This is a genomic window from Streptomyces paradoxus (assembly GCF_014202475.1).
Lineage (GTDB): Bacteria > Actinomycetota > Actinomycetes > Streptomycetales > Streptomycetaceae > Streptomyces > Streptomyces paradoxus.
Genome location: NZ_JACHGV010000001.1, coordinates 600140 through 712865 on the forward strand (window position 1 = coordinate 600140; position 112726 = coordinate 712865).

The window sequence follows — 112726 nt, forward strand, 5'->3', positions numbered from 1 at the left end:
GCACGCGATCGGCCGCGAGATCATCCACGCGGGGCTCGCCAACGAGGCGTTCATCGAGCGGGCGACCAGCGGCTTCGAGGAGTACAGGGCCCTGGTCGAGCCGTGGACACCGTCGCTCGCCGAGAAGGTGACGGGCGTACCGGCGGCGGCGATCCGCGAACTGGCGCACGCCTACGCCCGGGCCGAACGGGCCCAGTTGTGCTGGACCCTCGGCATCACCGAGCACCACAACGGCACCGACAACGTCCGCGCCCTGATCAACCTGTCCCTGCTCACCGGGCACGTCGGCCGCTACGGCTCGGGCCTGCAGCCCCTGCGCGGGCAGAACAACGTGCAGGGCGGCGGCGACATGGGCGCGATCCCCAACCGGCTGCCCGGGTTCCAGGACATCCTGGACGCGAGCGTCCGGCTGAAGTTCGAGTCCGCCTGGGACACGGTGCTCCAGCCGCACTACGGCCTGAACCTCACGGAGATGTTCGAGGCGATGGAGGACGGCTCGCTGAGGGCCGTGTACTGCATCGGCGAGAACCCGGCCCAGTCCGAGGCCGACAGCGAGCAGGCCGTACGGCGGCTCCGGTCGCTGGACTTCCTGGTCGTGCAGGACATCTTCCTGACGAAGACCGCCGGACTCGCGGACGTCGTCCTGCCGGCCACCGCCGGCTGGGCGGAGACCGACGGCACGACCACCAACAGCGAGCGGCGGGTCCAGCGCGTCCGCAAGGCCGTCACCCCGCCCGGCGAGGCCCGCGAGGACATCGACATCATCTGCGACCTCGCCTCCCGCCTCGGCCACGACTGGAAGTACGCCGACGCGGAGACCGTGTGGAACGAGCTGCGCTCCGTCTCGCCCGACCACTACGGCATGACGTACGAGCGCCTGGAGGAGCACCAGGGCATCCAGTGGCCCTGCCCGAGCACGGACGCGATCGAACCGACCTATCTGCACGGCCGGTTGTGGGAGACCGACCCCTCCCGGCGCGGCCCGCTCGCGCCCTTCGGCCTCGTGCAGCACGACCCGCCCGTGGACCTCACCGACGACCGGTACCCGATCCGGCTCACCACGGGGCGGCGGCTCGACTCGTACAACACCGGTGTGCAGAGCGGCGGTTACGCCTCGCCGCTCAGGCGCGGCGAGTTCATCGAGCTGAGCCCGGAGGACGCAGAGCGCTACGGGGTCGTGGTCGGCGAGCACGTCCAGGTGACCTCACGGCGCGGATCGGTGACCGCGCCCGTGTGGGTGGACACCGCGCTGCGCCCCGGACTCGCCTTCATGACCATGCACTTCCCGGACGAGGTGGACACCAACGCCCTGACCATCGAGGCGAACTGCCCGATCGCGGGGACGTCGGAGTTCAAGGCGTCGGCGATCCGGATCGAGAAGCTGCCCATCGCGACCATCGTGGGGTGACGCACTGTGGACCTGCACTTCGGTGACAGCAAACCGACGGACGAGGAGCGGGCGGCCGTCGACGGCCTGCTCGGGCCTCCGGAGTCCTCCTGGGAGGGCGCCGACCGCTCCGACGCGGATCTCAGGTGGGCCCGTGGCGGACGCGAGGCCCGGGACCGCCGCGACCTGCTGCTGCCGGGGCTGCATGCGATCAACGACCGGATCGGCTGGATCAGCGAGGGCGCCCTGGACTACCTGTGCCGGCGGCTGACGGTGCCGCCGGCGGAGGCGTACGGGGTCGCCACCTTCTATGCCATGTTCTCTCTCAAGCCCCGCCCGGCGACCGTGCTGCACGTGTGCACGGACCTGGCGTGCGCGGCCGCCGGGGCGCCGGAACTGTGCGCCGGGGTCGAGGAGCGGCTGGGCCTCGGCAGCGGGGTGAGCGTCGAGCGCAGCCCGTGCCTGGGTCTGTGCGAAAGGGCCCCGGCCGCGCTCGCGATCAAGGCCGGGGATCCCGTCCGTACGGCGGTCTCGGCGCCGGCGACCGTCCAGGACGCCGTGCTCGCCGCGAGCTCGCCGGACTCCGCGCCCGAGGAGCCACCGGCCGCGCTGGCGGTGCCCCAGGCCGGGCAGGACGGTCTGATGCTGCTGCACCGCGTCGGCGCGGTCGACCCGTCGTCCCTCGACGACTACCGCGCCCACGGGGGTTACACCGCCCTGCGCCGGGCCTTCGAACTGGGACCCGCCGGGGTGATCCGCGAGGTCACCGACTCGGGTCTGGTCGGGCGCGGCGGCGCCGCCTTCCCCACCGGCCGCAAGTGGCAGGCCACGGCGTCCCAGCCCGACCGTCCGCACTACCTCGTCTGCAACGCCGACGAATCGGAGCCGGGCACCTTCAAGGACCGGGTGCTCATGGAGGGCGACCCGTACGCACTCGTCGAGGCGATGACGATCGCCGGGTACGCGACCGGCGCGCACCGGGGCTACCTGTATCTGCGCGGCGAGTACCCGCGTGCCCTGCGCCTGCTGGAGCACGCGGTCGGGCAGGCCCGTGCGCGCGGACTGCTCGGCGACGACGTGCTCGGGCAGGGCTACGCCTTCGACATCGAGATCCGGCGCGGCGCGGGCGCCTACATCTGCGGTGAGGAGACGGCCCTGTTCAACTCCATCGAGGGCTACCGCGGCGAGCCGCGCTCGAAGCCGCCGTTCCCGGTGGAGAAGGGCCTGTTCGGCAAGCCGACGGTCGAGAACAACGTGGAGACGCTGGTCAACGTCCTGCCGGTGCTGACCATGGGCGCCCCGGCGTACGCGAAGATCGGCACCGGGCGCTCCACCGGCCCGAAGCTGTTCTGCGTGTCCGGCAGCGTGCAGCGGCCCGGTGTCTACGAGGTGCCGTTCGGCGCGACGCTGGGCGACGTGCTCACGCTGGCCGGGGTGCGGGACGGGCTGCGGGCGGTACTGCTCGGCGGGGCGGCGGGCGGTTTCGTCCGGGCCGACGAGCTGGACATCCCGCTCACCTTCGAGGGCACGCGCGAAGCCGGCACGACCTTGGGCTCCGGACTCGTCATGGCCTTCGACGACAGCGTGCCCCTGCCCCGGCTGCTGCTGCGCATCGCGGAGTTCTTCCGGGACGAGTCGTGCGGGCAGTGCGTACCGTGCCGGGTCGGGACGGTACGGCAGGAGGAGGCACTGCACCGCATCGTGGAGCGCACGGGCGCCGACGCCGCCGGTGACATCGCGCTGCTGCGGGAGGTCGGCCGCGCCATGCGGGACGCCTCGATCTGCGGTCTCGGGCAGACCGCGTGGAACGCCGTGGAATCCGCCATCGACCGTCTGGGGGCGTACGAATGACCGTCACACCGCTGGGGATCCCACGCCGCATGCTGGAGTTCACCCTCGACGGCGAGGAGGCCCGGGTACCCGAGGGCTCCACCATCCTGGACGCCTGCCGGGCGGCCGGGAAGGACGTCCCGACCCTGTGCGAGGGCGACACGCTGCGCCCGAAGAACGCCTGCCGGGTCTGTGTCGTCGAGGTCGAGGGGGCCAGGACGCTCGTCCCGGCCTGCTCGCGCAAGGCGGAGCCGGGCATGGAGGTCCGCACGGACACCGAGCGTGCCCGGCACAGCCGCAAGGTCGTCCTGGAACTGCTCGCATCCTCGGTCGACCTGTCGACGACACCGAAGGTCGCCGGGTGGCTCCAGGAGTACGAGGCGAAACCGGACCGCTTCGGCCCGGACGCGGCCCGGCTGAACGAGGAGCCGAAGATCGACAACGACCTGTATGTGCGCGACTACGACAAGTGCATCCTCTGCTACAAGTGCGTCGACGCCTGCGGCGACCAGTGGCAGAACTCCTTCGCGATCTCCGTCGCGGGGCGCGGCTTCGACGCCCGGATCGCCGTGGAGCACGACGCGCCGCTCACCGACTCGGCGTGCGTGTACTGCGGCAACTGCATCGAGGTGTGCCCGACGGGCGCGCTGTCGTTCAAGTCCGAGTTCGACATGCGGGCGGCGGGTACGTGGGACGAGTCCGCCCAGACGGAGACGACCACGGTGTGCGCGTACTGCGGAGTGGGCTGCAACCTGACGCTGCACGTGCAGGACAATGAGATCGTGAAGGTCACCTCGCCGCACGACAACCCGGTGACCCACGGCAACCTCTGCATCAAGGGCCGCTTCGGCTACCAGCACGTACAGAACCGGGACTGATCAGGACATGGGACGAGTCACGGAACGACGCAAGGTGATCCGCATCCGCGACGGGGTGGTCTCCAGCCGCCCGGACACGCTCGTCGCCGAGGAACCCCTGGAGATCCGGCTCAACGGCAAGCCGCTGGCGATCACCATGCGCACCCCGGGCGACGACTTCGCCCTCGCGGCGGGTTTCCTGGTGAGCGAGGGTGTGCTGGGCGCGCAGTCGGACCTGCGGAACATCGTCTACTGCGCGGGCGCCACGGCCGACGGGTCGAACACGTACAACGTGGTCGACGTGCAGACGGCCCCGGAGGTGGTGGTCCCGGACATCACGCTGGAGCGCAACGTCTACACGACGTCGTCCTGCGGGCTGTGCGGCAAGGCGTCGCTGGACGCGGTGCGCACCACGGCCCGCTTCCCCATCGCCGACGCTCCCCCGGTCCGGGTCTCCCCCGACCTGCTCGCGAGCCTGCCCGACCGGCTGCGCGCGGCCCAGCGGGTCTTCGACCGGACGGGCGGCCTGCACGCCGCGGCCCTCTTCTCGGAGGAGGGCGAGCTGCTGGACGCCCGGGAGGACGTGGGCCGGCACAACGCGGTCGACAAGCTGGTCGGCCGTGCCCTGCAGAACGGGGAGCTGCCGCTGTCCCGGGCGATCCTGCTCGTCTCGGGCCGGGCCTCCTTCGAGCTGGCGCAGAAGGCCGTGATGGCCGGCATGCCGGTCCTGGCGGCCGTGTCGGCGCCGTCCTCGCTGGCGGTGGACCTGGCGGCCGAGACGGGCCTGACGCTGGTGGGCTTCCTGCGGGGCAGTTCCATGAACGTGTACGCGGGTGAGGACCGGATCGCCCTGCGGGCCGCGGCCGCCCAGGGCTGAACAGGTTGCCCCGCGACACGGCGGCGGGGCCCCGACCGGCGGGGAGCGCCCCCTGCGCCGCAGGGGCCCCGTCTCGGCCTGCCCAGGGCGTCCCGCCTAGTCGGCCGTGCCGGATATCCGGAGCAGCATCGCCGTGAACTGCTCCCGCTCGGCCGCCGACAGCGGTGCGAGCAGTTCGTCGTTGGCCGCGCGGGCCGCCACCTCGCAGCGCTTCAGCAGCCGGTCTCCCCGCGCGGTGAGGGACACCGCGTTCTTGCGGCGGTCCCGCGGGTCCGGCTCGCGTACCACGAGGCCCGCCGCCTGGAGGTCGTTGAGGACGCCGACCAGGTCTTTCGGGTCCAGCCGGACCCCGCGGCCTAGGTCGGCCTGGGCGACGGGCCCGAGGTCGCGGACGGCGGACAGCACCACGTGGTGCCACATCCGCATGTCCTCCTCGGCCAGGGCCGCGGCCACCAGGGCCCGGCCGCGGGCGGCGGCGCGGCCGAGCAGCCAGCTGGGCAGGGAGCGGATGGCGGGGAGGGGTGCTTCCGACATGGCCGCAGCCTAACCAAGAAATCGTTGGTTCTTCCTATGATCATCCTCTACCGTTGGTGGCCCCAACGGATCCATGGGGACCACCAACGACCCCGGAGGTGCGATGCGCCGCGTCCGCTACGAATCCAGAGGCGGCCCCCTGTTCATGGAGGAGGCGCCCCTCCCCGAGCCGGGCCCCGGGGAGCTGCTCGTGCGCGCGGAGGCGATCGGCGTCACGCTCCCGGTCGTCCGCAAGGTCACCGAGGCGGCCGAGCCCGGCCCGCTCGGCGGTGAGATCGCCGGGGAGGTCGCGGCCGTCGGCGAGGGCGTCACCCGCTTCGGCACCGGCGACCGGGTGACGGGCCTGTGCTTCGGCCACGGCTACGCCGACTTCGCGGTGCTGCACGAAGCCATGACCTCCCCGGTCCCGGGGGACGCGAGCGCCGTCGACGCGGTCGCCCTGGTCCGCAGCGGCCTGGTCGCCCTCGGCGCCCTGGAGGCGGCCCGCCCCCAGCCGGGCGAGGCGGCCCTGGTCACCGCGGCCGCGAGCGGCGTCGGCCACCTGGCCGTGCAGCTGGCCAGGACGCGCGGCGCCGGACGGGTCGTGGGAGCCGTCTCCGACCCGGCCAAGGCCGGCTTCGTCCGGGGCCTCGGCGCCGACCACGTCATCACGTACGGCGACAACGGCTGGGGCACACCGGTCGACTACGTCCTGGACGCGGTCGGCGGTGAGCTGCTCACCCCGGCCCTGCACGCGCTCGTCCCCGAGGGGCGGCTGGTGGCGTACAGCTCGGGCGGCGGCACCATCCAGGCGTACGACCTGCTCGTGGACGCCAAGTCGGTGATCGGGTTCCAGATGGCCCGTATCGCCCGCGGGAAGCCGGAGTTGTACGAGCAGTGGCGCGAGGAGCTGTGGCGGCTGTTCGCTGCGGGAGAGCTCAGGCCCGTCGTGCACGGGGAGTTCGCCCTGGAGGACGCGGCGAAGGCGCACGGGGAGATCGAGGGGCGGTCCAACCTGGGCAAGGTCGTCCTGATCCCCTGACGCACGCTTCTTGTGGGGGGTCTGTGAACCCAAGTACCGTCTGTGACCCACACATTGGACATGGGATGTCCGGATGACCGGATGTCTGTTCCCATGCCCGGGTGGTCCGGCCGACAGACGCATGAAGGGCAGGTCGCACCATGCCGTCAAGTCTTCGCGCACGTCTGAGATCCACCCTGACAGCCGCTCTCGCCACCGGCGCGCTGCTCGCACCCACCGCCCCGGCTCACGGCCAATCCACCGCGGCCGCACCGGAGTTCGAACAGCAGGTGCTCTTCAAGGCGTCCCAGGACCCGGGCTACGCCTGCTTCCGGATCCCGGCGATCGTCCGCACCACCAGCGGCACGCTGCTCGCCTTCGCCGAAGGCCGCGTCCTCAACTGCGGGGACGCCGCCGACATCGACATCGTCGTCAAGCGCTCCACCGACGGCGGCCGCACCTGGGGGCCGCTCCAGGTCGTCACCGAGGGCGCGGGTGACACGCACGGCAACCCGGCCCCGGTCGTGGACCGCGGAACCGGCCGGATCCTGCTGGCCGAGACGTTCAACACCGGCCGTACAGACGCGGGCAACTGCACCGTCCCCTGCGACCGCACCCCGCACCTGCAGTACAGCGACGACGACGGCCGCACCTGGTCCGAGCCACGCGATCTGAGCGACCAGATCCTGCCCGGGCACTGGAACTCCTGGTACGCGACCGGGCCGGTGCACGGCATCCAGCTGACCCGCGGCAAGCACGCCGGGCGGCTCGTGTTCGGCGTCAACACCGAGACGTGGAACGGCAGCCGGGTCTCCGCCAACCACGCCGCGCTCATCGTCAGCGACGACGGCGGCGACTCCTGGCGGATCGGCGCCACGGACACCTGGCCCATAGGGCAGGACGGCATGTTCCGGCAGAAGCCGTCCGAGGTGACGCTCACCGAACGCACCGACGGCGCACTCCTCGTCAGCGGCCGGGAGCAGGACGGCACCGACCTGGGCCACCGCTCCCAGACCCTCAGCCGGGACGGCGGCGACAGCTTCGCCACACCCTTCCGCGACCTCCCGGACCTGTACACCCCGCAGGTGCAGGGCGCGACCCTGCGCCTCGGCGGCCGGATGCTGCTGTCCGCTCCGGCCGACCCCGACCGCCGCCGGACGATGATGGTCCGCTCCTCCTACGACGGCGGACGGACCTGGGAGAGCGTGGACCGGGGCACGGTCGTCACCACGGACTGGTCCGGCTACTCCGACATGGTGGCCGTGGGCGGCGGGGCGGTGGGCCTGCTGTACGAGGGCGGCGCGGTCGACGCCCGCGACGAGATCCGCTTCGCCCGCTTCACCGAGGACTGGCTGAAACCCCGCAGGGGCGCCGACCCGACCACGCGCGACGCGGCGGCGGGCGCCAGACCCGCGGCCGTGCTCGGCGGTGCCGCGCGGACGACCGGTGTCCGCGGCGGTGCGCTGTCGTTCGACGGCACCGACGACGCCGTCCGGCTGCCCTTCCGGTCCCGGCTCCCGCTCGGGGAAGGGGACTTCACGGCTTCGCTGCACTTCCGCTACACGGCCACGACCGGCGAGCAGCCATTCCTGTGGATGGGCGGCATCGGCACCAACCAGCCGCAGATCTGGCTGCGGGGCGAACCGGCGAGCGACCGGGTCCGAGGGCTGATCACCACCCGGTCCGGCGCGACGACCGTCAGGTCCGCCTCGGTGTCGACCGACGGCGCCCACAACGACGGCCGCTGGCACCATCTGGCCCTGCGCCGCGGCGGAGGGCAGTTGACGCTCTTCCTCGACGGCGAGGCGCTCGGCACGGCGGACGTGCCGGGCTCGGTCAGCCGCAACTCCCCGTTCGGCGTGCACATCGGCCAGCGCATGGACAGCCGGGCGTACCTGACCGGGGCGGTCGACGACGTCCGGGTGTGGGACCGGGCGCTGAGCGAGGAGGAGCTGGCCGCCGGCGCCTCGGGCGCGGCCTCGCGGGGCACGGTGCTGTGGCTGCCCATGGACCAGGGGAGCGGCAGCAACTAACGTCACACAGCGTGCCCGACGACTCAGGAGCATTACGAGCACGACAGCGCACCGGAACCGGGATCGGCCTGCTGCTGGTCCTGGTTCTCGGTGCCGCACTGCTCATCGCCCTGCCCGGCGACGACGGTCCGGACGACGACGCCTGCCGGGCGCTGACGGTCGGCCCCTGGAAGGCGGACGACGGCCTCACCGCCGAGTTCGCCCGCTACGGCGACGACCCGGGCCGCACGGACGACTGGACCGGCGGCGACGGCACCCACTCGGTGCGGCTGCCGGACGGCCGCGTGCTGTGGCTGTTCTCGGACACCTACCTGGGGCCGGTGCACGGACCGCCCAACCCGCACGGCGAGTCCTACGCCTGGCGGGACGCCACCACGCCGCTGGTGCGCAACTCCGCGGTGCTCATGCGCGACGGCCGCCTCGCATCCACCCTGCCCGCCCCGCTGTTCGCCGACCCGGCGCCGGACCAGTGGCGCTGGCCGGTCGCCGCCCGCGTCGAACCCCGCTCCCCCGGTTCCTCGGAGCAGGTCGTCCGGGTGCTGCTGTGGGTGCGCACGGCCGGACAGTCCCCCTGGATCTACGGCGTGCCCACCGCGACCGAGGTCGCCACCCTGTCACTGCCCGGGCTGCGCCTGGAGTCGATCACCGAGGTGCTCGACCAGCGGCCGGTCGCCGACCCTTCCCGGCGGGTGCTGTTCGGCACCACGCTGGTCGAGGAGGGCGGCTGGACCTATGTGTTCGGCGGCGACGACGGCCGGCCCGCCGCCCGCCCCGTCTCGCACGCATACGCGGCCCGGGTCCCCGAGGGCGCGCTCGCGGACCCCGCGGCGTGGCAGTACTGGAGCGGCTCGGCGTGGGTGCCCCGCGCCCGGCCCCGGCCGGTGCTCGGGGACGGGCGGCGCAAGGGCGTGGGCAGCGCCTTCTCGGTCGTCCGGGACGGCGGCACGTACGTGCTGTTCACCATGGCCGCCGGACCGAAGGGTCTGACCACCGTGGCGTCCTACTGGGCCTGCTCCCCCGCCGGGCCGTGGCACGGTCCGGCGAAGGAGTTCAGTCCGCCACTGCCGCCGGGGCAGGTGGCCGCCTACAACCCGCAGGCGCATCCGGTGCTGAGCGGTGAGGGACGGCTCGTCCTGAGCTACGACGTCAACTGGCTGGAGATGACGGGCGCCGCCGCCCAGCTCAGCCGGAACGTGTCCCTGTACCGACCGCGGTTCGTGTCGCTGCGGCTGGCTGCGGCGCGCTGACCTCCGCCGCCCCTTCCCGCGCGCGCCGCTTGGCGATCACCGCGCACACGATGAGCTGCATCTGGTGGAAGAGCATCAGCGGCAGCACGGCGAGCGCGGCCTGCGCGCCGAACAGGACGCTCGCCATGGGCAGTCCGGCGGCCAGTGACTTCTTCGACCCGGCGAACTGGATCGCGATCCGGTCCGCCCGGCCGAAGCGCAGCGCCTTGCCGCCGTACCAGGTGAGGAGCAGCATCACGGCGAGGATGACCGCCTCGACGACGACCAGGCCGCCCAGCCGCGCGGGGCTGACCTGGTGCCAGATGCCCTGGACCACGCCCACGCTGAACGCGGTGTAGACGACGAGCAGGATCGAGCCGCGGTCCACGAGCCCGAGGACCCGCTTGCGGCGGGTGACGAAGCCGCCGATCCAGCGCCGCAGCAGCTGGCCGGCGAGGAAGGGGACCAGCAGTTGCAGCACGATCTTCAGCAGCGAGTCGGCGGAGAACCCGCCCCCGCTGCCGCCGAGCAGCGAGGCGGCCAGCAGGGGGGTGGCGACGATGCCGACGAGGGAGGAGAAGGAGCCCGCGCAGATCGCGGCGGGCACGTTGCCGCGGGCCATCGAGGTGAAGGCGATCGACGACTGGACGGTCGACGGGACCAGCGTGAGGAAGAGCAGGCCCTGGTAGAGCGGGTGCGTAAGGATCACCGGCACCAGCCCGCGGGCCGCCAGCCCGAGCAGCGGGAAGACGAGGAAGGTGCAGGCCAGGACGGTGACGTGGAGACGCCAGTGGCGCAGCCCGTCGAGCGCCTCACGGGTGGACAGCCGGGCGCCGTACAGGAAGAAGAGCAGGGCGACCGCGGCCGTGGAGGCACCGGAGGCGACGTCCGCGGCCGACCCGCGTGCCGGGAACAGTGCGGCGAGGCCCACCGTCCCGAGGAGAAGCAGGATGTAGGGGTCGATCGGCATCCAGCTCGGCCAGCGCAGGCGTTTCACGGTGCTCCACTTGCTTGGTGCTTCGGTCGGTCCGGGGCCGCACCGGCCCCCTTCCATCCTGCTCCCCAGCCCGGCGATCGGGAATCCCGCATACGGCACTGACTGTCATCGCGTTCCGCGATAACGTGGGGCTCATGTACGACCCGTCCCATCTGCGCACGTTCCTGTCGGTGGCGCAGACGCTGAGCTTCACGCAGGCCGCGCGGCGGCTCGGACTGCGCCAGTCGACGGTCAGCCAGCACGTGCGGCGGCTGGAGGACGCCGCCGGGCGGACGCTGTTCACGCGGGACACGCACTCGGTGGAGCTGACGGAGGACGGCGAGGCCATGCTCGGCTTCGCGCGCCGGATCCTGGAGGTGCACGACCAGGCGGCGGCCTTCTTCGCGGGCACCCGGCTGCGCGGCCGGCTGCGCTTCGGCGCCTCGGAGGACTTCGTGCTGACCCGGCTGCCGGAGATCCTTGAGGGCTTCCGGCACGAGCATCCGGAGGTCGACCTGGAGCTGACGGTCGAGCTGTCGGGCACGCTGCACGAGCAGCTGGCCGCCGGGAAGCTGGACCTCGTCCTGGCCAAGAGGCGGCCCGAGGATCCGCGGGGCGAGCTGGTCCGGCACGACCGGCTGGTGTGGATCGGCGCGGAAGGCCTCCGGCTCGACCCGGACCGCCCGGTGCCGCTCATCGTGTACCCGCCGCCGGGCATCACCCGCGCGCTCGCCCTGGAGGCCCTGGAACGGCAGGGCCGCCAGTGGCGGGTGGTGTGCACCAGCGGCAGCCTCAACGGCCTCGTCGCGGCGGCCCGGGCCGGTCTCGGCGTGATGGCCCACTCCCGCGGCCTCATCCCGCCGGGGCTGGTCCGGGTCCCGGACCGGGCGGGGCTGCCGGAGCTGGGGCAGGTCGACTTCGTGCTCGTCCACGGCCGCCGGCGGCCCTCAGCCCGGGGCGCGGCGGACGCCCTCGCGGCGGCGGTCCTGGCGGGCGGGGACCGGTTGCACCGCAGCGAGCGCAAGGGGCTGTGACGAACCGGAGTGACACAATCCGCCGCTGTCCCGCTGACGGAGGAGGGACGGAAGAGAGCCCGTTCCGCGGACCGTCGCAGCGCAGTCGTACTCGTACAGATTCGGTGGAGATTACGGCACCGAAACTTACTCAACCGTCAGTTTTGTGTCCGACCCTTCCCCATGTGAGCGCTTTTTCCCTCGCTGACCAGCGTGGACCAGAGTGATGCCCGCCTTCGCACCCCCTCCCGCCCCCTGTCCGGGTGGGGTAGCTTTCACGGCGCTGTGCGGGGCGTCACTCGACAGGAGCGCTGAGGAGCGGGGAGCGGGGTTTGCGCGAGTTCACCAACCCTCCGTTGGCGTTGGCACCTCCGGTGGGCGGTCTGGCCGACGTGGTCTTCGAGCATGCCCAGGAGGACCCGCTGCACATCGCGCTGGGCCGCAAGGACGACTCCGGCCAGTGGCGTGACGTCACCAGCGCCGAGTTCCGCGACGAGGTGCTCGCGCTGGCCAAAGGCCTGCTGGCGAGCGGCATCCGGTTCGGTGACCGGGTCGCGATCATGTCCCGCACGCGCTACGAGTGGACCCTGTTCGACTACGCGCTGTGGACGATCGGCGCCCAGGTCGTTCCGGTCTACCCGACGTCCTCGGCCGAGCAGTGCTTCTGGATGCTGTACGACGCCGAGGTGACGGCCGCGGTCGTGGAGCACGAGGACCACGCGATGACGATCGCCACCGTCATCGACCGGCTGCCCCAGCTGCGCCGGCTGTGGCAGCTCGACTCCGGCGCGGTGCACGAGCTGTACGACGCGGGCGCGCACCTCGACGACGAGATGGTGCACCGCCACCGGCAGGCCGTCACACCCGACTCGGTCGCCACGATCATCTACACCTCGGGCACCACCGGCCGCCCCAAGGGCTGTGTCATCACGCACGGCAACTTCATGTACGAGGCGGACACCGTCATCGAGCGCTGGGAGCCGGTGTTCCACTCCAAGCGCGGCGACGAGGCCGCGACCCTGCTGTTCCTGCCGCTCGCGCACGTCTTCGGGCGGATGGTCCAGGTCGCGGGGATCCGCGGCAAGGTGAAGTTCGGCCATCAGCCGCAGCTGAACGCGACGGCCCTGCTGCCCGACCTGGCCGCGTTCAAGCCGACGTTCTTCCTGGCCGTGCCGTACATCTTCGAGAAGGTCTTCAACGCGGCCCGCCGCAAGGCCGAGAAGGAGGGCCGCTCCGGCCCCTTCGAGAAGGCCGTCGACATCGCCATCAAGTACGCCGACGCGATGGAGGCCAAGGCCTGGGGCACCGGCCCCGGCCCCTCGGCGGGCCTGCGCATGCAGCACCAGCTGTTCGACAAGCTGGTCTACGGCAAGATCCGCGCCGCGATGGGCGGCCGGATCAAGCACGCCATGTCCGGCGGCTCGGCGATGGACCGACGGCTCGGGCTGTTCTTCGCCGGCGCGGGCGTGCACATCTACGAGGGCTACGGCCTGACGGAGTCCACGGCCGCCGCGACCGCCAATCCGCCCGGGCGCACCCGCTTCGGCACGGTAGGGCAGCCCATTCCCGGTATGACCGTGCACATCGCGGACGACGGCGAGATCTGGCTGCACGGCGAGAACGTGTTCCAGGGGTACCTCAACAACCAGAAGGCCACGGACGCCACCCTGCACGACGGCTGGCTCGCCACCGGCGACCTCGGCGCGCTGGACGAGGACGGCTTCCTCACCATCACCGGCCGCAAGAAGGAGATCCTGGTCACATCGGGTGGCAAGAGCGTTTCGCCCGGGGTGCTGGAGGAACGCGTCCGGGACCATCCGCTGGTCAACCAGTGCATCGTCGTGGGCAACGACCGCCCGTACATCGCCGCCCTGGTCACCCTCGACCAGGAGGCCGTGGAGCACTGGCTGGCCATGCGGGCCAAGCCGCAGATGTCCCCGGCGGAGCTGGTGCGCGACGCGGATCTGGAGACGGAGGTGCGCCGCGCGGTGGTCGCCGCCAACACCCTCGTCTCGCAGGCCGAGTCGATCCGCACCTTCCGCATACTCGCCCAGCCGTTCACGGAGGAGCACGGGCTGCTGACCCCGTCGCTGAAGCTGAAGCGGAAGGCGATCGAGAAGGCCTACGAGAACGAGGTCGAGGCGCTCTACCGGGCGTGACGAGCACCTCGCGGGGCAGGTGTGGCTTCGGAATTCTCCCGTCAGGAATGCATCACCGCCCGTGATCGTTGACGATGGGAGTACACCTGACCACTTACCGAAGGATCGAGAGCTCGTGAGCAAGGTCCCCCCGATCATCCTGAACAACGGCGTCGAGATGCCCCAACTGGGCTTCGGCGTCTGGCAGGTGCCGGACGACGAGGCCGAGACGGCCGTCGCGGCGGCGCTGGAGGCCGGGTACCGCAGCATCGACACAGCGGCGATCTACGGCAACGAGGAGGGCACCGGCAAGGCCATCGCCGCCGCCGGTCTGCCCCGCGAGGAGCTCTTCGTCACCACGAAGCTCTGGAACGCCGACCAGGGGTACGACTCCACGCTGCGCGCCTTCGACACGTCGCTGGAAAAGCTCGGCCTGGACTACGTCGACCTGTACCTGATCCACTGGCCGACGCCGGAGCGGGGTCTGTACGTCGACACCTACAAGGCGTTCGAGAAGCTGCACGCCGACGGCCGGATCCGTGCCATCGGCGTCTCCAACTTCCTTCCCGAGCACCTTCAGAAGCTGATCGGTGAGACGTCGGTCGTCCCGGCGGTGAACCAGATCGAGCTGCACCCGCACCTGCAGCAGGGCGCCTCCCGCGCGTACCACGCGGAGCAGGGCATCGCCACGGAGGCCTGGTCGCCGCTCGGCCAGGGCAAGGGCCTGCTGGAGGTCCCGGCGATCGTGGCCATCGCCCGCAAGCACGAGCGCACCCCGGCCCAGGTCGTGCTGCGCTGGCACCTCCAGCTGGGCAACGTGGTGATCCCGAAGTCCGTGACCCCGTCGCGGATCAAGGAGAACATCGACGTGTTCGACTTCAGCCTCGACGACGAGGACCTCGCGGCGATCAGCGCCCTGAACGAGGACCGCCGCATCGGCCCGGACCCGGCGGAGTTCAACGGCGCCTGAGCCGCACCGGCAGCGCCCCGGCCCGGAGCCCTCGCGGGCCCGGGACGGGGCGTCGTCGTTTCCGCCTTCTCAGACCGGCTGCCCCACCGGCCGTACGACCACCGTGTTGACGTCGACCCCGTCCGGCTGCCTCATCGCCCAGACGATCGAGTCGGCGATCTGGCCTGCGGTGAGGAGGTGGCCGGGCGGAAGGCTGCCGTAGGAGTCCCAGAAGGGCGTTTCCGTCCGGCCCGGCGCGACCAGGGTGACGCCCACGCCCCACTCGGTGACCTGCCGCCGGGTGTTCTCGGCGAGTCCGGTCACGGCCCACTTCGTCGCCCCGTAGATATTGCCCGGCCCGTGGACGAACCCGGCGACGCTGCCGACCAGCACGATCCGGCCGCGTGTCTCCTTCAGCGCGTCGATGGAAGCCCGGATCAGCAGGGCCGGGCCGAGGACGTTGGTGAGCACCATGTCGGTCCAGCCGGCCGGGTCGCCCTCCGCGACCGTGTCGTGGGTGGCGAAACCGGCGTTGGCGACGACGGTGTCGAGCCGGCCGAAGGTCTTCACGGTGGTGTCGACCGCCGCCCGGACGTCCTCGTACACAGCGGTGTCACCGACGAGCGTCAGCAGCCCGTCGGGCCGCCCCAGTTCCTCGGCGAACGAGCGCAGCCGCTCCTCCCCCCGCCCGGTGACGGCCACCCGGTGCCCGGCGTCCAGCAGTTGCCGTGCGACGGCGGCGCCGATGCCGCTGCCCCCGCCGGTGATGAGCGCGACCTGAGAGTCGGACATGCATTCCCCCTGTGGTGTGGGCCGGTGTGCGATGCCGGGGAGTCCATCAGTTGGAGCACTCTCGAAGTCAAGGGCTGCCGCCGTCGCTATGCGGGCCGGACCGCCGTGTGGACCGTGTGGGCCTCCAGGACGAACACGTCCGGGCGGTGGTGCAGGCTCGCCTCGTCGTCCGGGTCGAGCAGGCGGTCGACGGTCGCCAGGTCCTCGGCGTCGAGCCCCTCGGCGAGCTTGTCGCGCATGTGCGACAGGGACGCCACGACATAGGCACGGGCCCGGTCCGAGGCGGGCGCCGGGAGGTCGAGCAGGAAGCTGTGCGTCCGCGTGTGCTTCAGACCCGCGGCGGCCAGCAGGGCCGGCCAGTTCTCGGTCTCGGCCACGTGCCCGGGGAGCTCGGTGCGCATCCGGGTGAACCACTCCGCCTCCACCGCGTCGATCCGCGCCTGGAGACCGGGCCGGCCGATCCCGAAGTCGCGCGGCAGGAACCGCAGGGGCAGACCGCCCTCCATGAGGGCCAGGGTGCCGCCGGGTGCCAGCCGCTGCGCGAACGCGGCGAGCGCGCCTCGCTGGTCGCCGAGGTGGTGCAGGCTGCGGCTCGCCCACAGCAGGTCGGCGGGGTAGTCCAACTCGCTCAGTACATCGGGCAGTTCACCCGTGATCGTGCCGAAGCGATCGGCGACCCCCAGCCGCTCGGCCCGCGCCCGGGCCCGCTCCAGCAGCCCGTCGGAACCGTCCACCGCCACGATCCGCGCGCCCGGGAACGTCTCCGCGAACAGGCAGGACACCACGCCCGGCCCGCTGCCCGCGTCGACGATCAGACCCGGTTCGGTCACCTCCTGCGCCAGCCAGCCCAGGGCCCGCTCGTACAGGGACGCGAACAGTTCCGCGGAGGCCTCCAGCGTCGGGCCCATCTCGGCCCAGTCGATGTCCGTGTGGCCGTGGTGCGGGCCGTGGCCCCGCTCGTGGTCGTGGTGGTGCGCCATGGTGGTCAGCCTCTCGCTCGGATGCGGTCAGCGTGCGACGGCACACCGTGCGGAGGCCACTGCTGTTGCCGGTCCCGCAAAATCCGCCGGGGCACGGGGCCCCGGCGGATCAGCGGTTCAGCACGGACGGGTCAGGACAGCGGCGGGTACGCGTTCTGCATCAGCTGCCGGAACTGGGCGGAGAACCAGTGCCCGGACACCGGCGCGTCCGGCAGGGCACCGGACATGTTGTTGTTGTTCCGCGGGTTGCCCGTGTAGGTGGGGTCGCACATGCGGTCGAAGCCCTTGCCCTCGTCGTTCGGGATGGCCTTGCTCGACCCGTCGGACTCGCCCGGCGGCTTCATCCACACGTAGGCGTCGATCCCGGCTGCCGGGGCGGCCTTCGGGCGCTCGCCGAGGCCGGCTCCGGACTGGTTGCACCAGTTGCCGGCGTTGAAGCGGCGGTCGTATCGCCCGCCGTCGACGTACGTGTCGACGCTCGTCGTCGCACCCGGTCCGGTGGGCCGTGCGGCGCCGCCCCAGCCGTTGCGGGAGGTGTCGATCAGCATGCCGATGTTCGAGTTGAAGCCCGCCGAGACCAGCTGGTTGCGGAAAGCCTGGGCGTAGGACAGCTCGTCGAGGTAGCGGTTCCAGTCGACCCATTTCGACTCGCGGACGGACTTGCCGGCCACGGTGTCGTTGATGGTGAAGTTGTCCTCCTTCAGGGCGCTGTAGTTCGCCGTGTTGGTGATGAAGCCGTGGACGTCGTTCACCGTGGCGCCCTCGGCGGTCGCCGCCTCCTTCATGATGGTGGCGGTGGGGCCGAAGTTGTCGTCCCAGCCGATCCAGCCGTGGTGGCCCGCGTCGACGTAGTTGTAGACGTTCGGCACGTCGCCGAGCTTGTTGAGCGCGTAGCCGACGCCCTTGACGTAGTTGCCGTTGGCCTTCATCACGTCGCACTGCGGGACGGCCGTCGGGCGGCTGCCGGTGTTGGTGACGAGGTTCGGCAGGGAGTCGATCTCGACCGTGGTGACGATCCGCAGCGAGGCGTACTTCGGGTCGGCGAGGATCGCCTTGATCGGGTCGATGTACTCGGTCTTGTACCGGCCGATCTCGTCGGGCTTCAGTTCGCCGTTGGAGGCGAGGGCGGAGCAGTCCCGGCCGGGCAGGTTGTAGATGACGAACTGGACGACGAGTTCGCCGGAGCCCTTCTGGCGCAGCGCCTCGTCGAGGTGGGCGCGCAGGCCCATCTTGCCGCCGGCGCCGTTGATCGCGGCGGTCCGGTCGAGCCAGACACCCGTCGGCTGGTTGGCGATCCGGCTGCCGCCCGGCTCGGCGGCGGCGTTCGCGGACCACTCCGGGTTCACGTACACCTTGGCGCCCTCGTAGGGGTTGTTCACCCGGTTCGCGGGGCCCCCCGGGTCCGGCGGATCGGTGGGGCCGCCGGGGCCACCGTCGTCGACGTTGCAGGTCACGCCGTCGAGAGTGAAGGTGGCCGGGATCGCGTTGCTGCCGCTGTAGCTGCCCTGGAAGCCGAAGCTGACCGAAGCGCCGGTCGCGAGCTGGGCGTTGTAGGTCTCGTTGGCCGCGGTGACGGCGGCACCGCTCTGGCTCAGCTTGGCGTTCCAGCCGCTGGTGACCTTCTGGTTGCCGGCGTACGACCACTTCAGCGACCACGACGACTTGGCGGCGCTGTTGTTGGTGATGGTCACGGCGGCGGTGAAGCCGGTGCTCCACTGGTTCTGGATCTTGTAGTCGACGGTGCAGGGGACGGCGGCGACGCCGGCACCGTCCGGGTCGACGGCGAAGGCGGTTCCGGTCGCTCCGGCGACCAGGGCCATGGCGGCCAGCAACGCTGTTCTCGTACGGCTCATGAGTGCGGGATTCCCTTTCGGTGGTGGGGGTGTCAGCCGTTCAGGGCGCGCTCCGACAAGGACATGAGGAACCCGGCACCGGCACTCGCGCAGCCGGGGACGACCGCGTGTGCGGCGGCTAAAAGTACTGAACGCGAGGGGTGTCGCATGAGCGACTCCGTGCAGGTCGGGTGCGTCGTGACGGACGCGTCGACTGATGGAACCGCTCCCACTGGTGTCAAGGAAGGTAGCGCCAAGTGTCGGCAAAGAACAGGGGAGTCACTGACTTTCGCTCAACTCGCGGCGTCGAATGTTTTCGACTCTTCGAGGACCTTGACCGGTACCTGACGGGTCCGCACTATGGGAGCGCTCCCACTGGTTCAAGCCTTGACTTCTCCGAGCCGCAAGGAGGAACCAGCACCATGCATCCCCCACCCCGGAGGCGGAGAGCCGTGCGGCGTCTGTGGACCGCCGCGCTCGCAGCTCTCGCGCTCCCGTTGACGATGCTCTCCTCAGGGTCGACTCCCGCGCAGGCGGCGGCACTTCAGTGCAGTGTCGACTACAAGACGAACGACTGGGGCTCCGGTTTCACGGTGGACCTGACCCTCACCAACCGCGGCACGGACGTCATCGACGGCTGGACGCTGACCTACGCCTACTCCGGCAACCAGAAGCTGGGCAACGGCTGGAACGGCACCTGGTCGCAGTCCGGCCAGAACATCACCGTCAAGAACGCCTCCCACAACGCGCGGGTCGCCGCGGGCGCCGCCGTCTCCACCGGCGCCCAGTTCTCCTACAGCGGCGGCAACACCGCGCCGACGTCCTTCTCCGTCAACGGCACTCCCTGCACCGGCGCGCACCAGCCGCCGATCGCCGTGCTGACCAGCCCGAGCGCGGGCGCCGTGTACACCCAGGGCCAGGCGGTGCCGCTGGCGGCCACCGCCGCCGCCGCGGACAACGCCACGATCAGCAAGGTGGAGTTCTACGACGACACCAAGCTGCTGGGCACGGACACGAGCGCGCCCTATGCGCTGTCCGTCTCCGACCTGGCCGTGGGCAGCCATTCCCTGGTGGCGAAGGCGTACGACAGCATGGGCGCCTCCGCCGATTCGACGCCGGTCGGCATCACCGTCGCCGCCGGCCCGACCGTCGTGGCCTCGCCGCTCCAACTGGGCGTCCAGTCCGGCAAGTCGGGCACCTACGAGGTGAAGCTGTCCAAGCAGCCGTCGGCCAACGTGACGGTGACCTCGGCCCGCGCGAGCGGCAACTCGGGGCTCTCGGTCTCGGCCGGCGCCTCGCTGACCTTCACGCCGCAGAACTGGAACACCGCGCAGAAGGTGACCGTCGCGGCCGCGAACTCCGGTACCGGGTCGGCCGTGTTCGAGTCGACGGCCGCGGGCCACGCCAAGGCGTCGGTCACCGTGACCCAGCTGGCGGCGGCGAAGGTCTACGACGCCCGCTTCCTGGAGCTCTACGGGAAGATCACCAACCCGGCGAACGGCTACTTCTCCCCCGAGGGCATCCCGTACCACTCGGTCGAGACGCTGATCGTCGAGGCGCCGGACCACGGCCACGAGACCACGTCGGAGGCGTACAGCTACCTCCTGTGGCTCCAGGCCATGTACGGCAAGGTGACGGGCGACTGGTCCAAGTTCAACGGCGCGTGGGAGCTGATGGAGAAGTACATGATCCCCACCCGCCCCGACCAGCCGACCAACTCCTTCTACAATCCCGCCAAGCCGGCCACCTACGCCCCCGAGCTGGACACGCCGAACGAGTACCCGGCCAAGCTCGACACCGGCGTCTCGGTCGGCACGGACCCGATCGCGGGCGAACTGAAGAGCGCCTACGGCACGGACGACGTCTACGGCATGCACTGGCTGCAGGACGTCGACAACGTCTACGGCTACGGCAACTCGCCCGGCAAGTGCGAGGCGGGCCCGTCGGACACCGGCCCGTCGTACATCAACACCTTCCAGCGCGGCGCGCAGGAGTCGGTGTGGGAGACGGTGCCGCAGCCGACCTGCGACGCCTTCAAGTACGGCGGCAAGAACGGCTACCTGGACCTGTTCACCGGTGACGCCTCCTACGCCAAGCAGTGGAAGTTCACCAACGCGCCGGACGCCGACGCGCGGGCCGTGCAGGCCGCCTACTGGGCGGACCTGTGGGCCAAGGAGCAGGGCAAGGGCGCGCAGGTCTCCGGGACGGTCGCCAAGGCGGCCAAGATGGGTGACTACCTGCGCTACTCGATGTTCGACAAGTACTTCAAGAAGGTCGGCAACTGCGTCGGGCCCTCGGCCTGCCCGGCGGGCACCGGCAAGGACGCCTCGTTCTACCTGATGTCCTGGTACTACGCCTGGGGCGGTGCCACCGACACCAGTGCCGGCTGGGCCTGGCGCATCGGCTCCAGCCACGCCCACGGCGGCTACCAGAACCCCCTCGCGGCCTACGCCCTCGGCAACTACGCCCCGCTGAAGCCGAAGTCGGCGACGGGCGCGGCGGACTGGGCCAAGTCCATGGACCGGCAGCTGGAGTTCTACCGCTGGCTCCAGTCGAGCGAGGGTGCCATCGCGGGCGGCGCGACCAACAGCTGGGCGGGCCGGTACGCGACCCCGCCTTCGGGCAAGTCGACGTTCTACGGCATGTATTACGACGAGAAGCCGGTGTACCACGACCCGCCGTCCAACCAGTGGTTCGGCTTCCAGGCGTGGTCCATGGAGCGGGTCGCCGAGCTGTACCAGCAGACGGGGAACGCGAAGGCCAAGACGGTCCTCGACAAGTGGGTCGACTGGGCGCTGTCCAAGACCACGTTCAACCCGGACGGCACCTTCCGCCTCCCGTCGACGCTGCAGTGGTCGGGCCAGCCCGACACCTGGAACGCCGCCAGCCCCGGCGCCAACAGCGGGCTGCGCGTCACCGTCGCCGACTACACCAACGACGTCGGTGTGGCGGCCGCGTACGCCAAGACCCTGACGTACTACGCGGACCGCTCCGGTGACACGGAGGCCGCGGCGGCGGCGAAGAAGCTGCTGGACGGTATGTGGGCGAACCACCAGACCGATCTCGGCATCGCCGTTCCGGAGAACCGGGCCGACTACAACCGGTTCGACGACCCGGTGCACATCCCGAGCGGCTGGACGGGCACGATGCCGAACGGGGACGCGATCAACTCGTCGTCGACGTTCGACTCGATCCGGTCCTTCTACGAGGACGATCCCGCCTGGTCGAAGATCGAGAGTTATCTCGCGGGCGGTGCGGTGCCGTCGTTCACGTATCACCGGTTCTGGGCTCAGGCGGACATCGCCTTGGCCATGGGCTCGTACGCGGAGCTTCTCGAATAGCCCCCGCCGGGCGCTCCGCGGGGTGGGCGGTACTTCGTCTGCCGGTCCGTCGTGGCCGGCCGCGCAGTTCCCCGCGCCCCGGGGCAGCGTCCGAAGCCCCGCGTACATGGCTCCGCACCTGACGCGGGGCCACGGCCGGGCGGCTCCACCCGCACGGGAGCCGCCCGGCCCTCGCACGTCCCCCCTCACGGAAGGACCCCCACCGTGCGAAGAACCCGCATCCTCACGGCAGTGCTGGCGCTGGCGGCCGGGCTGTTGTCGGGCGCGCCCAGTGCCCTGGCCGCCGATCCTCCGGCGCCGAAGCTCGCCGCCGACACGTACACCTGGAAGAACGCCCGGATCGACGGGGGCGGTTTCGTCCCCGGCATCGTCTTCAACCGCTCCGAGAGGAACCTGGCCTACGCCCGCACGGACATCGGCGGTGCCTACCGCTGGCAGGAGTCCTCGAAGACCTGGACACCGCTGCTGGACTCGGTGGGGTGGGACGACTGGGGGCACACGGGCGTCGTCAGCATCGCGACCGACTCCGTCGATCCGAACCGGGTGTACGCGGCGGTCGGGACGTACACCAACAGCTGGGACCCGAAGAACGGCGCCGTCATGCGCTCGTCCGACCGGGGCGCGAGCTGGCGGAAGGCTAACCTGCCGTTCAAGCTGGGCGGCAACATGCCGGGGCGGGGCATGGGCGAGCGGCTGGCCGTCGACCCCAACCGGAACAGCGTGCTGTACCTGGGCGCGCCCAGCGGCAAGGGGCTGTGGCGGTCGACGGATTCGGGCGTGACCTGGTCGCAGGTGGCGAACTTCCCGAACGTCGGCAACTACGTGGCGGATCCGGGCGACACGTCCGGCTACTCCAGTGACAACCAGGGCATCGTCTGGGTCACCTTCGACGAGTCCACGGGCACCGCCGGGAACGCCACGAAGACGATCTACGTCGGGGTCGCCGACAAGGACAACGCGGTGTACCGGTCGACGGACGCGGGCGCCACCTGGCAGCGGCTGGCCGGACAGCCCACCGGACATCTGCCGCACAAGGGCGTCCTGGACACGAAGAACGGCCATCTCTACCTCGCCTACAGCGACAAGGGCGGCCCGTACGACGGCGGCAAGGGCCAGGTGTGGCGGTACGCGACAGGCACCGGGGCGTGGACGAACATCAGCCCGGTGGCGGAGGCCGACACCTTCTACGGCTTCAGCGGGCTGACGGTGGACCGGCAGAAGCCGGGCACGGTCATGACGACGGCGTACAGCGCCTGGTGGCCCGACACGCAGATCTTCCGCTCCACGGACAGCGGCGCCACCTGGACCAAGGCGTGGGACTACACGTCGTATCCGAACCGCGAGAACCGCTACACGATGGACGTCTCGTCCTCGCCGTGGCTCACCTGGGGCGCGAACCCGCAACCGCCCGAGCAGACGCCGAAACTGGGGTGGATGACCGAGGCGCTGGAGATCGACCCGTTCGACTCGAACCGCATGATGTACGGCACGGGTGCGACGATCTACGGCACGGAGAACCTGGGCAACTGGGACGGCGGCGGCAAGTTCACCGTCAAACCGATGGTCCAGGGCCTGGAGGAGACGGCGGTCAACGACCTGGCCTCTCCCCCGTCCGGCGCCCCGCTGCTGAGCGCGCTCGGCGACATCGGCGGCTTCCGCCACACGGACCTGACGAAGGTGCCGTCGCTGATGTTCACCCAGCCGAACTTCACGACGACCACGAGCCTGGACTTCGCCGAGTCGAAGCCCGGCACGGTGGTGCGGGTGGGCAATCTGGACTCGGGGCCGCACATCGCGTTCTCCACGGACAACGGCGCCAACTGGTTCGCCGGGACCGACCCTTCGGGCGTGAGCGGCGGCGGCACGGTCGCGGCGGCCGCCGACGGCAGCGGGTTCGTGTGGAGCCCCGAGGGCGCCGGCGTGCACCACACCACGGGCTTCGGCACGTCGTGGCAGGCCTCCGGAGGGATCCCCGCCGGGGCGATCGTCGAGGCGGACCGTGTCGACCCGAAGACCTTCTACGGCTTCAAGTCCGGGAAGTTCTACGTCAGTACGGACGGCGGAGCGACCTTCAAGGCATCACCGGCCACGGGGCTGCCGAGCGGTGACAGCGTCCGTTTCAAGGCTCTGCCGGGCGGGAAGGGCGACGTCTGGCTGGCCGGTGGCGCGGCGGACGGGGCCTACGGCCTGTGGCACTCCACGGACGGCGGGGCGACCTTCACCAAGCTGCCGAACGTCGAGCAGGCCGACACCGTCGGCTTCGGCAAGGCGGCCCCCGGCGCCTCCTACCAGACCCTCTACACCAGCGCGAAGATCGGCGGCGTGCGCGGCATCTTCCGCTCCACCGACCAGGGCGCGAGCTGGACGCGCATCAACGACGACGCCCACCAGTGGGGCTGGACGGGCGCGGCGATCACCGGCGACCCGCGCGTGTACGGCCGTGTCTACGTCTCCACGAACGGCCGGGGCGTCCTCTACGGCGACAGCTCCGGCGGCGGCACGACCGACCCGGGCCCGGACCCGGACCCGGCGCCGACCGGCGCCTGCAAGGTGACGTACAAGGTCACCAGCCAGTGGGCGGGCGGTTTCCAGGCGGACGTCCAGCTCGCCAACACCGGCACGAGCGCCTGGAACGGCTGGTCCCTCGCCTGGACCTTCACCGACGGCCAGAAGCTGATCCAGGCCTGGAACGCCGAGGCGGCACAGTCGGGTTCGACGGTGACCGCGAAGAACGTCGCCTGGAACGCGAACGTGGCGGCGGGGTCGTCGGTCAGCTTCGGGTTCACCGCGAGCCGCTCGGACACGAACGCGAAACCGACCGCGTTCAAGCTGGGTGAGCAGACCTGCGCGGTTGCCTGAGCGGGCGGTCACCGGCGGCAGTGCGCGGGCTGCCGTACCGCTCCACCAGTTCCGCCGCCGTCCGAGCGAGGCGGTCGCGCAGTTCCTGGGGTTCGAGCACCTCGATGCCCGTGCCGAGACGCAGGAACTCGGCGTGGGCGTGGTCGAGGGACTCGATGGGGACGGTGGTCCGGGTCCAGCCGTCCTCTTCCAGGTGCGCGTCGGTCTGCCCCGGCCCGGGGAGGGAGACTCCCGGCGCCAGCCGGACCACCGCCCGGGCCGGCCGGAGCCGGTGGTGGAAGTCGCGCTGGTACGCCGCCCAGTACCCGGCCAGGTCGAAGTCGTCCGGCCGGGTGAACCGCTGCTCGAGGGAGGTGAGTCGAAGGATCTGGTCGACCCGGTAGGTGCGGGGGCCCGGGCCCGCGACGACGTACCAGCGGCCCGCCTTGAGGACGAGTCCGTACGGCTCCAGGTGGCGCTCCACGTCGGTGGGTTCACGCCAGCGGCGGTAGCGGACGTGCAGGGCACGGCAGTTCCACACGGCGTCGGCCACGTCCGGGAGGTACGGCGTCTCGTCGGCGTCGGCGTACCAGCCGGGCGCGTCGAGGTGGAAGCGCCCGCTGATCCGGTCGGCGTGCGGGCGCAGTTCAGCCGGCAGGGCGGCCCGGACCTTGAGCTGGGCGGCCGCCAGAACGGAGCCGAGGCCGAGCTGGGCCGCGGGGCCGGGGGCTCCGGCGAGGAAGAGTGCTTCGGCCTCGTCGGCGGTGAGGCCGGTGAGACGGGTGCGGTAACCGTCGAGGAGGCGGTAGCCGCCGGCGTGGCCCGCGTCGCCGTACAGCGGGACGCCGGCCGCGCTCAGCGCCTCGATGTCCCGGTAGACCGTGCGCACCGAGACCTCCAGCTCCTCGGCGAGCCGGGCGGCGGTCATCCGGCCGCGGGTCTGGAGCAGCAGGAGGATGGAGACGAGCCGGCTGGACTTCACTGACACAGGATGTCAGTGAAGCGGCTCTAGCGTCCCGGCATGGGTTTCACCGAGAAGCTGCTGACCGTACCTCCGCCGATCGAGGTGGCCGGCCGGCACGTCAAGCGCTACCACGTCACCACCGGCCCGGCCGGTATCGAACCCGACGTCGAGAAGGCCGCGTACGCGATCCTGCCGGAGCTGCTGCCGGAGCCGGACGGCACTCCCCCGGCGACCTTCGTCGTCCTGCACCGGGGCGGCGACGACGGCGCCTACCTCAACGCGTACAGCTGGGTGTGGGACAACGTCCTGCACTTCAAGGGCACTGCGGCGGGCCAGCCGGTGCTGGGCTGCCCGGACCGCGACCCGGCCCACTTCATCACGCCCGAGCTTCCGTGGATCGGCTGCGTCTGGGAGCTGCCGCCGATCCTGCACGAGCGGGACGCCTGGGTGCGGCACCTCCTCGCGCCCGAAGTCCCGTCTCTGAAGGCCTACTTGACCGACTCGCTGCCCGAGGGAACCACAGGAGACCGCGCATGAGCAGCCCGCACGACTTCGACTTCTTCCACGGTGACTGGGACGTCCTGCACCGGCGCCGCACCGACTTCCTCGACCCGGAGAGCGACTGGGAGGAGTTCCCGGGGGCGAGTCGCTGCCGGCCGCTGTTCGGCGGCGCCGCGAACCTCGACGAGGTCGACATGCCCCAGCTGTCGGCCCAGGGCGCGACCCTGCGGCTCTTCGACCCGAAGACCGGACGGTGGTCCCTGAACTGGGCCTCCAGCATCAGCGGAACCCTGTTCCCGCCGGTCTTCGGCAGGTTCGAGAACGGGCGCGGCGAGTTCTACGGCGACGACTCCTACGACGGCAAGGAGGTGCGGGTCCGGTTCGTCTGGTCGGGCATCTCCGCCACGTCGGCCCGCTGGGAGCAGGCGTTCCGCGTCGACGGCGCGGACGGCTGGGTGACCAACTGGATCATGGAGTTCACCCGGCCTTCCGGAACGACCGCAGGCTGAACACCGGGTCGGGGCGCGGCCGTTCCTGGTCGGGGAGGTGGGCGAGCCGGGTAGCGAAGCCGTCGGCGAGGGGGTCGCCGGGCGGCAGGGTGACGAACCAGCCCCGGCGCAGGTCGGCGATGGTGCGACGGGGGCTGCGGCCCTGGCCGTGACCGGTGAAGCGGGCCTGCCCGGCCGGCAGCAGGCCGTGGGCGGCGGCCGCGGACTCGACGTCCGCCGCCGCGTCCCGGGCCGGGCTGGGCGGCCGGGAGGACAGGACGACATCGATGTCACTGCCGACGTTGTGGGAGGCGGCCTTGTCGACCGTCGTGACGTAGATCCCGCCGGGCCGCAGCACCCGGGCGCATTCGCCTACGATGGCCCGCACCTCGGCGGGCCCGGCGACCAGGTGCAGCAGCCACACGCTGCACACGGCGTCGAACTGCCCGTCCCGGAAGGGCAGCCGGCGGCTGTCGGCGCGCACGACGGCACCGGGGAGCCGGGTGGAGGCCTGCCGGGCCATCGCGGGGGCGAGGTCGACGCCGGTCACCCGCAGGTCCTCGCGGGCGGCCGCGAGCCGGCGGGTCACGATGCCGGTGCCGCAGGCGACGTCGAGCAGACTGCGCGTGTCCGGTGGCACGAGGCTCAGCACCGCCTCCGCGGCGGCCGCCGCCCGGGGCTCGCCGCCGCGCGAGGCGTCGTACCGCTCCGCTTCCTTGTCGTAGTCGAGCACCTCGTCAGTGTGCCCCGTGCCCGGGGGCCAGGTCCTCCACCCTGCGGGCGAGCTCGAAGTCCTTCTCGGTCACGGCGCCGCCCGCGCTGTGCGTGCGCACGGCCAGGGAGACGGTGTTGTAGCCGAGCGTGAGGTCGGAGTGGTGGTTCAGCTCCTCCTGGACCTGGGCGATGTGCACGACCATCGCCGTCGCCGCGAAGTGCGAGCCGAGCCGGTAGGAGCGGATGAGGTGGTCCTTGTCGAGCGACCAGCCCGGCAGCTCGGCCAGCCGGTCCTCGACCTCCTTCTGCGACAGCGGTTCGACGGGCATGGGCTGCGCTCCTTTCCGTGGCCGCGGTGTCCTCGGTGTTCTCTCAGCCTGCCACAGACGAGCGGCCGAAGCCCTGGTCAGAGGGGTGCGTCTGTCCGGGACGACCGGTTCTCGACTACGGTCCCGGCATGACCACTCACCCGTCCACCGCCGAGCAGGGCGTGGGCCCGCTGCTGCGGGCCTGGCGGGAGCAGCGGCGGGTCAGCCAGCTGGAGCTGGCACTGCGCGCTGACTCCTCGGCCCGGCACATCAGCTTCGTCGAGACCGGCCGCTCAAGGCCCAGCGAGGAGATGGTGCTGCGGCTGGCCGAGCACCTGGACGTCCCCGTGCGGGAGCGCAACGCGCTGCTGCTGGCGGCCGGTTACGCGCCCCGCTACCCCGAGACCCCGCTGGACGACCCGGCACTGGGCGCGCTGCGGGAGGGCATCGAGCGGCTGATCGGCGGCTACGAGCCGTATCCGGCGCTGGTGGTGGACGCGCTGTACAACGTGGTGGCCGCCAACCGGGGGGTCATGACGCTGGTCGACGGGGTCGGCGAGGCGCTGCTCGAACCGCCGCTGAACGCGATGCGGCTGGCCCTGCACCCGCAGGGCCTCGCGCCCCGCATCCGCAATCTGCGCGCCTGGCGGGGTCATCTGCTGGAGCAGATGGAGCGGCAGATCGCGCTGCACCGCTCGGAGCCGCTGCGGGCGCTGTACGAGGAGGTGGCGGCGTATCCGGTGCCCGACGCGGATCCGGCGGACGAGCCGTCGGAGCCGGCGCCGTACTTCGCGCTGCCGCTGCGCATCGAGCACGAGGGGCGGACGCTGTCGTTCGTCTCCTCGATCTCCACGTTCAACACACCGATGGACGTGACGGTCGCCGAGCTGGCCATCGAGACGCTGCTCCCGGCCGACCCGGCGACGGCCAAGTACCTTCAGTCGTCGCTGCTCTGACCGGCCCTCAGCGCCAGGTGCTGAAGGATGGCGAATCCGGCCACGACCAGGGCCTGGAGCACCGTCCACACGGCGCCCGGTGTGCTCGGCGTGAGCCACAGCGCCAGGGCCGCCAGGCTCACCACCGCCCAGGCGAGGTTGGCCTCGACGACGGCCCGCACTCCGAGCGCCGGCGGCCGCCTGCGGGCGGCCAGCAGCCCCACGCCCGCCGAGTAGAGGGCGAGGAACCCGCCCAGGGCGAGCAGCAACGTGCCGTCGGCCCCGAGGAACTTCCCGAGCGGTCCGGAGAAGGCCAGGTAGGCGAGCGCGTTGGTGCCGGTGACGAGGGCGTCCAGGGCGAGGAAGCGGCGCAGCATCGACTGCGGTTCCACGGTCCGGGCGAGCGCGGCGAGCTGGATGGCGGACATGGGGAATCACCCTCCGTCGGGTTGTGGTGCGGCGGCTGGGGCCGGGTCCCGGGCCGGAGTGCGCCGGCCCGGAACCCGGTGACTTCACGATCCCGTTCCGGCGTCGTCCGGTCGATTACCCGCGGGGTAATGCCGCCGCCGCTCCTCCGCTTCCGGCGATCTCCTCGGTGCGAGCCCTGTGATCCGGACGCCCGGACGTGACAGACTGATCACAGGCTTGGCACGTTGGGGAGGCGTGGCGTGAGTGAACGGCGGGCCGCACCCACGGTGGGCCAGGTGGTCCTGGGCAAGCGGTTGCAGGAGCTGCGCGAGGCCGCGGGCCTCAGTCGTGACGAGGCCGCCAAGGTGCTGCGGGTCGCCCCGGCGACCGTCCGGCGGATGGAGACCGCCGACGTCGCGCTGAAGATCCCGTACGTGCAGATCCTGCTGACGGCGTACGGCGTGGCCGAGGACGAGGTGACCGCCTTCGTCGACCTCGCCGAGGAGGCGAACCGGCCGGGCTGGTGGCAGCGGTTCCACGACGTGCTGCCGGAGTGGTTCAGCCTGTACGTGAGCCTGGAGGGCGCCGCGCGGATCATCCGGTCGTACGAGCCGCACTTCGTGCCGGGGCTGCTGCAGACCGAGGGGTACGCGCGGGCCGTGCTGCAGGCCGGGACCATCGCGAACGCAGGGCCGGATGCCGTGGAGCGGCACGTGTCGCTGCGGATGGAGCGGCAGCGGCTCCTGGACCGCCCGGATCCCCCGCACCTGTGGGTGATCATGGACGAGACGGTGCTGCGCCGTCCGGTGAGCGTCGACGGCCGGGTGATGCGCGACCAGCTGGACAAGCTGCTGGAGTACGCCGCGCGCGACCGGGTCACGCTCCAGATCGCCGAATTCGCGGACGGCCCTCATCCGGGGACCTACGCGCCGTTCTCGCTGTTCCGCTTCGCCGAGCCGGAGCTGCCCGACATGGTCTTCACCGAGTATCTGACCGGCGCGCTGTACCTGGACTCCCGCAAGGAGGTCTCCGCGCACCTGGAGGTGCTGGACCACATGACCGCCGGGGCGGGCTCGGCGCAGCGTACGGACGAGCTGCTGCGGGAGTACCGCGAGCGGTACTGACCCGTACGGGCGCCGTCGGCAGGTGCGCTTCCCGGCCCGGCCCTAGCGTCGGGATGGCGGGCAGGCAGTCGAGCGCACGCGAAGGAGGTCCGATGCCCGGATTCGAGGTGCTGTACCAGGCGGCCGCGCTGTGCCTGATGTACCCCGACGACGACTTCCGCGCCCGGTTGCCGCTGCTGCGCGAAGCCGCCCCGCAGTTGAGGGAGTTCGCCGACCACGCGGCCGTTACCCCGCCGAGGGAGCTGGCCGCGCACTACGTCGAGGTGTTCGAGGCCGGGCAGGAGCACAGCCTGTACCTGAGCGCCTGGCGCGAGGCCGCCCCGGCGCCCTCCGAGGAGCTCTACCGCGCGCACGGTCTGGAGACCACCGGTGAGGAGCCGCCGGACTTCCTGCCCGCGGTGCTGGAGTTCGCGGCCCGCACCGGCACCACGGAGCTGCTGGTGGACCACCGCGACGGCCTGGACCAGCTCCGGTGCGGCCTCACCGACTTCGGGACGCCGTACGCGACGGTCCTGGAAGCGGTGTGCGCGACGCTGCCGCCCGCGCACACCACGCCCTAGGAGCCCTCCGACCAGGTCGGCACAGGCACGGCTACGTGCCCGTGCCCAGTCGCGAGATGTCGTCGTCGGCGAAGGCACCCGCGAACGCCTGCACCTCGTCCACGTCACCGTGCAGGTATTCACCCCACGCGTCACCGGTCCGGCCGCGGCCGATCTGAAGCGGGCCGGAGCCTCGCCAGCCGTCCGGGAGATCCGCGGTCGCGTCCGTGCCTGCCCTGCCGTCGAGGTAGAGCTTGATCTTGTCGGTGGCGTCGTCGTAGACGACGGCGAGGCGGTGGCCGACGCCCTCGCCGCCGTCCGCCATCTCCGACTGGGCCACCACCGTTTCGGGGGCACCCCGCTCGTCCTTGTGCGGCATCACCAGCTGCCAGGCGTGCTGTGCGGGCTGGTAGCGCAGCTTGAAGGCGTCGGTGTGCTCACCGGGCAGCGACAGCACCGTCATGGGGCCCTCGGGCTCCGCGTCCGCCAGGCGTGCGACCACGCCGATGGTGAAACTGTCCGAGGTGTCGACGACCGGCCCCTCCGCCACCGCGTGGCCGGACCTGCCGTCGAGGGACAGATGCCCGTCGCCGACGAGCGCGTAGGGCACCGCGGGGCAGTCCGGGTCGAGCTCCGGGAGGCACGAGCCGTCCGGGCCGCGGAAAATCGTCGCACCGGGCCCCAGCTTCAGGGGCCTGCCACCGTTCAGCTCGGGGCTGGCGCCGTCCCGGGCCGTCTCCAGTGGCCAGTGGCCGCGCAACGACGGCTCGCGGTGCGCCAGTTCGGCGGCCTCGTCCGGCACGACCACTCGGTCGTGGACCCTGACGCCGCCCAGCTCGCCGTGCCAGCGGTCGTGGTAGCCGTTCCCGTCGCGGACCCGGCCGATCTGGAAGGCACCGGCCGTGGCGGCCGGCGTGGCCTCGGCCCTGGTGCCGACCTCATGGCCGTTGACGTACAGCTGCGCCTTGCCCGTCTCGGCGTCGTACACGCCCAGCAGGTGGGCCCATTCGCCGGTCTCCGGAGCACCGCCCGACACGGTTGCGCCGCCGACGGTGAACGACCAGTCCGGAGTCCCGCCCCGGGCGTTCAGACCGAGGGCGAACGCGGCCGACTCCCCCGCGTCCTGGCCGGCGACGGTCATGGTCCGGCCGGTCTGGGCCGGCCGGGCCCAGGCGCTGACCGCGAAGCTCTTGCGGGGGTCGGCGACGGCCGGGGCGTCCGTGGTGAGGTAGCCGTGGCTGCTGCCGTCCAGGGTCGCCGTCGCGGTGAGCTTCGTGCGGGCGGGGGCCGGGGCGCCGAAGGTGACGCCGGAGCCGGCGGCCGCGTCGGTGCCCGCCTCGGCGTCGGCGGACGTGGCTCCCTTCACGTCGGCCAGGGGCCAGTGGGCCACGGGCGCGCGGCCGGACTTCACGTAGAAGTCGTACGTCGACTGGCCGCTGCTTCGTCCGGCCCGGTCGATGGCCCGGACGGTCAGGCTCTCGGGGCCCGAGTCGAGGGGCAGGAAGGGGATGGTCACCGGCCCGCCCGGCCGCTCGGGGCGGACGGTGCCGTAGGGGCCGCCGATGAAGCCGTAGGTGTAGGCCACGACGTCGTCGGAGGGCGAGTCCATGGTGAAGTGGCCGTAGACCCCCACTCCGTCCACCCAGAACACGTTCTCCGGGTACTCGGGCGAGGAGATCGTCGCCTTCTCCGGGTTCTCGTCGTCGTAGACGAACTCGCAGACGGAGCCGTCACCCTCGGAGCTCCAGGGGGAGGACGCCTTGCCGTCGTTCGCGCGGACCCGCCAGGAGATGACGGTGTTCGGGGGGACGGACCCCTCCCGCATGTGCCACCGCTGCGAACCGCCCGAGAGCGTCGCGAACGTCGTGTGCGTTAGGCGCTGTTCCACCCCTTCGGCGTCCGTCCACCACGCCTCGAACTCGCCCTTGACCATGTTGGCCTCGGAGGGGTGGTTGTCCTCCTCCGGGTCGTGCAGTACCGCGCTCAGGACGGGCGGCCCGGAGACGTACGCCCTCTGGTCCCCCGTCGCGCACGCCTTGTGCCCTGTCTCCAGGTCCTGGACGAGCGGCTGCTTCGGCGGCAGGTTGTCCGCGGCCTGTGCCACGCCGGTGCCGGTCGTCATCACGGCCGCCACCGCACACCCCACCGCCAGCAGTCTGTGTCCGCCGGATCTCTTCGATGCGTCCAACTGTCCCTCCCCTGTGAACTTCCCTCGGCCCGCCGGTCACACGAGCCGCTGGAGGTTAACAGGGGGGACCGGCTTCACAGAAAGTGTTTTCCCTTCTCCGGGCCGGTAGTTGGGTCAGGCGGCACCGCCCTTCTCGTCCCGCCCGTTCCTCTCCTCGTCCACGATCTCCGCGTCCACCACTCCCTCCTCGTCCTGCGACGCGGCGGAGGGCTCCTCCGTGGGGGTCTGCTGGGCCTGGGCGTACATCGCCTGGCCCATCTTCTGGCTGACGGAGGCGAGCTTCTCCACGCCCGCGCGCAGGGCGGCGGTGTCCGCCTGCTGTGCCAGTGCTTCCTTCACCTCGGCCAGGGCCGACTCGACCTCGGACTTCGTGTCGGCCGGGACGCGGTCGCCGTTCTCGCGGAGGAAGTTCTCCGTCTGGTAGACGAGTTGCTCGGCCTGGTTGCGGGTCTCGGCGGCCTCACGGCGTTTGCTGTCCTCCTCGGCGTACTGTTCGGCCTCGCGCATCATCCGGTCGATGTCGTCCTTGGGCAGGGCCGAGCCGCCGGTGACGGTCATCTTCTGCTCGCGGCCGGTCGCCAGGTCCTTGGCGGAGACGTGCATGATGCCGTTGGCGTCGATGTCGAAGGCGACCTCGATCTGCGGAACGCCGCGCGGGGCGGGCGGCAGGCCGGTGAGGTCGAAGACGCCGAGCTTCTTGTTGTACGCGGCGATCTCCCGTTCGCCCTGGTAGACCTGGATGCCGACGGAGGGCTGGTTGTCGGCCGCGGTCGTGAAGATCTCCGAACGCCGCGTCGGGATGGTCGTGTTGCGCTCGATGAGCTTGGTCATGATGCCGCCCTTGGTCTCGATGCCCAGGGACAGCGGGGTGACGTCGAGCAGCAGGACGTCCTTGACGTCGCCGCGGATGACGCCCGCCTGGAGCGCGGCACCGACGGCCACGACCTCGTCGGGGTTGACGCCCTTGTGCGGATCCTTGCCGGTGAGTTCCCTGACCAGATCGGTCACCGCCGGCATCCGCGTCGAGCCGCCGACGAGGATCACGTGGTCGATCGCCGAGAGCTGCACACCGGCGTCCCGGACGGCCTGGTGGAAGGGCGCCTTGCAGCGGTCCAGCAGGTCCGCGGTGAGCTCCTGGAACTGGGCCCGGGTCAGCTTCTCGTCGAGGTGCAGGGGGCCTTCGGCGGAGGCCGTGATGTACGGCAGGTTGATGGTCGTCTCCGTCGAGCTGGACAACTCGATCTTGGCCCGCTCGGCGCCCTCGCGCAGCCGCTGCACCGCCATCTTGTCGCCCGCGAGGTCGACGCCGTTCTGGCCCTTGAAGCGCTTGATCAGATACTCGACGATCCGCTGGTCCCAGTCGTCGCCGCCGAGGTGGGTGTCGCCGTTGGTGGCCTTCACCTCGATGACGCCCTCGCCCATCTCCAGCAGCGACACGTCGAAGGTGCCGCCGCCGAGGTCGAAGACGAGCACCGTCTGGTCGTTCTCCTTGTCCAGGCCGTAGGCGAGCGCCGCGGCCGTCGGCTCGTTGATGATCCGCAGCACCTTCAGGCCCGCGATCTCACCGGCCTCCTTGGTGGCCTGCCGCTGGGTGTCGTCGAAGTAGGCGGGGACGGTGACGACCGCGTCGGTGACGTCCTCGCCGAGGTAGGACTCCGCGTCCCGCTTCAGCTTCTGCAGCACCCGCGCGGACAGCTCCTGCGCCCGGTAGCGGGTGCCGTCCACATCGCCCTCGGCGGGGAAGCGCCAGTGCGCGTCGCCCATGTACCGCTTGACCGAGCGGGCGGTGCGCTCCACGTTCGTCACGGCCTGCCGCTTGGCCACCTCTCCGACCAGCACCTCGCCGTTCTTGGCGAACGCCACGACCGAGGGTGTGGTTCTGGCCCCCTCCGCGTTGGCGATGACGGTGGGCTCGCCGCCTTCCAGTACGGCGACCACCGAGTTCGTGGTTCCGAGGTCGATCCCGACCGCTCGTCCCATCGCTGTCCCCTTCCGCCAGGGCGACGACTCTTCCCACACTCCAGCACAAAACTTGAGTGCGCTCTTGTCAATGCCGCGATGGGGTGATCGGCCCGCGCAGCGCCACCGCGCGCCGGGGGCGGTCGGTGACGAGCACGTCGACGCGCGGGTGGGCGAGGAAGGCCCGCATGAGCGTGTCGTCGTTGACGGTCCAGACCATGGTGAACAGGCCGTGCCGGGTCGCCTCGCGCAGCACGTTGGTCCTGGCCAGCCGCTGATGGACGGCGACGCCGTGCGCCCCGCAGGCCCGGATGCGACGGGCGGGGAACAGCTCGCTGAGCCGTGTCCCCGGCAGCCGGGCCAGGGCGAGTTCCCTGCGGTCGCGCCCCAGGGACAGGGCGGTGCGTACACCGGGGTAGCCCCGGGTGACGGCGGCGACGGAACGGTCCTCCAGCGTCGTCACGACGAGCCCGTCCGTGCCGAGCAGGGCGACCGCCCGGTCGATCACCTCCCGCTCGTAACCGACCTCCTTGAGGTCGAGGTGGGCCACGAGCTTCCCGGCGATCAGCGCCATGACCTCGTCCACCACCGGTACGGCGTACCCGGCCCGCTCGCACAGCTCGGCGTGCGTGAGCGCGGACAGCGGCGGTCCGGCGGTGCCGACCCGAGGGTCGTGGTAGACGACGAGGACGCCGTCCGCGGTGCGGCGGATGTCGAACTCGACGTACTCCGCGCCGGACGCGATCGCGTCCTCGTACGCCTCCCAGGTGGCGGCGCCGGCGCGCTCGGAGCCGCCGCGATGGGCGGAGACGGCGGGGTGTGGCGTCATGGTCGTCGGTTCCCGGAGGGCGAGCGGGGAGGCGGGACGGGGGCGAAGGCGTCGTCGGGCGCGGGCAGCAGCGAGCCGGAGCGCGTGCTGACCCGTCTGAGCAGCAACCAGCCGATCACGACCAGGACGACGAACGGCAGCCAGGCCAGTGCGTAGGCGGTGCCGTAGGCGCTCATGTCGAGGATGGAGCGGTGCTCGTCGACGTTCGTGCCGTTCACACCGAAGAAGGCCAGCAGCAGCGTCGGCGGGAGGGCGATGAGGGTGGCCGCGGCGACCAGGCCGGAGACGGTGCGGTCGCGGCGGTCGTCGCGTTCGGCGAGTTCGGCGTCCAGGGCGGCGGAGCGGGCACTGATCACCGAGGTCAGGCGCTCGACCATGCGCGCCGAGTTCTCCAGGCTGTCGCGGATGCCGAGGGCGTCGCGCAGCGAGGACTGGAACGCCTCCGTGACCATCTCGGGGATCAGCAGGCTGTCCACGTAGGCCTCGACACCGAAGGCCAGGTCGAGCTGGAGTTCGTTGACACCCGCGGAGAGGCGGGAGATCAGGGAGCGGATCTCGGTGGGCGAGTCGGTCAGGGCCTGCTCGTTGGCCTTCATCATGGCGAAGGCCGCCAGCCGGGTGCGCTGGAGCACGGACAGGGCGGAGATCATGCCGACGGCGACGAGGACCAGGCCGTTCTCGACGTGCGGGGCCCAGCCGGCCTGGACGGAGACGCCCCGGCCGAGGGCCGACAGGGTGAGACCGTGGTTCCTGACGTGGGGCGCGAGGCTCGCGTCGTAGGGCGTGGCGGGGTTCCACGGCATCCGGCCCCGGTAGACGATCTCGTTCAGCAGGATCGCCTTGCGGGCCTCGTCGGCGCTGAGCAGTTCGCGCTGTAACCGGCCGCCGGGGAAGACGAGTTGGTGCACGTTCTGGCCGAGGGCGAGCGGCCGGCCGCCGAGCCGCGCGGCCAGCGTCTGCGGGAGCTGGCGGTCGTCGAGCTCGATCCGCTCCCGGTCGAAGCAGGTGGTGGCCAGCCAGACGGCGAGGTCGCCGGCGGTCGTCTCGCCGGCGAAGGAGCAGTCCACGACGAGGGTGGCGTCGCCGCGCGGGGTGGTGACCACGAGGATCCGCAAGGACGCCAGGCCGAGGCCGTGGTCGCCGTGCGGCAGCCGCAGCCGCCGGGGCGCGATCTGCTCGTCGAGGACCGGGACGGGCAGCACGTCCTGGCTGGTCATCAGGTGGGAGGCGAACCGGCCGTAGTCGTAGCGGTCGACCAGGGCGCCGAGGGCGGTGTCACGGGGGCGGAGCCGTCCGGAGAGGCTGAACAGCAGCAGGACCCGGGTCCGGTCGCGGGTGGCGGAGTCGAGCACCGTGGCGTTCGCGGACGTTCCCGGCAGCATCGCGTTCCTTCCGGCCCGGCGGTTCGAGGCGTCTGGTTTCTACCCCTGCGGGGGGTGGTGAACCGACGCCGCCGCGCGGGCCGCCCTTCCCGGGCGGGCCCGCGCGACGGGGGTGAGGCGGGTCAGGCGAGCTTGGCGGTCAGTGTGATGGGCGTGGCCTTGAGGGCCTGGCTCACCGGGCAGCCGACCTTGGCCTCCTCGGCGGCGGCCTGGAAGGCCGCCTCGTCGATGCCGGGGACCGTGCCCTCGACGGTGAGGTGGATGCCGGTGATGCCCTCGCCGGGCTGGAAGGAGACGTCGGCCGAGGTGATGAGCTTGGTGGGCGGCGTCCCGGCCTTGTTGAGGATGTTGGAGAAGGCCATCGAGAAGCAGCTGGAGTGGGCGGCCGCGATCAGCTCCTCGGGGCTGGTCTTGCCGTTCGCCTCCTGGGCGCGCGAGGCCCACGTGACCGGCTGCTCGCCGATGGCCCCGGAGGAGTCGAAGGTGACGACACCGTTGCCCTCGAGCAGGTTGCCTTCCCAGACGGTGTGTGCGGAGCGCGTGGTAGCCACGAGTTCTTCCTTTCGCGTGCGGACTCGCGTGCGGGCCCGTCGCCGGGCCCCGTGTCCCCCATCCGATCACACTACGGCTCAACTCACGCGGAAGACCTGCCCTCTGGCGGTGAACGGCAGCCGCGCACCCCGCGGGATCAGGTACGCGTGCTCGCGCCGCACCCGCAGCACGTCGCACCAGCCGTCGGTGATGATCAGGACGGGCGCGCCGGGCGGGAAGTCGTCGGCGCGGTGCAGCAGGTCGATGCCGGGCTGCAGGACGGTGCCGCCGCGGCCGTGGACGCGGACCCGGCCCGCGATCTCGGTGACGGGCAGGTAGCCGGCGTCGTGCGGGGCGGCGTCGCAGAACACGACCCGGGCGGCCGGGACGTCCCTCGCCCCGGCGTAGGAGGCGATGGCGCCGAGGGCCTTGCCGAGCAGGACGCGGTCCATGGAGCCGGAGGTGTCCAGGACCACGCCGAAGGTGCAGCGGGCGATCTCCTCGGGCGGGAAGTACCGTCCGGCGCGCGGGATGGCGGGGGTGGCCGCCTGGCGCCGTGAGGGGCGGGCGTAGGAGCGGACGGGCTCGGGGCGGGGGACGAACTCGTCGAACCAGCGGGCCAGCCGGGCGTCCCACGGCAGCGGCGGATGACTCAGCGCGCGGATCTCCTCGACCAGGCCGCCGGGCAGGAAGCCGCGCTCCTGCCGCTGGTGCAGGTCGAGGCCCTGGGCTAGGCCGCGGCGGTAGAAGGCGTCGAGGTCGACGTAGTCGCGGGGCGGGCCGAGCGGGCCGCCGAGGATGTCACCGACGCCCTTGCCGCGCAGGGTGGCCAGCCGGCGTTTGCGGCGCAGGTCGCCGCTGATGCGGTCGTAGACCTCCTCGGCGGACAGGCCGGCGAGCTCGGGGTCGTACAGCAGCCCGTCGGGCATGCTGCCGACCTGCATCTCGGTCAGCCAGCCGTTGATGACGTAGTCGCAGGCGACGTTGAAGAGGAACGGGTCGCGGGTGCCGCAGCGGTCGCCGTGGCGCAGGGCGGCGTGCAGCATCTCGTGGGCGAGGACGAACCGCCACTCCTCGTCGTCGAACCCGCGCAGCGGGTTGATGTAGATCTCGGCCGCCTCGGCGTCGACCGCCGCGATGGCGATGCCGTGGGCGCGGGCGATCTCGGCGTCGGCGACCAGCGTGATGCCGGACGCGATGCCGCCGAGCAGCGGGTAGGAGGAGATGAACCAGCTCAGCGCCCGCTGCCAGGGGCGCGGCCTGGGCACCTCGCCGTCCAGGCTGTCGCGGCGGCCGCCCGCCATGTCCATCGCGGCGGACACGGTCCGGGTCAGGGCGGTGGCGAAGGCCAGCTGCCAATCGGGCGGCCGGGACCAGCCCGTCCACCGCGTCAGCAGCTGGTCGGGCTCGTCGCCGGCCGTGCCGCAGCGCTCGTAGACGGCGGGCAGTCCGTCGCGGCGCCAGCGGGCGGCGAGCTGCTCCTCGTCGCCGTCCGGGTAGGAGGCGGGCAGGTGCTCGGGGGTCTCGCCGATGCTGAAGCCGAGCAGGAAGCGGTTGACGACGGCGCAGCGGGCGGCGAGGTCGAAGCGGTCGGGCTGGACACGTTCGCCCTTGACGGCCGGCACGTGCCCGAATCCGAGGTGGAGGACGGCGTGGGCGAGCGCCCAGGCCCAGGCTGCGGGCTCGGCGTGGCGCAGCGGGTGGACGTGCAGATCGCCGTCGGAGTCGACGACCACGAGCCCGTCGCGGGGCGCGAGACGGCACTCCTCGTGGCGGCAGACGTCGAACTCCACGGCCGCGAGGGCGGGGTTGGCCCTCAGCAGCCGCATTCCCTCGGCGAAGGCCTCCCCCGCGAGGTCGCGCTTCTTCTGGGCGGGGCTCCGGCTCACCGGCGGGCCTCGACCAGCCGGGGCATGTCCCGGGCCGCCTCGACGAGGAACCAGGAGGGCAGCACGGGGTTGCCGTCGCTGTCGGAGGCGATGACCGTCTGGGCGACCTCGACGGAGATCTCGGCGAGCTGCACCAGCAGGGACTTGGCGCGGTAGGCGGTCTGACGGCCGTTCGCGGACATGTGCTCCTTGCTCGCGGGCAGTTCCTTGACCAGGCGGCCGCGGAAGGAATCAGCGAGGTAGTAGAGCAGGTCGCGGTCCTCCGGCCGGTTCGGCCAGCGGGCGTCGCCCTTGACGATGGCGTCGATGCCGTACCGGCTGCGGACGACCTTGACGTAGCCGCAGAAAGCGGTCGCGTGCGCCGGGGTCAGCGTGCCGTGCGCGAGGACCTTCAGGGTCTCCTCGTCGAGGTCCCGGCCGAAGGAGTACAGGGCGTCGGAGAGCAGGTGCCAGGAGCGGGGCGTGGAGAACGGCTCCTCCGTCTTCGGCGGCTTGGACCACAGGTGGTCGGGCCGGTCGGTGAGGTGGTCCACGATCCAGGGGTGGATGCCGTTGCTCCCGGCCCAGGTCAGCCAGTCCGCGGCGGAGGCCTCCAGGTGCACGTGCGCGAGGCGGTTGACGAGCGCGGAGGCGATGGGCCGGGCGAGGGCGTTGTCGGTGGCGCGGTTTCCGGCGCCGATGACGATCGAGCCCTCGGGCAGCTCGTAGCTGCCGATCCGGCGGTCCAGGATCAGCGAGTAGAACGCCTTCTGCACGTCCGGCGTGGCCGCGTTGAGCTCGTCCAGGAACAGGCAGTACGGCTCGTCCCGGGCGATCGTCTCCGGCGGGCAGAACACCGAGCGGCCGTCGCGGATCTGCGGGACGCCGATGAGGTCCTCGGGGGCGAGCTGGGTACCCAGCAGGCTCACGCACTCCAGGCCCAGCGACTCGGCGAAGTTCCGTACCAGGGAGGACTTCCCGATACCGGGGGCGCCCCAGATGAAGACCGGCCGGACGGTGGCCAGGCCGAGCAGCAGGTCCGGGATGCGGGCGGGCGTGACAGTGACGGCTGCCTGCAAAGCAGCGACTCCTCAGGGGTGTTCGAGACGGACGCGCGGGTGTGCGGCGTCCGGGACGAACAGTGTGTGCGTACGGCCCCGGCGGGCGCAGCCGAATTTCAGGCGGCGCGCTCCTCCTCGGCGGCCTCCAGCGGGACCTGCGGCCCGTTCGACTCGCGCAGCCAGCGCCGCAGCACCCGGTGCACCTGCTCGGCGCCCACGAGTTCCTCGCCCCCGCCGACCGGTGCGGAGACGCCGAGCGGGGACAGCAGGAAGGGTCTGCCCTGGGCGCCGCCGAGGCCGCCGTGGGAGCCGATCTGCTCCTCGAAGGCGAGGACTTCGCCGTCGGCCGGGTCGTGGAGGGAGTTGACCATGATGTCGGCGGTGTGCGGGAAGGAGTGCGTACGGCGGACCGCGTCGGCGGCGCCCGGGCCGAACGGGGCGAGCGGGCCCGGGTTGTCGTCGAGGTCGGCCAGCGGGATCTCGGCGCCGTACGCGCCGAGGACGACACCGCCGTGCTTCTCGCTGCGGACCAGCAGGAAGCCGATGCCGGGGTGGTTGGCGAGGGTCGGCAGCAGCGCGGGGTGGCGGGCGTCGATCTCCTCCTTGCTCATCCGGTGCGTGACGCCCGGGAAGGAGATCAGGCCGAGGTTGCCGGAGGCCAGCACGATCGGCTCCTCGCGGCGCACGGGGCGGTGCTGCTCGCCGGCCTCCTCCACGGGTATGCGCAGCGCGGCGCGGACGGCGGCGCGGGCCTCCGCCCCGCTGCGGGTGCGCTCCGCCTTGCGCGGCACGGGCATGCCGCACCCGGCCCGCACCAGGTCGCCGAGGGTGAGGCCGTAGCGGGAGCGGAAGGTCTCGCCGGGGCTCTGGCCGTGATCGGAGAGCACGACGATCCGGTAGGGGCGCGGGGCGTGCTCGGCGACGTTCTCGATCAGGGCGAGCGAGCGGTCGAGGCGTTCCAGGACCTTCTGTGCGTCGCGGCTCGCGGGGCCGGAGTGGTGGGCGACCTCGTCGTAGGCCACCAGGTCGGCGTAGACGGCGGTGCGGCCGGCGAGCATGTCGCCCGTCACGGCGGCGACGACGACGTCCCGCTCGACGACGGTCGCGAAGGCGCGGACCAGTGGGTAGAGGCCGCCGCGGGAGACGCGGGGGCGTTGTCTGCGCAGTCTCGCCCGGGTGGACTGGCCGATCTCCCGGCCCACTTCGGCGACGAAGGAGAGCGCGGTGCGCACGGCGTTGGCCGGGTCGGAGAAGTAGGCGAAGTAGCCGTCCCGGGAGCGGTTCTCCCGGCTGCGGCGGCGGGTGGCGATGGACAGCACGAGGGCCTGCTGCTCGGCGCCGCCGCTGAACAGGTTGCCGCGGCTGGCGCCGTCGACGGTGAGCAGCCCGCCGTGCCCCGCGTACTCGACGGCACGGTGCTGGAGTTCGGCGGCACTGGTCGGGCGGTTGCAGACGACCACTTCGCGGGTGTCCTTCTCGTACCAGCGGAAGGCGGGGACGTCGTGGTTGCTGCCGTGCAGGATGCCGAGCTGGCTGGCGCCGGTCTGGCTGGACCAGTCGGTGCGCCAGGGGGTGAGCCGGTGGGTGGGGCGGCCGCCGTCGCCTATGTCGAGCCAGCGGGCGACGGTGGGCATCAGGCCCTTGCCGACCGCGTCCAGCAGGGTGTCGTGACCGACGCCGTCCAGTTGCAGGAAGACGGTGCCGGGGCTCTGCGGGCAGGGCGGTCCGGACCGGCGGCGGCGGTCGGAGAGCCGGTACAGCCTGCGGCGGTAGGCGTCGTCGTCGCGCACGGCCAGGGCGGCTCCGGTCGCCGACGCCACGGCCGACATCACGGCGGCGACCACGACGGCGGTCTCCGGGGCCGCGGCGCCGCGCTCGGCGGGGTTGAGGCTCAGGGCGACCAGCAGCAGCGCCCCGTTCAGGAAGAACACCAGCAGCCCGAGCACGAGCGCCGGGACGAGGAGCAGGAGCCGGACGAGCAGCGGCCACACCAGGGCGGACAGCAGACCGAAGGCGCCGGCGCCGAAGGCCGCCGTGACGGCGATGTCGGTCGCGCTGTCGCCGTTCTCCGAACGGAGCCGGAAGTCCGGGAGGATCCCGGCGAGCACGAGCATGGTGACGGTGGAGACCGCCCACACGGCGGCACTCCGACCCATCTGACTGGCGGCCCGCCGCCACCGCACGCCCCGCACGCCCAGCCACCTCACCTTTCGGGCCCGCAGCCGTCGCGGTCCCTCCCCCACAGTGTCCCAACGCCCGGTCGCGCCGTTTCGTCCCCAGGTCACGCCCCCGGCGGGGGACGACGTCAGCGCCCGTCGTAGCCGGCCGTCGGCATCGACAGCCGCCGGTGCACGCAGGCCTTCATCGCCGCGTCGTACGCAGGCTCCGCATGCCCCACCGTCTCGACGCGTACACCACGACGGGCACATTCGGCGGTGAACTCCTCGACGGAGGCGAGCGCGCTCTCCAGTACCCGCCGGCTGGGCGCGACGAACACGTCGAGGCCGGGCCGGACGCCGTCCCACAGCGCGCCGTGGTCGGGCCGCAGCCCCCGCACGAGTAACTCCCGGCTGACCACGTAGCCCCGCTCGGCGGCCCACCGGGCGCACATCGCGTGCTGACTGCGGGAGTCGACCAGGAACGGATCGTCGTCCAGCTCCTCCAGCGGCGTCAGACTCGCGATCGCCGTGACCCGCACCGGCACCATGGCGCCCCCTCACCTCCGGTTTCGCCGCCGACCCTACTCCTGGACGTAGGCTTCGGGGGAGTCGCGCGAAGGAGGCAAAGAAGTGCCGGTGGAGATCACCTGGTGGGGTCACGCCACTTGCACCGTCGAGGACTCGAACGTGCGCGTGCTCACGGATCCCCTGTTCGCACGCCGGCTCGCACACCTGCGGCGCCGGCGCGGAGCGCTGCCGCCGCCGGGCGCCCCGCAGGCGGACGTGGCGCTGGTGTCGCATCTGCACGCCGACCATCTGCACGTGCCGTCGCTGATGCGGCTCGCCGCGGGCACGCGCCTGCTCGTGCCCCGGGGCGCGCGCCGGGCGGTGCCCGGTCTGCGCCGGCTCACGCACCTGCGGGTGAGCGAGGTGGCTCCGGGGGACGAAACCCCGGTCGGCGACGTCGTCGTACGGGCCGTGCCCGCGCGGCACGACGGGCGGCGGCTGCCGTTCGGGCCGCACCGCTCCCCCGCCCTCGGCTACGTCATAGCCGGCGAGGCCCGGACGTACTTCGCCGGGGACACCGGCTTGTTCGACGACATGGCCAAGGAGGTCGGGCCGGTCGAGGTGGCACTGCTGCCGGTGGGCGGCTGGGGGCCGTACCTGGGCGAGGGGCACCTGGACGCGGGCCGGGCGGCGCAGGCGCTGGAGCGGCTGGCGCCGAGCAGTGCGGTGCCGGTGCACTACGGCACGTACTGGCCGATCGGCATGGACGCCGTGCGCCCCCACGAGTTCCATGCGCCGGGGGACGAGTTCGTCCGGCTGGCGGCCCGGCACGCGCCGGCCGTGGCGGTGCACCGGCTCGGGCACGGGGAGAGCGTGCGCCTGGAGGGGGCGCGGTGAGCTGGTCCGCGCCCGTGGCGCTGACCGGTGTGCCGCTGCTCGCGGTGTCGGCCGTCACACCGGCGTCCGTGGTTCCGGAGTCCACGCAGCAGGCGATCGGGTATCCGACGCTCTTTGTGCTGGTGCTGGCCGGGGCGCTGGTGCCGGTGATTCCGACGGGGGCGCTGGTGAGTTCGGCGGCGGTGGTCGCCGTGCACCGGACGGCGCCGTTCTCGCTGGTGATGGTGTTCGTGACGGCGTCGCTGGCGGCGTTCCTGGGTGATGCGGCGCTGTACTGGCTGGGGCGGCGCGGGCTGAAGTCGAAGAACGGGTCGCGGTGGCTGGCGGCGATCCGGGCGCGGGCGCCGGAGGACCGGCTGGAGCAGGCGCAGGAGAAACTCGCCGCGCACGGGGTGGCGGTGCTGGTGCTGTCACGGCTGGTGCCGGCGGGGCGTATCCCGGTGATGCTGGCCTGTCTGCTGGCGGAGTGGCCGATGCGCAGGTTCTCCCGGGGGAATCTGCCGGCGTGTCTGGCGTGGGCCGCGACGTACCAGTTGATCGGGATTCTCGGGGGGTCGCTGTTCGCCGAGCCGTGGCAGGGCGTGGTGGCGGCGATCGCGCTGACCGTGCTGATCAGTGCGGTGCCGGCGGTGGTGCGGCGGGTGCGGTAGCGCCGTTGCGGGGGCGGGTGTTCCCGGGGTGCGGGTTCTCCGTGGTGGATCGCGCAGTTCCCCGCGCCCCTACGACACCTACAGCACCTTTGACGCGCCGACCGGCATGTCCCAGAGGTTTTCCCGGGGCAGGCCCGCCTTCTCCCAGGCCGCGCGCACGCGCGTCAGGGGCTCCAGGACCGGCTCCGCCGACAGCACGAACGTCGCCCAGTGCATGGGGGCCATCCTGGTCGCGCCCAGGTCCTGGGCCGCGCGGACGGCCTCCTCCGGGTCGCAGTGGACGTCGCGGAGCCACCAGCGGGGGTCGTAGGCGCCGATGGGCAGCAGGGCCAGGTCGATGCCGGGGTAGCGGCGGCCGATGCGGGAGAACCAGTGGCCGTAGCCCGTGTCGCCCGCGAAGTAGACGCGTTGGCCGCTTTCGTCGGTGAGGACCCAGCCGCCCCACAGGCTGTGGCAGGTGTCGGTGAGGCTGCGCTTGGACCAGTGGTGGGAGGGGACGAAGTCGAAGCGGACGCCGTCCAGTTCGGCCGCCTCCCACCAGTCGAGCTCCGTCACGCGTGTGAAGCGGCGGCGGTGGAACCAGCGCGCGAGCCCGGCCGGGACGAACACCGGGGTGTCGCGCGGGAGGCGGCGCAGCGTGGGGGCGTCCAGGTGGTCGTAGTGGTTGTGGCTGATGACGACGGCGTCCACGCGCGGCAGTTCCTCCCAGGGGACGCCCACGGGGGTGATCCGGGCCGGAGTGCCGAGGATCCGGCGCGACCACACCGGGTCGGTGAGGACGGTCAGTCCGCCGATGCGCAGTACCCAACTGGCGTGTCCCGCCCAGGTGACGGCGACGGTGCGGGCGTCGACGCGAGGCAGCGGGGCCGGGGCGTAGGGCAGCCGGGGGATGTCGGCGAGACCTTCCGGGCCCGGTCTCACCGCGCCCTCGCGGGCGAAGCGGGCCATGGCCTTGAGGCCCGGGAGCGGCGCGGTCAGCCGGTCGTGGAAGGTGCGCGGCCACACCCGCCGCTCGGCGAGTGGGCGGGGTTCGGCCAGGGGCGGGTACGGGGGCGCGAGGGGGGACGGGAGCGCGGGCTCGTCGGATTCCCGGGTGGTCGTGCTGGTGGTCGACTCGGACTGCTGCGTCATCGAGGAGGCTCCCATCGCTGAGCTTCGTCGCGAAGATCGTCGAAGACGGACTTCAGCCGGATCAACGCGCGGTGCACCTGCGGCAGTTCCAACGGCGTGGGTGAGGTGAGGCATTCCGCGCGTTCCGGGTCGGAACCGGCCACCAGGGCGCCGGTGGACAGCCGCACGCGCGGGGCTTCCAGGTCGTCGCCGAAGCGGTGCCCGCCCGGGGCGGGCATGCCGAGGCGTGCGGTGAGGTAGTCCTCCAGTTCCTGGGCGTCGCCGACGCCGTGCGCGGTCAGCGCGGGGCGCAGCGGGGCCAGGTCCACGTACAGGTGGCGGCCGGAGCGCGGGGGCCGCGCGAGGGCGCCGGCGGCGACGACGGCGGTGTGCGCCTCGGCCGCCAGGAGCGCGTGCAGGCGCACGGTGTGCGCCACGCGCGCGGTGACCGGTTCCGGCTCCCCCAGGGCGTACCCGGCCGCGGCGGCGACGGGCGCGGCGACCCGGGCGTCGAGGGCGGTGAGGACGTCGAGCACGCGCGCGTGCAGGCCCGCTCCGTCGTCTCCGGCCGGGAAGCGGGCCACGGCGGCCGGCCAGCCGGGCGGGAGCAGCGCCCCGGCCAGGTCGGTGACGACGGTGACCCGGTCGGGCACCATCTCGGCGGGGCTGAGCAGCACCGTGTCGTGCGGCTCGTGCAGGGTGTCGCGCCAGGTCTCGTCGCTGACCAGGTGCAGGCCCTCGCCCTGGGCGGCCTCGACGGTCTCGTGGAGCAGTTCGGGAGGGGCGACGGTCGCGGTAGGGTCGTCGGCGACGGACAGCACGAGCAGCCGCGGGTCGCCGCCCTCGGCACGGACCCGGCGCACGGTCTCCAGCAGCGCGTACGGGTCGGGAACACCGCCGCTCTCCGGCGGGGTCGGCACGTGGAAGGCGGGCCGCCCCAGCAGGCGTGCGTACGGCGCCCACCAGGCGGCGCAGGGCCGCGGTACGAGGACGTCGCCGCCGAGGGCGGCGGTCAGCGCGAGCAGCAGGGCGGGCGAGCCCGGGGCGGCGGCCACCCGGTCCGGGTCGCAGTGCAGTCCGCGGCGGTCCCAGTAGCCGCAGGCGGCCTCGCGCAGGGCCCGGTCGCCGCCGACCGGCTCGTGGTCGCCCCGGGACGCCGCGGCGGCGAGCACGGCGGACAGCTCCGGCAGTACGGGCAGCCCGTCCTCGGGGAGCGGCGGCCCGAACCGGACGGGGCCGTGACCTTCGGGGGCCGTGCGCCGCATCCGTACCTCCGCAGTGCCAGTGCCTCTGGTGCCGCCGTGTCGTGTCGCCGTCGCCCTCGGCACCTGAGTACCCAGAGTGGCGCCGCCCCATGGGCGCCCGGCCGGGTCGTGACCGTCACAGCATGAGCGGGGCCGGGCCGGGGAAGCCGGGTCCCTTCGTCGCGGTGGAACGGGCCGGGCGGGTCAGCGGCAGGGGTCGCTCTCCCGGTTGCGCAGCCGGTGCACGGCGGCTCCGAACGCGCCCGCGATCAGCACCCCGCCCGCGACCAGGGCGGGCACGGAGTCGGTGAAGGCGCCGCCGTCACCGGCCCGTACCCCGCGCTGGACCGGTGCCGCGCCGCACTCGGTGTGGTGGCGTTCGCGGTGGTGCGAGGGTTCGGGGCAGGGCTTGTGGGTGGGGTGGTGCGTGGGCTGGTGTGTGGGGTGGTGCGACGGCTTGTGGGGTCCGGCGCCGTGCGCCACGGTGAACGTCGCGCTCCACTCCGTGCCCACCCCGCCGGGAGCGGCCGGGCAGGTGCCGTCGACGGTCCACGCCGAGTCCTCGCCCAGGGCGTCCGGATCGCCCTCGAAGTTGTCCGCGGAGGCGATGCGGGCCGTGCCGCGGTAGGCGGGTCCGGACACCTCGTCGTCATTGCCGGTGACCCGCTGGAGCGGCACCGTGCCCTCGTCGAAGGCCTGTGAGGTGGCCTCGATGGTGTCGGGCGCCGGCCCCCCGGTCGGGTCACAGCTCACCGAGACGGTGAGTGTGCCTCCGGGCTGGACGGTGGCGGGACTGACCTCGGCGGCCGGCTCGGCGAAGGCGGCCGGCGCGGCGCCCAGCATGGCTGAGCCGGCCAGGACGGCGACGGACAGGGCGTGCAGGCTGCGGCGCATCGAGGGGACTCCTTCGGTAGTCATACCCCTCTGCCATGACAGCCCGCCCGCAGCGGGCCCGCGCGGGACCGGGCCCCATTAGCGGGACAGCACCGGCCAATCGGGTGACAGCGTGAGAGCCCCGGCTCAGGCCACGTCGCGCATGACCTGTTCGCGCACCCGTCCGCAGCACCGGCTGATCAGCCGGGACACGTGCATCTGCGAGATGCCCAGCTCTTCGGCGATCCGGCTCTGCGTCATGTCCCCGAAGAACCGCATGTACAGGATCGACCGCTCCCGCTCGGGCAGCGCCGCAAGCCGGGCCTTCACGGACTCGCGGTCGACGACCGTGTCCAGGGCCGGGTCGTCGGACCCCAGCGCGTCGCTCAGGGAGTAGCCGTCCTCGCTGCCGGGCAGTTCCGCGTCCAGGGACAGCGCCGTGAAGCTCTCCAGCGCCTCCAGACCCGCCCGGACGTCCTCCTCGCTCATGTTCGCGTGCTCGGCGAGCTCGGTCACGGTGGGGCGGCGCCCGGAGATGGTCTGGGACAGGTCCTGGCCGGCGATCCGCACACGGTTGCGCAGGTCCTGGACGCGGCGGGGTACGTGCAGGGTCCACATGTGGTCCCGGAAGTGCCGCTTGATCTCGCCGGTGATGGTCGGCACCGCGTAGCTCTCGAAGGCGTTGCCGCGTTCGGGGTCGTACCGGTCGACGGCCTTGACCAGGCCGAGGGCAGCGACCTGGCGCAGGTCCTCGAGGTTCTCGCCGCGGCTGCGGAAGCGTCCGGCGAGGCGGTCCGCCATGGGCAGCCAGGCCTCGACGATCTCGTCGCGCAGCGCGTCGCGCTCCGGGCCGGCGGGCATCGAGGTGAGCCTGCGGAAGGCCTCGGCGGTGTCGGGGGCGTCGTTGTGGGGGTGCCGTTTCGCGCTGGTTCGGGTCTGCATGATACGTCGCAATTCCCTTGAAAGTGCTGCGGGTTGGACGGTCACCGTGGAAGCGCATCCGCTGTGGGACAGGGCCTCGGTGGCGGCGCGCGACGTCGCTCCCACGGGCGTGCCTCCTGTCCGAAGCACTGAGGGGCGCCTGCCCCCGGCCCCCGCCCGCAAACCCGGAGAGGTTTTCCGCCGTCGCGCAGGGTGACTCGTACTGCCGGCTCTGTCCCCCTACGTCCGGGAGGTCTACATGAGCACCAAGGTCGCCGACCATGTTCTGCGCAGGCTGCGCGAATGGGGAGTGGAGCATGTCTTCGGCTATCCGGGGGACGGCATCAACGGACTGCTCGCCGCGTGGGGCAGGGCCGAGAACGAGCCGCGGTTCGTGCAGTCGCGGCACGAGGAGATGTCGGCGTTCCAGGCGGTCGGCTACGCCAAGTTCAGCGGCCGTCTCGGGGTGTGCGCGGCGACGTCGGGGCCGGGCGCGATCCATCTGCTGAACGGCCTGTACGACGCGAAGCTGGACCATGTGCCGGTGCTGGCGATCGTGGGCCAGACGCACCGCACCGCGATGGGCGGCTCCTACCAGCAGGAAGTCGATCTGCACACGCTGTACAAGGACGTCGCCTCCGATTTCGTGGAGACGGTGACGGTGCCCGAGCAGCTGCCGAACGTGCTGGACCGGGCGATCCGCACCGCCTACGCGCGCCGCTGCCCGACCGCGGTCATCATCCCGGGGGACGTGCAGGAGCTCGACTACGCGCCGCCGACGCACGAGTTCAAGATGGTGCCCTCCAGCCTGGACCGCGGCTCGTGGACGGCGGTGCCCTCCGACGACTCGGTGCGGCGGGCCGCCGAGATCCTCAACTCCGGTGACAAGGTGGCGATCCTGGTGGGCCAGGGCGCGGCCGGCGCCCGGGCCGAGGTGGAGCGGATCGCCGAGCTGCTCGGCGCGGGCGTCGCCAAGGCGCTGCTCGGCAAGGACGTCCTCAGCGACGAACTGCCGTACGTCACCGGCTCGATCGGCCTGCTGGGCACGCGCCCGTCCTACGAGCTGATGCGGGACTGCGACACGCTGCTGACCATCGGCTCGTCGTTCCCGTACTCCCAGTTCCTGCCGGAGTTCGGTCAGGCGCGGGGGATCCAGATCGACATCGATCCGCACATGATCGGGATGCGCTACCCGTACGAGGTGAACCTGGTCGGTGACGCGAAGGCCACCCTGGAGCGGCTGATCCCGCTGATCGAGGAGGGGCGCGGCCGTGAGTGGTACGACACGGTGTGCGACAACGTCACGCGCTGGCGTGAGGTCATGGAGCGCCGGGCGGGGCTCGACGCCGACCCGATCAACCCGGAGTACGTGGCCCGCGCGCTGGACCCGCTGCTTCCGGACAACGCGATCGTCGCCTCCGACTCGGGTTCCGCGGCCAACTGGTACGCGCGGCACCTGACCATGAGGCCGGGCATGCGCGGCTCGCTCTCCGGCACGCTGGCGACGATGGGCTGCGGGGTGCCGTACGTGATCGGCGCGAAGTTCGCGCACCCGGACCGGCCGGCGATCGCGCTGGTGGGTGACGGAGCGATGCAGATGAACGGGATGGCGGAGCTGATCACGGCGGCCAAGTACCGGCATCTGTGGGAGGACCCGCGGCTGGTGATCGCGGTGTTCAACAACCACGATCTGAATCAGGTCACGTGGGAGCTGCGAGCGATGGGGGGCGCGCCGTCGTTCCTGCCCTCGCAGGAGCTTCCGGACGTGCAGTACGCCGCGTTCGCCCGGTCCCTGGGGCTGACCGGCATCCGGGTGGAGAAGCCGGAGGACGTCGAGGCGGCCTGGCGGGCCGCGCTGGAGGCGGACGGCCCCGCGGTGGTGGAGTTCCTGACCGATCCTGCTGTCCCACCGATCCCGCCGCACGCCACCTGGGACCAGATGGAGGCGACCGCCGCGTCGGTCCTGAAGGGCGACGCGGACCGGGGATCGGTGGTCAAGCGGGGCTTCAAGGCGAAGGTGCAGGAGTTCCTGCCGGGGCGGGAGAAGAAGTAGCGGCTGCGGCGGCAGGGGGAACGCCGGCCGGTTCGCGCCGGCCGGCGTCCTCCTGCGGCAGCAGCAGTTCCTCGTAACGGCCCAGCACCAGCACCACTCCGAGCATGAGCAGCGGGATGAGCACAGCGAGCATCGCCATGACGGGTCCTTCCCCAGAGAGGTGTGGGGGGTGTGATCCGGGTCTCCCGCAGGACGTGGCGCAAACCAGTGCGGGCGGCGGCGATCGGGCTCACGGAACCTGTGTCGCCGTCCGGTGTACGGGTACGCGGTGCGGGCCCCCGAACGTCTGGAGGGAGACATGCAGCGAGGCAGCGACCGGCTGAGCGTCCACCGGGACGACGAGATGAAACATGAACTGCAGGGTCTGCTCAGGTCCGGGCACCCCACGCGCAGTGAGGAGTGGCACGACCCGGAGCCGGCCGCCGAGGACGACCCCGAGGTCGCCCACGGGCCGGTGACGCCGAGCCGTGCGCCGACGTCCCTGGAGTCGGTCCGGCTGGAACTGGCCCGGATCCTGGGCCGCAGGGCGTTCCCCGCGAGCGCGCGCGACCTGGCCCGCGAGCTGCGCCGCCACCAGGCGCCCGACGCCTTGGTCGAGTCCCTGGAGGGGCTGCCGCGCCAGGAGCGCTACGGCAATGTCCAGGAGCTGGCCCAGGCCCTGATCCGGGCCCGTGAGACCGGGCCGGAGGAGTACGCGTAGGGACCGCGTCGGGGCGCCGCGGCCTGTCGCGGCGCCCCACCGGCCTGGGAACGGAGGGAAGGCTCCCCTGATGGCCGAGTACGTCAAGGACGTGATGACAGCGGGTGTGGTCGCCGTGCGCCCGGACGCCTCGCTCGTGGAGGCGGCGCAGCTGATGCGCACCCAGAAGATCGGCGACGTGGTGGTGGCCGAGGGGCAGGACGTGATCGGTGTGCTCACCGACCGTGACATCACGGTACGGGCCGTCGCCGAGGGCATCGACCCGATGACGGTCAGCGCGCGGACCGCGTGCACCCCGAATCCGGTGACGGTGACGCCGGACGACCGCGTGGCTACGGCGGTGACGCTGATGCGCGAGCACGCGGTGCGCCGGCTGCCCGTGGTGGAGAACGGGCTGCCGGTGGGGATGGTGAGCCTCGGCGACGTGGCCGAGGCCGAGGACCCCGCGTCGGCGCTCGCCGACATCAGCCGCGCCGAGCCCGATGCCCGGGGTGGCGGGTGAGCGGACCGGGCGGAGCGGCCGGCAGCCGGAACGAAGCAGAACTCAGTAGGAGCAAGAGCGGGAAAGGACGTAGAGCATCATGCGTATCGCGTTTCTGGTCGCGCCCGAGGGCGTCGAGCAGGTCGAGCTGACCGACCCGTGGCAGGCCGCTGAGGACGCGGGGCACGAGCCCGTGCTGGTGTCGACGCAGCAGGGCGAGATCCAGGCCTTCAACCACCTCGACAAGGCGGACACGTTCCCCGTGGACGAGGTCGTGGGCGACTCCTCGCCGGACTCCTTCGGCGCTCTCGTGCTGCCGGGCGGCGTCGCCAACCCGGACTTCCTGCGCATGGACGACAAGGCCGTGGCGTTCGTCCGGGACTTCTTCGAGCACGGCCGCCCGGTGGCTGCGATCTGCCACGCGCCGTGGACGCTGGTCGAGGCGGACGTCGTGCGCGGCCGGGAGCTCACGTCCTGGCCGAGCCTGCAGACAGACATCCGCAACGCGGGCGGCACCTGGGTCGACAAGCAGGTCAAGGTCTGTGACCACGGGGCGAACAAGCTGGTCACCAGCCGCAAGCCGGACGATCTGAAGGCGTTCTGCGAGACCTTCCTGGACGTCTTCGCGCAAGAGGCCGCGTGAGGGCCCGGCCGCGGCGCTGAGCGTCCGCGCGGGCCGCTGCGTTCCGGTCGTGTCCTTTCGAGGGGCTCAGGTGCCGGGGTTCGCGGGAGTCGCCGACTCCCCGCTTCCCCGCTCCCGGGCCCCTTCGCGTGTGCGGCCCGCGGCCACGGGGCGGCGCGGGTTGCGGCGCAGAAACTCGCCCTCCAGCTGCGCCATGCGCTCGTTGTGGGCGCGCAGCGCGTCGTTCGAGCCGTAGAGCAGCGTGTCGTGGCGCGTGCGGTGGATGGTTTCCAGCTCTTTCATGAGCTGCTGGTCGTCCAGCCGGTCAGGGTCCACTCCGGTCATCGTGTCGCCCCGCTCGTCGTGTTCGTCTCTGTGGTCCGGGTACCCGCCCCCGGAGCAACTGAGCACTGCCCCCGAGCGGCATCCGGGAGGAACCATGGATCTCGCCTTTCTGCACCCACTGTACGAACACCCCGGGCCTTGGGCCTCCGTGTACGTCGACACCTCACGGCACACGGAGGGCACTCCCCACGAGCGGGAGCTGACGGCCCAGGCGATGGCCGGGCAGCTGGCCGAACAGGGAGCGGACGAGGCGACGTGCCAGGCCGTGCGCAGCGCGATCGAGGATCTGAAGCACTCCTCCGAGCCGCACGGCCGGGCCCTTTTCGCCCGCGCCGGCGAGGTCGTCCTCGACCCGCCGCTGGTCCGTCCGCCGAAGGGCGGTGACTGGGCCGAATGGGCGCCGCTGCCGCGGGTCACGCCGCTGCTGGAGCTGGCCGGGGAGGACCCGGTGTGCGTGGTGGCGTACGTCGACCGCAAGGGGGCGGACTTCGAGTTGCGCGACGCGCTGGGCCGGGAGGACGCCGGGAGCGTCACCGGACGGCAGTGGCCGGTGCACCGGACGAGTTCCGCTGACTGGTCCGAGCGGCACTTCCAGCTGCGGGTGGAGAACACCTGGGAGCACAACGCGGCGGAGATCGCCGACGCGCTCGCGGTGTGCCAGGAGGAGACCAAGGCCGACCTGCTGATTCTCGTCGGCGACGACCGGGAGCGGCGGTCCGTGCACGAGCGGCTGCCGAAGCGGCTGCACGCTCTGGTGGTCGAGGCGCCGCACGGAACCGGCAGCCGCCTGCTCGACGAGGACGTGGAACGGGCCCGGGCCGAGCACGTGGGGCGGCAGGCCGAGGCGGAGCTGGAGCGGTTCCGCGCCGCCCGGAACCCCGACGACGAGGGCCGGGCCGGGGCCGTCGAGGGCGTACCCGCGCTGGTCGAGGCGGCGCGGGAGCACCGCATCGACGAGCTGCTGATCAGGGTGGACGGGCCCGACGCGCACCGCGAGGTGTGGATCGGGGAGGACCCCGACCAGCTCGCCGTGCGCCGCACGGACCTGAAGGTCCTGGGCGAGCAGCACTCGTGGCCGGCCCGGGCGGACGACGCCCTGATCCGTTCCGCGGTGGCCACGGACGCGCCCGCGCTGTCGGTCTCCGAGCGGGAGGTCCCCGTGGGGGGCCTCGGGGCGCTGCTGCGCTGGAAGTGACCGGGAGCGGGCCCCTGGGGTGTCTCCCTAGCGGGCCCGTTCCACCCTTCGTTCGTCCCAGACCGGGTCCGGGGTCTCCCGGACCCGGCCGTCGCTGCCGAAGACCAGGAAGCGGTCGAAGGAGCGGGCGAACCAGCGATCGTGGGTGACCGCGAGAACCGTTCCGTCGAAGGCCTCCAGGCCCTCCTGCAGAGCTTCGGCGGACTCCAGGTCCAGGTTGTCGGTCGGCTCGTCCAGCAGCAGCGCCGTGACGCCCTGCAGCTCCAGCAGCAGGATCTGGAAGCGGGCCTGCTGGCCTCCGGAGAGCCGCTCGAACGTCTGCTCCGCCTGCTGGGTGAGCTCGTAGCGGCGCAGCCGCGAGGACGCGGCGCCGCGGTCCTGTGCGTGTTCCTTCCACAGGATGTCGAGGAGCGTGCGGCCCTCCAGCTCCGGGTGCGCGTGCGTCTGCGCGAAGTGGCCGGGCACGACCCGGGCGCCCAGCTTCCAGTCCCCCGTGTGCGCCACGTCGTCGCCGGCGAGCAGGCGCAGGAAGTGGGACTTGCCCGATCCGTTGGAGCCGAGGACGGCCACGCGCTCGCCGTAGTAGACCTCCAGGTCGAAGGGCTTCATCAGGCCGGTGAGCTCCAGGTTCGCGCAGGTGACCGCCCGCACGCCGGTGCGGCCGCCCTTGATCCGCATCCTGATGTCCTGCTCGCGCGGCGGCTCCGGGGGCGGGCCGGCCTCCTCGAACTTGCGCAGGCGCGTCTGCGCGGCCGCGTAGCGGGAGGCCATCTCATGGCTGACCGCAGCGGCCTGACGCAGCGTCAGCACCAGCTTCTTCAGCTGCGCGTGCTTCTCGTCCCAGCGCCTGCGCAGCTCCTCGAAGCGGGCGAAGCGCTCGCGCCGGGCGTCGTGGAAGGTGGCGAAACCGCCGCCGTGCACCCAGGCGTCGGCACCGGCGGGACCGGGCTCCAGGGAGATGATCCGCTGGGCCGCGCGGGCGAGGAGCTCGCGGTCGTGGGAGACGAAGAGAACCGTCTTGCGGGTCTCCTTCAGCCGTTCCTCCAGCCACCGCTTGCCGGGGACGTCGAGGTAGTTGTCGGGCTCGTCGAGGAGCAGCACCTCGTCGGTGCCGCGCAGCAGCGCCTCCAGGACGAGGCGCTTCTGCTCGCCGCCGGAGAGGGTGCGGACCTCCCGGAACTGCGCCTTGTCGTACGGCACCCCGAGCGCGGCCGTGGTGCACATGTCCCACAGCGTCTCGGCCTCGTAGCCGCGCGCCTCGGCCCAGTCGGCGAGGGCCTGGGCGTACGCCAGCTGGGCGGCCTCGTCGTCGACGGTCATGATGGCGTGCTCGGCCTTGTCGACGGCCTGCGCGGCCTCGCGGATGCGGGGCGTCGCGACGGACACGAGCAGGTCCCGCACGGTCGTCTCGTCGCGCACGGATCCCACGAACTGCCGCATGACCCCGAGCCCGCCGCCGACGACCACGGACCCGCCGTGCGGCTTGAGCTCACCGGCGAGCATCCGCAGCAGAGTGGTCTTGCCCGCGCCGTTGGGTCCCACGAGGGCCACGACGGCCCCCTCCCCCACCCGGAACGAGACGTCGCCCAGCAGCGCCCTTCCGTCGGGCAGGTAGTACTCCAGGTGCGCGGCTTCGAGGTGACCCATGGGCGCGATTGTGTGGGGGCGCGGGGGCCGGGGGCAAACGGGTTTCGGGCCGGCGTACCGGTCAGACCCGTTCCAGCGGCCGGTGCGGCCCGCTGGGGAGCTCCGCCTCGACCGTGTCGCCGGGCCGTACCACGCCGCCTTCCCGCACCACGCTCATGATCCCGGCCTTGCGCACGATGTTGCCCGCCTCGTCACGCCCGACGACCTGCTTGAGCAGCCCGTCCTGGAAGAGGTCGATCTGCAGGCAGGGGTTGCGCAGCCCGGTGACCTCCAGGACCGCGCTGTCGCCGATGCGCAGCAGGGTGCCGGTGGGCAGTGCGAGCAGGTCGATGCCGCGGGTGGTGATGTTCTCGCCGAGGTCGCCGGGGGCCACCTCGAACCCGTCCTCACCGACCTCGGCGAACAGCTCCTCGTGCATCAGGTGGACCTGGCGCAGATTGGGCTGGGTGGGGTCCTGGGCGACGCGCGAGCGGTGCTTGACCGTCACCCCGGCGTGCACGTCCCCCTCGACGCCGAGGCCGGTGAGCAGCGTGATGCTGTCCCGGTTCGGCTTGGTGAACGAGTACTCCCCGTTGCTGCTGACCGCCGTCACGTGCCCGCTCATCTCTCGGTTCCCCCTGGGTCGGTGGTGATGATCAGCCATGAGCCTGCCTCCGGGCCGCCGGTGTGTCCACCCCCTCCGGGTACCCGCCCGGCATGACGCCCCCCGGTGCGGGCCTCACCGTCGTGGGGCCGGCCTCCGGGCGCCGGCGGGACCTCGCGGACGGGCAGCTCGACGTGCAGGTGACCGAGGTGGAAGGCCGCGTGACGCTGGAGAAGCTCCCGGAGGCGCTGACCGTGTACCGGCCGATCGCCGGACACTGACACCTGCTGACGCATCGTCAGTCCACATTGCAGGATACGGGTCTCAATATGCGGCGGCACTGCGTACGGTGATCTCCTGCCGACCCGACCGGAAGGGGTGGGATCCGCCATGCCGGAACCCCGCGAGACCGCCGTCTACACCCACGGGCACCACGAGTCCGTCCTGCGCTCGCACACCTGGCGGACCGCCGCCAACTCGGCCGCGTACCTGCTGCCTTCGCTCAAGCCCCACATGAAGATCCTGGACATCGGCTGCGGGCCGGGCACGATCACCGCCGACCTCGCCGAGCTCGTGCCCGACGGGCAGGTCACCGGGGTCGACCGGGTGCCGGAGATCCTGGAGCAGGCGCGCGCCACGGCGGCCGGACGAGGGCTGGCCAACGTCGGCTTCGCGGTCGCCGACGTGCACGCCCTGGACTACCCGGACGACACCTTCTGCGTGGTCCACGCCCACCAGGTGCTCCAGCACGTGGGCGACCCGGTACGAGCGCTGCGCGAGATGAGGCGGGTCGTCAGGCCCGGCGGCATCGTCGCCGTGCGGGACGCGGACTACGAGGCCATGACCTGGTACCCCGCGTCCGAGGGGCTCGACGCCTGGCTCGACCTCTACCGCCGGGTCGCGCGGGCCAACGGCGGTGAGCCGGACGCCGGGCGCCGGCTGAAGTCCTGGGCACTGCGGGCCGGGCTCACGGACATCACGGCGACCTCCGGCACCTGGACCTTCGCCACACCGCAGGAGCGGGCCTGGTGGAGCGGGCTGTGGGCCGACCGCACCCTGGCGTCGGCGTACGCGGACCGGGCCGTCGAAGGCGGGCACGCCGACGAGGCGGGGCTGCGGGACCTGGCCGAGGCCTGGCGGGAGTGGGGCACGCGGGAGGACGGGTGGTTCAGCGTGCTGCACGGAGAAATTCTCTGCCGCAAGGAAGCCTGAAACACCGTTTCCGGGACACCCTGAAAGCAGGAGGTTCGAATTATGGTTCCCATCCTGCTGGTGCTGCTTCTGGCTTTGGTTCTTTTCGGCGCCGGATTTGCAGTGAAGATTCTCTGGTGGATCGCTCTCGCGGTTCTTGTCCTGTGGCTGCTGGGATTCTTCGTCCGCGGCACGTCGGCAGCCGGCGGCAGGGGCCGTTGGTACAGGTGGTAGTACGCACGAGCGCCCCGGGCCCGGGTAAGGGCCCGGGGCACGCGTGCTCGTGCGGGTCTCAGTCCCGCGGAAGCAGTGGCCCGAGCGGCCCGAGGTCCAGGTTGAGGTCCTCGGGCCGCAGTCCGTAGCGGTCGCGCAGTTCCGTCATCCGCTCGTCGAGCAGCATGAGCGTGAGCCCGATCCGCTCCTCCTGCTCCTCGCTCAGGTCCCCCACGTCGAACCGGCGCAGCGCCTGGCGCTCCATGAGCTGGCGCAGCAGTTCCACCACCGTCAGCACGAGTTTGACCAGGTCGCGCTCGACCGTGTCGGGCTCCAGATCCATCCGGTTGGAGCGCGGACGGGGGTTCTCGCGGGCGGTCACAGCAACTCCTCGAACGGTGAGGGCACCTGGGCGTTCACCGAGCTGATGAGCGCGTTGAGGTCGATACGGACGAGGTCGACGTCGGCGATGCGCAGCGTGATGTCCCCCGTGATCACGACGCCGCCGGCGAGCAGCCGGTCGAGCAGGTCCACGAGGGCGACCTCACGGCGTTCCACTACGGTCACGGATTCTCCCGGTCGGTCATGTGGTCTCCCCGGCGAACGAATAGGCCGCCCAGGGACCGGTGAGCTCGATGCGCATGCCCGGCAGCTCACCCTTCGTGCGGTCCACCAGTTCCACGAATTCCTCGGAATTCGCGCGCGGAACGAGATAAGCCGCATTCAGCACGTTCCGCCCGGTCGCCTTGGAAAGCGCGGGATTTTGCGGGGGATGCATCCGGGAATCCTCCGCGAATGCGGAAAGCACCTCGTGCAGCCGGGTCGAGAATGCCTCGGCCTTCTGCCACATCTCCTCGTGGGAACGGGTCTGCATGCGCCGCTGCCGCAGGTAGTCCCGGCCCGACGCGGGCTTCTGCGCGGGCCGGACGCTCTCCTGCGGCTCGGACTCCGCGTACACCTTGACGCCCCACTCGACCCGGCCCTCCAGCCGGTCGAGGGTGCGCCGGAAGTCCTCCTCGCGGGCCTCCATCATGATGCGTACGCCGCTGTCGTCGTGGAAGACGGTGCCGAGCCGCAGCGGCAGCGGGGTCGTGACAGTGGTGAGCGCGTCGATCACACCCTGGTGGGCGCGGGCGGTCTCGGTGAGCCAGTCCAGGTCCTCCAGATGGCGCCGGAGCGGCTCCTCGGCGAAGTCCCGCTCCGGCACGTGGCTCACCACGGCCACCAGGCCGTGGTGAGTCAGTGTTCTGGGCGGATCACCGGCCACCCCCGTCAGCTGAACCTGGAGCGGGGCGCCGAAGGGGCGGCAGACGGCGTAGACGTACCGCAGTCCGGTCACGGTGCCTCCTTCTTCTCCGCACGGCCGGGCTCCAGTTCCTCCAGCCGGGCCAGCCTCTCGCGCAACTCGGCGTTCTCACGGGTCAGTTCGTCACGGCGGGCCCGTGAGCTCAGGGCCGGGTCGGTCTCCCACCAGTCGATGCCCATCTCCTTCGCCTTGTCGACCGAGGCGACGATCAGACGCAGTTTGATCGTGAGGAGTTCGATGTCGAGCAGGTTGATCCGGATGTCGCCCGCGATGACGATGCCCTTGTCCAGGACCCGTTCAAGGATGTCGGCGAGGTTGGCACCGCTTCCCTGACCGTAGGGCTCGGGCATCCTGCTGGGCGTCGTCATCGCCGGCTCCCTGCCTCGACTTCCTCATCCTCGTCCTCGTACTCCTCGTCCTCGTGCTCACCCTCGGGCTCTTCCTCCTCCTCGGGCTCTTCCTCGTACTCGCCCTCGGGCTCCTCCTCGCCCTGCTCTTCCGACTCGTCCTCGTCGTACTCGTCCTCGGCCTCCTCGCCCTCGGGCTCTTCCTCGGACTCCTGCTCGGACTCCTCCTCGGCGACCGCGTCGTCGTGGCTGCGGACGACCTCGCCGTCGCGGATCTCGCCGCGCCAGCCGTCCTCCGCCTCGCCCTTGATCGTGATGAAGCGGACGAAGTTCTTGAGGTCGAGCCGGGCACGGCGGCCCTGGGCGCGCCAGATGTTGCCCGTCTTCTCGAAGAAACCGGAGGGGTAGTACTCGATGACGAGCAGGACGCGGGTCAGGTTGTCGGTGAGTTCGTGGAAGGAGACGACGCCCTTCGTGGTGCCCTTGGCGCCCTCGGAGGTCCACGCGATGCGGTCGTCCGGGACCTGCTCGGTCGTCTTCGCCTTCCAGCTGCGGTTGGACCACCAGACCTTCAACTGCCAGTCGGAGGTGGTGTCGTCGGCCTTGCTCGCGGCCTTGACACCCTTCGCGAAGGTGCTGAAGTCCTGGTACTGGGTCCACTGGTCGTACGCCGTGCGCAGGGGTACGCCGACATCGATGTGCTCGATGATGACGGTGGGCTTGTTGCCGGAACGGCCTTTGCCCTTGCCCTTGCCGCCCAAGCCCTTGAAAGCGCCTGTGACCTTGTCCTTGAGGCGCGAGCCGCCCAACTCCAGTGCGGAGCGCAACGGCCCCTTGCCCTCGGCCATCTTGCGGCCTCCCTCGAGGGCGAGCTTGGCGAAGCCGGGGCTGTTGCCCTCGGCGATGTCGTTCAGCTTGCCGGTGGTCTCGCCGAGCTTGTGGCCCACGCCGGTCAGCATGCGCGTGGCCTGAGCGGCGAGGTACTCCTGCAGTTCGGCCTTCAGCCGGTCGGCGGCCTCGCTGTGAGCCAGGCCCTTGAGCGGGTTCGTCGCTCCGTTGGCGGCGGACTTCGCCGAGCCGAGAGTGTCACTCATTCCTCACCGCCTCCCTTCTGCAGCCGGGACCGGGCGGCGCCGCCCCGGCCGGAGGTCGCCTTCTTGGCGGGTGTGGTCTTCTTCCCCGCCGCCTTGCGGCCCGCCGTCTTCTTCGCGGGAGCCTTCTTCGCGGGAGCCTTCTTCGCGGGGGCCTTCTTGGCGGGAGCCTTCTTCGCAGCCTTCTTCGCCGGCGCCTTCTTCGCCGGCGCCTTCTTGGCGGGAGCCTTCTTCGCCGCGGGCTCCTCTTCCTCTTCCTCTTCGGCCTCGGAGTCCTCGGGCTCCTCTTCCTCTTCCTCTTCGGCCTCGGAGTCCTCGGGCTCCTCTTCCTCTTCGGCCTCGGGCTCCTCTTCCTCTTCGGCCTCGGGCTCCTCTTCCTCTTCGGCCTCGGGCTCCTCTTCCTCGGCGTCCTCGTACTCGGCGTCCTCGGCCTCGTCGTCCTGGCCGGGCACCACTCCCGTCAGCTGGTCGCGCACCTTGGCGGTCCGGCCATGCAGCCGGTCGGCGAGGGCATCGATCTGCCGCTCGACCATGGCACCGGAAGCGGCCTTGCCGACGCCGCGCAGATCCTGCCGGAGCTGGTCGCCGATCTCCTTGAACTGCGGGTTGTTCCGCAGCTGTTGCTGGACCAGATCCGCGACCATGCGCGGGCTCAGGTTCAACTTCTTCCCGGCGACCAGGCCACCGACGGCCATCGCCATCTTCAGTTTCTTGGTCCGTCCCAGGAGATATCCGGCCCCTATGGCAAGACCCAGTCCCGTTCGGTTCATGGTGTTGTCCCGTTGCCTGTTCCCGCGCTGCCGCGCGAAGCGATCTCCAACCGGTCGAGGAGCTCGTCCTCAAGGTGGTCGAACTCTTCCTCCGTGATCTCTCCGGCCTCCATCTGCTCCTCAAGGCGAGCCAGTTCGGCCCGGATCGTGGCAGGGTCGTAGTAGATCCGCTCGGCCTCCTGCACCACCTGTTTGATGGCCCAGGCGCTGCCGCGTACCGGTGCGAACGGCAGCAGCAGCACCTCAGAGATCAGGCCCACGTCGTCACCCCGCTCCGGTGTCCGTTCCGCTCGCCACGGTGCCCGCGGGCTCGGCCGGGCCGGGCTCGACGAAGCTGTACGGCGGCAGCGGACCGTTGACCCGCACCTCCAGGTGCGGCATGTCCTTGCGGACCTGCTCGACCACGGCCAGGAACGACTCGGCCGAGTCCCGGTCCACCAGGAACGACACATTGGCCAGCCAGCCGGTGGACTCCGGGCCTACGCTCACGTCGTCGGCGGCCGACTCCAGGGCGCGCTGCACGGCGGCGCCGTCGTCGGCCTCCTTGGCCTTGACCGCGGCCGCGACCATCTCGCCGAGACGGATCTTGTCGTCGTAACTGCCGCCGCCCGCCTGCCGGTTGGCTTCCGCCAGACCGCGGATGTCGGAGTTCTCGGCCATCACCTGGTGCAGGACGGCCTCTTCGACGTGGTTGGCCTTGACGTTGTACTCGACCCGGTTGTCCAGGGCCCGCAGCCGCTCCTTGTAGTGCTCGGCGCGCTCGGCGAGCACCCCGGTGATGGAGGTGTCGTCCGGGGCGACGCTGCCGAACCGCATGGGCAGCACACAGCCGGCCGCACCCGCCTCGCTGAGCACGTTCTGGTGGGCGAGCAGCTCCTTGCGCTTGGGCCGCAGCCCGTCGGGCGCCTCGCTGACGACGGCCGCCAGGTCACCCTCGCGCAGGATGCGCACCGGGCGGGGCGGGTCACCGACACCGCTCATGCCCTCGGGGAGGCCTGGGTGCGAACTCGCCGCGATGCCGTAGACGTAAGTGCTCACTCCTGCTCCTCCTTACGGCGGGACGACGTGCTCTTGCGGGCTCGCGGACGCGACTCGGTCTCGCCCTCGCTCCGGGCCTGCTTGAAGGCGTCGGAGATGGTCTCGGCGGCGCCGGACAGAGCCCCCTTGGACTTGCCGCGGGCTCCGGACTCGGTGATCTCCCCGACCAGGTCGGGCAGACCCGGGTCCTTGCGCGGCCCGGCCTCCAGATCGAGCCGGTTGCACGCCTCGGCGAAGCGCAGATAGGTGTCGACGCTGGCGACGACGACGCGTACGTCGATCTTGAGGATCTCGATGCCGACCAGGGAGACTCGCACGAATGCGTCGATGACGAGCCCCCTGTCCAGGACGAGCTCAAGCACGTCGTAGAGACCGCTGCTGCCGCCTCCGCCGCCGGACTGCTGTGCCGGTACGACTGTCATGCCGGGTGTTCCTCCTCGTGTGTGGGTGCGGGTCCGGTCAGAGGGCCTAGCGGCCGCCCCTGCGCGCGTCGGACCGACCGCGTTCATAGCGGCGGACGCGCCGGTAACCGGTGAGCTGTCCGTCGGGGTCGAGCTCCACCTGGTAGCTCGCCATCAGGCTCATCGTGTCGGGCACGCGCTCGAGTTCGAGGACCTCGACCTCCAGCGCCCAGCCCTCCTCGGTCTGCTCGAACGACGACACGGACTCGGCTTCCATGCCGGTGAGCTCCGCGAGCTGGCCGCGCGCCTGGCGCAGCACCTCCATCGGGCTCGGCCGGCTCTTGGCCGACTGGGTGTCGTGCGTCTTGCTCGTATTCCGGGAGTTCGGGGACTCCTGTGAATCCTGTGACTCTTGCGTGTTTTTTGTGTTCGACATGGCCACCTCCCCCTCCGTGTGGCCGCAAGAGTGTTCGCCAAACCTCTCCAGGCGCATGCATCTGCCACCCGTCCGGCCGGCGGCGGGGGTGCCTCAGTCGCGCAGGGCGTTCAGCCGCCGCCGGGCCGGTCCCAGCGCCCGGCCGCGGTTCAGCAGGCCTGACCAGGGGTTGGTCCGGGCCTGCTCGACGGCGTCGGCGATGGTCCAGCGGCGGGCGTGCAGCTCCGGGTCGTCCAGCTGGTCCCAGGTGATGGGGGTGGCCACCGGGGCGCCCGGGCGGGGGCGGACCGTGTAGGGCGCGACGGCGGTCTGGGCGTAGGCGTTGCGCTGGATGTCGAGGTAGAGCCGCTCACCGCGTTCCTTCTTGCGGGCGGCGGTGGTGAGCCGGTCGGGGTGGGCGCCCGCGAGGGTGTCGGCGACGTCCCGGGCGAAGGCGCGCACCTCGTCGAAGTCGTGCCGGCCGTTCAGCGGCACGATCACGTGCAGCCCGCGCGAGCCGGTGGTCATCAGCGCCGAGGGCAGGTCGAGCTCGTCGAGCAGTTCCCCGAGCAGCGTGGCAGCCTCGCGCACGGCCTCGAAGTCGTCCCCCGACGGGTCGAGGTCGAACACCAGCCGGTCGGGGTGGTCGACGCTGTCGGCGCGGGACAGCCAGCGGTGCAGGGTGATGCTCGCCTGGTCGGCCAGGTAGAGGAGGGTCGCGGTGTCGTCACAGACGGCGTGGCGGACGGTGCCGCCCTCCTTGGTCACCTCGACACGGGGGATCCACTCGGGGTAGTGGTCCGGGGTGTTCTTCTGCATGAACGTCGGGCCGTCGATGCCGTCGGGGTGCCGCTCCAGCATCAGCGGCCGGCCGCGCAGGTGCGGCAGCATGAAGGGCGCGACGGCCCGGTGGTAGTCCACGAGGTCGCCCTTGGTGTACTCCTTGGCGTCGCCGCCGCCGGGGAAGAGCACCTTGTCCGGCCGGTGCACCTCCACCGTGCGGCGGCCCGCCCGCACCCTGCGTGTGCCGTCGCCGCCGCTCACCGCACGACCGCCTCCTCGACCAGCAGCCGTCCGGCCGCCGCGACGGACTCCGCGTCGATACCCGCGGCGCGCAGCTGCTCCTCCGGGGAGGCCGAGCCCGGCATGCTCCGTACGCCGAGCCGTACCAGGCGCGGTACGGGGCGCCCGTCGGTGAAGGCGTCGAGGACCGCGTCCCCGATGCCGCCCTCGGGGTGGTGGTCCTCCACGGTCACCAGGCAGCCGGTCTCCTCGGCGGCCCGGCGCAGGGTGGCCCGGTCGACGGGCTTCACGGAGTACAGGTCGATCACCCGCACCGCGATGCCCTCCTGCTCCAGGGCCTCGGCGGCGGCCAGCGCCTCGTGCACGGTGACGCCCGCAGCCACGAGGGTCAGCCGGTCCTCGCCGGAGGAGCGCAGCACCTTGCTGCCGCCGACCGGGAACTCCTCGTCGGGGGCGTAGATCACCGGGCTCTCGCCGCGCGAGGTGCGCAGGTAGCGGACGCCCTCCAGGCCGGCCATCGCGCCGACGAGCCGTGCGGTCTGGTTGGCGTCGCACGGGTACAGCACGGTCGAGCCGTGCACCGCCCGCATCATCGCCAGGTCCTCCAGCCCCATCTGGCTGGGCCCGTCCTGGCCGATGGCGACGCCCGCGTGCGAGCCGACGAGGTTGATGCCGGAGCCGCTGATCGACGCCATCCTGATGAAGTCGTACGCGCGGGTCAGGAAGGCCGCGAAGGTGGCGGCGTACGGCACCCAGCCGCGGGACGCGAGCCCGACCGCCGAGGCGACGAGCTGCTGCTCGGCGATGTAGCACTCGAAGTAGCGGTCGGGGTGCTCCTTGGCGAAGAACTCGGCGCGGGTGGAGTCGCCGACCTCGCCGTCCAGGGCGACGATGTCGCCGCGGCCGGTGCCGAGGGCGGTGAGCGCCTCACCGAAGGCGTTGCGGGTGGCGACCTCCTCACCCTTGTCCCACCTCGGGAGTTCGAAGTCGCCGGTGTGGACGGAGTGCAGCATGCGGGCGGCGGGCGGTTCCTGGACCCGGACGCGGAGGTCGCGGGGGCCGCCGAGGGCGGTGATGGCCTCCTCGGCCTCCGGCAGCGGCTTGCCGTGCAGGCCCTCGCGGTCCTGGACGCCCTCGACGCCCTTGCCCTTGAGGGTGCGGGCGAGGATCGCGGTGGGCTGGCCCTTGGTGGACGCGGCCTCGCCGTAGGCCCGGTCGACGGCGTCCACGTCGTGGCCGTCGACCTCGATGGTGTGCCAGTCGAAGGCCTGGAAGCGGCGGGCGTAGGCGTCCAGGTCGTGGCCGTGCCGGGTGGGGCCGCGCTGGCCGAGCCGGTTGACGTCGACGATCACGGTGAGGTTGTCGAGGTGCTCGTACCCGGCGTGCTCGGCGGCCTCCCAGACGGATCCCTCGGCCAGCTCGCTGTCGCCGCACAGCACCCACGTGCGGTAGCCGGTGCGGTCCAGCCGCTTGCCGGCCAGCGCGATGCCGACCCCGACCGGCAGGCCCTGCCCGAGCGAGCCGGTGGCCGTCTCGACCCACGGCAGGCGCTGCGGGGTGGGGTGCCCTTCGAGGCGGCTGCCGAGCTTGCGGAAGGTGAGCAGCTCTTCGTCGTCGATGGCGCCGGCCGCCTTGTACGCGGAGTACAGCAGGGGGGAGGCGTGGCCCTTGGAGAGGACGAAGCGGTCGTTGCCGGGGTGGGCGGGGCGGTCGAAGTCGTAGCGGAGGTGGTGCGCGAAGAGGACAGCCATCAGGTCGGCGGCGGACATCGAGGACGTCGGGTGCCCGGAGCCCGCCGCCGCGGCGGCGCGGACGCTGTCCACCCGCAGCTGCTGTCCGAGGTCGGTGAGTTCACCGGTGTTCATGAGTCTCCTTTCGCGGAGTCGTCCGGGACGTCGGTTCGTTTGACGGGCCCGGGGGCGGCATGCCCAGGGCTCGACGGGCCGGGCGGCGGCGCGGGCACGGGCTGGTTCTTGGCGGGCTCACCGCCGGGCTGGTTCTTCGCGGGTTCACCGCCGGGCTGGTTCTTCGCGGGTTCACCGCCGGGCTGGTTCTTCGCGGGCTCACCGCCGGGCTGATTCTTGGCGGGTTCGCCACCCGGCTGGTTCCCCGCAGGCTCGGCGCCGGGCTGCTTCTCGGTCGGCTCACCACCGGCTTGGTTCCTCGCCGGCCCGTGGGCAGTCTCCGCGGTCGCCGCGGCCGGACGGCCCTTCGCCGTCTCGGACTCCGTTCGCAACTGGCCGTGCCCGGAGCCGGGCGGGCCCGCGGCCGGACGGCCCTTCGCCGTCTCGGCCTCGGACCGCGGCTGCGCGGCCCCGGATCCGGGTCGCACCTGCGTCGTCCCGGATCCGGGCTGCCCCTTCGCGGGCTCATCGGGGGGCCCGTCCGTGTCGGCCGCGAGCGCCGCCCCCGGCCCGGACCGGACGTCCGCCCCCTGCCGTCGCGCGGGTCCGCCCGCCACCCGGGCCACCTCGGGCGACGACGTGTCCAGCGGCACCGACCAGGACCGTACGAGCCCCAACTGCACGGCCTGGCGCGGCAGTACGGCGTCCAGCAGCCAGTCGGCCGCGACCCGGACCCGGTTCCCGGGCATCGCGGCGAGGTGGTAGCCGCGCGTCACCGCACCCGCCGGTACGCCGGACAGGGTCACGCCGAGCGGGTTGGCGGCGGCCTTCGCCCCGCCCAGGTCGACGACGAAACCCAGGTCACGATGGCGGTAGGGCTTGCGCGCCCCGCCGAGACCGAGCGACGCGGCGACGTTCTCCGCCGCGACCTTGCCGTGCCGCCAGGCGTGCTGCGCGGTCATCGGCGTATAGCTCCCCGGGTTCTCCAGATCGGGTACGGCGGCCACGTCACCGCAGGCGAACAGCTCCGGCCGGCCCGGCACCTGAAGGTGCGGGTCGACGAGCAGCCGTCCCTTCTCCATCGGCAGCCCGAGGGACTCGACCAGCGGGTCGGGGCGCACGCCCACGCACCACACCAGCGTCCGGGTCTCGACGAACTCGCCGTCGGTCAGCACGACCCCGTCGTGGGTGGCCTCCTTCACGGAGGTCCCCATCCGTACGTCGACGCCCCGCTGCCGCAGCACCCGGTCGGCGGTCGCGGAGAGCTTCTCGTCCATCTCGGGCAGCACCCGCGGCGCCACGTCCAGCAGCATCCAGCGCGGCCGCATGCCCCGCCGCAGCGGGTGCTTGCGCACCTGCGCGTCGGTGAACATCTGCCCGTGCGCGGCGACCTCCGTGCCCGTGTACCCGGCGCCGACCACCACGAAGGTGCAGCGCGCGGCGCACGCCTTCGGGTCGTCGGAAGAAGCCGCGAGCTCCACCTGCCGGGTCACGTGATCGCGCAGGTACAGCGCCTCGGGCAGCCCCCGGAAGCCGTGCGCGTGCTCGGCGACCCCGGGGATGGGCAGCAGCTTGTTGACGCTGCCCGCGGCCAGCACCAGCCGGTCGTAGGAGAGCGAGCCTTCCTCGCCCTCGGGACCGGTGTAGTGCAGGGTGCCGTCGTCGAGGTCGATCCGGTCGGCCTCCCCCAGCACCAGCCGGACGTCCGGCAGCGAGTCGGAGAGGGAGACCGTGACCCGGCGCGGCTCCAGGATGCCCGCGGCGACCTGGGGCAGCAGGGGCAGGTACAGGAAGTAGTCGGTCGGATTGAGCAGGGTGATGTGGGCCCGGCCCCGGGTGAGCCGGGACAGGGTGCGGGCCGTGCGGTACCCGGCGAAGCCGGCACCGACGATCAGGATGCGGGGTCGACTCACGGTCGCTCGCCTCCGGCGCTGTCGCGTAGCTCGGGAGCCTTCCGCGTCCCCCTGGCCTGGGCACCCAAACGTCGGCCGGGAGCCACCGGCCCCGACGCCGCCGGTTTCCGGCCCCGCGCCCGGGTAACCCGGTTCGGGATACGGACCGCCGACGTCGCGGAGGCACTCCCCCATGGCCGAATACGGTTACTTCCTGTCGTGCGAGCAGTACGGACCCGCCGAGCTGATCGAGCAGGCGCGGATGGCCGAGCAGGCCGGGTTCCAGGCACTGTGGATCTCGGACCACTACCACCCCTGGAACGACGAACAGGGCCAGAGCCCGTTCGTGTGGTCGGTGATCGGCGCGCTGTCGGAGGCGGTGTCCCTGCCGGTCGAGACGGCGGTGACCTGCCCGACCGTGCGCATGCACCCGGCGGTCGTGGCGCAGGCCGCGGCGACCAGCGCGGTGATGACGGACAACCGCTTCCGGCTCGGCGTCGGCTCCGGCGAGGCGCTCAACGAACACATCCTGGGCGACCACTGGCCGCCGGCTCACGTCCGTCTCGACATGCTGGAGGAGGCCATCCAGGTGATGCGCCGGCTGTTCACCGGCGAGGAGGTCAACCACCACGGCCCGCACTACACGGTCGAGAACGCCCGTCTGTACACGATTCCGGAGGAGCCGATCCCGATCGACATCTCCGGCTTCGGCCCCGCCGCGACGCAGCTCGCCTCCCGCGTGGGCGACGGCTACATCACGGTCATGCCGGACGAGGCGATGGTGGAGCAGTACCGCAAGGGCGGAGGCGGCGGAAAGCTCGTCAGCGGCGGCACCAAGGTCTGCTACGACACCGACAAGGACGAGGCCGTCCGGACCGTCCACCGGCTCTGGGCGAACGAGCAGCTGCCGGGCGAGCTCGGCCAGGTGCTGCCCTCCCCCAGGCACTTCGAGCAGGCGCAGCAGCTCGTCACCGAGGACATGGTGCGCGCGAACCGGGTGTGCGGCGACGACGTGGACGAGCACGTGGCGGAGCTGAGGCAGTTCGCCGACGCGGGTTTCGACCGGGTCTACGTGAACCAGATCGGGCCGGACCTGCGCGGCTTCTTCGACTTCTACCGCACCAAGGTGCTGCCGCAGCTCCAGCAGGCCGCCTGACGCACGCCCCGGGAAATCCGGAGACGGCCCCGTACCGGGCCGCCTACAGTCGCCGGCATGTCTGTACGTCTTCGTATGCGTGACGCCCTGCCGGAAGCGATGCGGGCCCGGGACAAGGCCGCGGTGAGTGCCCTGCGCGCCACCCTGGCGACGCTGGACAACGCCGAGGCGGTGCCCTTGGACGAGAGTGCGCCGCGTGCCGCCGCTCTGGAGGCCTCACCGGTCGGTGCCGGTGCCACCGAGGCGGCCCGGCGCGAGCTCAGCGAGCGCGAGACGGTGGATCTCGTGCGTGCGGAGGCCGCCGAACGGCTGGAGGCGGCGGCGCGCTTGACCGCCCCCGCCCACGCGGACCGCGCCGAACGGCTGCGGGCGGAGGCGGCCGTGCTGCTGCGCTTCCTCGACGGCGCCGAGGGCACCGCGCGGAGCGCGTAGCCGACGGCCGGCCACAGGCGGGCGGGGTCAGTCTGCGGGGCTGCCTCGACGAGGGGGCGCGGTAGACACCGCGCGGAGCGCTTGGCGGCCGGTCAGCCGCGGGCGGGCGCGGTCAGTTTGCGGGCCGCGAGGGCGGCGGCCCCGGCGGTGAGGGCCGCGCCCATCCACCCGCGGTTCCGCGACAGCCACTGCTGTGGGCCGGTATCGGTGGACTCGTCGTCGAAGCGCCCGTGCGCGCCGAAGTCCCGTCCGTGCGGGCCGTCCGCCGGTGACCACAGGTTCGCCGGGCCCTCGGGCCGGCCGTCCTCCTGCTGCGCGTCGACGTTGGTGCGGGCCAGGTAGCGTTCCAGCAGCCCGGGGGCGACCGCGTTGGCGAGGAGCGTGGCGGCCGTGGAGCCGCCCACCCAGTACTCCCGGCGCCGCGCGTGCGACGACGCGTGCACGATCGCCCGGGCCGCGACCTCCGGCTGGTAGACGGGCGCGACGGGCCGGGCCCGCCCCGGCATCCGGTTCAGCACCCAGTCGAACTGCGGGGTGTTGAGGCCCGGCAGCTGCACCATCGTCGTCCGCACCCCGCTGCGCGCGTGCAGCAGCTCGCAGCGCAGCGACTCGTTGAACCCCTGGATCGCGTGCTTGGCCCCGCAGTACGCCGACTGCAGCGGGATGCCCCGGTAGGCGAGCGCGGAGCCGACCTGCACGATGGTGCCGCGGTCGCGCGGCAGCATGTGGCGCAGGGCGGCCCGGGTGCCGAACACATAACCCAGGTAGGTCACTTCGGTCACGCGGCGGAACTCGTCCGGGGCGACGTCCGTGAACGGCGCGAACACCCCGGTGAAGGCGTTGTTGACCCAGACGTCGATGTGGCCGTAGGCGTCCACGACCTGCTGGGCGGCGTCGTCGACGGCCTTGGCGTCGGAGACGTCCACGCCGACGACGAGTGCCTCGCCCCCGGCGCGCTCCACCTCGTCCGCCGCGGCGGCGAGTCCCTCACGCCCGCGGGCGAGCAGGGCGACCTTGTCGCCGCGGGCGGCGAAGGCCCGGACCGTGGCCCGTCCGACACCGCCACTGGCTCCGGTCACCACGACCACACGGCCGCGCTGGTGCGATGTTCCTGCCGTGCGCACCCGGCATCACGCCCCGCGGTGGGGTACGTCCGGGTCCTGCGGCGGCCGCGGCGGGACGGGGCCCGGGGTGGCCGCTTCGGCGGGCGGGGCCGGCGGCACGGGCGGGTACGGCATGCCGCCGACCGCCCCGGCCGCGGTCCGCCGGGCGCTGTCCCCGCCCGGTGCCATGCCGGCCGCGTGCTCCGGACCCGGCCGGGACGGCCGGGCCATGCCGCGCAGCACATAGGCCAGGGCGCCCAGGATGACGGCGGTGATCAGCGCGGCGGCCCAGTCGGGCAGGCCGAGCGCGAGGGCCAGTCCCACGGCGAGCGCGAGGGCCGCGCCCGCGTACAGGGCGAGCGCGCCGGACGCGGCGTACAGGGCGGCCTTGCGGCGCTGCTTGCGCGTCTGCTCGCGCAGTTCGTCCCGTACGGTCTCGCGCGCCACCTGTGCCAGCTCGTCGACCAGGTGCTTGTCCAGATGCTCCAGGTGATCCAACGGCTTCATGCCCGGTCGGGTACCCTCGCCCCCCTGCGCGTAACTAGGCTTCGCCGCATGGAGATTCTGGGTGCCACACTGCGCGTCTGCGTCGACGACCTCGAGACCGCGATCCCCTTCTACGAGCGGCTGGCGGGCGGCAGAGCCCAGCGCTTCGAGCGGGGAGGTGTCCAGGTGGCGGCGATCGGCTGCTTCCTGCTGATGAGCGGTCCCCCGGCCGAACTGGAGGTGCTGCGCAAGGTCGCCGCGACGATCGCCGTGACGGACGTCGAGGAGACCCACAAGGTGCTGACCGGACTGGGGGCCCACATCGTCGCGGGCCCGATCGCCTCACCGGCGGGCCGCAATCTGATCGCCCTGCATCCGGACGGGTCGGTCTACGAGTACGTGGACCGCCAGGCGTAGGTGCCGCCGGGGCTCAGCGTGGCCTCGGCGGGTTGATCATCTCGGTGGTGATCGCCCAGCGTTCGTGGTCGCGCCAGGCCCCGTCGACGAAGAGCATCTTCGGCGAGAAGCCCTCCAGGCGGAACCCGCAGCCGCGGGCCAGCGCGATCGACGCGGCGTTCCCCGGCTGGACGTTGATCTCCAGCCGGTGCAGCCGCAGCGGGCCGAACGCGTGACCCACGACGAGGTCCAGTCCCTCGCGCATCAGCCCGCGCCCGGCGGCGTGCGCGAAGGCGCCGTAGCCCAGCGCCCCGGACTGGAAGCCGCCCTCGACGATGTTGTTGATGTTGATGAACCCGGCGATGGCCCCGTCGCTCTTCTCACAGACCAGGAACCCGGCCTTGGACGGGTCCTCGATCAGCCGGCCCGCGTAGGCGGTGTACGCCTGTGCCGTGGTGGGCGGGAAGAGCCACGGGTGGTGCAGGTCCTTGCTCTCCCGGGCGCGGGCGGTGAACTCGGCACCGTCCTCGTAGGTGAAGTGGCGTATGCCCACCCGGGGGCCTTCGGCGAGGTGGCGGGATGCGTGGTGCGGCACCCCGCCACAGTAACCGCGCGGGCTGTCCCTCCCCAGTCGGGGCGTCAGGAGTCGGCGACCGGCAGCCGGAGCACCCCGGTGTCCCGCGGCCCGCTGATCACGGTCACGGCCTTGATCCCCGGTTGCCGAAAGCTCTTGGGGGCGATGTCGTAGAGCTTGGCGAACAGGGCGGGCTTGTCGGCCGCGTCGGCGGAGTTCTGGGTGCGCTCGGAGTGGCCCGCTCAGCTCAGGGCCGGTTCGTCCAGCGTCAACGTGCCCGCCCCGGCGTCCAGTTCGCCCCGGACCCCGAGGGGCATGGTCAGCGCTCCCTCGCCGTGCCCGAACCCGAACTCCTCCACGACGGGTACGCCCAGGCCGCCGAGCCGGTCGGCGAAGACCGCGCGCAGCCCCTCGCGCGGGCCGCACGCCTCCCAGGAGCCGAGCACGATCCCGGCGGCCCCGTCGAGCCAGCCGGCGCGCAGGAGTTGGGTCAGGTACCGGTCCAGGCGGTACGGGCTCTCGCCGACGTCCTCCACCAGCAGCAGCCCGCCGCGCGCCCCGGGGTGGGCGTGCGGGGTGCCGAGGTCGCTCGCGAGCAGGCTCAGGCACCCGCCCAGGGTGACACCCCGGGTGCGGCCCGGGACCAGTGCGGTGCCGCCCGGGGACACGGCCGTCAGGGTCCGTACGGACTCCGGCTCGAAGAGGGTGGCCCGCAGGTGCTCCTGGGCCCGGGCGTTCTTGAGGAAGTCGACGCCGGCGGCGGCGGGCCCGTACAGGGTGACCAGGCCCAGGCGGGTGGCGAAGGCCTGGTGCAGGACGGTGACATCGCTGAACCCGGTGAACACCTTCGGGCCCGCCGCCCGCATCGCCGCCCAGTCGAGCAGGTCGACCATGCGCTGGGCCCCGTACCCGCCCCGGGCGCACAGCACGGCCGCGACGGACGGATCGCACCAGGCGCTCTGGAGGTCGGCGGCCCGCTCCTCGTCGGCCCCGGCCAGGTAGTCCAGCCGTCCGTGGCGTGCGAGCACATGGGGCGCCACCACGGGGTCGAGGTCCCAGCCGCGCAGGATCTCGAGCCCGGCCTGGAGGCGTTCCTCGGGCACGGGCCCGCTGGGCGCGACGACGGCGACACGGGCGCCGGGGGCGAGCCGGGGCGGTCGTACCAGCGGGTTCACTTGGCGAGCTCCAGGGTGGGGACACCGGGCGGATCCAGGCGGAACACCTGGGCGTAGAGGGAGAGTTCGGCCTCGAGGGCGCGCACCATGGTCTCCGCCTTCCGGAAGCCGTGCCCCTCCCCCTCGAAGGCGAGATAGGCGTGCGGCACCCTCCGGCCCTCCAGGCGGGCCAGGAACCGCTCGCACTGGACGGGCGGGCAGATCACGTCGTCGAGGCCCTGGAGCAGCAGGAACGGCACGGTGAGGCGGTCGGCGTGGGCGGCGGGCGAGCGCTCCGCGTACCGGGCGGGCACCTCGTCGAGCGGCCCGATCAGGCCCTCCAGGTACCGCGATTCGAAGTCGTGGGTCTCCCCCGCGCCCCAGCCGGCCAGGTCCAGGATCGGGTACTTGATGGTGCCGCAGGCGTAGACGTCGGTCGTGGTGAGCGAGGCGGCCGCGGTCCAGCCGCCCGCGCTGCCGCCCCGGACGGCGAGCCGGCCGCGGTCGGCGGTGCCCTCGTCGGCGAGGGCCAGGGCGACCGCGGCGCAGTCCTCGACGTCCACCACGCCCCACTGCTCGCGCAGCCGCTCCCGGTACGGGCGGCCGTATCCGGTGGAGCCGCCGTAGTTCACTTCGGCGACGCCGATGCCGCGCGAGGTGAAGTAGGCGATCTCCAGGTCGAGCACGAGCGGGGCCCGGCCGGTGGGCCCGCCGTGCGCCCAGACGACGTAGGGCGGCAGTTCGTCGCCGGGTGCGACGCAGCCGGGGTGGTGCGGCGGGTAGATGTGGGCGTGGATGTCGCGTCCGTCGGGGCCGGTGAAGGTGCGGATCTGCGGCTCGGGGTAGTACGCGGGATCGACGGCGTCGTCGTGCTCGGCTCCGACGACCCGGGCCCGGCCGGTGCGGGCGTCCAGCTCCACGACCTCGTAGGCGCTGCGCGGGCTGGCCCCGACGGCGACGACCCGTTCGCCGTGGGCGGCGAGGGTGGGGGCGAACTCGGTCCAGGGCCCGGCCGCGTCGACGACCTCGCCGGTCTCGGGGTCCAGGACGCCGAGGGCGGTGGCGCCCCGGCCGTGCACGACGGCGATCAGCCCGCTGTCGAGCGGCGTGAACCATCTCGAACCCAGCTTCCACAGCGCGCCGCCGAACTCCTCCTCGCGCGGGCACACCGGCTCCCCGTCGAGGTAGAGGTTCCACCAGCCGGTGCGGTCGCTCGCGTGCAGCAGCCGGCCGTCGCGGGTCCAGTCGGCCTGGGCGATGGCCTCGCCGGGGCCGCCGGCCACGGTCCGGGCGTCGCGCAGGGTGCCGTCGGACGCGACCTCGGCGAGGAGCAGCTCGGTGCCGTCCCAGGGCATGCGCGGATGGTCCCAGGCGAGCCAGGCGGCCCGCCGCCCGTCAGGCGAGAGCTTCGGCCCGGTGACGAACCGGTGCCGTCCGTCGGTGAGTTCGCGGACGGCACCCCGGTCCCGGGCCGCGGACCCGTCCAGCGGTACGGCGGCCAGGACGCGGCGCACGTCTCCGGGCCCGTCACCGGTGAACTCCTCCAGCACGCACCACACTTCGCCCCGTTCGGGCAGCGGCAGCGGCTCCGCCCAGCGCAGGCCCCCGGCCACCGGGGACACGGGGGTGAGCGGGCGGGGTTCACCGCCCGGCTCGCAGCGGTACAGGCGCTGGTCGGCGAAGTTCACGAACACCACCAGCGGTCCGGCCTCACCGGCCAGGGCGGCCCACGGGTGCCCGCCGTACTCGATGACCCGGCTGCGCACGTTCCACGGCGCGGGCAGCAGGCACTCCTCCCGGCCGTCGGCGTGCCGCCGTACCAGGGTGCGCCGGCCGCCTTCGGCGGGGCGCGGCTCGGTCCACCACACCTCGTCGCCGACGAAGCCCACGTACTCCGGGTGCCCGTCGTGCGCGGCTGTCAGGGCCGCGTCGATGGGCGAGGGCCACGCCCCGTAGGCCAGCGTCCGCACCGTCTCCCCCACTCTCCTAGGCCGTCCGCAGGAACCGGTCGAGTACGCGGACACCGAAGTGCAGCGCCTCGACCGGTACCCGTTCGTCGACCCCGTGGAACATGGCCGCGTAGTCGTAACCGTCCGGCAGCTTCAGCGGGGTGAAGCCGTAGCCGGTGATGCCGAGGCGGGAGAACTGCTTGGCGTCGGTGCCGCCGGACATGCAGAACGGCACGACGTGGCCCTCCGGCGCGAACTCCTCGACGGCGGCCCGCATGCCCGCGAACGTCGCCGAGTCCACCGGCGACTGAAGGGCGACCTCACGGTGGTGGAACTCCCAGTCCACGTCCGGCCCGGTGAGCCGGTCGAGGGTGCTGCGGAACTCCTCCTCGCCGCCGGGCATGTACCGGCCGTCCACGTGCGCCACGGCCTCCCCGGGAATGACGTTGATCTTGTAACCGGCGTCCAGCATGGTCGGGTTGGCGCTGTTGCGCAGGGTCGGCTCGACGAGCGCCGCGGCCGGGCCGAGCTTGTCCAGCAGCGCGTCCACGTCGGTGAGGCCGGTCTCGATGCCGTAGATCGCGGCGAGTTCCGTGAGCGCGGCGCGCACGGTCGGGGTGAGCCGCAGCGGCCACTCGTGCGCGCCGATCCGCGCGATCGCGCCCGCGAGGTGGGTGACGGCGTTGTCCCGGTTGACCTTGGAGCCGTGCCCGGCGCGTCCGCGGGCGGTGAGCTTCAGCCAGGCGGTGCCGCGTTCCCCGGCGGCGATCGGGTAGATCTGCCGTCCGCTGCCATCGTGGAAGGTGAAGGCGCCCGACTCGCTGACGCCTTCGGTGCAGCCGTCGAACAGTTCGGGGTGCTCGTCGGCGAGGAACCCGGAGCCGTCCTCGGCGCTGGCCTCCTCGTCCGCGGTGAACGCGACGACGATGTCCCGGCGGGGCCGGACTCCCTGCCGGGCCCAGCCGCGCACGACGGCCAGGATCATCGCGTCCATGTTCTTCATGTCGACGGCCCCGCGTCCCCAGACCACCCCGTCGCGGATCTCCCCGGAGAAGGGGTGCACGCTCCAGTCGGCGGCCGCGGCGGGCACGACGTCCAGATGGCCGTGGAGCAGCAGGGCGTCGGCCGAGGGGTCGGTGCCCTCGATCCGGGCGACGACGTTGGTCCGCCCCTCGGTGCGCTCCAGCAGGACCGGTTCGACGCCGGCCTCGGCGAGCCGTGCGGCGGCGTACTCGGCGGCGGGCCGCTCCCGGCAGTCGCCGCCGCCCCGGTTGGTGGTGTCGATCCTGATGAGGTCGGACGTGAACGTCACGACCTCGTCCAGCGCGGGCGCGTCCACCTGCTCAGCCATACTGCTCCTCCACCGCGGCCGAGACGATCGTGGTGACCGCCTTGAAGGCGCGGATGCCCTCGTACATGGTCTCGCTCGTGCAGGCCACCTTCCGTTCCCCGATCCGGTCCACACCCGGCACGACGGTGGCGGCCAGCGCCAGGTGCTCCGCGTCGAACTCCACGGCCACGGTGAACGGGCCGCCGCGCACGGGTTCGTGACGGACCGCCAGCGCGGCCGCCTCCTTCGCCGCCGCCCGGATCTCGGCCGCGGTCCGAGCGGGTGTACGGCACACCGCCGCGTAGCGCGAGACATGGTCCTTCACCGCGACCTTGAGCGCCTCGGGCGCGTACCCGAGCGCGTCCTCGCAGGCGATGTCGTCCCCGGTGACCAGCACGACCGGCACCCCGTACTCGGCGACGACATGGGCGTTGAGCAGCCCCTCGCTCGCCCGTACGTCGTTCACCCAGACACCCGTGATCTGGTTCGCGAGATAGGTGTGGGCGAGGACGCCCTCCATGCCGGCACCCGCGTGGTAGCCGACGAACGCGATGCCGTCGACGTCGCCGTGCTGCACGCCCTCCACCATGGACAGCGCCTTGTGCCGGCCGGTGAGCAGCTGGGCGCGGTCGTCGAGCTGCTCCAGCAGCAGGTTGCGCATCGACCAGTGCGCCTCGTTGATGATCACCTCGTCGGCGCCGCCGTCGTAAAAGCCCCGTACGGCGGCGTTGACGTCGGAGGTGAACAGTGAGCGGCAGCGCTCCCACTGGGAGGCCCCCGGCACCACGTCTTCGGGCCAGGTGACGCCGGTGGCGCCCTCCATGTCGGCGCTGATGAGGATTCTCATGACGAGCCGTCCGGGGCGGAGATGTTCATGGTTCGTCACGCTACGCGCTGCGGGCGCAACCGGCTACGTGGTGGTCACCAACGGATCGGCAGGTCGGCGAGGAACGCGGTGAGGCGGTCGGCCAGCAGCCGGTGGTCGCGGGCCGAGTAGTGCCAGTGGCAGCCGGTGTGATCCAGGCCGGTGCTGTCGAGGGGCCAGTAGCGGACCCCGCGGTCGCCCGCGGCGGTGCGTTCCCGGACGACGTGCTCGACATGGCCGGCGAACGGGCCCGTGCCCGCGGCCAGGATGGTCGTCGCGGGCCCGTAGCGCCCCCGCAGCTTGACGAGGAAGTCGCTGTAGGCGCTGCGGTAGGCGGCGGCGAGGCTCTCGTCCGTCCACGGCTCGCCCGGGTTGACGGGGGTCGAGAAGTCGTTCGTGCCGAGGTGGACCACCACGAGCCGCGGCCGCCAGGTGCCCGGGTTCCGCCAGACGTCGCCGGGCACGTTCAGCAGCGCACGGTCGTAGAAGGTGCGGTAGTTCACCTCCGGGGAGCCGCCGTTGTAGTTGCGCACCATGCCCTGGCCCGAGTACGCGTTGATCTGGTAGTCGGCGCGCATGCCCCGGGCGGTGAGGGCGCCGTAGCTCACGTCGGCGTTGGTGGTGCGCTTCAGCTGCTCTCCGTCGCAGTCGCGGGAGGTCGAGAGGTTTCCGTAGCCGGCCGTGAGGGAGTCGCCGATGAACTCGATCTGGCGGCTGCGCGCGGCCGGCCGGGCCAGGACGGCACCGCCGGGAGCGGCGACGAAGCCGCCGAAGGCGCTGGTGCTCCACGGGGTGTCGTTGCGCTTGACGAGCCGGACGGTGTGCACGCCGTCGCGCAGGCCGCTCACCCAGTGGGTGGTTCTCCCCGGCGTCACGAGGGTCGCGACGGTGGCTCCGTCGACCTGGACGTCGTAGTCGGCGGCCGGGTCGTCGAGCACGACACCCACCCCGGTGCCCCGCACCCGGCCCTCGAAGTAGACGCCGGGCCAGCTGTACTGGAGCACGTCACCGGCGTCCTTGACCCGTCCCGCGGTGTGCACGCTGTCCCGGACCCCGCGATGGTCCGGCGCGGCGGCGGTCGTGACGGCCGCTGCGCCGACCAGCACCGTCGACACCGCCGAGGCGACCAGCGTCCGTAACCAGGGCATGGCTGTCCTCCGCGGGGGAAACGGGTGCAAGGACGGAGCAGAGTGACCGTACACCGACAAATCCGTCGTCCACCAGACGGCGTCCGGCGTGGCCCGGTACCCGTCCTGCCCGGCCGGCCGGCCGGGCAGCGACCGCCGCCGACCGCTCCGCCTCAGGCCGTACGCCCCGCCACCAGCCAGGTCGAGGGCAGCTCGATGCGGGTGCCGTCGGGCCGGTACTCCGTGGTCTTCAGAGGCAGCCGGCCGCTCGCCAGGACGGTGAGGCCGGCCGAGCGCAGGTACTCGGGCACGGCCTCGTCCGAGACCTCGCCGGGCGCGAGGCCGTGCCGGAACACGGGCGCGAGCTTGGGCGGCGGGCCGCCCGGATCGCCCGCCAGGCCCGCCAGCACCTGCTTGGCGGCGCCCGAGAGCTCCACCAGGCAGGCGCGGCCGCGGTCGCCGACCAGCGTGGCGATGCCGTCGACCAAGGGCTGCCGGTCGTCCGGCTCGCACTGGTGCAGGACGCCCCGCATGTAGACGTTGGTGTCACCGAGCTCCGCGTGCAGGGCCTGGGCCTCGTCCTTCCCGGCGGCGTCCAGCTGCCGGTAGGCGGCCTGTCCCGCCGGATCCGAGCGCCGGGCGTGATCAAGGGCCGCGGCGGACAGGTCGACGCCCAGGACCCGCGGGAAGCGGTCGGCGAGGTAGCGGGTCTGTGTGCCGTTGCCGCAGCCGAGATCCACCAGCGGCAGCGTGGGATCGGTCAGATACGGCTCGAAGAGGGCGAGGTGCGGGCCCACGGTCAGGACCGGTTCCGCGTCCCAGAACACCGCCCCGGGTTCGGCGGACGCCTCACGCCAGAATCCCTCCCAGGCCTCCCGGTACCGACTCGTCACGCTCATGGCCCACTCCCCAGGGGTGCGTACGAATCCCGCCGTACGACGGGCGAGTACGGTGTATCGCGCCCCGGTCCCGGCCACAAGAACGCGGCACGTACCTTCACGTCCCGTGCGCCCTGGGGTGTTCAGCGGCGCGGCAGCGTCAGCTCGAACCAGACCGTCTTGCCGGCCGTGGTCCGGCTGGTCCCCCACTCGCGGGACAGGGTGCTGACGACGCGCAGACCACGCCCGGCCTCGTCGAGCGGGCCCGCGTTGAGCAGCGTCGGCAGCTCGTGGTCGTCGTCGTCCACCTCGCACAGCAGGGTGTCGCCGCGGACCAGGCGCAGTTCGACGGGCCGGGCGTGGGAGTGCCGTACGGCGTTGGTGACGAGTTCGCCGGCCATGAGCTCGGCGGGCGCGACCAGCTTCGCCAGGCCCCACTCGTGCAGTTGTTCGCGGACCGCCGCGCGGGCCCGGCCCACCTCGGCCGGGTCGAGGGCGAGGCGCCATTCGGCCACGTCGTCCGGCTCGATGCCGTTCAGGCGGGCCATCAGCAGGGCCACGTCGTCCTTGCGGCCGCCGCGGGTGTTGAGGGCGCGGATGATGGTGTCGCAGGCGTCGTCCATGGACGCGGCCGGGTGGGCGGCCGACTCGCAGAGCGTCGCGAGGCCCACTCCGATGTCTTCGCCGCGCACCTCGACCAGCCCGTCGGTGCACATCACCAGCCGGTCGCCGGGCTCCACGCGCACGCGTACCGCCTCGAAGGGCACTCCCCCGACGCCGATGGGCGCGCCCGTGGGCAGGTCCAGCAGTTCGCTGCGGCCGTCTCCGGCCCGGACCAGGACGGGCGGGATGTGCCCGGCGTTGGCGAGGTGGAGCTCGCTCGCGATCGGGTCGTAGACGGCGTAGAGGCAGGTCGCGAGGTAGGTGTCGCCGAGGCGCTGGGCGAGGTCGTCGAGGTTGCGCAGCAGCTGGGCGGGCGGCAGGTCGAGCCCGGCCATGGTCTGCACGGCCGTGCGTAACTGGCCCATCATCGCGGCCGAGTTCAGTCCGTGGCCCATGACGTCGCCGACGACGAACGCGGTGCGCCCGCCGTGCAGTTTCACCGCGTCGAACCAGTCGCCGCCGACCCGCCCGAGCAGCGTGCCCGGCAGATAGCGGGTGGCGATGTCACAGCCGGCCATGCGGGGCGGGATGTGCGGCAGCATGCTGTCCTGGAGCGTCTCGGCAACGTTCTCCTGGAAGGTGTACATGCGCGCGTTGTCGAGCACGAGGCCCGCGCGGGCGGCGAGTTCGGCGCCGGTGACGCGGTCCATGTCGTTGAAGACGGGCCGCTCCGGGTGCCGCAGCAGGATCATGAAGCCGAGCACGACGTTGCGGGCCTTGAGGGGCACGACCAGCATGGAGCGGCCCGTGATGAGGGGCCGGATGTCGCGCTTCTCGAACTGCGCGGCGATGGCGTGCCCCATCTCCTCGCTGATGCGCGGCACGAGGACGGGTTCGCCGCTGGTCATGCACTGGAAGAACGGCGTGTGCGCCGGGAACGGCATGGCCTCGCCGACGGGGACGACGTCGTCCCAGCGGCCGGGTTCGTCGGTGTGCTCGACGGCGACCCGGTGCCACATCGTGGTCGTGTCGGGCACGCCGTCCGCGAACTCCTCGCCCGCGACCACCTGTTCGCGCAGGTACGTCCCGGCGACATCGGTGAAGCGGGGCACGACCGCCCTGCTGACCTCGATGATCGTGCGGGACAGGTCGAGGGAGGTGCCGATGCGGCCGCTGACCTCGTTGAGGAACTCCAGGCGCTCACGGACGGCGGCGTATTCGAGGTCCTCGCCCTCGTCCCGCAGTTCCTCCGGCACGGGTTCACCGGCGGCCAGGGCCCGCGCGGCCCGTTCGCGGCGCGCCTTGCGCTCGGCGCGCCGGGCCACGCCCCAGTCGGGAGTGACGGGAACCCGGTCGTTCTGGCTGAACTCCAGAACGGGGTAGCCGAGTTCGAGGATCTGCCCGACGATCCGGGCGCTCTCGCCGACGCTCATGCTGGGCATGATCTCGGGGAGGCGGCGGGCGAGCTCCTCCGCCCCGGGGAAGTCGGTGTGCAGCGCGAAACCGGGCGCGATCCGCTCGAACGTCCCGTCACCCGCCCGCAGCCCGTCCGCGTCGGCGGCCAGTACGAGCAGCCGCTCGGGCCCGGGGCCCACCAGCGGGTAGGCCCACCACAGGACATCGACGCGGCCGTCCCCGGGGGCGCTGAGCCGGGCGCGGCCCGCCGCCGGGTACGAGAGCCCTCCGCCGAGGGAGGATTCGAGGTCGGGGCCGAGACCGTCGAAGGCGTCGTACGAGGTGTCCTGTTCCTCGGGCAGGGCGCCTGAGACGGGGAGCAGGTCGAGGGCGGTACGGCCGATCGCTTCTTCCTTGGGCGTGCCGAACAGGCGCCGTGCGCCGCGGCTCCAGTGGGACACGAGGCCGTCGCGGTCGACCACGACGACGGCCAGGGGGACGCGGCCGGGCTCGGCGGGTTCCGTCGCCGCGCCCTGCTCAGCCCTGTCGGTGCCACGGTCCATGGCCCAGGCCCTCTCTCCCCGCCCACGCAAGATCTGTGCCGCGTCACCACCGTACGGCGCCCGCCGGTGGCGATGTGAGGCAATGCGGGAATTGCCCACGCGGGGTGCGCACCGGCGTACGACCCCGTGCGCCGGTGCTGTCAGGCCCTCGGCCGGTGCCCGTTCAGTCCTCGTGGCTCAGCTGGAGATCCCGCTCGGTACGGCCTCCTCCGGCGACCTGGAGCACGGTGGCCACGGGCGGGTAGCCGGCGGCGATGACGGTGTACTCGCCGGAGGACAGGTCGACGAAGCGGAATGTGCCGTCGGCGCCGGTGGTGAGGGTGTCGACGACGTTGCCCGCCACGTCGAGCAGCGTCACGCGCGCGTCCTCGACGGGCCGGCCGCCGCCCGCCCGGACGGTGCCGCGCAGCACGGCGCCACCGGCCAGTTCGATGTCCCGGCGGGTCTCGCGCGCGGCCTGGACGGTGACGGGGAGCGCGGCCGGGCGGAAGGCGGGCGCACTGGCGGCGAGGGTGTACTCGCCGGCGACCAGATCGGTGATGACGTAGCCGCCCTCCCGGCCGCTGCGGGTGGTGGCCACGACCTCGCCGTGCACGTTGGTGAGCGTGACGGTGGCGTCCCGTACGGGCGTGCCGTCGGCGGTGACGACGGTGCCGATCAGGTTTCCTGCGCCGCCGAGGACGATGTCGAGTTCGACGGGGCGTTCGCCGACGGTCACGGAGACCGCCTGCGGCTGGTGGCCGCCGGCCGTGGCGATCAGCACGTACGAGCCCGGCCCCGGGGTGGCCAGTGCGTAGCGCCCGTCCTCTCCGCTGGCGCCGCGTCCGGTCTGCTGCCCGGTGGCGTCGATGAGGGTGAGCGCCGCGCGGGGCACGACGGTCCCGTCGTGGTGCTGCACCGAGCCGCACACGGGCCCGCCGGCTGCGTACGCCCGGGCCTGCGGGATCGTCCCCGGCGCCGTGTCCGGGGCGGTGACGGAGGCGTTGTGGGACACCAGGGGTTTCTCCTTGAGGAAGAGGGCGATGACCAGTCCGAGGACGAGCACCGGCACCAGGTAGAGGAAGATCCGCGGCATGGCGTCGGCGTACGCCCGGATGTAGTCGTCGCGCAGGGCCGGGGGCAGGGCGTGCACCAGCTGCGGGGTGATGGACTCGGGGTCCGGCAGCCCGGTGCCCGCGCGGGCGGGCAGGCGCTCGGCGAGGGCGTCGGTGAGCCGGCCGGCGAAGAGGGTGCCGAAGACGGCGGCTCCGACGCTGCCGCCGATCTGCCGGAAGTAGTTGTTGGCGCTGGTGGCCGTGCCGAGGTCGGCCGGGCGCACGGAGTTCTGCACGGCGAGGATCAGCACCGGCATCACCATGCCGATGCCGGCGCCGAGGACGGCCATCCAGATGCTGTAGTGCAGCCGGGGCGTGCCCACCTCCAGCCGGGAGAGCAGCCACATGCCCACGACGGAGAGGATGCCGCCGAGGACCGGGTAGGCCTTGTAACGGCCGGTGTGGCTGATGAGCCGGCCGACGACGACCGAGGCGCCGACGATGCCGCCCATCATCGGCAGCATGAGCAGGCCCGACTCGGTGGCGGAGGCCCCGTCGACCATCTGCAGGTACGTCGGCAGATAGCCGGCGGCGCCGAACAGCCCGACGCCGACCACCAGGCCGACCAGGCCGGTGACGTTGAAGACGGAGTCCCTGAACAGCCGCAGAGGGATGAGGGGTTCGACGGCGAAGTGCTCGGTGACGAGGAAGAGGACGGTCGCCGCCGCCGCTCCGGCCGCGAGGCCGAGGATCACGCGCGAGCCCCAGGCGTACTCGGTGCCGCCCCAGCTGGTCAGCAGGACCAGGCAGGTGGAGGCGGCGGTCAGCAGCAGCGCGCCGAGGACGTCCAGCCGGGCCCTGGCTGCCGGTTTGGGGAGCTTCAGCGCGACGGCGACGACGACGAGGGTGACCAGGCCGAAGGGGACGTTGACGTAGAAGCACCAGCGCCAGGAGAGGTGGTCCGTGAAGTAGCCGCCGAGCAACGGCCCGGCCACGGAGGCGAGACCGAAGGCAGCGCCGATCAGGCCCATGTAGCGGCCGCGCCGCCGGGGCGGCACGATGTCCGCGATGATCGCCTGGACACCGATCATGAGGCCGCCCGCGCCGACGCCCTGCAGGGCGCGGAAGGCGATCAGCTGGTCCATGGTCTGCGCCCGCCCCGCGAGCGCGGAGCCGGCGACGAAGACGACGATCGCGAACTGGAAGACGCCCTTGCGGCCGAGGAGGTCGCCGAGCTTGCCGTAGATCGGCAGTCCGACGGTGGCGGTGAGCAGGTAGGCGGTGATGGCCCAGGACATGCGGTCCAGGCCGTGCAGTTCACCGACGATCTTCGGGAGCGCGGTGGCGACGATCATCTGCTCCAGGGCGGCCAGGAGCAGGGCGAGCATGAGCGCGAAGAAGACCAGCCGGACCCGGCGGGTGCTGGGCCCGGTGTCCGGTTCCGGCGGCGGTGCGGGGGTCTCGGGAGGTGCCACCGCCGGTTCGTCCTGCGCCAGAGTGATCCCGCCCACTCACCGCTCCCCTCGTCGCGCTGCCGCGCAATTCCCGCGTAAAAGCGACAACTACGAGCAAGCGCGACGAGTTACGGCGCAGGAGCGAGCCGTACGGAGATCACCCGAACCGGTGAGGGGCGGCAACACCCCTGTCCTGTCCGCGTCTTGGGAGGGCTACTTCTCGACCTCGGCGGCGAGCTTGGTGAGCATCACGTCGTAGATACGGCCGAGGCCCTTGGGGGCGAAGGTCTTCTCGAAGAAGCCGCCGATGCCGCCGGCCCCGGTCCAGGTGGTGGTCACGACGACCCGGGACTTGCCCTCGCCGGCCGGGGTGACCCGCCAGGTGGTGACCATGGAGGAGTTGCGGTCCTTCTCGACCAGCTCCCCGTCGGTGGGCTCACTGACCTCCAGGAGGCAGTCGCGCACGCGCTTGCTGGTGGCCTGGAGCTTCCAGTGGACGAGGGTGCCCTCGCCGTCCCCGCCCTCCCGGACCTCGTACTCGCTGAACTGCTCGGGCAGCAGCTTCGCGCGCGTGCCGTTGTAGTCGGCGAGGGCGTCGAACACCGTCTCCGCGTCCGCCGCGACGATCCGCTCCGTAGTGGCTTCGACCTGCGCCATCGCTTTCCTCCAGGACCTGGTTGCTCGGGGGTCGGGGCAAGCCAACCACCCCGCCGCCCGGCCCCCCAAATCGGGGTGGCCGAATCGGTCGAACGCGTTCGGAAAACACCCTCGCACGATCAAGGGAACATGTGTTCTATTCTGTGGTCAGTGCTACCGAGGAGGCGTCATGCGCTGGGAGAACCTCACATCGGACTCCGAACACGGCCGGGCCGATGCCGCGCTGTTCGGCGCGGACGCGGTGACCACGCGAACCTTCGACACGCCGGAGTTCCGCGGGATCACCTTCCACGAGATCCGGGCCCGCTCGATCATCAACCGGGTGCCGGCGGTCTCGCGGATGTCGTTCCAGTGGACGGTCAACCCCTATCGGGGCTGCTCGCACGCGTGCGTGTACTGCTTCGCGCGCAAGACGCACAGCTACCTGGACCTCGACACGGGCCTCGGCTTCGACAGCCAGATCGTGGTGAAGACCAACGCGCCGGAGCTGCTGCGCCGGCAGCTCGGCTCGCGCCGCTGGCAGGGCGAGCACATCGCGATGGGCACCAACGTCGACTGCTACCAGCGCGCCGAGGGCCGCTACCGGCTGATGCCGGGCATCATCGCGGCGCTGCGCGACCACGCCAACCCCTTCTCGATCCTCACCAAGGGCACGCTCATCCTGCGCGACCTCGAACTGATCGAGCAGGCGGCACAGGTGACCGACGTCGGCATCTCCGTGTCGGTCGGTTTCACCGACCAGGAGCTGTGGCGCACCGTCGAGCCGGGCACGCCCGCGCCCGAGCGGCGCCTCGACGTGGTGCGCACCCTGGCCGAGCACGGCATCGGCTGCGGGGTGCTGATGGCGCCGGTGATCCCGTTCCTGAGCGACTCGCCCGCCCAACTCCGCGCGACGGTGCGGGCGATCGCCGCCTGCGGTGCCACGTCCGTGACACCGCTGGTGCTGCATCTGCGGCCGGGCGCCCGCGAGTGGTTCATGGCCTGGCTGGGGCAGCACCATCCGTATCTGGTGGCCCGTTACGAGCGGTTCTACGCGGAGGGCTCCTACGCCCCGAAGTGGTACCAACGGCGGATCACCCGTCAGGTGCACGAACTGGCCGAGGAGTACGGCATCGGTCCCACGCGCGCGGGGATGCCGCGGCGCATCCGGCCCGCCGAGCCGGCCGAGGAGCCGCCGGTCACGGGGCCGACCCAGCTCACGCTGCTCTGAGACGGTTCGGAACCTGCCCTATTACGAGCATTCGAGCGCATCCGAAGATCCAATCGGGTCATGAGCATTACGGAATGAGTTCTTCCGGGACCACCTTCCGGGACGATGCCGCGAGGACGGCGACCCTCGCGGTCCTCCATCCCGCCGTCCTGGGAGGACTCCATGAGAAAACGCGCAGCCGCGCTCTGCGGCGCCGCCGTCGTCATGGCCGGCACCTTCACGGCCGTTCCCGCCGAGGCGAGCGCACCCGGCCCCGCGAACACCGTCCAGACCCCGAAGCTCACCTGGAAGAGCTGCGCCACCGACAAGTACCCGACGCTCCAGTGCGCGTCCCTGAAGGTGCCCCTCGACCACAGCAGGCCGGAGGGGGAGAAGATCACCCTCGCCCTGTCGCGCGTCCCGCACACCGCGCGGACCTACCAGGGCCCGCTGCTGGTCAACCCCGGCGGCCCCGGCGGCAGCGGGCTGACGCTCGCCGGATTCGTCGCGTCGTCCCTGCCCGCGAAGGTCGCGGCCCAGTACGACGTCATCGGCTTCGACCCGCGCGGGGTGGGGTCGAGCAAGCCCGCCCTGGACTGCGGGCCGGGCCGCTTCGCCCCGGTCCGCCCGGACTCCCTGCCGACGACGCCCGCGATCGAGAAGGCCAACCTCGACCGCGCCAGATCCTTCGCCGCCGCGTGCGGCAGGAAGTACGGGCACGTCCTGCCGTACATCAACACCACCAGCGCCGTGCGCGACATGGACGCGATCCGGCAGGCCTTGGGCGCGAAGAAGATCAACTACTTCGGCTATTCGTACGGCACCTACCTGGGCGCGGTCTACGCCACGTTCTTCCCGGAGCGGGTCCGGCGCCTGGTCCTGGACTCCGTGGTCGACCCGACCGACGTCTGGTACGAGGCCAACCTCAACCAGGACGTGGCCTTCAACGACCGTCACCGCGCCTTCCTGGCGTGGGTCGCCAAGAACGACGCGACGTACGGGCTGGGCACCGATCCGGAGCGGATCGAGGCCAAGTGGTACGCGATGCGCGCGGCCCTCGCGAGGAAACCGGCGGGCGGCACGGTGGGCGCCTCAGAGCTGGAGGACACGTTCATCCCGGGCGGCTACTACAACGGCTACTGGCCGAGCCTGGCGGAGGCGTTCGCGGCGTACGTGAACGACGAGGACTCCGAGCCGCTGGTCGAGGCGTACGAGAACTTCGGCGCGGTCGACGCCTCCGGTGACAACGGTTACAGCGTCTACACCTCGGTGCAGTGCCGGGACGCCCACTGGCCGCGCGACTGGCGGCAGTGGCGCAAGGACAACTGGGCGGTGTACGCCAAGGCGCCGTTCATGACCTGGAGCAACGCCTGGTACAACGCACCGTGCGCGTTCTGGCCGACGGACTCGCTGCGCCCGGTGAACGTGGCCAACGGCAAGCTGCCGCCGGCCCTGCTGTTCCAGGCGACCGGTGACGCGGCCACCCCGTACGAGGGAGCTGTCACCGCGCACCGTCTGCTGGCCCGTTCCAGCCTGGTGGTCGAGGAGGGCGGCGGCAACCACGGCGTCACGCTGAGCGGCAACGCCTGCCTGGACAACCACCTGGCGGCGTACCTGACGGACGGCACCGTGCCGCGCGGCCACGGCGAGGCGGACGCGGTGTGCGAGGCGCTGCCCGACCCCGAGCCCGCGGCGGCGACCGCCAAGGCGGCCAAGGCCTCCTCGAACGGCTCGGCGCTGCACGGCCTGCTCGGCTTCCGTCACTGAGCGGCTGACGACCTGTCGGGGGCGGCGGGCGCTGTCGGTGCCATGGTCCACCATGGACCCATGAGTGAGCTGACGAGGATCCCCGCCCCCGACGGCGTCGCCGCCGCGCCCCAGTACAGCCATGTCGTCCTGGGCACCGGCCGCTTCGTGGCGATCGCCGGTCAGCTCGCCCTCGACGAGCAGGGGCGGCTGGTCGGCGAGGGCGACCCGGCGGCGCAGGCCGGCCAGGTCTTCGAAAACCTCCGGCGCTGCCTGGCGGCCGCCGGTGCGACCTTCGACGACGTCCTCAAACTCACCTACTACGTCACGGACATGGCCCATTTGCCGGCCCTGCGCGGTGCCCGCGCCCGGTACATACCCGACGACCGGCTGCCGGCCGCGTCGGCGGTACAGGTCGCGGCGCTGGTCCGGCCGGAGTTCCTCATGGAGGTCGAGGCGTTCGCGGTGGTCGCGCCATGAGCGGGCTGCGGATACGCGAGATGACACTCGCCGACTGCGACCGCGTCGCGGAGATCCGCGTCGGCGGCTGGCGCAGCGCCTACCAGGGACTGATCCCGCAGTCGTACCTGGACGGGCTCAGCGTCGAGGAGGACGCCGAGCGCCGTCGCACCCGCCTCACGCAGGGCGACGGCAGTGTGGTGAACCTGGTCGCCGAGGACGCCGGCGGCGAGCTCGTGGGCTGGGCGTGCCACGGCCCGTACCGGGAGGGCGAAGTCCTCACGAGTGACGCCGAGTTGTACGCCATCTACGTCCATCCACGGCATGTGGGGCAGGGCGCGGGGCGGGCACTGCTCGCCCGGGCCGTCGCGGGCTGCGCGGCCGCGGGCCACGGCCGTGTCCTCCTGTGGGTGCTCAAGGGGAACGACCGGGCCCGCCGCTTCTACGAGCGGGCCGGCTTCCGGGCGGACGGCGCCGAGGAGCCCTTCGAGGTGGACGGGGTCACGGTCCCGGAGGTGCGGTACGCCAGGACACTCCCCCGCTGACCTCACCGCTGCTTCGGGATCCGCCCCAGCGCCCGCACCGCCGCCTCGGCCAGCACCGGATGCGCGAGCGCCTCGTTCAGCACGGGCCGGGCCCGGGTGTCGCCCAGCGCACCGAGCCCGTCCACGCAGGCGAGGGCCACACGGCGGTACGGATCGTGCGGGCGCAGGCGCCGCTGGAGTGTGGTGATCAGCGCGGGCACCGCCTCGGGGGCGCGCAGCTCGACCAGGAGCCGCACCGGCTGCAGGGCGTAGGCGACGCGCAGCTCGTTGGTGGCGAGGGCGGCGGCCGCCCGGGCGGTCCGCGGGTCGCCGAGCCGGGCCAGGGCGTGGGCGGCGGAGGCGCAGCGCGGGGGGTCACGGTGGTTGAGCAGCAGCACCAGAGCCTCGAAGGCCCGCCGGTCCCGCGCGAGCCCCAGCCGGAACGCGGCCAGTTCCCTCGCCCACAGGTGCTGCCCGGGTTCCGTCAGCACCGCCGCCAGGGTGTCGAGGTCGTCGGTCGCCACGAGCCGCTCGAACGCGGGCGGCGCCCCGGACTCCTGCCGTAAGCGCTCCGTGAGTGATCGCAACTCTTCGCTCATGCCACAGAGGTTAAGTGCGGCGCGGTCCGTGCGGGACGTACATCACAAAGACGAGGGCTGGCGTGCTCGTTACCCGCCAGTTAAGCTCAGACGAGCGAGTTACCCACTCGCATTCCTCACGGCGGTCTGGTGACGCGGCTGTCGTGAGAGCAGTCGGTTCGGTGCCTCAGGTACCGCAGTACGGCTCGGCCCCGGGACAGGGCCGGTCGGAACGCCGTTTCGCCCCGGGCGTGTGCACGCCCGCCGAGCGGCACCGGGCGTGTGCGCTTCGCAGCCCGGCCAGCACCCGCACTTCATCACGCACCCGGTGCGCCCGTGGTCCGGCCCCTGCCGGGCCGCCTCCGGCGCACCCGGAGCGCGTTCCCCGTCGTCACCCTCATCCTGGAGTCCCGCGATGGCCACTCCCCTTTCCGACCCGTCCCAGTCCCCGCTGCAGACCGTCGCCGTCGTCGGCCTCGGCACGATGGGCACCGGCATCGCCGAGGTCCTCGCCAAGGCCGGCCGCACGGTCATCGGCATCGACATCAGCGAGGCCCAGGCCGCCAAGTGCGTCGCCGCCCTGGAGGCATCCACGGCTCGTGGCGTCGAGCGCGGCCGGCTGACCGAGCAGGAGCGCGCCGGGGTCCTCGGCCGTGTCCGCACCTCCGCCGACCTGCGCACTGCGGCCGACGCCGACCTGGTCATCGAGGTGGCCCCGGAGTCGTACGAGGTCAAGCAGCAGATCTTCCGGGAACTGGACGGGATCGTGCGCCCGGAGACCATCCTGGCGACCGGCACCAACGCCCTGTCCGTGACCCGGCTGGCCGCCGAGTCGTCCCGCCCCGAGCGGGTGCTGGGCCTGCACTTCTTCAACCCCGCCCCGGCCATGAAGCTGGTCGAGGTCGTCTCCTCGGTGCTGACCGCGCCGGCGGCCGTCACGGCGGTCACCGACCTCGCGCTGGACCTGGGCAAGGAGCCCGTCGCGGTCGGCGACCGTCCCGGTTTCGTCGCGGACGGCCTGCTGTTCGGCTACCTCAACCAGGCCGCCGCGATGTACGAGGCCAAGTACGCCTCCCGCGAGGACATCGACGCCGCGATGCGGCTGGGCTGCGGACTGCCCATGGGTCCGCTGGCGCTGCTCGACCTGATCGGCGTCGACACCGCCCGTACGGTCCTGGACGCCATGTACGCCGAGTCCCGCGACCGGCTGCACGCACCGGCCCCGATCCTCAAGCAGCTCAGCGAGGCGGGCCTGACCGGCCGCAAGGCGGGGCGCGGCTTCTACACGTACGAGGCGCCGGGCAGCGCGGTGGTCGTTCGGGACGCGCTGACCCCGGCGGAGGGCGGTGACCTCGCCCCCGGGCGGGAGATCAGCTCGGTCGGTGTCGCGGGCTCGGGCACCATGGCCTCCGGGATCGCCGAGGTCTTCGCCAAGGCCGGGTACGCGGTGGTCCTGGCCGCACGCAGCGCGGAGAAGGCGCAGACCGCGAAGGCCCGGATCGGCAAGTCCCTGAGCCGCTCGGTCGACAAGGGCCGGATGACCGCGGAGGCCGCCGCCGAGACCCTGGACCGCATCACCGCCACGGGCACCTACGACGACTTCGCCGGTGTCGACCTGGCCGTTGAGGCCGTCGCCGAGGACCTGGAGGTCAAGCGGCAGCTGTTCGCGGCCCTGGACAAGGTCTGCAAGCCGGGCGCGATCCTGGCCACCACCACCTCGTCGCTGCCGGTCGTCGCCTGCGCCCGGGCCACCTCGCGCCCGCAGGACGTGATCGGCATGCACTTCTTCAACCCGGCGCCGGCCATGAAGCTGGTCGAGGTGGTCCGGACGGTGCTGACGGCCGACGACGTCCACGCGACGGTCCGCGAGGTGTGCGGCCGGATCAGGAAGCACCCGGTCGACTGCGGCGACCGCGCGGGCTTCATCGTGAACGCGCTGCTGTTCCCGTACCTCAACAACGCGATCAAGATGGTGCAGGAGCACTACGCGACGCTCGACGACATCGACGCGGCGATGAGGCTGGGCGGCGGCTACCCGATGGGCCCCTTCGAGCTGCTGGACGTCGTCGGACTGGACGTCTCGCTCGCCATCGAGAAGGTCCTGCACCGCGAGTTCCGCGACCCGGGGCTCGCTCCGGCGCCGCTGCTGGAGCACCTGGTGGCCGCGGGCTGCCTCGGCCGCAAGACCGGCCGTGGCTTCCGCGAATATGCCAAGCGCTGAGCGTCCCGGCGACTGGTTCCGGTCCGGTGCCGAGTGGGGCGGCCTGCTCGGCACGGACCGGTTCCACGAACCAGGCCATGCGCAGCGAGCTGCGCACATGCAGTACGTTCAGGGCATGCCCCAGCCCGCCAAGTCCTCACGTACACCAGCCGCGACCGACGCGCCGGAGAGTGCCGCCGGCTCTCGCGCCGCCGCCCAGCGGCTCAAGATGCGCCGGGAACTGGCGGCCGCCGCGATGGAGCTGTTCGCGACGAAGGGGTACGAGGCGACCACCGTCGACGAGATCGCGGCCCAGGCCGGGGTCGCCCGCCGCACCTTCTTCCGCCACTTCCGCTCCAAGGAAGAGGCGATCTTCCCCGACCACGACGACACCCTGATCCGCGCCGAGGCGGTGCTCAACGCCGCCCCCGCGCACGAGCACCCGCTCGACACCGTGTGCCGCGGCATCAAGGAAGTCATGAGGATGTACGCGGCCCGGCCGGAGATCTCGGTCGCCCGCTACAAGCTGACGCGCGAGGTTCCCACCCTGCGCGAGGCGGAGATCGCGTCGGTGGCCCGCTACGAGCGCCTCTTCACCCGCTATCTCCTCGGCCACTTCGACGAGCGCGCGCACGCCGACGACGCCAACGACGACCCGCTGCTGGCGGAGGTCGCCGCGTCGGCCGTGGTCACGGCCCACAACCATGTGCTGCGGCGCTGGCTGCGCGCGGGTGCCCAGGGGGACGTGGAGGCGCAGCTGGACCACGCCTTCGCGATCGTGCGGAAGACCTTCGGCACGGGCATCGGGGCCGGGCGCTCCACGGACGCGCAGCCGGCCGTGGCCACGGCCTCGGCGCAGGGCGAGGTGCTGGTGACGGTCGCCCGCACCGACGCGCCGCTGGACGAGGTCATGCGGACGATCGAGCAGGCGCTCAAGGAGCGCTGAACAGCCCTTCGGCAGGCTCTGAGCGGCTTTCGCCACTGTGATGACGGCCACCCTGCGGGGTGGCCGTTTTGGCATGTCAGGGGCCGTTTTGCAGGCTCCTGGAGGGCCCGTTCGATCGATCATCGCTCATTTGTTACGTAAAGATTTCATCTGAGGCCAAGTTCTGGCACTCAGTGCCTTGCGGGGTGACACGCGGTGTCATACGTTGAAGAGGTCCGGGCGACGTCCCAGCAAGCTCACCCGCCTGCTCGCCCGGGCGCCTGCGTCACAGGCAACCTCCCGCGCCACCCAGCGCTGCCGAACAGCACCACCGCCGAACCGACGGCACACCCTCAACCCTCAGCAGCACCGACGTAACCATCGGCGCCCCTCCCTCAGGGCGCTCACCGCCGGAGGCAACACCGTGACCGTTAAGGACATCCTGGCCGCGATCCAGTCGCCCGACTCCACGTCGGAGGACTTCGCCGCCCTCCCGCTCCCCGAGTCGTACCGCGCGATCACCGTGCACAAGGACGAGACGGAGATGTTCGCGGGCCTCGCGACCCGCGACAAGGACCCCCGCAAGTCGATCCACCTGGACGAGGTGCCGCTGCCCGAGCTCGGCCCGGGCGAGGCCCTGGTGGCCGTCATGGCCTCGTCGGTCAACTACAACTCGGTGTGGACGTCGATCTTCGAGCCGCTGTCGACGTTCGGCTTCCTGGAGCGCTACGGCCGGCTCAGCGAGCTCACCAAGCGCCACGACCTGCCGTACCACATCATCGGCTCCGACCTCGCGGGCGTCGTCCTGCGCACCGGCCCGGGCGTCAACGCCTGGCGGCCCGGCGACGAGGTCGTCGCGCACTGCCTCTCCGTCGAGCTGGAGTCCAGCGACGGCCACAACGACACGATGCTCGACCCCGAGCAGCGCATCTGGGGCTTCGAGACCAACTTCGGCGGCCTCGCCGAGATCGCGCTGGTCAAGTCCAACCAGCTGATGCCTAAGCCCGACCACCTCAGCTGGGAGGAGGCCGCCGCACCGGGTCTGGTGAACTCCACCGCCTACCGGCAGCTGGTCTCCCGCAACGGCGCCGGCATGAAGCAGGGCGACAACGTGCTCATCTGGGGCGCGAGCGGCGGACTCGGCTCGTACGCCACCCAGTTCGCGCTGGCCGGCGGCGCCAACCCGATCTGCGTCGTCTCCAGCGAGCAGAAGGCGGACATCTGCCGCTCGATGGGCGCCGAGGCGATCATCGACCGCAACGCCGAGGGCTACAAGTTCTGGAAGGACGAGAACACCCAGGACCCCAAGGAGTGGAAGCGCTTCGGCAAGCGCATCCGCGAGTTCACCGGCGGCGAGGACATCGACATCGTCTTCGAGCACCCCGGCCGCGAGACCTTCGGCGCGTCCGTCTACGTCACCCGCAAGGGCGGCACCATCACCACCTGCGCCTCGACCTCGGGCTACATGCACGAGTACGACAACCGCTACCTGTGGATGTCGCTGAAGCGGATCATCGGCTCCCACTTCGCCAACTACCGCGAGGCCTGGGAGGCCAACCGGCTCATCGCCAAGGGCAAGATCCACCCGACCCTGTCCAAGGTGTACTCGCTGGAGGACACCGGCCAGGCCGCCTACGACGTGCACCGCAACCTGCACCAGGGCAAGGTCGGCGTGCTGTGCATGTCCCCCGAGGAGGGCCTGGGCGTGCGCGATCACGAGAAGCGCGCCAAGCACATCGACGCCATCAACCGCTTCCGCAACATCTGAGACACCCGGGGTCATAGATGACTGAGCGTCAGCCCGCCGAAGCGCAGCGGGAGAAGGACCGGCCGTGGCTCATGCGCACGTACGCCGGTCACTCCACGGCCGAGGCGTCCAACGAGCTGTACCGGCGCAACCTCGCCAAGGGCCAGACGGGTCTGTCGGTGGCGTTCGACCTGCCGACGCAGACCGGCTACGACTCCGACCACATCCTCGCCCGCGGCGAGGTCGGCCGGGTCGGCGTGCCGATCGCGCACGTCGGTGACATGCGCCGGCTGTTCCAGGACATCCCCCTGGAGCAGATGAACACCTCGATGACGATCAACGCCACCGCCATGTGGCTGCTGGCGCTCTACCAGGTCGTCGCAGAGGAGCAGGGCGCGGACATCACCAAGCTCCAGGGCACGACCCAGAACGACATCGTCAAGGAGTACCTGTCCCGCGGGACGCACGTCTTCCCACCGGGGCCGAGCCTCCGCCTGACGACGGACATGATCGCGTACACGGTCTCCCACATCCCGAAGTGGAACCCGATCAACATCTGCAGCTACCACCTGCAGGAGGCGGGCGCCACGCCGGTGCAGGAGATCGCGTACGCGATGTCCACCGCGATCGCCGTCCTCGACGCCGTGCGCGACTCCGGCCAGGTGCCGCAGGAGCGCATGGGCGATGTCGTGGCACGCATCTCGTTCTTCGTGAACGCGGGCGTCCGCTTCGTCGAGGAGATGTGCAAGATGCGGGCGTTCGGCCGCATCTGGGACCGCATCACCCGCGAGCGGTACGGCATCGAGAACCCCAAGCAGCGCCGCTTCCGCTACGGCGTCCAGGTCAACTCCCTGGGCCTGACGGAGGCGCAGCCGGAGAACAACGTCCAGCGGATCGTCCTGGAGATGCTGGCCGTCACCCTCTCCAAGGACGCCCGCGCGCGCGCCGTGCAGCTGCCCGCCTGGAACGAGGCGCTCGGCCTCCCCCGCCCCTGGGACCAGCAGTGGTCGCTGCGCATCCAGCAGGTGCTGGCGTACGAGAGCGACCTGCTGGAGTACGAGGACATCTTCGAGGGATCGAAGGTGATCGAGGCGAAGGTGGACGAGCTGGTCGAGGCGTCGTTCGCCGAGATCGACCGCATCCAGGAGATGGGCGGCGCGATGGCGGCCGTCGAGTCCGGCTACCTCAAGTCGCAGCTGGTCGCCTCGCACGCCGAGCGCCGGGGCCGGATCGAGTCCGGCCAGGAGAAGATCATCGGCGTCAACATGTTCGAGGGCACCGAGCCGAACCCGCTGACCGCCGACCTGGACACCGCGATCCAGACGGTGGACCCGGCGGTCGAGGCCCGGGTCATCGCGGCGCTCCAGCAGTGGCGCGACAGCCGCTACCAGCCGCCGTTCAACCACCCGCGGCCCTGCAAGGCGCTGGAGCGGCTGAAGGAGGCCGCGCGCGGCAACGAGAACCTCATGGAGGCCACCCTGGAGTGCGCCCGCGCCGGCGCCACGACCGGCGAGTGGGCTGGGGCCCTGCGCGAGGTGTTCGGCGAGTTCCGGGCGCCCACGGGCGTCTCCTCGGCGCCGGTGGCCGTCCCCGTCGAGGAGGGCAGCACGCTCGCCCTGGTGCGCCGCAAGGTGGACCTGACGGCCAAGGACCTGGGCGTCGGCAAGCTGCGCTTCCTGGTCGGCAAGCCGGGCCTGGACGGGCACTCCAACGGCGCCGAGCAGATCGCGGTCCGTGCGCGGGACGCCGGCTTCGAGGTGGTCTACCAGGGCATCCGGCTGACGCCCGAGCAGATCGTGGACGCGGCCCTCGCCGAGGACGTGCACGCGGTCGGCCTGTCCATCCTGTCCGGCTCGCACGCCCAGCTGGTGCCGGACGTCCTCGAACGGCTCCGTGTGGCGGGTGCCACAGATATACCGGTGATCGCCGGTGGCATCATCCCGAACGGTGATGCCGAGCAGCTCAGGGCAGCCGGAGTGGCCGCGGTCTTCACCCCGAAGGACTTCGACATCACCGGAATCATCGGCCGCATCGTCGACGAGATCCGGAAAGCGAACAAGCTCGACCCCCTGGAGGTCCCCGCATGACCACGGTCAACCGCCTTCGCCCCCGGCGTTCCTGCCTGGCGGTACCGGGCTCGAACCCGCGCTTCCTGGAGAAGGCCCAGGGCCTCCCGGCCGACCAGGTCTTCCTCGACCTGGAGGACGCGTGCGCCCCGCTCGCCAAGCCCGAGGCGCGGCACACCATCGTGAAGTTCCTCAACGAGGGCGACTGGACGGGCAAGACGCGGGTCGTGCGCGTCAACGACTGGACGACCGAGTGGACGTACCGCGATGTCGTCACGGTCGTCGAGGGCGCCGGCCAGAACCTCGACTGCATCATGCTGCCGAAGGTGCAGACGGCCGAGCAGATCGTTGCTCTCGACCTCCTCCTTACCCAGATCGAGAAGACGATGGGCTTCGAGGTCGGCAAGATCGGCATCGAGGCGCAGATCGAGAACGCGCAGGGCCTGAACAACGTCAACGAGATCGCGACGGCCTCCCAGCGCGTCGAGACGATCATCTTCGGCCCGGCCGACTTCATGGCGTCGATCAACATGAAGTCGCTGGTCGTGGGCGAGCAGCCGCCCGGCTACCCGGCGGACGCCTACCACTACATCCTGATGAAGATCCTGATGGCCGCCCGCGCCAACAACCTCCAGGCGATCGACGGCCCCTACCTGCAGATCCGCAACATCGACGGCTACCGCGAGGTCGCCCAGCGCGCCGCCGCCCTCGGCTTCGACGGCAAGTGGGTGCTGCACCCGGGCCAGGTCGAGGCGTCCAACGAGATCTTCTCGCCGTCCCAGGAGGACTACGACCACGCCGAGCTGATCCTGGACGCGTACGACTACTACACGTCCGAGGCGGGCGGCAAGAAGGGCTCCGCGATGCTCGGCGACGAGATGATCGACGAGGCCAGCCGCAAGATGGCGCTCGTCATCTCCGGCAAGGGCCGCGCCGCCGGCATGCAGCGCACCAGCAAGTTCGAGATCCCGGAGGGCTGAGCGCGATGCAGTTCGGACGCACCTACGAGGAGTTCGAGGTCGGGGCGACGTACAAGCACTGGCCGGGCAAGACGGTCACGGAGTACGACGACCACCTGTTCTGTCTCCTCACCATGAACCACCACCCGCTCCACATGGACACGAACTATGCGGAGAAGACGACCGACTTCGGCAAGAACGTCGTCGTGGGCAACTACATCTACTCGCTGCTGCTCGGCATGTCCGTACCGGACATCTCCGGCAAGGCGATCGCCAACCTGGAGATCGAGTCGCTGAAGCACGTGGCGCCGACCTTCCACGGCGACACGATCTACGGCCAGACGACGGTGCTCGACAAGTGGCCGTCGAAGTCGAAGAACGACCGCGGCATCGTCTACGTCGAGACCAAGGGCTACAAGCAGGACGGCACGCTGGTCTGCGTGTTCCGCCGCAAGGTGATGGTGCCGACCGAGACGTACATCAAGGAGCGCGGCGGCGAGCAGCCCGGCCGCCCCGAGCTCAGGGAGCAGGAGAAGTAGCCATGGCGCGACTCGCCCAGACCGCCGGTCTGACGGACGTCCAGCAGGAGATCCTGTCCACCGTCCGGGACTTCGTGGACAAGGAGATCATCCCGGTCGCCACGGAGCTGGAGCACCGCGACGAGTACCCGCAGCAGATCGTCGACGGACTGAAGGAGTTGGGCCTGTTCGGCCTGATGATCCCCGAGGAGTACGGGGGTCTGGGCGAGTCGCTCCTGACCTACGCGCTGTGCGTGGAGGAGATCGCCCGCGGCTGGATGTCGGTGTCCGGCATCATCAACACCCACTTCATCGTGGCGTACATGCTCAAGCAGCACGGCACGCAGGAGCAGAAGGACCACTTCCTGCCGAGGATGGCGGCCGGCGACATCCGGGGCGCTTTCTCGATGTCGGAGCCGGGCCTCGGCTCGGACGTGTCGGCGATCACGTCGAAGGCGGTGAAGGACGGCGAGGAGTACGTCCTCAACGGCCAGAAGATGTGGCTGACGAACGGCGGAACGTCGTCTCTGGTGGCCGTTCTGGTCAGAAGTGACGAAGGTCACCCCGAGGGCACCGCGCCCCACAAGTCGATGACCACCTTCCTCGTCGAGAAGGAGCCCGGTTTCGGCGAGGTCCGGCCCGGCCTCACGATCCCCGGCAAGATCGACAAGATGGGGTACAAGGGGGTCGACACCACCGAGCTCATCATGGATGGCCTGCGGATTCCTGCGAATCGGGTGCTCGGCGGGGTCACCGGCCGTGGTTTCTACCAGATGATGGACGGCGTGGAGGTCGGCCGCGTCAACGTGGCGGCGCGTGGCTGTGGCGTCGCTCAGCGTGCGTTCGAACTGGGCGTCCAGTACGCGCAGCAGCGCCACACCTTCGGGAAGGCGATCGCCCAGCACCAGGCGATCCAGTTCAAGCTGGCCGAGATGGCTACCAAGGTCGAGGCCGCCCATGCGATGATGGTGAACGCAGCACGCAAAAAGGACTCCGGGGAGCGAAACGACCTGGAGGCCGGGATGGCGAAGTACCTCGCCTCCGAGTACTGCAAGGAGGTCGTGGAAGACGCCTTCCGGATCCACGGAGGGTACGGCTTCTCCAAGGAGTACGAGATCGAGCGCCTCTACCGCGAGGCTCCCATGCTGCTCATCGGTGAAGGTACCGCCGAGATCCAGAAAATGATCATCGGCAGGCGGCTGCTCGAAGAGTATCGATTCCAGGGATAGATGTCCGGATACGGGGTGTTTTCTTGGAGAAGAAGATCACACCCCGTCAGCACTCTTCTGCCGCCGACTCGGCTGCCTGGCTTACCCAGTTACGGCCCCGAGCCGCTACGATCGCCGGAAAGCCGCCGTCCCCCGTCAGAGTGCGGCATCATCTCCGCTACGAAGGTCATCCATGCCCCACAGCCAAACCTCTGCACCTCGCGACAGCCGGGCCGGCGTACGCCTCGCGCGCGGAGCATCGCCGTGGCTCCTTCCGACCGTCGCCACCGCAGCCCTCAGCCTGGCCCGTGCGCGCCGCTCCGGCGCCGCCAAGGCCGTCGCCGTTCCCGCCACCGCGCTCGCGGCGGGAATGCTGTGGTTCTTCCGCGACCCCGAGCGCGAGATCACCCAGGGCCGGGTCATCTCGCCCGCCGACGGTGTGGTGCAGAGCATCATGCCGTGGAAGGACGGCCGCACCCGCGTCGCGATCTTCATGAGCCCGCTCAACGTCCACGTGAACCGCGCCCCGCTGGCCGGCACCGTGACGTCGGTCGAGCACATCCCCGGTGGCTTCGTTCCCGCCTTCAACAAGGAGAGCGAGAACAACGAGCGGGTCGTCTGGCACTTCGACACCGAGCTCGGCGACATCGAGATGATCCAGATCGCCGGCGCGGTCGCCCGCCGCATCGTCCCCTACCTGCCCCAGGGCACGAAGGTGGAGCAGGGCGAGCGGATCGGCCTGATCCGCTTCGGCTCGCGTGTCGACCTCTACCTGCCCGAGGGCGTGGAGGTCGCGGTCGAGGTCGGTCAGAAGACGGTGGCTGGGGTGACTCGCATTGACCGTGATTGATCCTGATACCAAGGCCGGCTGGGTCCCGGAGGCCGACGAGGTCGACGAGGAAGAGGAGATGCCCCTCTCCCTCCGCCTGTCGATAGCGGACACCCTGACCCTCGGCAACGCCACGTGCGGCTTCATGGCGGTGTACTTCACCACCACCGGCATCCTGATCCCGCACCTCACGGGCAGCCAGGAGACCGGCATGGCCCGCCACAGCGCGGCCACGGCGGTCATCCTCATGCTCTGCGCGGCGGTCTTCGACCTCTTCGACGGCCTGGTGGCGCGCAAGCTGCGTTCCTCCCCCATGGGCGCGGAGCTGGACAACCTGTCCGACCTGATCAGCTTCGGCCTGGCACCGGCGTACTTCGTGCTGGTCTACGGCATGGTCGCGAACGACGCCCACCAGCGGGTGGCGGCGGTCGGGGCGATCGTGGTGCTGCTGGCGGTGGTGCTACGGCTCGCGCGGTTCTCGTGCGTGACGGTGAAGGACGGCACGTTCCAGGGCATGCCCTCGCCGTTCGGTGCGCTGACGGTGGTCGCGATCGTGCTGCTGGAGCTGCCGTTCGAGGCCACGCTGCTGGCGATCGTGGGGACGGCGTGGCTGATGGTGAGCCGGGTCGAGTACCCGAAGCCCCGCGGCTGGCTCGCGGTGGCGATGCTGATCTGGATCGTCCTGTCCATGGGTCTGCTGGCGGCCTGGGCCTTCGGCGCGCCCGGCGGACAGCTCCTCCTGCAGACGGGGTGCGCGCTCCAGCTGGTCACGGGGGCGGTGATCCCGCTGTTCGCGACGGCTCGCCGGGTGAACAACTTCCGCGACAACCGCCGCGAGGCGCGGGCGGCGCAGCTGCCGTAGCGACCGTACGACGATGAAGGCCCCGAGCTGAGCGCTCGGGGCCTTTCTCATGGCCGGGCCTTCGCGTGCCTGCGGCGGCGGGAGCCGCCCGGATCAGGTGAGGAAGTCCCTGGCGATGCGTTCCGCGACCCGTTCCAGGATCGGGCCCGCCTCGGCGATGCACTTGGCCACGTCCGGCTCGGCGTCCGTCAGGGGGTAGGCCCGGCGGAAACCGGCGCGGCCGAGCACCTGGGGCGGCAGGGCGAGGCGGCCGCAGACCGCCACGACGTCCTTGTCCGCGGCGCGGGCCGCGGCGGCGACGCCCGCGGGGGCCTTGCCGTGCAGGGTCTGCTCGTCGAGGGAGCCCTCGCCGGTGATGACCAGGTCGGCGCGGTCCAGGGCGGGTGCGAAGCCCAGGACGTCGAGCATGACCTCGATACCGGGGCGGAACCGGGCGCCGAGCAGCAGGGCGCCGTAGCCGATGCCGCCCGCCGCGCCCGCGCCCGGCGACGCCGCGTAGTCGGCGGCTTTCGCGCCGGCCGGGCCCTGGAGCACCTTCGCGAAGTGCGCGAGGGCGGCGTCCAGGGCCGCCACGTCCTCGGGTGAGGCGCCCTTCTGCGGGCCGTAGACCGCGGGGGCGCCCTTCGGGCCGGTCAGCGGGTTGTCGACGTCGCTCGCGAGCACCAGCTCGATCTCGGCGAGACGCGGGTCGAGTCCCGACAGGTCGGCGGTGGCCAGCTCGGCGAGTCCGCCGCCGCCCGGGGGCACCGGCTTCCCGGCGGCGTCCTGGAACCGGGCGCCGAGCGCCGACAGCATCCCGGCGCCGCCGTCGGTGGTGGCGCTGCCGCCGACTCCGAAGACGATGGTGCGGGCGCCCGCGTCCAGCGCCGCCCGCAGCAGCTCGCCGGAGCCGTACGTGGATGCCGTGAGCGGGGCGAAGACCCCGGCGGGCAGCCGCTGCAGCCCGCTCGCCTCGGCCATCTCCACGACCGCGGTGCCGTCCCGCAGCGCGAACGCCGCCGTCACCTCGTCACCGAGGGGGCCGGCGACCCGTACCTCCCGGCGCTCGAACCCGGCCGCGACGGCCGCGGCCACGGTCCCGTCGCCGCCGTCGGCCACCGGAAGTGTCTCGACCGCCAGGTCCGGCAGGACCCGGCGCAGGCCGGCCGCGACCCGCTCGGCGACCTCCACGGCCGTCAGCGACCCCTTGAACTTGTCCGCGGCGACGAGCACCCGCTGTGCCTTCCGGGTGCCGCTCACTGCAGCGTCCGCCACTTGCACTCCCCTTGCTCTCCGGGCCCTCACGCACGTCAAGGCCAGTCGCGCCGCTGTGACCTTAACCGGCAAAGCCCCCGCCCGTCAGCCTTTGCCCACCCCCTGGACCGACGTCCGTCAGGGGCGCGGGGCCGCAAGCACCGCCCCGAAACGGGTAGACCTCAACCATGACCCTCGTCGACACCGGAACGGCGCTCTCCGACCGCATCCTCGGCGGCTGGCAGGGCCGCATCGCGGGCAACATGCTCGGCAAACCGGTCGAGCAGGGCGAGGTGTGGACCCGCGACCGCATCGACCGCTACCTCAGACAGGCCGGCGCCCTCCCCCTCACCGACTACCTGCCCGAGCCGATCAGCGAGCACGAGGGCTTCGAGCTGCGGCCGGAATGGCGCCAGTGCGTCCGCGGCCGCATCCACGGCAGCTGCCGTGACGACGACGTCGACTACGCGATCCTCGGCCTCGACCTGCTGGAGACCCACGGCTTCGGCTTCAGCACCGAGCAGGTCGGCGACCTGTGGCTGCTGCGGCTGCCGTATCTGCAGACCTTCACCGCCGAGCGGGCCGCGTACCGCAACCTCGCGGGCGGGCTGAAGCCGCCGCTGACGGCGACGTACGACAACCCGTACCAGGAGTGGATCGGCGCCCTCATCCGCGCCGACATCTTCGGCTGGACCTGCCCGGGCGTCCCGCGCCGCGCGGCGCTGCTCGCCCGGCGGGACGCGGTGCTGTCGCACACCGGGAACGGGGTCTACGGGGCGATGTGGGCGGCGGCGCTGATCGCGGCGGCGTTCACGGCGCCCACCGTGCGGCACGCCGTCGACGAGGCCCTGGCCGTGATCCCGGCGAGCAGCCGCCTCGCCCGCACGGTACGCCGGGTCGTCTCCCTGCACGACACCCGGATGTCCTGGGAGGACACGCTCACCACGGTCGCCGAGGAGACCACCGGCATGGGGTGGATCCACACCGTCCCGAACGCGGCCGTCCTCACCGCCGGTCTGCTCTACGGGGACGGTGACTTCACCCGCACCATCGCCCTGACCGTCCGCGGGGGCCTGGACACCGACTCCAACGGCGCGACGGCGGGTTCGGTGGCCGGTGTGTTCGGCGGGGCGGCGGCCATCCCCGGCCAGTGGACGGCCCCGCTGGAGGACACGGTCCGCAGCGCGGTGTTCGGCTTCGACGGGGTGCGGATCAGCGAACTGGCGGAACGGACGCTGCGGCTGGCGGAGCAGGCGGCCTGACCGGAGGGGTGAGGCGGGACGCGCGCGGAGCTACTACCCTGCACCGATGACCTCCTCTCCTGACTACGCCGCCTACATCGCGTCCCTGCCCCGCGTCCTGGCCGGTTCCGCGGTGCTGTTCCGGGACGGCGTGGGCCGTGTGCTGCTCGTCGAGCCCAGCTACCGGGAGGGCTGGGTGCTGCCCGGCGGAACCGTCGAGTCCGACGACGGCGAGACCCCGCGGCAGGGTGCGCGGCGCGAGACGGCCGAGGAGATCGGACTCGACCGTGAGCTCGGCCGGCTGCTGACGGTGGACTGGGTGCAGGGCGTGGGCCGTCCGCCGCTGGTGGCGTACCTGTACGACGGTGGGGTGCTGAGCGAGGACGAGTTCAAGGCGATCCGCCTCCAGGAGGAGGAGCTGCTGTCCTGGCGGCTGGTGGCGCGCGAGGAGCTGACCGAGTACCTGTCGGCCGCCCACAGCGGCCGGGTCCTGGCCGCCCTCGACGTCCTGGCGGACGGCTCGGGCACGGCGGAGCTGGAGAACGGCCGCCGGGTGTTCTGACCTGCCCCGGCCGCTCCCCCGTCCCCCACGGCGTCCTGGCCGATATCCGTTCGCCGCCGCCCCGTGGCCCGGCCTACCCTCGGTGACATGGCCAAGCCCCTCGTCGCCCTGCTCACCGGTGCCGGCATCAGCACGGACTCCGGGATCCCGGACTACCGCGGGCCGAACGGGCTGTGGCGGCGGGATCCCGAGGCCGAGAAGCTCGTCACGTACGAGTACTACATGGGCGACCCGGAGATCCGTCGCCGCTCCTGGCTGATGCGGCGCGAGACAGGGACGCTGCGGGCGGAGCCCAACGCCGCGCACCGGGCGGTGGCCGGTCTTGCGCGGTCCGGGGTGCCGGTGCGGGTGATCACGCAGAACGTGGACGGGCTGCACCAGCTGGCCGGGATGCCGGCCCGCAAGGTGCTCGAACTGCACGGCTCGGCGCGGAGTTTCGTCTGCACGGGCTGCCACGCCCGCGGCCCGATGACGGACGCGCTGGCCCGGGTCGAGGCCGGTGAGGAGGACCCGCCGTGCCGGGAGTGCGGCGGCATCCTGAAGCCGGCGACGGTGATGTTCGGTGAGCGGCTCGACCCCGTCGTCCTCGGCGAGGCGGCCGCCATCAGCAAGGCCTGCCAGGTTTTCGTCGCCGTCGGCACGAGCCTTCAGGTCCAGCCCGCCGCCGGTCTCGCCGGTGTGGCCGCCGACCACGGTGCCCGTCTGATCATCGTCAACGCCGAGCCGACCCCGTACGACGACCGTGCCGACGAGATCGTCCGCGATCCCATCGGCACGGCGCTGCCGGAGCTGCTGCGCGGCCTCACGGCCGAAGCGAGCCCCGCAGGTCCGCCAGGCGGGTGAGCGCGTCACGGCCGAGGTCGCGCTCGGCCGGGGTGAGGTCGAGCGCGGCGGCCCGGGCGAGGGCGGTGGCGGTCGCGTCCTCGTCGTCGAGCCGTGCCGCGACGTCCGCGCGCAGGACGAGGAGCTGCAGCAGCTGGAGGCGCGTCGGCGTCTCGTCCGTCAGGCCCAGTGCCCGGTCGACGACCTTGGCGGCGCCCGCCGGGTCCCCCTTGGAATCCGCCAGGAGGGACGCGAAGTGCAGGGCCCGCGCGAACGTCTCCTCGGGGGCGGGCCCGTGGTGCCGCTCCCCGCCGGTGCGCTGCCCGACGCGGACGCAGTTGCCCCCGGGGTCGGTCACGAGGAACTGCCGCACGCCGTACGACATGTCCTTGAGCGGTCCGACCCGTGGCAGCCCGCGGGTGGGGATCCTGCCGTACGTCTTCTTCAGCCCCGCCCGGAACGCCCGGTAGAGGCCGTCGACGTCGTCGGTCAGGACGTAGCAGGTGCTGAACGACGCGGCCGGCTCGTACTGCTTCATGGCGAAGAACTGCAGCTCGATGCCGCCGCGTTCCACGACCGCGTACGGGTTGGGGCTGCGCTGCTCGTACGTCACCTCGAATCCGAGGGCGGTGTAGAAGTCGAGGACGGGCTGGAGGGTCCGGCAGGGCAGGATCGGGATCGTCTTCTCCGGCATGGTGCCAGTCTAGTCAAATTTGACGAGCCGCGGGAGGTGAGTCGCGGCGTCAGAAGAGCGAGGCTCCGCGTTCGAAGTCCAGCAGACGCTGCTTGCGCTCCAGGCCGCCGCCGTAGCCCGTCAGGCTCCCGTTCGCCCCGATCACCCGATGGCACGGCACGATGACGCCGATGGGATTGCGGCCGTTGGCGAGGCCGACCGCGCGGGAGGCGGTGGGGGCGCCGAGGAGGCCGGCCAGCTGACCGTAGGTGCGGGTCTCGCCGTACGGGATGCGGCGCAGTGCGTCCCAGACCGTGCGCTGGAACGGGGTGCCGTTCAGCCGGAGTTCGACCGTGAACTCCTTCAGCTCGCCCGCGAAGTAGGCCTTCAGCTGCTCCTCCGTCTCGGCGAAGAGGGTGTCGTCGCGGGTTCCGAAGGTCTCCTCGGGCGGGCGGTGGCGCTGGTCGGTCATGTACAGGCCGCACAGGACACCGTCGTCGGCGACGAGGGTGAGGGGGCCGTAGGGGCTGTCGGTCACGGTGTGCTGCTTCATCGGACGTCCCTATACCGGAAGGAAGTTGATCGGGTGGCTGTCGGTCGCCCAGAGGTACTGGACCGCGTAGGCCCGCCAGGGGCGCCAGGCCCCGGCGCGTGCGGTGAGGGCGGCGGGAGTGAACGGCAGGCCCAGTTCGCGGGCCGCGCGGCGGATGCCGAGGTCGGTGGGGAGGAAGGCGTCGGGGTCGCCGAGGGCGCGCATGGCGATGACGTCCACCGTCCAGGGGCCGAAGCCGGGCAGGGCGAGGAGCCGGTCGCGGGTGCGGGGCCAGTCACTCTCCACACCGAGGTGGAGGTCCCCGTCGGCGAGGGCGCGGACCAGGGTGGTGAAGGTCGTGCGGCGGGTGCGCGGCATCGCGAGCGTCTCGGGGTCGAGCGCCGCGAGCGCCTCGGGGGCCGGGAAGAGGTGGGTGAGGCCGCCCTCGGGGTCCTCGACCGGTTCGCCGTACGCGCTGACCAGACGGGCCGCGTGGGTGCGGGCGGCGGCGGTGGAGACCTGCTGGCCGAGCACGGCCCGGACGGCGAACTCGGCCTCGTCGACGGTGCGCGGCACGCGCCGGCCGGGCGCCTTGTCGACCAGCGGCGCCAGCACCGGGTCCGCGCGGAGCTGGTCGTCGATCGCGACGGGGTCGGCGTCCAGGTCGAGCAGCCGGCGGCAGCGGCTGATGGCGACGGTCAGATCGCGCAGGTCGCTGAGGGTGAGACGGCAGGCGATGTGGTCCGGCTCGGGGGTGAGGGCCACGATGCCATGGCCGTACGGGAGGCGCAGGGTGCGGCGGTAGGAGCCGTCGCGCCACTCCTCCACGCCGGGTACGGCGGTCGCGGCGAGGTGGCCGAAGAGGTTGTCGGGGTTGAGCGGGGCTCGGAACGGCAGCCGCAGCGACAGGGCGCCGGGGGCGCTCGCGCCCTGCCGTTTCGGGGCGCGGGCGCGCAGTTCGCCGGGGGGCAGGGCGAAGACCTCGCGGACCGTGTCGTTGAAGGTCCGGATGGAGGCGAAGCCGGCGGCGAAGGCGATCTGCGCCATGGGCAGTGCGGTCGTCTCGATGAGCAGCCGGGCCGTCTGGGCGCGTTGCGCGCGGGCGAGCGCGAGCGGGCCCGCGCCCAGCTCGGCGGAGAGCTGCCGCTCGACCTGCCGGGTGCTGTAGCCGAGCCGGCCGGCGAGACCGGGCACGCCCTCGCGGTCGACGACCCCGTCGGCGATCAGCCGCATGGCACGGGCCACGAGGTCGGCGCGCTGGTTCCACTCCGGGGAGCCGGGGCTGGTGTCGGGCCGGCACCGTTTGCAGGCCCGGAACCCGGCCTGCTGACAGGCCGCCGCGCTCGGGTGGAAGACCATGTTCTCCGGTTTGGGCGGCACCACCGGGCAGCTGGGACGGCAGTAGATGCCGGTGGTCAGGACGGCCGTGAAGAACCAGCCGTCGAAGCGTGCGTCCTTGGACCGGACGGCGCGCACGCAGCGCTCGGTGTCGGTGTGCATCCCCATCTGCATGGCTCCAGCATCCGGCACCGGGCGGCGCGGGGCTGGCGAGAATCCGACATGGACGTGCCGGCTCGGAACGGCCCCACGGGTACAGTTGAAGATTCATTCATATGTTCGCGTGGGGCCGCTAGGATGACGTCATGGGTCATGGAGCCGTCACCCCCGTGCAGGACGCCGGCGAGCGCGTGCGCCTGGACGCGGACAACGTCGCGAAGGTCGCCACCACGCTCCAGGCCCTGTCCACGCCCTCCCGGCTGCTGATCCTGGCTCGGCTGCGCGAAGGTCCGCTGCCGGCCACGGAGTTGGCCGCCGAGGTGGGCATGGAGCAGTCGGCCTGCTCGCACCAGCTGCGGCTGCTGCGCAATCTGGGCCTGGTCGTGGGCGAGCGGCGGGGCCGTTCGGTGGTGTACGCGCTGCACGACCACCATGTCGCCGAGCTGCTCGACCAGGCCGTGTACCACGTGGAGCATCTGCGGCTGGGCATCAGCGACGCCGCCGACTGAGGCGGCGCCGCCGACCCGGTCTACGCGGTGCCGGTCGGCCGTCGCGAGGCCTCCATCGCCTCACTCACGCGCGTGAGCGGACGCAGCCGGTAGGTGTACGCGTAGTCGCGGCCCGCGAGCAGCTTGAACTCGTCGTGGGTGTGCGCGCCCCAGCTGTTGTCGCCGCCCACGCCCATCTGACGGTGGTTGACCCGCAGGACCACCGCGTCCCGCGGGGTGAGCTGGTAGTCGTGGCGAGCGCCGACGGACAGGTCCTCGGGGGTGAAGTGCGAGGCGTTGACCTCCAGCAGCGGCTCACCGGACACGAGCAGTCCGCGTCCCCTGCCGTCGGTCAGCGCCGCCCAGCGGACGTCGGTCTTGTTGCCGTTCTCCTGGGGCCGCAGGTACGGGGTCCACTGCCCGGAGACGGTGCCGGAGTACAGGCCCACGTCGGTGGCGTTGTTGCGGTCCCACATGTTCTCCTCGGGACCCCGGCCGTAGTAGTGCAGCCGGTCCAGGCCCCGCGGCAGGAACAGCAGGGTGCCGACCTCCGGGATGTACGGCAGGTTCGCCGCCCCCGGGTGCAGGGTGTTGCCGACCTTGATCTCGCCGTTGCCGAAGACCGTGTACGTCGTGCTGTACGTCGACTCGGTGGCGGTGGGCAGCGTGCCGGTGACGGTGACCTCGACGGCCCGGTCGTCGAGGGGCCGTACCCGTACGTCGGTCACCTTCCGCTTCGCTCCGGCGTCGCGCCACGTCTGGTTGCGGGTGTGCTGGCCGTTGCCGCGGTCGTTGTCGGTGGGCGCCCGCCAGAAGTTCGGGACGGGTCCGGAGGTGATGAGCCGGGTGCCGCCCGCCTCGTAGGAGGTGATGGTTCCGGTGCCCTTGTCGACGGTGACGGCGAAGCCCCTGCCCTTCACGGTGACGCTCTCGTCCCCGTCGGTGTGGCTGAGGGCGGGCACGCTGCTCAGCGGCGCGGGCTTCACGGCCGGGCTGCCCGCGTCGAGCGCGAGTTGCCGCTTGGCCACCTCGAAGCCGGCCTTGGCCCACCGGGTGGCTTCCCTGGTGGTGAAGGAGAGCTGGAGGAAGTACTCCGTGCCGGGTCCGGGCTTCGCCGGGAGCCGCACCGGAACCTTGATGTCCTTGCTGCTGAGCGGGGCGACGTTCAGCTGGTCGCGGGTCAGCCGGCCGCGCTGGACGACCTTGCCGTCGGCGACGAGGGACCAACGGCCGTCGAACTCACGGAGGTTGGTGAACAGGTACTCGTTGGTGAGCGTGACGGCTCCGGGGCCGCCCGAAGCCGGGGTGGCGTCGACGGCCTGGTAGATCTGCTTGACCTCGGCGGACTTGCCGGTGAGGCTGCGGTCGGGCAGGACGATGCCGTCGCCGGAGAAGGCACCGTCGTTGGGGTTGTCGCCCCAGTCGCCGCCGTACGCGTAGAACGTCTTGTCGCGCGGGCGCTTCTCGGTGAGGCCGGCGGTGGCCGCGTCGAACCAGAAGCGCACGCCCTCGTCGTCGGGCTTGCGGGTGTCCGAGGCCAGTTCCGCCGCGCTCAGGGCGCGGGCGTACACGCGGGCGCGGCGGATGGTGCCGCTGAACTCCCGGGTCGGGTTGTCGATGTCGGTGGCGAGCGACAGCGACGCGGTGTTCACGCCGGGGCGGCGGGTGGTGGTCCGGGTGCCGCGCACCTGGCCGTCGACGTACAGGGTGAGCGTGCCCGCATCCGCGTCGAAGACGCCGGCGACGTGGTGCTCCTTGCCGGTCCAGCCGTCGGGCAGGGCCCAGCTCGCGGTGACCCACTGACCGCCGCCGTGGATGAAGAACTCCAGGTTCTTGTCGGTCTGCTTGAGGGCGTACTGGGTGTCGCCCTTGGCGATGACGGGCTGATGGCCGCCGGTGACGTCCGGGGTGACCCAGGCCTCAAGGGTCAGGGAGCCGGTGAGGTCGAGGCGGGTGTCGCGGGGGAAGACGGTGCCGCCCGAGACGCCCTTGGCGCGGTCGAAGGTCGCGGCGGGTGCCATGATCTCGCCGCGCAGCGCGCCCGGGCCGGACTCGGTCAGCAGCTTGCGCGTGGGGGTGGGCCAGCTCAGGGCCTGGTCGACGAAGTCCCAGATCCAGCCGCCCTGGAGGACGTCGTAGCGGCGGACGATGTCCCAGTACTTCTTGAAGTTGCCGTTGGAGTTGCCCATGCCGTGGGAGTACTCGATCATCACGTACGGCCGGGTGTCGCTCGTGTCCTTGGCGCGCTGCTCGACCCGTTGCGGGCTGTCGTACATCTCGGAGCGGATGTCGCTGATGCCGGGGCGGTCGTCGCCCTCGTACTGGATGACGCGGGTGGGGTCGTAGGAGCGGATCCAGTCGTGCATGGCGTTGAAGGTGGTGCCGCCGCCCGCCTCGTTGCCGAGGGACCAGATGACCACGCTGGCGTGGTTCTTGTCGCGGTGGACCATGTTCTGGGCGCGGACCACGCACGCCTCGGTCCACTCGGGGTGGCCGCTGCCGGGGAACTTGTCGCGGATGCCGTGGGTCTCGAGGTTGGTCTCGTCCACGAGGTACAGGCCGTACTCGTCGGCGAGTTCGAGCCACAGCGGGTTGTTGGGGTAGTGCGAGGTGCGGACGCTGTTGATGTTGAGGCGCTTGATGATCTCGATGTCCTCGACCATCTGCGCGCGGGTGAGTGCCGAGCCGGTGACGGGGTGCATCTCGTGGCGGTTGGTGCCGCGGAAGGAGACCGGCTTGCCGTTGATGCGCATCAGGCCGTCCTTCAGCGCGAATTCGCGGAAGCCGACCCGGTGCGAGAGGGTCTCCACCACCTTGCCCGCGGGGTCGCGCAGGCGGAGCACGGCGGTGTAGAGGTCCGGGTGCTCGGCCGACCACAGCTTCGGCGCGGGGACGGCTCTGGACGCCTCGACCGTCACCTCGTCGCCGTCGGGGACGTCGGCGGAACGGTTCAGGGGCCGGGACCAGACCGCGTGGCCGCGCGCGTCGTAGAGCTGGGTCTCGACGGTGTAGCGGCCCGCGCCCTCGCCGCCGTAGTCGCGCACGTGCGCGGTGACTTTGAGCTCGGCGGAGGTGTAGCCGTCGCCGAGCGGGGTGTCCAGCTTGAAGTCGCGCAGGTGCACGCTGGGCGTGGAGTACAGGTGGACCGAGCGGAAGATGCCGCTCAGCCGGATCATGTCCTGGTCCTCCAGCCACTCAGCGTCGGAGTAGCGGTACACCTCGACGGCGATCTGGTTGGTGCCCGGCTTCAGGTGGGGGGTGATGTCGTACTCGGCGGAGGTGTAGGAGTCCTCGTGGTAGCCCACCAGCTCGCCGTTGATCCACACGTAGTGGGCGGACTTGACGCCCTCGAAGTGCAGGAAGGTGCGCCGGCCCCGCCAGTTGCCGGGCACGGTGAAGGTGCGGCGGTACTGGCCGACGGGGTTGTAGCGGGTCGGGGCGGCCGGCGGCTGGGCTTCCTCGCCACGGCCGTTGGGGCCCCACCAGGGGTAGGTGATGTTGACGTAGATCGGGACGTCGTAGCCGTGCAGCTGCCAGGCCGAGGGCACCGGGATGGTGTCCCAGCCGGAGTCGTCGAGGTCGGTGCGGTGGAAGTCGGTGTCCCGGTCGTCGGGGCGGTCCACGTAGGCGAACTTCCAGGTGCCGTCGAGGCTCAGCCGGTACGGCGAGCGCTCGCGGTCGCCCCTCAGGGCCTGCCCGAGGTCCCCGTAGGGCATGAGGGTGGTGTGCGGCGGCTCGGTGCCCACCCGGTACACGCTCAGGCCGTCGTTCCACTCGGGAGGGCCGTCCGCCGCCGGGCGCCGGGCGGCGGCGTGTGCCGCGACGGACGACGCGGACAGGGCGAGCGCGCCGAGCACGGCGGCTCCCCCCTCCAGCAGTCGGCGGCGGCTGACGACCGGCCGGTCGGCGGGAGAAGGGTGCGAGTGGGGGTGCGGCATGACCGTGGCCTTCCTCGGTTCGACAGGGTGCTGCACGGACTGAGGGCACGTCAGACGGGAGTCCCAACTGCCCACCTACGATGGGTGTTTCTGTTGGGACCCGTGCAACTGACGGTGGCGGAGCAACTGCTGAGCAGGCACACCCTAGGACTCGAACACAAACGAAGCAATGACCCCGTCGGACTTTGTGCGGTCCTGAGGGGTTCCCCGGGGTCGGACGGCTCTCAGGACGTGAGGAACACCAGCAACTCGCCCGTCAGCCGGGCGGGCGCGTCCAGCGGGACGAGGTGACCGGCCTCCGGGACGGGCACCAGCCGGGCTCCCGGGATCAGGGCGGCGAGTTCCTGCCCCCTGGCGAACGGGATCCAGGTGTCCTCGGTGCCCCAGCACACCGTGACGGGCAGGTCGATGGTCGGGTAGAGCGGCTGGATCTCGTCGGTGTAGCGCTGGTCGGCCTGCGCGATCTGCCGGTAGAAGGCGGCCTGGCCCTCCTCCCCTGTCCAGGGCCCGACCAGGGCGTCGAGGGTGGCGGGACGCAGGCCGGGGTGGCTCGCGGAGGAGACGTACTCGCGCACCAGGGCCTCGTGCAGCGCCGCCGGGAGCTGCTCGAAGACCCGGCTGTGCTCTCCGACCAGCCGGAAGAAGGGGGAGCCCCAGGGCCTCAGCGCCACCGGGTCGACCAGCGCGAGCCGCCGGTAGCGGGCCCCGTGCAGCAGATGGGCGCGCAGGGCCACGCACCCCCCGAAGTCGTGCGCGACGACCGCCGGCTCCTCCAGGCCCCAGTGCGCGAGCAGCTCGGCGAAGATCCGGCCCTGGGCGCCCAGGGAGACGTCCTGGCCGGCGTGCATGCCGGA

Annotated in this window: 105 protein-coding genes (2 of these 105 cut by a window edge); 47 read left to right on the forward strand and 58 right to left on the reverse strand. The window is 71.9% G+C overall.

The features are described from left to right. The 4 genes in view from HNR57_RS02695 to fdhD are tightly spaced (at most 7 nt apart) and all read left to right on the forward strand, a layout consistent with a single transcriptional unit that may run on beyond the window. A protein-coding gene (locus tag HNR57_RS02695; protein ID WP_184555285.1) for a molybdopterin oxidoreductase family protein crosses the window boundary here: on the forward strand, positions 1 to 1408 show its 3' portion. It extends 512 nt beyond the left edge of the window; only the last 1408 of its 1920 coding nucleotides appear in the window; its start codon lies beyond the left edge, outside the window; it ends in the stop codon at positions 1406 to 1408. Between the two features lie 6 nt (positions 1409 to 1414). Next, positions 1415 to 3238, forward strand: coding sequence for an NAD(P)H-dependent oxidoreductase subunit E (locus tag HNR57_RS02700; protein ID WP_184555288.1), 1824 nt, complete (start codon positions 1415 to 1417; stop codon positions 3236 to 3238). Further along, entirely contained in the window at positions 3235 to 4095 is an 861-nt protein-coding gene (locus HNR57_RS02705; protein WP_184555292.1) for a 2Fe-2S iron-sulfur cluster-binding protein, read from the forward strand. Before HNR57_RS02700 ends, HNR57_RS02705 begins: the two co-directional genes overlap by 4 nt. Before the next feature lie 7 nt (positions 4096 to 4102). Then, complete coding sequence (gene fdhD, locus HNR57_RS02710; protein ID WP_184555295.1) at positions 4103 to 4951, forward strand: formate dehydrogenase accessory sulfurtransferase FdhD; 849 nt, start codon at positions 4103 to 4105, stop codon at positions 4949 to 4951. Between the two features lie 96 nt (positions 4952 to 5047). Here the strand turns inward: fdhD and HNR57_RS02715 are convergent, their stop codons facing one another. Next, positions 5048 to 5485 (reverse strand): MarR family winged helix-turn-helix transcriptional regulator, encoded by a 438-nt coding sequence (locus tag HNR57_RS02715; protein ID WP_184555298.1) that lies wholly within the window; start codon positions 5483 to 5485, stop codon positions 5048 to 5050. 103 nt (positions 5486 to 5588) lie between these two features. On the opposite strand from HNR57_RS02715, the gene HNR57_RS02720 reads away from it, so the two are divergent. The 3 genes from HNR57_RS02720 (at position 5589) to HNR57_RS02730 (ending at position 9765) form a co-directional block, all read left to right on the forward strand. Next, positions 5589 to 6506 (forward strand): quinone oxidoreductase family protein, encoded by a 918-nt coding sequence (locus HNR57_RS02720; protein WP_184556539.1) that lies wholly within the window; start codon positions 5589 to 5591, stop codon positions 6504 to 6506. Between the two features lie 140 nt (positions 6507 to 6646). Next, positions 6647 to 8518 carry a sialidase family protein gene (locus HNR57_RS02725; protein ID WP_184555302.1) on the forward strand — a complete coding sequence of 624 codons (1872 nt, stop codon included), beginning with the start codon at positions 6647 to 6649 and terminating at the stop codon, positions 8516 to 8518. A gap of 11 nt (positions 8519 to 8529) precedes the next feature. Next, entirely contained in the window at positions 8530 to 9765 is a 1236-nt protein-coding gene (locus HNR57_RS02730; protein ID WP_184555305.1) for a DUF5005 domain-containing protein, read from the forward strand. On the opposite strand, the gene HNR57_RS02735 is transcribed toward HNR57_RS02730, so the two are convergent. Then, a complete protein-coding gene (locus tag HNR57_RS02735) occupies positions 9701 to 10714 on the reverse strand; it encodes a bile acid:sodium symporter family protein (protein WP_184556541.1) in 1014 nt (337 codons plus the stop codon). The genes HNR57_RS02730 and HNR57_RS02735 overlap by 65 nt on opposite strands. Before the next feature lie 161 nt (positions 10715 to 10875). Here HNR57_RS02735 and HNR57_RS02740 point away from each other — a divergent pair, with 161 nt between their 5' ends. The 3 genes from HNR57_RS02740 to HNR57_RS02750 all read left to right on the forward strand — a co-directional run bounded on the left by HNR57_RS02740 (position 10876) and on the right by HNR57_RS02750 (position 14841). Further along, a complete protein-coding gene (locus HNR57_RS02740) occupies positions 10876 to 11754 on the forward strand; it encodes a LysR substrate-binding domain-containing protein (protein ID WP_184555308.1) in 879 nt (292 codons plus the stop codon). 311 nt (positions 11755 to 12065) lie between these two features. Continuing rightward, the gene (locus HNR57_RS02745) at positions 12066 to 13892 is read left to right on the forward strand and encodes an AMP-dependent synthetase/ligase (RefSeq protein ID WP_184555311.1); all 1827 of its coding nucleotides are present in this window, start codon (positions 12066 to 12068) and stop codon (positions 13890 to 13892) included. A 157-nt stretch (positions 13893 to 14049) separates the two neighbouring features. Continuing rightward, positions 14050 to 14841 (forward strand): aldo/keto reductase, encoded by a 792-nt coding sequence (locus HNR57_RS02750; protein ID WP_184556544.1) that lies wholly within the window; start codon positions 14050 to 14052, stop codon positions 14839 to 14841. Between the two features lie 69 nt (positions 14842 to 14910). Here HNR57_RS02750 and HNR57_RS02755 read toward each other — a convergent pair whose 3' ends face one another. From HNR57_RS02755 to HNR57_RS02765, 3 genes are all read right to left on the reverse strand, one after another. Continuing rightward, on the reverse strand, positions 14911 to 15612 hold the full coding sequence (locus HNR57_RS02755) for an SDR family oxidoreductase (RefSeq protein WP_184555315.1): 702 nt from the start codon (positions 15610 to 15612) through the stop codon (positions 14911 to 14913). Positions 15613 to 15698: 86 nt separating this feature from the next. Continuing rightward, positions 15699 to 16592 (reverse strand): class I SAM-dependent methyltransferase, encoded by an 894-nt coding sequence (locus HNR57_RS02760; RefSeq protein WP_184555318.1) that lies wholly within the window; start codon positions 16590 to 16592, stop codon positions 15699 to 15701. Positions 16593 to 16723: 131 nt separating this feature from the next. Continuing rightward, a complete protein-coding gene (locus HNR57_RS02765) occupies positions 16724 to 18445 on the reverse strand; it encodes a glycoside hydrolase family 6 protein (protein WP_184555321.1) in 1722 nt (573 codons plus the stop codon). Positions 18446 to 18846: 401 nt separating this feature from the next. On the opposite strand from HNR57_RS02765, the gene HNR57_RS02770 reads away from it, so the two are divergent. Then, positions 18847 to 21765 carry a glycoside hydrolase family 48 protein gene (locus tag HNR57_RS02770; protein WP_184555324.1) on the forward strand — a complete coding sequence of 973 codons (2919 nt, stop codon included), beginning with the start codon at positions 18847 to 18849 and terminating at the stop codon, positions 21763 to 21765. A 204-nt stretch (positions 21766 to 21969) separates the two neighbouring features. Beyond that, positions 21970 to 24624 carry a cellulose binding domain-containing protein gene (locus HNR57_RS02775; RefSeq protein ID WP_184555327.1) on the forward strand — a complete coding sequence of 885 codons (2655 nt, stop codon included), beginning with the start codon at positions 21970 to 21972 and terminating at the stop codon, positions 24622 to 24624. Here HNR57_RS02775 and HNR57_RS02780 read toward each other — a convergent pair. Beyond that, positions 24590 to 25585, reverse strand: a complete 996-nt coding sequence (locus tag HNR57_RS02780) for a helix-turn-helix transcriptional regulator (RefSeq protein ID WP_184555330.1) — start codon at positions 25583 to 25585, stop codon at positions 24590 to 24592. The genes HNR57_RS02775 and HNR57_RS02780 overlap by 35 nt on opposite strands. A 39-nt stretch (positions 25586 to 25624) precedes the next feature. Between HNR57_RS02780 and HNR57_RS02785 the strand changes: the two genes are divergently transcribed. Both HNR57_RS02785 and HNR57_RS02790 read left to right on the forward strand, forming a co-directional pair. Continuing rightward, positions 25625 to 26104 (forward strand): hypothetical protein, encoded by a 480-nt coding sequence (locus tag HNR57_RS02785; protein WP_184555333.1) that lies wholly within the window; start codon positions 25625 to 25627, stop codon positions 26102 to 26104. Next, a complete protein-coding gene (locus HNR57_RS02790; protein WP_184555336.1) occupies positions 26101 to 26577 on the forward strand; it encodes a hypothetical protein in 477 nt (158 codons plus the stop codon). The genes HNR57_RS02785 and HNR57_RS02790 overlap by 4 nt, the downstream gene beginning before the upstream one ends. On the opposite strand, the gene HNR57_RS02795 is transcribed toward HNR57_RS02790, so the two are convergent. Further along, on the reverse strand, positions 26546 to 27289 hold the full coding sequence (locus HNR57_RS02795; RefSeq protein ID WP_184555338.1) for a class I SAM-dependent methyltransferase: 744 nt from the start codon (positions 27287 to 27289) through the stop codon (positions 26546 to 26548). The two genes, HNR57_RS02790 and HNR57_RS02795, sit on opposite strands and share 32 nt — an antisense overlap. Before the next feature lie 4 nt (positions 27290 to 27293). Further along, positions 27294 to 27599, reverse strand: a complete 306-nt coding sequence (locus HNR57_RS02800) for a 4a-hydroxytetrahydrobiopterin dehydratase (RefSeq protein ID WP_184555340.1) — start codon at positions 27597 to 27599, stop codon at positions 27294 to 27296. A gap of 128 nt (positions 27600 to 27727) precedes the next feature. On the opposite strand from HNR57_RS02800, the gene HNR57_RS02805 reads away from it, so the two are divergent. Next, on the forward strand, positions 27728 to 28534 hold the full coding sequence (locus HNR57_RS02805; RefSeq protein ID WP_184555342.1) for a helix-turn-helix domain-containing protein: 807 nt from the start codon (positions 27728 to 27730) through the stop codon (positions 28532 to 28534). Here the strand turns inward: HNR57_RS02805 and HNR57_RS02810 are convergent. Then, entirely contained in the window at positions 28516 to 28941 is a 426-nt protein-coding gene (locus HNR57_RS02810) for a hypothetical protein (protein WP_184555344.1), read from the reverse strand. The genes HNR57_RS02805 and HNR57_RS02810 overlap by 19 nt on opposite strands. Before the next feature lie 240 nt (positions 28942 to 29181). Between HNR57_RS02810 and HNR57_RS02815 the strand changes: the two genes are divergently transcribed. Then, positions 29182 to 30045 carry a Sco1979 family transcriptional regulator gene (locus HNR57_RS02815; RefSeq protein ID WP_184555346.1) on the forward strand — a complete coding sequence of 288 codons (864 nt, stop codon included), beginning with the start codon at positions 29182 to 29184 and terminating at the stop codon, positions 30043 to 30045. A gap of 92 nt (positions 30046 to 30137) precedes the next feature. Next, positions 30138 to 30605: a nitrate reductase molybdenum cofactor assembly chaperone gene (locus tag HNR57_RS02820; RefSeq protein ID WP_184555348.1), complete on the forward strand. Its 468-nt coding sequence runs from the start codon at positions 30138 to 30140 to the stop codon at positions 30603 to 30605. A gap of 31 nt (positions 30606 to 30636) precedes the next feature. Here the strand turns inward: HNR57_RS02820 and HNR57_RS02825 are convergent, their stop codons facing one another. The 9 genes from HNR57_RS02825 to HNR57_RS02865 form a co-directional block, all read right to left on the reverse strand. Further along, the gene (locus HNR57_RS02825; protein ID WP_184556547.1) at positions 30637 to 32706 is read right to left on the reverse strand and encodes a LamG domain-containing protein; all 2070 of its coding nucleotides are present in this window, start codon (positions 32704 to 32706) and stop codon (positions 30637 to 30639) included. 180 nt (positions 32707 to 32886) lie between these two features. Further along, entirely contained in the window at positions 32887 to 34752 is a 1866-nt protein-coding gene (gene dnaK / locus HNR57_RS02830) for a molecular chaperone DnaK (protein ID WP_184555351.1), read from the reverse strand. 67 nt (positions 34753 to 34819) lie between these two features. Continuing rightward, the gene (locus tag HNR57_RS02835; RefSeq protein ID WP_184555354.1) at positions 34820 to 35560 is read right to left on the reverse strand and encodes a glycerophosphodiester phosphodiesterase family protein; all 741 of its coding nucleotides are present in this window, start codon (positions 35558 to 35560) and stop codon (positions 34820 to 34822) included. Then, complete coding sequence (locus HNR57_RS02840; protein WP_184555357.1) at positions 35557 to 36942, reverse strand: hypothetical protein; 1386 nt, start codon at positions 36940 to 36942, stop codon at positions 35557 to 35559. Before HNR57_RS02840 ends, HNR57_RS02835 begins: the two co-directional genes overlap by 4 nt. A gap of 122 nt (positions 36943 to 37064) precedes the next feature. Continuing rightward, positions 37065 to 37493: an OsmC family peroxiredoxin gene (locus HNR57_RS02845; protein ID WP_033309150.1), complete on the reverse strand. Its 429-nt coding sequence runs from the start codon at positions 37491 to 37493 to the stop codon at positions 37065 to 37067. Between the two features lie 78 nt (positions 37494 to 37571). Next, on the reverse strand, positions 37572 to 39302 hold the full coding sequence (locus HNR57_RS02850) for a vWA domain-containing protein (protein ID WP_184556550.1): 1731 nt from the start codon (positions 39300 to 39302) through the stop codon (positions 37572 to 37574). Positions 39303 to 39358: 56 nt separating this feature from the next. After that, positions 39359 to 40420 carry an ATP-binding protein gene (locus HNR57_RS02855; RefSeq protein ID WP_184555360.1) on the reverse strand — a complete coding sequence of 354 codons (1062 nt, stop codon included), beginning with the start codon at positions 40418 to 40420 and terminating at the stop codon, positions 39359 to 39361. A 98-nt stretch (positions 40421 to 40518) separates the two neighbouring features. Further along, entirely contained in the window at positions 40519 to 42558 is a 2040-nt protein-coding gene (locus HNR57_RS02860; RefSeq protein ID WP_184556553.1) for a phage holin family protein, read from the reverse strand. Between the two features lie 149 nt (positions 42559 to 42707). After that, positions 42708 to 43109 carry a hypothetical protein gene (locus HNR57_RS02865; RefSeq protein WP_102913940.1) on the reverse strand — a complete coding sequence of 134 codons (402 nt, stop codon included), beginning with the start codon at positions 43107 to 43109 and terminating at the stop codon, positions 42708 to 42710. A gap of 82 nt (positions 43110 to 43191) precedes the next feature. On the opposite strand from HNR57_RS02865, the gene HNR57_RS02870 reads away from it, so the two are divergent. Both HNR57_RS02870 and HNR57_RS02875 read left to right on the forward strand, forming a co-directional pair. Next, the gene (locus HNR57_RS02870) at positions 43192 to 43965 is read left to right on the forward strand and encodes an MBL fold metallo-hydrolase (protein ID WP_184555362.1); all 774 of its coding nucleotides are present in this window, start codon (positions 43192 to 43194) and stop codon (positions 43963 to 43965) included. Continuing rightward, a complete protein-coding gene (locus HNR57_RS02875; protein WP_184555365.1) occupies positions 43962 to 44615 on the forward strand; it encodes a DedA family protein in 654 nt (217 codons plus the stop codon). Before HNR57_RS02870 ends, HNR57_RS02875 begins: the two co-directional genes overlap by 4 nt. Positions 44616 to 44693: 78 nt before the next feature. Here the strand turns inward: HNR57_RS02875 and HNR57_RS02880 are convergent, their stop codons facing one another. The 4 genes from HNR57_RS02880 to HNR57_RS02895 form a co-directional block, all read right to left on the reverse strand. Then, on the reverse strand, positions 44694 to 45746 hold the full coding sequence (locus HNR57_RS02880) for an MBL fold metallo-hydrolase (RefSeq protein ID WP_184555368.1): 1053 nt from the start codon (positions 45744 to 45746) through the stop codon (positions 44694 to 44696). Further along, positions 45743 to 46990: an aminotransferase class I/II-fold pyridoxal phosphate-dependent enzyme gene (locus HNR57_RS02885; RefSeq protein ID WP_184555371.1), complete on the reverse strand. Its 1248-nt coding sequence runs from the start codon at positions 46988 to 46990 to the stop codon at positions 45743 to 45745. The genes HNR57_RS02880 and HNR57_RS02885 overlap by 4 nt, the downstream gene beginning before the upstream one ends. A 183-nt stretch (positions 46991 to 47173) precedes the next feature. Then, positions 47174 to 47863, reverse strand: a complete 690-nt coding sequence (locus HNR57_RS02890; RefSeq protein WP_184555374.1) for a hypothetical protein — start codon at positions 47861 to 47863, stop codon at positions 47174 to 47176. 126 nt (positions 47864 to 47989) lie between these two features. Then, a complete protein-coding gene (locus tag HNR57_RS02895) occupies positions 47990 to 48784 on the reverse strand; it encodes an RNA polymerase sigma factor SigF (protein ID WP_184555376.1) in 795 nt (264 codons plus the stop codon). 238 nt (positions 48785 to 49022) lie between these two features. Between HNR57_RS02895 and HNR57_RS02900 the strand changes: the two genes are divergently transcribed. Further along, on the forward strand, positions 49023 to 50816 hold the full coding sequence (locus tag HNR57_RS02900; RefSeq protein ID WP_184555379.1) for a thiamine pyrophosphate-requiring protein: 1794 nt from the start codon (positions 49023 to 49025) through the stop codon (positions 50814 to 50816). On the opposite strand, the gene HNR57_RS02905 is transcribed toward HNR57_RS02900, so the two are convergent. Beyond that, positions 50770 to 50955: a hypothetical protein gene (locus tag HNR57_RS02905; protein WP_184555382.1), complete on the reverse strand. Its 186-nt coding sequence runs from the start codon at positions 50953 to 50955 to the stop codon at positions 50770 to 50772. The genes HNR57_RS02900 and HNR57_RS02905 overlap by 47 nt on opposite strands. A gap of 159 nt (positions 50956 to 51114) precedes the next feature. Here HNR57_RS02905 and HNR57_RS02910 point away from each other — a divergent pair, with 159 nt between their 5' ends. The 3 genes from HNR57_RS02910 (at position 51115) to HNR57_RS02920 (ending at position 52640) form a co-directional block, all read left to right on the forward strand. Continuing rightward, a complete protein-coding gene (locus tag HNR57_RS02910) occupies positions 51115 to 51516 on the forward strand; it encodes a DUF2795 domain-containing protein (RefSeq protein WP_184555384.1) in 402 nt (133 codons plus the stop codon). A gap of 70 nt (positions 51517 to 51586) precedes the next feature. Then, positions 51587 to 52018, forward strand: coding sequence for a CBS domain-containing protein (locus HNR57_RS02915; protein WP_184555386.1), 432 nt, complete (start codon positions 51587 to 51589; stop codon positions 52016 to 52018). Between the two features lie 79 nt (positions 52019 to 52097). Further along, on the forward strand, positions 52098 to 52640 hold the full coding sequence (locus HNR57_RS02920; RefSeq protein ID WP_184555388.1) for a type 1 glutamine amidotransferase domain-containing protein: 543 nt from the start codon (positions 52098 to 52100) through the stop codon (positions 52638 to 52640). A 66-nt stretch (positions 52641 to 52706) separates the two neighbouring features. Here HNR57_RS02920 and HNR57_RS02925 read toward each other — a convergent pair whose 3' ends face one another. Next, positions 52707 to 52964: a DUF6158 family protein gene (locus HNR57_RS02925; protein ID WP_184555390.1), complete on the reverse strand. Its 258-nt coding sequence runs from the start codon at positions 52962 to 52964 to the stop codon at positions 52707 to 52709. Positions 52965 to 53058: 94 nt separating this feature from the next. Between HNR57_RS02925 and HNR57_RS02930 the strand changes: the two genes are divergently transcribed. Then, complete coding sequence (locus tag HNR57_RS02930) at positions 53059 to 54159, forward strand: baeRF2 domain-containing protein (RefSeq protein WP_184555392.1); 1101 nt, start codon at positions 53059 to 53061, stop codon at positions 54157 to 54159. A gap of 27 nt (positions 54160 to 54186) precedes the next feature. On the opposite strand, the gene HNR57_RS02935 is transcribed toward HNR57_RS02930, so the two are convergent. Further along, the gene (locus HNR57_RS02935; RefSeq protein ID WP_184555394.1) at positions 54187 to 55806 is read right to left on the reverse strand and encodes an ATP-binding cassette domain-containing protein; all 1620 of its coding nucleotides are present in this window, start codon (positions 55804 to 55806) and stop codon (positions 54187 to 54189) included. 61 nt (positions 55807 to 55867) lie between these two features. After that, positions 55868 to 56410 (reverse strand): MOSC domain-containing protein, encoded by a 543-nt coding sequence (locus HNR57_RS02940; protein WP_184555396.1) that lies wholly within the window; start codon positions 56408 to 56410, stop codon positions 55868 to 55870. Between the two features lie 92 nt (positions 56411 to 56502). On the opposite strand from HNR57_RS02940, the gene HNR57_RS02945 reads away from it, so the two are divergent. The 3 genes from HNR57_RS02945 to HNR57_RS02955 all read left to right on the forward strand — a co-directional run bounded on the left by HNR57_RS02945 (position 56503) and on the right by HNR57_RS02955 (position 57814). Beyond that, positions 56503 to 56670 (forward strand): hypothetical protein, encoded by a 168-nt coding sequence (locus HNR57_RS02945; RefSeq protein WP_184556655.1) that lies wholly within the window; start codon positions 56503 to 56505, stop codon positions 56668 to 56670. Between the two features lie 109 nt (positions 56671 to 56779). Further along, the gene (locus HNR57_RS02950) at positions 56780 to 57601 is read left to right on the forward strand and encodes a class I SAM-dependent methyltransferase (protein ID WP_184555399.1); all 822 of its coding nucleotides are present in this window, start codon (positions 56780 to 56782) and stop codon (positions 57599 to 57601) included. 42 nt (positions 57602 to 57643) lie between these two features. Continuing rightward, complete coding sequence (locus HNR57_RS02955) at positions 57644 to 57814, forward strand: hypothetical protein (RefSeq protein WP_031136400.1); 171 nt, start codon at positions 57644 to 57646, stop codon at positions 57812 to 57814. A 58-nt stretch (positions 57815 to 57872) separates the two neighbouring features. Here the strand turns inward: HNR57_RS02955 and HNR57_RS02960 are convergent, their stop codons facing one another. The 13 genes from HNR57_RS02960 to HNR57_RS03020 all read right to left on the reverse strand — a co-directional run bounded on the left by HNR57_RS02960 (position 57873) and on the right by HNR57_RS03020 (position 67941). Further along, positions 57873 to 58136, reverse strand: a complete 264-nt coding sequence (locus tag HNR57_RS02960; protein WP_030843810.1) for a gas vesicle protein K — start codon at positions 58134 to 58136, stop codon at positions 57873 to 57875. 35 nt (positions 58137 to 58171) lie between these two features. Next, positions 58172 to 58360, reverse strand: a complete 189-nt coding sequence (locus HNR57_RS02965) for a gas vesicle protein (protein WP_003994122.1) — start codon at positions 58358 to 58360, stop codon at positions 58172 to 58174. A 16-nt stretch (positions 58361 to 58376) separates the two neighbouring features. Beyond that, the gene (locus HNR57_RS02970) at positions 58377 to 59132 is read right to left on the reverse strand and encodes a GvpL/GvpF family gas vesicle protein (protein WP_184555402.1); all 756 of its coding nucleotides are present in this window, start codon (positions 59130 to 59132) and stop codon (positions 58377 to 58379) included. Continuing rightward, the gene (locus tag HNR57_RS02975) at positions 59129 to 59467 is read right to left on the reverse strand and encodes a gas vesicle protein (protein ID WP_031108661.1); all 339 of its coding nucleotides are present in this window, start codon (positions 59465 to 59467) and stop codon (positions 59129 to 59131) included. The genes HNR57_RS02970 and HNR57_RS02975 overlap by 4 nt, the downstream gene beginning before the upstream one ends. After that, complete coding sequence (locus HNR57_RS02980) at positions 59464 to 60540, reverse strand: SRPBCC family protein (protein ID WP_184555406.1); 1077 nt, start codon at positions 60538 to 60540, stop codon at positions 59464 to 59466. The genes HNR57_RS02975 and HNR57_RS02980 overlap by 4 nt, the downstream gene beginning before the upstream one ends. Beyond that, the gene (locus HNR57_RS02985) at positions 60537 to 61307 is read right to left on the reverse strand and encodes a DNA primase (protein ID WP_184555409.1); all 771 of its coding nucleotides are present in this window, start codon (positions 61305 to 61307) and stop codon (positions 60537 to 60539) included. The genes HNR57_RS02980 and HNR57_RS02985 overlap by 4 nt, the downstream gene beginning before the upstream one ends. Continuing rightward, on the reverse strand, positions 61304 to 61567 hold the full coding sequence (locus tag HNR57_RS02990; RefSeq protein WP_184555412.1) for a gas vesicle protein GvpG: 264 nt from the start codon (positions 61565 to 61567) through the stop codon (positions 61304 to 61306). Before HNR57_RS02990 ends, HNR57_RS02985 begins: the two co-directional genes overlap by 4 nt. Positions 61568 to 61571: 4 nt before the next feature. Further along, positions 61572 to 62345, reverse strand: coding sequence for a GvpL/GvpF family gas vesicle protein (locus tag HNR57_RS02995; RefSeq protein WP_184555413.1), 774 nt, complete (start codon positions 62343 to 62345; stop codon positions 61572 to 61574). Next, entirely contained in the window at positions 62342 to 62767 is a 426-nt protein-coding gene (locus HNR57_RS03000) for a gas vesicle structural protein GvpA (protein ID WP_184555415.1), read from the reverse strand. The genes HNR57_RS02995 and HNR57_RS03000 overlap by 4 nt, the downstream gene beginning before the upstream one ends. A gap of 46 nt (positions 62768 to 62813) precedes the next feature. After that, positions 62814 to 63182, reverse strand: a complete 369-nt coding sequence (locus HNR57_RS03005; protein WP_184555417.1) for a gas vesicle protein GvpO — start codon at positions 63180 to 63182, stop codon at positions 62814 to 62816. Positions 63183 to 63275: 93 nt separating this feature from the next. Beyond that, positions 63276 to 64205 (reverse strand): non-homologous end-joining DNA ligase, encoded by a 930-nt coding sequence (ligD, locus tag HNR57_RS03010; protein WP_184555419.1) that lies wholly within the window; start codon positions 64203 to 64205, stop codon positions 63276 to 63278. Then, positions 64202 to 66049, reverse strand: coding sequence for a transketolase (locus HNR57_RS03015; protein WP_184555421.1), 1848 nt, complete (start codon positions 66047 to 66049; stop codon positions 64202 to 64204). Before HNR57_RS03015 ends, ligD begins: the two co-directional genes overlap by 4 nt. Beyond that, positions 66046 to 67941: an NAD(P)/FAD-dependent oxidoreductase gene (locus HNR57_RS03020; protein WP_184555423.1), complete on the reverse strand. Its 1896-nt coding sequence runs from the start codon at positions 67939 to 67941 to the stop codon at positions 66046 to 66048. Before HNR57_RS03020 ends, HNR57_RS03015 begins: the two co-directional genes overlap by 4 nt. 172 nt (positions 67942 to 68113) lie before the next feature. On the opposite strand from HNR57_RS03020, the gene HNR57_RS03025 reads away from it, so the two are divergent. Together HNR57_RS03025 and HNR57_RS03030 are read left to right on the forward strand one after the other, a co-directional pair. Beyond that, on the forward strand, positions 68114 to 69076 hold the full coding sequence (locus HNR57_RS03025) for an LLM class F420-dependent oxidoreductase (protein WP_184555425.1): 963 nt from the start codon (positions 68114 to 68116) through the stop codon (positions 69074 to 69076). Between the two features lie 99 nt (positions 69077 to 69175). Then, positions 69176 to 69508 (forward strand): hypothetical protein, encoded by a 333-nt coding sequence (locus tag HNR57_RS03030; RefSeq protein ID WP_184556556.1) that lies wholly within the window; start codon positions 69176 to 69178, stop codon positions 69506 to 69508. Between the two features lie 92 nt (positions 69509 to 69600). On the opposite strand, the gene HNR57_RS03035 is transcribed toward HNR57_RS03030, so the two are convergent. Both HNR57_RS03035 and HNR57_RS03040 read right to left on the reverse strand, forming a co-directional pair. Then, positions 69601 to 70632 (reverse strand): SDR family oxidoreductase, encoded by a 1032-nt coding sequence (locus HNR57_RS03035; protein ID WP_184555427.1) that lies wholly within the window; start codon positions 70630 to 70632, stop codon positions 69601 to 69603. Positions 70633 to 70638: 6 nt separating this feature from the next. Continuing rightward, on the reverse strand, positions 70639 to 71118 hold the full coding sequence (locus tag HNR57_RS03040) for a phage holin family protein (protein WP_184555430.1): 480 nt from the start codon (positions 71116 to 71118) through the stop codon (positions 70639 to 70641). A 48-nt stretch (positions 71119 to 71166) separates the two neighbouring features. Here HNR57_RS03040 and HNR57_RS03045 point away from each other — a divergent pair, with 48 nt between their 5' ends. Continuing rightward, a complete protein-coding gene (locus HNR57_RS03045; RefSeq protein WP_107453794.1) occupies positions 71167 to 71514 on the forward strand; it encodes a VOC family protein in 348 nt (115 codons plus the stop codon). Positions 71515 to 71527: 13 nt separating this feature from the next. On the opposite strand, the gene HNR57_RS03050 is transcribed toward HNR57_RS03045, so the two are convergent. From HNR57_RS03050 to HNR57_RS03095, 10 genes are all read right to left on the reverse strand, one after another. Beyond that, positions 71528 to 72088: a GNAT family N-acetyltransferase gene (locus HNR57_RS03050; protein ID WP_184555432.1), complete on the reverse strand. Its 561-nt coding sequence runs from the start codon at positions 72086 to 72088 to the stop codon at positions 71528 to 71530. 221 nt (positions 72089 to 72309) lie between these two features. Then, positions 72310 to 73242 (reverse strand): S66 peptidase family protein, encoded by a 933-nt coding sequence (locus tag HNR57_RS39375; RefSeq protein WP_184555434.1) that lies wholly within the window; start codon positions 73240 to 73242, stop codon positions 72310 to 72312. Beyond that, entirely contained in the window at positions 73239 to 75203 is a 1965-nt protein-coding gene (locus HNR57_RS39380) for a prolyl oligopeptidase family serine peptidase (RefSeq protein WP_184555436.1), read from the reverse strand. The genes HNR57_RS39375 and HNR57_RS39380 overlap by 4 nt, the downstream gene beginning before the upstream one ends. A 4-nt stretch (positions 75204 to 75207) precedes the next feature. Next, positions 75208 to 76521 (reverse strand): M20/M25/M40 family metallo-hydrolase, encoded by a 1314-nt coding sequence (locus HNR57_RS03065; protein WP_184555438.1) that lies wholly within the window; start codon positions 76519 to 76521, stop codon positions 75208 to 75210. Then, on the reverse strand, positions 76514 to 77347 hold the full coding sequence (locus HNR57_RS03070; RefSeq protein WP_184555440.1) for a M55 family metallopeptidase: 834 nt from the start codon (positions 77345 to 77347) through the stop codon (positions 76514 to 76516). Before HNR57_RS03070 ends, HNR57_RS03065 begins: the two co-directional genes overlap by 8 nt. A 74-nt stretch (positions 77348 to 77421) precedes the next feature. Continuing rightward, positions 77422 to 78513: an SGNH/GDSL hydrolase family protein gene (locus HNR57_RS03075; protein ID WP_184555443.1), complete on the reverse strand. Its 1092-nt coding sequence runs from the start codon at positions 78511 to 78513 to the stop codon at positions 77422 to 77424. 152 nt (positions 78514 to 78665) lie between these two features. Next, complete coding sequence (locus HNR57_RS03080; protein ID WP_184555446.1) at positions 78666 to 79391, reverse strand: class I SAM-dependent methyltransferase; 726 nt, start codon at positions 79389 to 79391, stop codon at positions 78666 to 78668. A gap of 122 nt (positions 79392 to 79513) precedes the next feature. Beyond that, the gene (locus HNR57_RS03085) at positions 79514 to 81931 is read right to left on the reverse strand and encodes an ATP-binding SpoIIE family protein phosphatase (protein WP_184555449.1); all 2418 of its coding nucleotides are present in this window, start codon (positions 81929 to 81931) and stop codon (positions 79514 to 79516) included. Positions 81932 to 82094: 163 nt separating this feature from the next. Next, positions 82095 to 84476: an MFS transporter gene (locus tag HNR57_RS03090; RefSeq protein WP_184555452.1), complete on the reverse strand. Its 2382-nt coding sequence runs from the start codon at positions 84474 to 84476 to the stop codon at positions 82095 to 82097. Positions 84477 to 84632: 156 nt separating this feature from the next. Next, positions 84633 to 85076 carry an SRPBCC family protein gene (locus HNR57_RS03095; protein WP_184555455.1) on the reverse strand — a complete coding sequence of 148 codons (444 nt, stop codon included), beginning with the start codon at positions 85074 to 85076 and terminating at the stop codon, positions 84633 to 84635. Between the two features lie 169 nt (positions 85077 to 85245). On the opposite strand from HNR57_RS03095, the gene HNR57_RS03100 reads away from it, so the two are divergent. From HNR57_RS03100 to HNR57_RS03115, 4 genes are all read left to right on the forward strand, one after another. Further along, positions 85246 to 86286 carry an Rv2578c family radical SAM protein gene (locus HNR57_RS03100; protein WP_184555458.1) on the forward strand — a complete coding sequence of 347 codons (1041 nt, stop codon included), beginning with the start codon at positions 85246 to 85248 and terminating at the stop codon, positions 86284 to 86286. A 162-nt stretch (positions 86287 to 86448) separates the two neighbouring features. After that, entirely contained in the window at positions 86449 to 88032 is a 1584-nt protein-coding gene (locus tag HNR57_RS03105; protein ID WP_184555461.1) for an alpha/beta hydrolase, read from the forward strand. Between the two features lie 60 nt (positions 88033 to 88092). Next, positions 88093 to 88491 carry a RidA family protein gene (locus tag HNR57_RS03110; RefSeq protein ID WP_184555464.1) on the forward strand — a complete coding sequence of 133 codons (399 nt, stop codon included), beginning with the start codon at positions 88093 to 88095 and terminating at the stop codon, positions 88489 to 88491. After that, positions 88488 to 89015: a GNAT family N-acetyltransferase gene (locus HNR57_RS03115; RefSeq protein WP_184555467.1), complete on the forward strand. Its 528-nt coding sequence runs from the start codon at positions 88488 to 88490 to the stop codon at positions 89013 to 89015. Before HNR57_RS03110 ends, HNR57_RS03115 begins: the two co-directional genes overlap by 4 nt. 2 nt (positions 89016 to 89017) lie before the next feature. Here the strand turns inward: HNR57_RS03115 and HNR57_RS03120 are convergent, their stop codons facing one another. Further along, positions 89018 to 89593 carry an adenylosuccinate lyase gene (locus HNR57_RS03120; RefSeq protein ID WP_184555470.1) on the reverse strand — a complete coding sequence of 192 codons (576 nt, stop codon included), beginning with the start codon at positions 89591 to 89593 and terminating at the stop codon, positions 89018 to 89020. A 394-nt stretch (positions 89594 to 89987) separates the two neighbouring features. Here HNR57_RS03120 and HNR57_RS03125 point away from each other — a divergent pair, with 394 nt between their 5' ends. The 9 genes from HNR57_RS03125 to pssA all read left to right on the forward strand — a co-directional run bounded on the left by HNR57_RS03125 (position 89988) and on the right by pssA (position 100886). Next, positions 89988 to 91793, forward strand: a complete 1806-nt coding sequence (locus tag HNR57_RS03125; protein ID WP_184555473.1) for a 3-hydroxyacyl-CoA dehydrogenase family protein — start codon at positions 89988 to 89990, stop codon at positions 91791 to 91793. A gap of 115 nt (positions 91794 to 91908) precedes the next feature. After that, positions 91909 to 92718, forward strand: coding sequence for a TetR family transcriptional regulator (locus HNR57_RS03130; protein ID WP_246554156.1), 810 nt, complete (start codon positions 91909 to 91911; stop codon positions 92716 to 92718). Between the two features lie 403 nt (positions 92719 to 93121). Beyond that, on the forward strand, positions 93122 to 94465 hold the full coding sequence (gene ccrA / locus HNR57_RS03135) for a crotonyl-CoA carboxylase/reductase (RefSeq protein ID WP_184555479.1): 1344 nt from the start codon (positions 93122 to 93124) through the stop codon (positions 94463 to 94465). Positions 94466 to 94482: 17 nt separating this feature from the next. After that, positions 94483 to 96531, forward strand: coding sequence for an ethylmalonyl-CoA mutase (locus tag HNR57_RS03140; protein WP_184555482.1), 2049 nt, complete (start codon positions 94483 to 94485; stop codon positions 96529 to 96531). Further along, positions 96528 to 97490, forward strand: coding sequence for an HpcH/HpaI aldolase/citrate lyase family protein (locus tag HNR57_RS03145; RefSeq protein WP_184555485.1), 963 nt, complete (start codon positions 96528 to 96530; stop codon positions 97488 to 97490). Before HNR57_RS03140 ends, HNR57_RS03145 begins: the two co-directional genes overlap by 4 nt. A gap of 5 nt (positions 97491 to 97495) precedes the next feature. Continuing rightward, positions 97496 to 98008: a MaoC family dehydratase gene (locus HNR57_RS03150; RefSeq protein ID WP_030843910.1), complete on the forward strand. Its 513-nt coding sequence runs from the start codon at positions 97496 to 97498 to the stop codon at positions 98006 to 98008. 2 nt (positions 98009 to 98010) lie between these two features. Then, entirely contained in the window at positions 98011 to 99216 is a 1206-nt protein-coding gene (locus HNR57_RS03155; RefSeq protein WP_184555488.1) for an acyl-CoA dehydrogenase family protein, read from the forward strand. A 172-nt stretch (positions 99217 to 99388) separates the two neighbouring features. Further along, positions 99389 to 100045: a phosphatidylserine decarboxylase gene (locus HNR57_RS03160; RefSeq protein WP_033309199.1), complete on the forward strand. Its 657-nt coding sequence runs from the start codon at positions 99389 to 99391 to the stop codon at positions 100043 to 100045. 58 nt (positions 100046 to 100103) lie between these two features. Further along, positions 100104 to 100886 (forward strand): CDP-diacylglycerol--serine O-phosphatidyltransferase, encoded by a 783-nt coding sequence (gene pssA, locus HNR57_RS03165; RefSeq protein ID WP_037667928.1) that lies wholly within the window; start codon positions 100104 to 100106, stop codon positions 100884 to 100886. 93 nt (positions 100887 to 100979) lie between these two features. Here the strand turns inward: pssA and HNR57_RS03170 are convergent, their stop codons facing one another. Next, positions 100980 to 102098 (reverse strand): glycerate kinase, encoded by a 1119-nt coding sequence (locus HNR57_RS03170; protein ID WP_184556558.1) that lies wholly within the window; start codon positions 102096 to 102098, stop codon positions 100980 to 100982. A 209-nt stretch (positions 102099 to 102307) separates the two neighbouring features. On the opposite strand from HNR57_RS03170, the gene HNR57_RS03175 reads away from it, so the two are divergent. The 3 genes from HNR57_RS03175 (at position 102308) to HNR57_RS03185 (ending at position 104765) form a co-directional block, all read left to right on the forward strand. Further along, positions 102308 to 103381, forward strand: a complete 1074-nt coding sequence (locus HNR57_RS03175; RefSeq protein WP_184555491.1) for an ADP-ribosylglycohydrolase family protein — start codon at positions 102308 to 102310, stop codon at positions 103379 to 103381. 46 nt (positions 103382 to 103427) lie between these two features. Beyond that, positions 103428 to 103922 carry an NUDIX domain-containing protein gene (locus HNR57_RS03180; RefSeq protein WP_184555494.1) on the forward strand — a complete coding sequence of 165 codons (495 nt, stop codon included), beginning with the start codon at positions 103428 to 103430 and terminating at the stop codon, positions 103920 to 103922. 87 nt (positions 103923 to 104009) lie between these two features. Continuing rightward, positions 104010 to 104765, forward strand: coding sequence for an SIR2 family NAD-dependent protein deacylase (locus HNR57_RS03185; protein WP_184555496.1), 756 nt, complete (start codon positions 104010 to 104012; stop codon positions 104763 to 104765). On the opposite strand, the gene HNR57_RS03190 is transcribed toward HNR57_RS03185, so the two are convergent. The 3 genes from HNR57_RS03190 to HNR57_RS03200 are packed head-to-tail and all read right to left on the reverse strand — an operon-like array spanning position 104725 to position 107461. Then, positions 104725 to 105438, reverse strand: coding sequence for a bleomycin resistance protein (locus tag HNR57_RS03190; protein WP_184555499.1), 714 nt, complete (start codon positions 105436 to 105438; stop codon positions 104725 to 104727). The two genes, HNR57_RS03185 and HNR57_RS03190, sit on opposite strands and share 41 nt — an antisense overlap. A 49-nt stretch (positions 105439 to 105487) precedes the next feature. Beyond that, positions 105488 to 105970 (reverse strand): methylated-DNA--[protein]-cysteine S-methyltransferase, encoded by a 483-nt coding sequence (locus HNR57_RS03195; RefSeq protein ID WP_184555502.1) that lies wholly within the window; start codon positions 105968 to 105970, stop codon positions 105488 to 105490. Positions 105971 to 105979: 9 nt separating this feature from the next. Further along, positions 105980 to 107461 (reverse strand): AlkA N-terminal domain-containing protein, encoded by a 1482-nt coding sequence (locus HNR57_RS03200; protein WP_281403861.1) that lies wholly within the window; start codon positions 107459 to 107461, stop codon positions 105980 to 105982. Between the two features lie 131 nt (positions 107462 to 107592). Between HNR57_RS03200 and HNR57_RS03205 the strand changes: the two genes are divergently transcribed. Beyond that, positions 107593 to 107955: an ArsR/SmtB family transcription factor gene (locus tag HNR57_RS03205; protein ID WP_033309205.1), complete on the forward strand. Its 363-nt coding sequence runs from the start codon at positions 107593 to 107595 to the stop codon at positions 107953 to 107955. A 20-nt stretch (positions 107956 to 107975) separates the two neighbouring features. Here the strand turns inward: HNR57_RS03205 and HNR57_RS03210 are convergent, their stop codons facing one another. Further along, positions 107976 to 111872 carry a glycoside hydrolase family 2 TIM barrel-domain containing protein gene (locus tag HNR57_RS03210; RefSeq protein ID WP_184555505.1) on the reverse strand — a complete coding sequence of 1299 codons (3897 nt, stop codon included), beginning with the start codon at positions 111870 to 111872 and terminating at the stop codon, positions 107976 to 107978. Positions 111873 to 112096: 224 nt separating this feature from the next. After that, positions 112097 to 112726, reverse strand: partial view of an alpha/beta fold hydrolase gene (locus HNR57_RS03215; RefSeq protein WP_184555508.1) — the 3' portion only. The gene runs 201 nt beyond the window's last position; 630 of the gene's 831 nt are visible here — the last part of the coding sequence; the start codon falls outside the window, past its right edge; the stop codon is at positions 112097 to 112099.

Bases quoted from the DNA above. Each gene is read 5' to 3' on its own strand.
- HNR57_RS03140 (WP_184555482.1), top strand. From the start codon at position 94,483: ATGACTGAGCGTCAGCCCGCCGAAGCGCAGCGGGAGAAGGACCGGCCG.
- HNR57_RS02975 (WP_031108661.1), bottom strand. From the start codon at position 59,467: ATGACGACGCCCAGCAGGATGCCCGAGCCCTACGGTCAGGGAAGCGGT.
- HNR57_RS02860 (WP_184556553.1), bottom strand. From the start codon at position 42,558: ATGGGTCGGAGTGCCGCCGTGTGGGCGGTCTCCACCGTCACCATGCTC.
- pssA (WP_037667928.1), top strand. From the start codon at position 100,104: ATGCCCCTCTCCCTCCGCCTGTCGATAGCGGACACCCTGACCCTCGGC.
- HNR57_RS02840 (WP_184555357.1), bottom strand. From the start codon at position 36,942: ATGCTGCCGGGAACGTCCGCGAACGCCACGGTGCTCGACTCCGCCACC.
- HNR57_RS03100 (WP_184555458.1), top strand. From the start codon at position 85,246: ATGCGCTGGGAGAACCTCACATCGGACTCCGAACACGGCCGGGCCGAT.
- HNR57_RS02980 (WP_184555406.1), bottom strand. From the start codon at position 60,540: ATGAGTGACACTCTCGGCTCGGCGAAGTCCGCCGCCAACGGAGCGACG.
- HNR57_RS03120 (WP_184555470.1), bottom strand. From the start codon at position 89,593: ATGAGCGAAGAGTTGCGATCACTCACGGAGCGCTTACGGCAGGAGTCC.
- HNR57_RS03070 (WP_184555440.1), bottom strand. From the start codon at position 77,347: ATGAGAATCCTCATCAGCGCCGACATGGAGGGCGCCACCGGCGTCACC.
- HNR57_RS02755 (WP_184555315.1), bottom strand. From the start codon at position 15,612: ATGTCCGACTCTCAGGTCGCGCTCATCACCGGCGGGGGCAGCGGCATC.
- HNR57_RS02955 (WP_031136400.1), top strand. From the start codon at position 57,644: ATGGTTCCCATCCTGCTGGTGCTGCTTCTGGCTTTGGTTCTTTTCGGC.
- HNR57_RS02900 (WP_184555379.1), top strand. From the start codon at position 49,023: ATGAGCACCAAGGTCGCCGACCATGTTCTGCGCAGGCTGCGCGAATGG.
- HNR57_RS02785 (WP_184555333.1), top strand. From the start codon at position 25,625: ATGGGTTTCACCGAGAAGCTGCTGACCGTACCTCCGCCGATCGAGGTG.
- HNR57_RS02765 (WP_184555321.1), bottom strand. From the start codon at position 18,445: ATGAGCCGTACGAGAACAGCGTTGCTGGCCGCCATGGCCCTGGTCGCC.
- HNR57_RS02770 (WP_184555324.1), top strand. From the start codon at position 18,847: ATGCATCCCCCACCCCGGAGGCGGAGAGCCGTGCGGCGTCTGTGGACC.
- HNR57_RS02740 (WP_184555308.1), top strand. From the start codon at position 10,876: ATGTACGACCCGTCCCATCTGCGCACGTTCCTGTCGGTGGCGCAGACG.
- HNR57_RS03105 (WP_184555461.1), top strand. From the start codon at position 86,449: ATGAGAAAACGCGCAGCCGCGCTCTGCGGCGCCGCCGTCGTCATGGCC.
- HNR57_RS03125 (WP_184555473.1), top strand. From the start codon at position 89,988: ATGGCCACTCCCCTTTCCGACCCGTCCCAGTCCCCGCTGCAGACCGTC.
- HNR57_RS03075 (WP_184555443.1), bottom strand. From the start codon at position 78,513: ATGCCCTGGTTACGGACGCTGGTCGCCTCGGCGGTGTCGACGGTGCTG.
- HNR57_RS02825 (WP_184556547.1), bottom strand. From the start codon at position 32,706: ATGACGACCGGCACCGGCGTGGCACAGGCCGCGGACAACCTGCCGCCG.
- HNR57_RS02985 (WP_184555409.1), bottom strand. From the start codon at position 61,307: ATGAACCGAACGGGACTGGGTCTTGCCATAGGGGCCGGATATCTCCTG.
- HNR57_RS02910 (WP_184555384.1), top strand. From the start codon at position 51,115: ATGCAGCGAGGCAGCGACCGGCTGAGCGTCCACCGGGACGACGAGATG.
- HNR57_RS03085 (WP_184555449.1), bottom strand. From the start codon at position 81,931: ATGGACCGTGGCACCGACAGGGCTGAGCAGGGCGCGGCGACGGAACCC.
- HNR57_RS02950 (WP_184555399.1), top strand. From the start codon at position 56,780: ATGCCGGAACCCCGCGAGACCGCCGTCTACACCCACGGGCACCACGAG.
- HNR57_RS02750 (WP_184556544.1), top strand. From the start codon at position 14,050: ATGCCCCAACTGGGCTTCGGCGTCTGGCAGGTGCCGGACGACGAGGCC.
- HNR57_RS03205 (WP_033309205.1), top strand. From the start codon at position 107,593: ATGGGTCATGGAGCCGTCACCCCCGTGCAGGACGCCGGCGAGCGCGTG.
- HNR57_RS03030 (WP_184556556.1), top strand. From the start codon at position 69,176: ATGCGGGCCCGGGACAAGGCCGCGGTGAGTGCCCTGCGCGCCACCCTG.
- HNR57_RS02945 (WP_184556655.1), top strand. From the start codon at position 56,503: ATGACGCCCCCCGGTGCGGGCCTCACCGTCGTGGGGCCGGCCTCCGGG.
- HNR57_RS03110 (WP_184555464.1), top strand. From the start codon at position 88,093: ATGAGTGAGCTGACGAGGATCCCCGCCCCCGACGGCGTCGCCGCCGCG.
- HNR57_RS03210 (WP_184555505.1), bottom strand. From the start codon at position 111,872: ATGCCGCACCCCCACTCGCACCCTTCTCCCGCCGACCGGCCGGTCGTC.
- HNR57_RS03065 (WP_184555438.1), bottom strand. From the start codon at position 76,521: ATGGCTGAGCAGGTGGACGCGCCCGCGCTGGACGAGGTCGTGACGTTC.
- HNR57_RS02915 (WP_184555386.1), top strand. From the start codon at position 51,587: ATGGCCGAGTACGTCAAGGACGTGATGACAGCGGGTGTGGTCGCCGTG.
- HNR57_RS02800 (WP_184555340.1), bottom strand. From the start codon at position 27,599: ATGCCCGTCGAACCGCTGTCGCAGAAGGAGGTCGAGGACCGGCTGGCC.
- HNR57_RS02705 (WP_184555292.1), top strand. From the start codon at position 3,235: ATGACCGTCACACCGCTGGGGATCCCACGCCGCATGCTGGAGTTCACC.
- HNR57_RS03040 (WP_184555430.1), bottom strand. From the start codon at position 71,118: ATGAAGCCGTTGGATCACCTGGAGCATCTGGACAAGCACCTGGTCGAC.
- HNR57_RS02930 (WP_184555392.1), top strand. From the start codon at position 53,059: ATGGATCTCGCCTTTCTGCACCCACTGTACGAACACCCCGGGCCTTGG.
- HNR57_RS03025 (WP_184555425.1), top strand. From the start codon at position 68,114: ATGGCCGAATACGGTTACTTCCTGTCGTGCGAGCAGTACGGACCCGCC.
- HNR57_RS03160 (WP_033309199.1), top strand. From the start codon at position 99,389: ATGCCCCACAGCCAAACCTCTGCACCTCGCGACAGCCGGGCCGGCGTA.
- HNR57_RS02925 (WP_184555390.1), bottom strand. From the start codon at position 52,964: ATGACCGGAGTGGACCCTGACCGGCTGGACGACCAGCAGCTCATGAAA.
- HNR57_RS02940 (WP_184555396.1), bottom strand. From the start codon at position 56,410: ATGAGCGGGCACGTGACGGCGGTCAGCAGCAACGGGGAGTACTCGTTC.
- HNR57_RS03185 (WP_184555496.1), top strand. From the start codon at position 104,010: ATGGCCAAGCCCCTCGTCGCCCTGCTCACCGGTGCCGGCATCAGCACG.
- HNR57_RS03155 (WP_184555488.1), top strand. From the start codon at position 98,011: ATGGCGCGACTCGCCCAGACCGCCGGTCTGACGGACGTCCAGCAGGAG.
- HNR57_RS03095 (WP_184555455.1), bottom strand. From the start codon at position 85,076: ATGGCGCAGGTCGAAGCCACTACGGAGCGGATCGTCGCGGCGGACGCG.
- HNR57_RS02960 (WP_030843810.1), bottom strand. From the start codon at position 58,136: ATGGATCTGGAGCCCGACACGGTCGAGCGCGACCTGGTCAAACTCGTG.
- HNR57_RS03175 (WP_184555491.1), top strand. From the start codon at position 102,308: ATGACCCTCGTCGACACCGGAACGGCGCTCTCCGACCGCATCCTCGGC.
- HNR57_RS03180 (WP_184555494.1), top strand. From the start codon at position 103,428: ATGACCTCCTCTCCTGACTACGCCGCCTACATCGCGTCCCTGCCCCGC.
- HNR57_RS02760 (WP_184555318.1), bottom strand. From the start codon at position 16,592: ATGGCGCACCACCACGACCACGAGCGGGGCCACGGCCCGCACCACGGC.
- HNR57_RS02790 (WP_184555336.1), top strand. From the start codon at position 26,101: ATGAGCAGCCCGCACGACTTCGACTTCTTCCACGGTGACTGGGACGTC.
- HNR57_RS03200 (WP_281403861.1), bottom strand. From the start codon at position 107,461: ATGCAGATGGGGATGCACACCGACACCGAGCGCTGCGTGCGCGCCGTC.
- HNR57_RS03115 (WP_184555467.1), top strand. From the start codon at position 88,488: ATGAGCGGGCTGCGGATACGCGAGATGACACTCGCCGACTGCGACCGC.
- HNR57_RS02805 (WP_184555342.1), top strand. From the start codon at position 27,728: ATGACCACTCACCCGTCCACCGCCGAGCAGGGCGTGGGCCCGCTGCTG.
- HNR57_RS02865 (WP_102913940.1), bottom strand. From the start codon at position 43,109: ATGGTGCCGGTGCGGGTCACGGCGATCGCGAGTCTGACGCCGCTGGAG.
- HNR57_RS02935 (WP_184555394.1), bottom strand. From the start codon at position 55,806: ATGGGTCACCTCGAAGCCGCGCACCTGGAGTACTACCTGCCCGACGGA.
- HNR57_RS02725 (WP_184555302.1), top strand. From the start codon at position 6,647: ATGCCGTCAAGTCTTCGCGCACGTCTGAGATCCACCCTGACAGCCGCT.
- HNR57_RS02880 (WP_184555368.1), bottom strand. From the start codon at position 45,746: ATGACGCAGCAGTCCGAGTCGACCACCAGCACGACCACCCGGGAATCC.
- HNR57_RS02920 (WP_184555388.1), top strand. From the start codon at position 52,098: ATGCGTATCGCGTTTCTGGTCGCGCCCGAGGGCGTCGAGCAGGTCGAG.
- HNR57_RS03045 (WP_107453794.1), top strand. From the start codon at position 71,167: ATGGAGATTCTGGGTGCCACACTGCGCGTCTGCGTCGACGACCTCGAG.
- HNR57_RS03145 (WP_184555485.1), top strand. From the start codon at position 96,528: ATGACCACGGTCAACCGCCTTCGCCCCCGGCGTTCCTGCCTGGCGGTA.
- HNR57_RS02715 (WP_184555298.1), bottom strand. From the start codon at position 5,485: ATGTCGGAAGCACCCCTCCCCGCCATCCGCTCCCTGCCCAGCTGGCTG.
- HNR57_RS02890 (WP_184555374.1), bottom strand. From the start codon at position 47,863: ATGCGCCGCAGCCTGCACGCCCTGTCCGTCGCCGTCCTGGCCGGCTCA.
- fdhD (WP_184555295.1), top strand. From the start codon at position 4,103: ATGGGACGAGTCACGGAACGACGCAAGGTGATCCGCATCCGCGACGGG.
- HNR57_RS03190 (WP_184555499.1), bottom strand. From the start codon at position 105,438: ATGCCGGAGAAGACGATCCCGATCCTGCCCTGCCGGACCCTCCAGCCC.
- HNR57_RS02835 (WP_184555354.1), bottom strand. From the start codon at position 35,560: ATGACGCCACACCCCGCCGTCTCCGCCCATCGCGGCGGCTCCGAGCGC.
- HNR57_RS02895 (WP_184555376.1), bottom strand. From the start codon at position 48,784: ATGCAGACCCGAACCAGCGCGAAACGGCACCCCCACAACGACGCCCCC.
- HNR57_RS03000 (WP_184555415.1), bottom strand. From the start codon at position 62,767: ATGACAGTCGTACCGGCACAGCAGTCCGGCGGCGGAGGCGGCAGCAGC.
- HNR57_RS03150 (WP_030843910.1), top strand. From the start codon at position 97,496: ATGCAGTTCGGACGCACCTACGAGGAGTTCGAGGTCGGGGCGACGTAC.
- HNR57_RS02820 (WP_184555348.1), top strand. From the start codon at position 30,138: ATGCCCGGATTCGAGGTGCTGTACCAGGCGGCCGCGCTGTGCCTGATG.
- HNR57_RS03080 (WP_184555446.1), bottom strand. From the start codon at position 79,391: ATGAGCGTGACGAGTCGGTACCGGGAGGCCTGGGAGGGATTCTGGCGT.
- HNR57_RS03015 (WP_184555421.1), bottom strand. From the start codon at position 66,049: ATGAACACCGGTGAACTCACCGACCTCGGACAGCAGCTGCGGGTGGAC.
- HNR57_RS02850 (WP_184556550.1), bottom strand. From the start codon at position 39,302: ATGCGGCTGCTGAGGGCCAACCCCGCCCTCGCGGCCGTGGAGTTCGAC.
- HNR57_RS02905 (WP_184555382.1), bottom strand. From the start codon at position 50,955: ATGGCGATGCTCGCTGTGCTCATCCCGCTGCTCATGCTCGGAGTGGTG.
- dnaK (WP_184555351.1), bottom strand. From the start codon at position 34,752: ATGGGACGAGCGGTCGGGATCGACCTCGGAACCACGAACTCGGTGGTC.
- HNR57_RS03005 (WP_184555417.1), bottom strand. From the start codon at position 63,182: ATGTCGAACACAAAAAACACGCAAGAGTCACAGGATTCACAGGAGTCC.
- HNR57_RS02735 (WP_184556541.1), bottom strand. From the start codon at position 10,714: ATGCCGATCGACCCCTACATCCTGCTTCTCCTCGGGACGGTGGGCCTC.
- HNR57_RS03195 (WP_184555502.1), bottom strand. From the start codon at position 105,970: ATGAAGCAGCACACCGTGACCGACAGCCCCTACGGCCCCCTCACCCTC.
- HNR57_RS03130 (WP_246554156.1), top strand. From the start codon at position 91,909: ATGCCCCAGCCCGCCAAGTCCTCACGTACACCAGCCGCGACCGACGCG.
- HNR57_RS02885 (WP_184555371.1), bottom strand. From the start codon at position 46,990: ATGCGGCGCACGGCCCCCGAAGGTCACGGCCCCGTCCGGTTCGGGCCG.
- HNR57_RS02810 (WP_184555344.1), bottom strand. From the start codon at position 28,941: ATGTCCGCCATCCAGCTCGCCGCGCTCGCCCGGACCGTGGAACCGCAG.
- HNR57_RS02720 (WP_184556539.1), top strand. From the start codon at position 5,589: ATGCGCCGCGTCCGCTACGAATCCAGAGGCGGCCCCCTGTTCATGGAG.